At 57.1% G+C, this 115343-nt stretch carries 91 protein-coding genes, 3 tRNA genes and 1 pseudogene (1 of these 95 only partly in view); 31 read left to right on the forward strand and 64 right to left on the reverse strand.

Annotated elements, in window-relative coordinates; all coding sequences use genetic code 11:
* Nucleotides 1–60: 60 nt before the first annotated feature.
* Nucleotides 61–615, reverse strand: coding sequence for a DUF1285 domain-containing protein (locus GNX18_RS05350; RefSeq protein WP_166215946.1), 555 nt, complete (start codon nucleotides 613–615; stop codon nucleotides 61–63).
* The gene (locus GNX18_RS05355; RefSeq protein WP_138236366.1) at nucleotides 608–1315 is read right to left on the reverse strand and encodes a TetR/AcrR family transcriptional regulator; all 708 of its coding nucleotides are present in this window, start codon (nucleotides 1313–1315) and stop codon (nucleotides 608–610) included. The genes GNX18_RS05350 and GNX18_RS05355 overlap by 8 nt, the downstream gene beginning before the upstream one ends.
* 328 nt (nucleotides 1316–1643) lie before the next feature.
* Here GNX18_RS05355 and GNX18_RS05360 point away from each other — a divergent pair, with 328 nt between their 5' ends.
* The 6 genes from GNX18_RS05360 (at nucleotide 1644) to GNX18_RS05385 (ending at nucleotide 6217) form a co-directional block, all read left to right on the forward strand.
* Entirely contained in the window at nucleotides 1644–2492 is an 849-nt protein-coding gene (locus GNX18_RS05360; protein WP_166215949.1) for an acyl-CoA thioesterase II, read from the forward strand.
* A 122-nt stretch (nucleotides 2493–2614) separates the two neighbouring features.
* Nucleotides 2615–2691: transfer RNA gene (locus GNX18_RS05365), tRNA-Pro, on the forward strand.
* A gap of 212 nt (nucleotides 2692–2903) precedes the next feature.
* A complete protein-coding gene (locus GNX18_RS05370) occupies nucleotides 2904–4082 on the forward strand; it encodes a hypothetical protein (protein ID WP_205828072.1) in 1179 nt (392 codons plus the stop codon).
* A 441-nt stretch (nucleotides 4083–4523) separates the two neighbouring features.
* Nucleotides 4524–4597: transfer RNA gene (locus GNX18_RS05375), tRNA-Cys, on the forward strand.
* Nucleotides 4598–4671: 74 nt separating this feature from the next.
* Nucleotides 4672–4758 (forward strand) — tRNA-Leu (locus GNX18_RS05380).
* Nucleotides 4759–4840: 82 nt separating this feature from the next.
* A complete protein-coding gene (locus tag GNX18_RS05385) occupies nucleotides 4841–6217 on the forward strand; it encodes a serine hydrolase (protein ID WP_166215952.1) in 1377 nt (458 codons plus the stop codon).
* A gap of 18 nt (nucleotides 6218–6235) precedes the next feature.
* On the opposite strand, the gene GNX18_RS19560 is transcribed toward GNX18_RS05385, so the two are convergent.
* From GNX18_RS19560 to GNX18_RS05440, 11 genes are all read right to left on the reverse strand, one after another.
* Entirely contained in the window at nucleotides 6236–6805 is a 570-nt protein-coding gene (locus GNX18_RS19560; protein ID WP_240914253.1) for an HNH endonuclease family protein, read from the reverse strand.
* 95 nt (nucleotides 6806–6900) lie between these two features.
* On the reverse strand, nucleotides 6901–7467 hold the full coding sequence (pgsA, locus tag GNX18_RS05395) for a CDP-diacylglycerol--glycerol-3-phosphate 3-phosphatidyltransferase (protein WP_138234587.1): 567 nt from the start codon (nucleotides 7465–7467) through the stop codon (nucleotides 6901–6903).
* Between the two features lie 100 nt (nucleotides 7468–7567).
* The gene (gene uvrC, locus GNX18_RS05400; RefSeq protein WP_166215955.1) at nucleotides 7568–9382 is read right to left on the reverse strand and encodes an excinuclease ABC subunit UvrC; all 1815 of its coding nucleotides are present in this window, start codon (nucleotides 9380–9382) and stop codon (nucleotides 7568–7570) included.
* A gap of 103 nt (nucleotides 9383–9485) precedes the next feature.
* On the reverse strand, nucleotides 9486–10130 hold the full coding sequence (locus GNX18_RS05405; RefSeq protein WP_166215958.1) for a response regulator: 645 nt from the start codon (nucleotides 10128–10130) through the stop codon (nucleotides 9486–9488).
* Nucleotides 10131–10595: 465 nt separating this feature from the next.
* Nucleotides 10596–11612 (reverse strand): UDP-N-acetylmuramate dehydrogenase, encoded by a 1017-nt coding sequence (gene murB, locus GNX18_RS05410; protein ID WP_166215961.1) that lies wholly within the window; start codon nucleotides 11610–11612, stop codon nucleotides 10596–10598.
* A gap of 67 nt (nucleotides 11613–11679) precedes the next feature.
* Entirely contained in the window at nucleotides 11680–12456 is a 777-nt protein-coding gene (gene kdsB, locus GNX18_RS05415) for a 3-deoxy-manno-octulosonate cytidylyltransferase (protein WP_166215964.1), read from the reverse strand.
* Nucleotides 12453–13484, reverse strand: coding sequence for a tetraacyldisaccharide 4'-kinase (gene lpxK / locus GNX18_RS05420; protein WP_166215967.1), 1032 nt, complete (start codon nucleotides 13482–13484; stop codon nucleotides 12453–12455). Before lpxK ends, kdsB begins: the two co-directional genes overlap by 4 nt.
* A 101-nt stretch (nucleotides 13485–13585) precedes the next feature.
* Nucleotides 13586–15421, reverse strand: coding sequence for a lipid A export permease/ATP-binding protein MsbA (gene msbA / locus GNX18_RS05425; protein WP_138234592.1), 1836 nt, complete (start codon nucleotides 15419–15421; stop codon nucleotides 13586–13588).
* Between the two features lie 109 nt (nucleotides 15422–15530).
* Nucleotides 15531–15950 carry a biopolymer transporter ExbD gene (locus tag GNX18_RS05430; RefSeq protein WP_166215970.1) on the reverse strand — a complete coding sequence of 140 codons (420 nt, stop codon included), beginning with the start codon at nucleotides 15948–15950 and terminating at the stop codon, nucleotides 15531–15533.
* Between the two features lie 29 nt (nucleotides 15951–15979).
* Nucleotides 15980–16603, reverse strand: coding sequence for a MotA/TolQ/ExbB proton channel family protein (locus GNX18_RS05435; RefSeq protein WP_138234594.1), 624 nt, complete (start codon nucleotides 16601–16603; stop codon nucleotides 15980–15982).
* Between the two features lie 58 nt (nucleotides 16604–16661).
* A complete protein-coding gene (locus tag GNX18_RS05440) occupies nucleotides 16662–19190 on the reverse strand; it encodes a DNA internalization-related competence protein ComEC/Rec2 (protein ID WP_166215973.1) in 2529 nt (842 codons plus the stop codon).
* A 300-nt stretch (nucleotides 19191–19490) separates the two neighbouring features.
* On the opposite strand from GNX18_RS05440, the gene GNX18_RS05445 reads away from it, so the two are divergent.
* Nucleotides 19491–20432, forward strand: a complete 942-nt coding sequence (locus GNX18_RS05445; RefSeq protein ID WP_166215976.1) for a porin — start codon at nucleotides 19491–19493, stop codon at nucleotides 20430–20432.
* Between the two features lie 221 nt (nucleotides 20433–20653).
* On the opposite strand, the gene GNX18_RS05450 is transcribed toward GNX18_RS05445, so the two are convergent.
* Nucleotides 20654–22843 (reverse strand): OsmC domain/YcaO domain-containing protein, encoded by a 2190-nt coding sequence (locus GNX18_RS05450; protein ID WP_166215979.1) that lies wholly within the window; start codon nucleotides 22841–22843, stop codon nucleotides 20654–20656.
* Between the two features lie 207 nt (nucleotides 22844–23050).
* A complete protein-coding gene (gene speB, locus GNX18_RS05455; RefSeq protein WP_166215982.1) occupies nucleotides 23051–23968 on the reverse strand; it encodes an agmatinase in 918 nt (305 codons plus the stop codon).
* Between the two features lie 402 nt (nucleotides 23969–24370).
* Between speB and GNX18_RS05460 the strand changes: the two genes are divergently transcribed.
* Nucleotides 24371–24598, forward strand: a complete 228-nt coding sequence (locus tag GNX18_RS05460) for a helix-turn-helix domain-containing protein (RefSeq protein WP_138234601.1) — start codon at nucleotides 24371–24373, stop codon at nucleotides 24596–24598.
* A 13-nt stretch (nucleotides 24599–24611) separates the two neighbouring features.
* Complete coding sequence (locus GNX18_RS05465; protein WP_138234602.1) at nucleotides 24612–25721, forward strand: nuclease; 1110 nt, start codon at nucleotides 24612–24614, stop codon at nucleotides 25719–25721.
* Here GNX18_RS05465 and GNX18_RS05470 read toward each other — a convergent pair.
* From GNX18_RS05470 to GNX18_RS05485, 4 genes are all read right to left on the reverse strand, one after another.
* Nucleotides 25711–27456, reverse strand: coding sequence for an Eco57I restriction-modification methylase domain-containing protein (locus GNX18_RS05470; protein ID WP_166215985.1), 1746 nt, complete (start codon nucleotides 27454–27456; stop codon nucleotides 25711–25713). The genes GNX18_RS05465 and GNX18_RS05470 overlap by 11 nt on opposite strands.
* Before the next feature lie 170 nt (nucleotides 27457–27626).
* Nucleotides 27627–28703 carry a lipocalin-like domain-containing protein gene (locus GNX18_RS05475; protein ID WP_166215987.1) on the reverse strand — a complete coding sequence of 359 codons (1077 nt, stop codon included), beginning with the start codon at nucleotides 28701–28703 and terminating at the stop codon, nucleotides 27627–27629.
* Nucleotides 28696–31179, reverse strand: a complete 2484-nt coding sequence (locus tag GNX18_RS05480) for an ABC transporter permease (protein ID WP_166215990.1) — start codon at nucleotides 31177–31179, stop codon at nucleotides 28696–28698. The genes GNX18_RS05475 and GNX18_RS05480 overlap by 8 nt, the downstream gene beginning before the upstream one ends.
* Nucleotides 31155–31841 carry an ABC transporter ATP-binding protein gene (locus GNX18_RS05485; protein WP_166220390.1) on the reverse strand — a complete coding sequence of 229 codons (687 nt, stop codon included), beginning with the start codon at nucleotides 31839–31841 and terminating at the stop codon, nucleotides 31155–31157. The genes GNX18_RS05480 and GNX18_RS05485 overlap by 25 nt, the downstream gene beginning before the upstream one ends.
* Before the next feature lie 217 nt (nucleotides 31842–32058).
* Between GNX18_RS05485 and GNX18_RS05490 the strand changes: the two genes are divergently transcribed.
* Complete coding sequence (locus tag GNX18_RS05490) at nucleotides 32059–34428, forward strand: sensor histidine kinase (protein WP_138234606.1); 2370 nt, start codon at nucleotides 32059–32061, stop codon at nucleotides 34426–34428.
* A 79-nt stretch (nucleotides 34429–34507) separates the two neighbouring features.
* On the opposite strand, the gene GNX18_RS05495 is transcribed toward GNX18_RS05490, so the two are convergent.
* On the reverse strand, nucleotides 34508–36940 hold the full coding sequence (locus GNX18_RS05495) for a hypothetical protein (protein WP_166215993.1): 2433 nt from the start codon (nucleotides 36938–36940) through the stop codon (nucleotides 34508–34510).
* Nucleotides 36941–37012: 72 nt separating this feature from the next.
* Nucleotides 37013–39658, reverse strand: coding sequence for a hypothetical protein (locus GNX18_RS05500; RefSeq protein WP_166215996.1), 2646 nt, complete (start codon nucleotides 39656–39658; stop codon nucleotides 37013–37015).
* Between the two features lie 608 nt (nucleotides 39659–40266).
* On the opposite strand from GNX18_RS05500, the gene GNX18_RS05505 reads away from it, so the two are divergent.
* On the forward strand, nucleotides 40267–40872 hold the full coding sequence (locus GNX18_RS05505; protein ID WP_166215999.1) for a response regulator transcription factor: 606 nt from the start codon (nucleotides 40267–40269) through the stop codon (nucleotides 40870–40872).
* Nucleotides 40873–40915: 43 nt separating this feature from the next.
* On the opposite strand, the gene GNX18_RS05510 is transcribed toward GNX18_RS05505, so the two are convergent.
* Both GNX18_RS05510 and GNX18_RS05515 read right to left on the reverse strand, forming a co-directional pair.
* Nucleotides 40916–41548 carry a YopT-type cysteine protease domain-containing protein gene (locus GNX18_RS05510; protein WP_138234610.1) on the reverse strand — a complete coding sequence of 211 codons (633 nt, stop codon included), beginning with the start codon at nucleotides 41546–41548 and terminating at the stop codon, nucleotides 40916–40918.
* A gap of 280 nt (nucleotides 41549–41828) precedes the next feature.
* A complete protein-coding gene (locus GNX18_RS05515) occupies nucleotides 41829–42425 on the reverse strand; it encodes a tRNA-uridine aminocarboxypropyltransferase (protein WP_138234611.1) in 597 nt (198 codons plus the stop codon).
* A gap of 11 nt (nucleotides 42426–42436) precedes the next feature.
* Here GNX18_RS05515 and GNX18_RS05520 point away from each other — a divergent pair, with 11 nt between their 5' ends.
* On the forward strand, nucleotides 42437–42889 hold the full coding sequence (locus tag GNX18_RS05520; protein ID WP_240914255.1) for a GNAT family N-acetyltransferase: 453 nt from the start codon (nucleotides 42437–42439) through the stop codon (nucleotides 42887–42889).
* On the opposite strand, the gene prpD is transcribed toward GNX18_RS05520, so the two are convergent.
* Entirely contained in the window at nucleotides 42867–44351 is a 1485-nt protein-coding gene (prpD, locus tag GNX18_RS05525; RefSeq protein WP_166216002.1) for a 2-methylcitrate dehydratase, read from the reverse strand. The two genes, GNX18_RS05520 and prpD, sit on opposite strands and share 23 nt — an antisense overlap.
* Nucleotides 44352–44558: 207 nt before the next feature.
* Here prpD and GNX18_RS05530 point away from each other — a divergent pair, with 207 nt between their 5' ends.
* The 7 genes from GNX18_RS05530 to GNX18_RS05560 all read left to right on the forward strand — a co-directional run bounded on the left by GNX18_RS05530 (nucleotide 44559) and on the right by GNX18_RS05560 (nucleotide 52000).
* Nucleotides 44559–45464 carry a hypothetical protein gene (locus GNX18_RS05530; protein WP_138234613.1) on the forward strand — a complete coding sequence of 302 codons (906 nt, stop codon included), beginning with the start codon at nucleotides 44559–44561 and terminating at the stop codon, nucleotides 45462–45464.
* Nucleotides 45465–45535: 71 nt separating this feature from the next.
* Complete coding sequence (locus GNX18_RS05535) at nucleotides 45536–45970, forward strand: OsmC family protein (RefSeq protein ID WP_166216005.1); 435 nt, start codon at nucleotides 45536–45538, stop codon at nucleotides 45968–45970.
* A gap of 226 nt (nucleotides 45971–46196) precedes the next feature.
* Nucleotides 46197–46682, forward strand: coding sequence for a spore coat U domain-containing protein (locus GNX18_RS05540; protein ID WP_166216008.1), 486 nt, complete (start codon nucleotides 46197–46199; stop codon nucleotides 46680–46682).
* Nucleotides 46683–46788: 106 nt separating this feature from the next.
* Entirely contained in the window at nucleotides 46789–47412 is a 624-nt protein-coding gene (locus GNX18_RS05545; protein ID WP_166216011.1) for a molecular chaperone, read from the forward strand.
* Entirely contained in the window at nucleotides 47378–49810 is a 2433-nt protein-coding gene (locus GNX18_RS05550) for a fimbria/pilus outer membrane usher protein (protein WP_166216013.1), read from the forward strand. Before GNX18_RS05545 ends, GNX18_RS05550 begins: the two co-directional genes overlap by 35 nt.
* Nucleotides 49807–50718: a spore coat U domain-containing protein gene (locus tag GNX18_RS05555; RefSeq protein ID WP_166216016.1), complete on the forward strand. Its 912-nt coding sequence runs from the start codon at nucleotides 49807–49809 to the stop codon at nucleotides 50716–50718. Before GNX18_RS05550 ends, GNX18_RS05555 begins: the two co-directional genes overlap by 4 nt.
* A gap of 190 nt (nucleotides 50719–50908) precedes the next feature.
* A complete protein-coding gene (locus GNX18_RS05560; protein WP_166216020.1) occupies nucleotides 50909–52000 on the forward strand; it encodes a lipid A deacylase LpxR family protein in 1092 nt (363 codons plus the stop codon).
* Nucleotides 52001–52108: 108 nt separating this feature from the next.
* Here GNX18_RS05560 and GNX18_RS05565 read toward each other — a convergent pair whose 3' ends face one another.
* Nucleotides 52109–53008, reverse strand: a complete 900-nt coding sequence (locus GNX18_RS05565) for a LysR family transcriptional regulator (RefSeq protein ID WP_166216023.1) — start codon at nucleotides 53006–53008, stop codon at nucleotides 52109–52111.
* Nucleotides 53009–53119: 111 nt separating this feature from the next.
* Here GNX18_RS05565 and GNX18_RS05570 point away from each other — a divergent pair, with 111 nt between their 5' ends.
* Together GNX18_RS05570 and GNX18_RS05575 are read left to right on the forward strand one after the other, a co-directional pair.
* A complete protein-coding gene (locus GNX18_RS05570; protein ID WP_166216026.1) occupies nucleotides 53120–53527 on the forward strand; it encodes a VOC family protein in 408 nt (135 codons plus the stop codon).
* Between the two features lie 18 nt (nucleotides 53528–53545).
* Complete coding sequence (locus tag GNX18_RS05575) at nucleotides 53546–55192, forward strand: pyridoxamine 5'-phosphate oxidase family protein (RefSeq protein ID WP_166216028.1); 1647 nt, start codon at nucleotides 53546–53548, stop codon at nucleotides 55190–55192.
* 115 nt (nucleotides 55193–55307) lie between these two features.
* Here the strand turns inward: GNX18_RS05575 and GNX18_RS05580 are convergent, their stop codons facing one another.
* The 9 genes from GNX18_RS05580 to GNX18_RS05620 form a co-directional block, all read right to left on the reverse strand.
* The gene (locus GNX18_RS05580) at nucleotides 55308–56231 is read right to left on the reverse strand and encodes a M14 family metallocarboxypeptidase (protein ID WP_166216031.1); all 924 of its coding nucleotides are present in this window, start codon (nucleotides 56229–56231) and stop codon (nucleotides 55308–55310) included.
* A gap of 74 nt (nucleotides 56232–56305) precedes the next feature.
* On the reverse strand, nucleotides 56306–56878 hold the full coding sequence (locus GNX18_RS05585; RefSeq protein WP_166216033.1) for a cation transporter: 573 nt from the start codon (nucleotides 56876–56878) through the stop codon (nucleotides 56306–56308).
* 14 nt (nucleotides 56879–56892) lie between these two features.
* Nucleotides 56893–59274 (reverse strand): DNA polymerase II, encoded by a 2382-nt coding sequence (locus GNX18_RS05590; RefSeq protein WP_166216036.1) that lies wholly within the window; start codon nucleotides 59272–59274, stop codon nucleotides 56893–56895.
* 198 nt (nucleotides 59275–59472) lie between these two features.
* Nucleotides 59473–61362 carry a 3'-5' exonuclease gene (locus GNX18_RS05595; protein WP_166216038.1) on the reverse strand — a complete coding sequence of 630 codons (1890 nt, stop codon included), beginning with the start codon at nucleotides 61360–61362 and terminating at the stop codon, nucleotides 59473–59475.
* A gap of 601 nt (nucleotides 61363–61963) precedes the next feature.
* A complete protein-coding gene (locus tag GNX18_RS05600; protein WP_166216041.1) occupies nucleotides 61964–62497 on the reverse strand; it encodes a DUF3368 domain-containing protein in 534 nt (177 codons plus the stop codon).
* A gap of 1 nt (nucleotide 62498) precedes the next feature.
* Nucleotides 62499–62735, reverse strand: coding sequence for a UPF0175 family protein (locus tag GNX18_RS05605; RefSeq protein ID WP_166216043.1), 237 nt, complete (start codon nucleotides 62733–62735; stop codon nucleotides 62499–62501).
* Nucleotides 62736–63133: 398 nt separating this feature from the next.
* A complete protein-coding gene (locus GNX18_RS05610) occupies nucleotides 63134–64408 on the reverse strand; it encodes a HAMP domain-containing sensor histidine kinase (protein ID WP_166216046.1) in 1275 nt (424 codons plus the stop codon).
* Complete coding sequence (locus GNX18_RS05615; protein WP_166220392.1) at nucleotides 64408–65085, reverse strand: response regulator transcription factor; 678 nt, start codon at nucleotides 65083–65085, stop codon at nucleotides 64408–64410. Before GNX18_RS05615 ends, GNX18_RS05610 begins: the two co-directional genes overlap by 1 nt.
* A gap of 95 nt (nucleotides 65086–65180) precedes the next feature.
* Nucleotides 65181–67565, reverse strand: a complete 2385-nt coding sequence (locus tag GNX18_RS05620; protein WP_166216048.1) for a TonB-dependent receptor — start codon at nucleotides 67563–67565, stop codon at nucleotides 65181–65183.
* A gap of 103 nt (nucleotides 67566–67668) precedes the next feature.
* On the opposite strand from GNX18_RS05620, the gene GNX18_RS05625 reads away from it, so the two are divergent.
* The gene (locus tag GNX18_RS05625; protein ID WP_166216051.1) at nucleotides 67669–68061 is read left to right on the forward strand and encodes a site-specific integrase; all 393 of its coding nucleotides are present in this window, start codon (nucleotides 67669–67671) and stop codon (nucleotides 68059–68061) included.
* A 50-nt stretch (nucleotides 68062–68111) separates the two neighbouring features.
* A pseudogene (locus tag GNX18_RS05630) lies at nucleotides 68112–69292 on the forward strand (IS3 family transposase); the annotation flags it as partial.
* A gap of 752 nt (nucleotides 69293–70044) precedes the next feature.
* Here GNX18_RS05630 and GNX18_RS05635 read toward each other — a convergent pair.
* From GNX18_RS05635 to GNX18_RS05665, 7 genes are all read right to left on the reverse strand, one after another.
* Nucleotides 70045–71055, reverse strand: a complete 1011-nt coding sequence (locus GNX18_RS05635; protein ID WP_166216053.1) for a hypothetical protein — start codon at nucleotides 71053–71055, stop codon at nucleotides 70045–70047.
* 131 nt (nucleotides 71056–71186) lie between these two features.
* Nucleotides 71187–75128, reverse strand: coding sequence for a hypothetical protein (locus GNX18_RS05640; RefSeq protein WP_166216056.1), 3942 nt, complete (start codon nucleotides 75126–75128; stop codon nucleotides 71187–71189).
* A 544-nt stretch (nucleotides 75129–75672) separates the two neighbouring features.
* Nucleotides 75673–76887 carry a 2-methylaconitate cis-trans isomerase PrpF gene (gene prpF, locus GNX18_RS05645; protein ID WP_166216059.1) on the reverse strand — a complete coding sequence of 405 codons (1215 nt, stop codon included), beginning with the start codon at nucleotides 76885–76887 and terminating at the stop codon, nucleotides 75673–75675.
* A 153-nt stretch (nucleotides 76888–77040) separates the two neighbouring features.
* On the reverse strand, nucleotides 77041–79653 hold the full coding sequence (gene acnD, locus GNX18_RS05650) for a Fe/S-dependent 2-methylisocitrate dehydratase AcnD (protein WP_166216062.1): 2613 nt from the start codon (nucleotides 79651–79653) through the stop codon (nucleotides 77041–77043).
* A gap of 636 nt (nucleotides 79654–80289) precedes the next feature.
* On the reverse strand, nucleotides 80290–81414 hold the full coding sequence (gene prpC / locus GNX18_RS05655; RefSeq protein WP_138234634.1) for a 2-methylcitrate synthase: 1125 nt from the start codon (nucleotides 81412–81414) through the stop codon (nucleotides 80290–80292).
* A 302-nt stretch (nucleotides 81415–81716) separates the two neighbouring features.
* Nucleotides 81717–82595 carry a methylisocitrate lyase gene (gene prpB / locus GNX18_RS05660; protein ID WP_166216066.1) on the reverse strand — a complete coding sequence of 293 codons (879 nt, stop codon included), beginning with the start codon at nucleotides 82593–82595 and terminating at the stop codon, nucleotides 81717–81719.
* Nucleotides 82596–82611: 16 nt separating this feature from the next.
* On the reverse strand, nucleotides 82612–83322 hold the full coding sequence (locus GNX18_RS05665; RefSeq protein ID WP_240914256.1) for a GntR family transcriptional regulator: 711 nt from the start codon (nucleotides 83320–83322) through the stop codon (nucleotides 82612–82614).
* Nucleotides 83323–83745: 423 nt separating this feature from the next.
* Between GNX18_RS05665 and GNX18_RS05670 the strand changes: the two genes are divergently transcribed.
* Complete coding sequence (locus tag GNX18_RS05670; protein WP_166216069.1) at nucleotides 83746–84282, forward strand: DUF2062 domain-containing protein; 537 nt, start codon at nucleotides 83746–83748, stop codon at nucleotides 84280–84282.
* 184 nt (nucleotides 84283–84466) lie between these two features.
* Here GNX18_RS05670 and GNX18_RS05675 read toward each other — a convergent pair whose 3' ends face one another.
* From GNX18_RS05675 to GNX18_RS05690, 4 genes are all read right to left on the reverse strand, one after another.
* Complete coding sequence (locus tag GNX18_RS05675; RefSeq protein WP_166216071.1) at nucleotides 84467–85735, reverse strand: lipoprotein-releasing ABC transporter permease subunit; 1269 nt, start codon at nucleotides 85733–85735, stop codon at nucleotides 84467–84469.
* A complete protein-coding gene (gene lolD / locus GNX18_RS05680; RefSeq protein WP_166216074.1) occupies nucleotides 85728–86477 on the reverse strand; it encodes a lipoprotein-releasing ABC transporter ATP-binding protein LolD in 750 nt (249 codons plus the stop codon). Before lolD ends, GNX18_RS05675 begins: the two co-directional genes overlap by 8 nt.
* A 189-nt stretch (nucleotides 86478–86666) precedes the next feature.
* The gene (locus tag GNX18_RS05685) at nucleotides 86667–87908 is read right to left on the reverse strand and encodes a lipoprotein-releasing ABC transporter permease subunit (RefSeq protein ID WP_166216077.1); all 1242 of its coding nucleotides are present in this window, start codon (nucleotides 87906–87908) and stop codon (nucleotides 86667–86669) included.
* An 85-nt stretch (nucleotides 87909–87993) separates the two neighbouring features.
* Nucleotides 87994–89625 (reverse strand): alpha/beta-hydrolase family protein, encoded by a 1632-nt coding sequence (locus GNX18_RS05690; RefSeq protein ID WP_166216080.1) that lies wholly within the window; start codon nucleotides 89623–89625, stop codon nucleotides 87994–87996.
* Between the two features lie 190 nt (nucleotides 89626–89815).
* Here GNX18_RS05690 and GNX18_RS05695 point away from each other — a divergent pair, with 190 nt between their 5' ends.
* Together GNX18_RS05695 and GNX18_RS05700 are read left to right on the forward strand one after the other, a co-directional pair.
* Entirely contained in the window at nucleotides 89816–90115 is a 300-nt protein-coding gene (locus GNX18_RS05695) for a hypothetical protein (RefSeq protein WP_138234642.1), read from the forward strand.
* 46 nt (nucleotides 90116–90161) lie between these two features.
* On the forward strand, nucleotides 90162–90518 hold the full coding sequence (locus GNX18_RS05700; protein WP_166216083.1) for a hypothetical protein: 357 nt from the start codon (nucleotides 90162–90164) through the stop codon (nucleotides 90516–90518).
* Nucleotides 90519–90608: 90 nt separating this feature from the next.
* Here GNX18_RS05700 and GNX18_RS05705 read toward each other — a convergent pair whose 3' ends face one another.
* The 11 genes from GNX18_RS05705 to GNX18_RS05755 form a co-directional block, all read right to left on the reverse strand.
* On the reverse strand, nucleotides 90609–91076 hold the full coding sequence (locus tag GNX18_RS05705; RefSeq protein WP_166216086.1) for a thioesterase family protein: 468 nt from the start codon (nucleotides 91074–91076) through the stop codon (nucleotides 90609–90611).
* Nucleotides 91073–92470, reverse strand: a complete 1398-nt coding sequence (gene sthA / locus GNX18_RS05710) for a Si-specific NAD(P)(+) transhydrogenase (RefSeq protein ID WP_166216089.1) — start codon at nucleotides 92468–92470, stop codon at nucleotides 91073–91075. The genes GNX18_RS05705 and sthA overlap by 4 nt, the downstream gene beginning before the upstream one ends.
* A 137-nt stretch (nucleotides 92471–92607) precedes the next feature.
* The gene (gene nqrM / locus GNX18_RS05715; protein ID WP_138234646.1) at nucleotides 92608–92874 is read right to left on the reverse strand and encodes a (Na+)-NQR maturation NqrM; all 267 of its coding nucleotides are present in this window, start codon (nucleotides 92872–92874) and stop codon (nucleotides 92608–92610) included.
* Nucleotides 92875–92876: 2 nt separating this feature from the next.
* Nucleotides 92877–93965: an FAD:protein FMN transferase gene (locus tag GNX18_RS05720; protein ID WP_166216092.1), complete on the reverse strand. Its 1089-nt coding sequence runs from the start codon at nucleotides 93963–93965 to the stop codon at nucleotides 92877–92879.
* A 6-nt stretch (nucleotides 93966–93971) separates the two neighbouring features.
* The gene (nqrF, locus tag GNX18_RS05725) at nucleotides 93972–95189 is read right to left on the reverse strand and encodes an NADH:ubiquinone reductase (Na(+)-transporting) subunit F (protein WP_371808098.1); all 1218 of its coding nucleotides are present in this window, start codon (nucleotides 95187–95189) and stop codon (nucleotides 93972–93974) included.
* A 27-nt stretch (nucleotides 95190–95216) separates the two neighbouring features.
* The gene (gene nqrE, locus GNX18_RS05730; RefSeq protein ID WP_166216095.1) at nucleotides 95217–95825 is read right to left on the reverse strand and encodes an NADH:ubiquinone reductase (Na(+)-transporting) subunit E; all 609 of its coding nucleotides are present in this window, start codon (nucleotides 95823–95825) and stop codon (nucleotides 95217–95219) included.
* Nucleotides 95826–95828: 3 nt separating this feature from the next.
* Nucleotides 95829–96497 carry an NADH:ubiquinone reductase (Na(+)-transporting) subunit D gene (locus GNX18_RS05735; RefSeq protein WP_138234804.1) on the reverse strand — a complete coding sequence of 223 codons (669 nt, stop codon included), beginning with the start codon at nucleotides 96495–96497 and terminating at the stop codon, nucleotides 95829–95831.
* A 7-nt stretch (nucleotides 96498–96504) separates the two neighbouring features.
* Nucleotides 96505–97287: a Na(+)-translocating NADH-quinone reductase subunit C gene (locus GNX18_RS05740; RefSeq protein ID WP_138234650.1), complete on the reverse strand. Its 783-nt coding sequence runs from the start codon at nucleotides 97285–97287 to the stop codon at nucleotides 96505–96507.
* The gene (locus tag GNX18_RS05745) at nucleotides 97280–98491 is read right to left on the reverse strand and encodes an NADH:ubiquinone reductase (Na(+)-transporting) subunit B (protein WP_138234651.1); all 1212 of its coding nucleotides are present in this window, start codon (nucleotides 98489–98491) and stop codon (nucleotides 97280–97282) included. The genes GNX18_RS05740 and GNX18_RS05745 overlap by 8 nt, the downstream gene beginning before the upstream one ends.
* A gap of 2 nt (nucleotides 98492–98493) precedes the next feature.
* On the reverse strand, nucleotides 98494–99834 hold the full coding sequence (locus tag GNX18_RS05750) for a Na(+)-translocating NADH-quinone reductase subunit A (RefSeq protein WP_166216098.1): 1341 nt from the start codon (nucleotides 99832–99834) through the stop codon (nucleotides 98494–98496).
* Nucleotides 99835–100345: 511 nt separating this feature from the next.
* Nucleotides 100346–101809 carry a glyceraldehyde-3-phosphate dehydrogenase gene (locus GNX18_RS05755; protein WP_205828132.1) on the reverse strand — a complete coding sequence of 488 codons (1464 nt, stop codon included), beginning with the start codon at nucleotides 101807–101809 and terminating at the stop codon, nucleotides 100346–100348.
* A gap of 338 nt (nucleotides 101810–102147) precedes the next feature.
* On the opposite strand from GNX18_RS05755, the gene mfd reads away from it, so the two are divergent.
* The 3 genes from mfd to GNX18_RS05770 all read left to right on the forward strand — a co-directional run bounded on the left by mfd (nucleotide 102148) and on the right by GNX18_RS05770 (nucleotide 108009).
* Nucleotides 102148–105633, forward strand: coding sequence for a transcription-repair coupling factor (mfd, locus tag GNX18_RS05760; protein ID WP_166216101.1), 3486 nt, complete (start codon nucleotides 102148–102150; stop codon nucleotides 105631–105633).
* A gap of 113 nt (nucleotides 105634–105746) precedes the next feature.
* Entirely contained in the window at nucleotides 105747–106649 is a 903-nt protein-coding gene (locus tag GNX18_RS05765; RefSeq protein ID WP_166216104.1) for a CsiV family protein, read from the forward strand.
* Between the two features lie 124 nt (nucleotides 106650–106773).
* The gene (locus tag GNX18_RS05770; protein ID WP_166216108.1) at nucleotides 106774–108009 is read left to right on the forward strand and encodes a DUF819 domain-containing protein; all 1236 of its coding nucleotides are present in this window, start codon (nucleotides 106774–106776) and stop codon (nucleotides 108007–108009) included.
* 251 nt (nucleotides 108010–108260) lie between these two features.
* On the opposite strand, the gene GNX18_RS05775 is transcribed toward GNX18_RS05770, so the two are convergent.
* The 4 genes from GNX18_RS05775 to GNX18_RS05790 form a co-directional block, all read right to left on the reverse strand.
* The gene (locus GNX18_RS05775) at nucleotides 108261–108476 is read right to left on the reverse strand and encodes a cold-shock protein (RefSeq protein WP_138234656.1); all 216 of its coding nucleotides are present in this window, start codon (nucleotides 108474–108476) and stop codon (nucleotides 108261–108263) included.
* A gap of 280 nt (nucleotides 108477–108756) precedes the next feature.
* A complete protein-coding gene (locus tag GNX18_RS05780; protein WP_138234657.1) occupies nucleotides 108757–109902 on the reverse strand; it encodes a mechanosensitive ion channel family protein in 1146 nt (381 codons plus the stop codon).
* Nucleotides 109903–109963: 61 nt separating this feature from the next.
* The gene (nagZ, locus tag GNX18_RS05785) at nucleotides 109964–110977 is read right to left on the reverse strand and encodes a beta-N-acetylhexosaminidase (RefSeq protein ID WP_166216112.1); all 1014 of its coding nucleotides are present in this window, start codon (nucleotides 110975–110977) and stop codon (nucleotides 109964–109966) included.
* A gap of 102 nt (nucleotides 110978–111079) precedes the next feature.
* On the reverse strand, nucleotides 111080–111718 hold the full coding sequence (locus GNX18_RS05790) for a TetR/AcrR family transcriptional regulator (RefSeq protein WP_138234659.1): 639 nt from the start codon (nucleotides 111716–111718) through the stop codon (nucleotides 111080–111082).
* Nucleotides 111719–111963: 245 nt separating this feature from the next.
* Here GNX18_RS05790 and GNX18_RS05795 point away from each other — a divergent pair, with 245 nt between their 5' ends.
* Nucleotides 111964–112296 carry a DUF6763 family protein gene (locus GNX18_RS05795; protein WP_138234660.1) on the forward strand — a complete coding sequence of 111 codons (333 nt, stop codon included), beginning with the start codon at nucleotides 111964–111966 and terminating at the stop codon, nucleotides 112294–112296.
* Nucleotides 112297–112368: 72 nt separating this feature from the next.
* Here GNX18_RS05795 and GNX18_RS05800 read toward each other — a convergent pair whose 3' ends face one another.
* Complete coding sequence (locus GNX18_RS05800) at nucleotides 112369–113010, reverse strand: TIGR00730 family Rossman fold protein (RefSeq protein WP_138234661.1); 642 nt, start codon at nucleotides 113008–113010, stop codon at nucleotides 112369–112371.
* Nucleotides 113011–113201: 191 nt separating this feature from the next.
* On the opposite strand from GNX18_RS05800, the gene lexA reads away from it, so the two are divergent.
* Nucleotides 113202–113810, forward strand: coding sequence for a transcriptional repressor LexA (gene lexA, locus GNX18_RS05805; protein ID WP_138234662.1), 609 nt, complete (start codon nucleotides 113202–113204; stop codon nucleotides 113808–113810).
* Between the two features lie 86 nt (nucleotides 113811–113896).
* On the opposite strand, the gene GNX18_RS05810 is transcribed toward lexA, so the two are convergent.
* The 3 genes from GNX18_RS05810 to topA form a co-directional block, all read right to left on the reverse strand.
* A complete protein-coding gene (locus GNX18_RS05810) occupies nucleotides 113897–114151 on the reverse strand; it encodes a hypothetical protein (RefSeq protein ID WP_138234663.1) in 255 nt (84 codons plus the stop codon).
* 101 nt (nucleotides 114152–114252) lie between these two features.
* Nucleotides 114253–114783: a DUF6586 family protein gene (locus tag GNX18_RS05815; RefSeq protein WP_166216115.1), complete on the reverse strand. Its 531-nt coding sequence runs from the start codon at nucleotides 114781–114783 to the stop codon at nucleotides 114253–114255.
* An 8-nt stretch (nucleotides 114784–114791) separates the two neighbouring features.
* On the reverse strand, nucleotides 114792–115343 hold the 3' portion of the coding sequence (gene topA / locus GNX18_RS05820; RefSeq protein ID WP_166216118.1) for a type I DNA topoisomerase. 2190 nt of this gene lie beyond the right edge of the window; 552 of the gene's 2742 nt are visible here — the last part of the coding sequence; its start codon lies off the right edge, out of view; it ends in the stop codon at nucleotides 114792–114794.

Raw genomic sequence — 115343 nt, forward strand, 5'->3', positions numbered from 1 at the left:
GTGATCAAATTTTAACCACACCCTCCACCGCAAAAATATCTGGCCGGACGAGACCGGTGGTCAGTACTCGCCCAGTAGGAACTCTTCCCCATTACTTTTCAACCACATCTGGCAGAGGCGAGCAGGCGGTTCGCTGGGTTGGCGGGGCTCTGCCCAGTCGATCAACTGGTGGTACACATCCCGAGACATCCTGCCCTCAAGGCCAGCGCGGACCTCGACATAGGGGATAGGCAGCGGCGGATCGCCGAATGGTTTGAGCAACAAGGGATGGGCCTTGTCGAGAGGAACGACATCACCGGTATTGGTAGTCAGCAATATCTGCTCACCATCGCGGGCAGCCTGAGTGATCAAAAATGGAACATCTTCCACACGAATACGCCACTTTTCTACCGGTGTTACCAGATAATAGCGGCGCCCTTCCCGCTTGAGGATGCTCGCAAACAGATTGACCAGTGGCTGGCGCTGGATTTCGGCTCCCTCGTGAATCCAGTGCCCATCCGACCGGATCACCAGGTCCATGTCGCCGCACAGATCCGGATTCCAGCTGGCCACCGGTGGGTGGCCGCGGAATTCCTGCTGCAGCTTTTCCAGCTGCTGAAACAGTGGCTCAGCCAAAGCTGCTTCCCGGTGTTGAAGACGGATTGTGAGTGCTGTGACTGGAGGGCTCCTGCTGGGTCTGGCCAGCGCCTCGGCGGCCGGAGATATCGCCGATATGCACGCCCACGTCCATGATGAACTCCATCAACCCCTCGCGGTCCTCAATCACATCCGCGAAAGACTTGGAGTGATAGAGCTCCACTGCGCCCTGCACCAGAGCCCAGTAGGTCGAATAGTAGTAATAAGCGGGCACCTTCTTGAGCACGCCCTGCTCCATACGCCGCTCGAACACCCGATTCAGGGCGGAAGCGTTGGAGTTCCTAAGGGCATGCAGCTCGGCAATCATCTCCGGCGCCAGGTTCAGCGCGATGATTTTCTCCTCGAGCCGCTGAAACAGGCGGTCGCGGGCCGGGTCCGCCATGCGGGATTCGAAGTAGGCGCGCGCCGGCGCAGTGATGTCCCCCTGCTCTGCAGTGGCCACCGCACTCTTCAGACGCTCGGTGAGGGACTTCTCATAGTCCATCAACAAACGCATGTAAATCTCTGTTTTTGAAATGAAATGTTTGTAGATGGTGCCCTTGCCGATGTCCACCCGTTCGGCAATCTGCTCTACCGTTACCTTTTCTTCACCGTGCTCCAGGAGCAGCTCCAATGCCGCATCCAGGATACGCTGCTCCCGCGCCCGAAAACGCTGAACCTTCTCTTTTGCCTTATCCATACTTCCGACCTTAGCTGTCCGTACAATTGGAGACTGAAATTGACTATCCATTCATGAATGATAGGCAATTCCCCCGCGATGGAAAAGAAATTCAAGGTATCCGGCGCCGAATACGCGAGGCGCGGCGCCATTAGATACCCCCATTGCTGCGTAGCTGGACTATAGGCGCCGCAACCACCCGCCCCGCTGCATATTGATACTGCCGCTGAGAGGAGCAGCAATAGCCACGGAGGCTGTAATTGCTATCATTGCCCGTTACCCGGAACGCCGGCCTTTGTGAAAGGTCGCCGGCGTCCCTAAGCACCAACACTGGACAGATGGGCCCCTGATGCAGCAATCCCTGAGCACGCTATTGGACGTAGAACAACTCGACAGCAACCTTTACCGCAGCCGAGCGCATGTGGAGAACTACCGCAAGGTACTGTTCGGCGGGCAGGTACTCGGCCAGGCGCTGATGGCTGCCGCCCGAACGGTGGAAGACCGTCTGCCGCACTCTCTGCACGCCTATTTTCTGCGCCCGGGCTCCAGCGAGATGCCGGTTATCTACGACGTGGACCCCATCCGCGATGGCGGGAGCTTTACCACCCGCAGGGTGGTGGCCCGCCAGAACGGCAAAGCCATCTTCAATATGTCCTGCTCCTTCCAGATTGCCGAGCCGGGCTTTGACCACCAGGCCGAAATGCCCACCGATGGCATCGTTCCACCGGAAGAGTTGAAGAACACTCAACAACTGGCGGAAGAAGCTGGAATGAACGGCGCCGCCAGCAACCAGCGGCGCTATATGGTGGACTTCCGCCCCATTGACCCCATGAGCTACTTCGATGCCGAAGTTCGCGAGCCCCGCTGTATGTTCTGGTTCCGGGTGGATGGCCAGCTGTCAGACGACCCGATTGAGCACCGCAGCGCCCTTTGCTACGCCTCGGACATGGCGCTGCTCGGCACCAGCCTGCAACCGCACAAGATCAGTCTGTTCGACCCGCACCTGATGCCAGCCAGTCTCGATCACGCCATGTGGTTCCACCGCGAATTCCGCGCGGATGAATGGTTGCTTTATGTGACAGACAGTCCCTCTGCCAGCGGCGCCCGTGGTTACTGCCGAGGGCAGATTTTCACCCGTGACGGCCGCCTCGTGGCCTCTACCACCCAGGAGGGTCTGATCAGGCAGATCAAAGGTTGACCAACTGCGGGGAAATTTAAAGAAACTGCTAAATTTAATGAAATCAGTGGTTTACAGAAGCTTGGCGGTTGCTATAATGCCGCCCGCTTCGCAAGGAAGCCTAAGCCAAACGCTTAGTATGTCGGTGAGTAGCGCAGCCTGGTAGCGCACTTCGTTCGGGACGAAGGGGTCGGAGGTTCGAATCCTCTCTCACCGACCATTTCATTTACACCCCCCGCCTTCTCTCTTCACGCGTTTCCAGCTGTTTGCGGCACTGATACTCTCTTTCGTTGTCACACGATGTATCGCGCGCAGCGCCAGATTCCGGCGCGCAACACAAACCTGTTACGCATGTGGAGCCGAGCCCAACTGATGTCTTTCTTTTTGCGAGTAGCAACCCTCCTGACCGCCCTGATTCTCTCGGCAGGAGTAATGGCCGCCGACCCCGAATATTACGATGTTTACTACAAAGCCCGCCTGAACCCGGAAAAAGGGGTGGCCCACGTGAGTATTACCCTTCAGGGCCAGGAACTTCCCAGCGAACTGACCCTGCGCCTGAATACCAAGCGACACCTCAACCTGGAGGGCGGCAAAGAACTAAAAATCGATGGAGATGACGCAGTCTGGCGCCCCAAAGGCAAGCGCTCGACAATCCACTACGACTTCGTCATCGACGAAAAAAAATCCCAGGGACGCTACGACTCCCGCATCACCGACAAGTGGGCAATTCTCCGCAGCGACAAGCTGATTCCGCCAGTCTCCGTACGCGCAGCCAGCAATCTCCAGTCACGCGCAACGCTCGAAATAGAGGCGCCTGAAAAATGGAACGCCCTTGCACCCTATGTAAAAGACGAGGACGGTGTTTTTCAATTGAAAGACCCCGGCCGCCGATTTATCCGTCCTAAGGGCTGGATGATTGCCGGGCGCATCGGTAGCAGGCAGGACATCATTGACGGAACCGACGTAGTGATCGCCGCCCCACTGGGAAAAAATGTCCGCAGGCAGGACACCCTTGCCTTCCTCAGCTGGACCTTGCCCGAGCTCAAGAAAGTATTCCCGGAATTCCCCCAGAAACTGTTGATCGTCATGGCCGGCGACCCGATGTGGCGCGGCGGCCTTTCCGGCACACGCTCGCTCTTTATGCACGCGGACAGACCGCTGATCTCCGGCAATCGCACCAGCAGCCTCCTGCACGAACTGGTCCACGTAGCCACCGGCATTCGCGGCGACAAGGAGAGCGACTGGATTGTGGAGGGAATCGCCGAGTACTACTCTCTGGAGACACTGCGCCGCACCGGCGGTATTAGCGAGCGGCGCTACCAGGAAGCACTGGAAGACCTGGCGAACTGGGGAGCCGAATCTCCCAACCTTCTGGTAAAACGCTCGGCTGGTCCTGTCACTGCCAGAGCGACCGTGGTGTTGCACGAGGTTGACAAGGCCATCCAGAAATCCAGCGAGGGAAAGTCCAGTCTCGACGATGTGGTTAAAATTCTGGCCTCCGAGCGCGGTGAAATCACCCTCGACAAATTCCGCGCACTTGCCGAAAAAGCCGCCGGAGCACCACTTCCGCAATTGGAGCGCACATTTCTTACGGGCAAAAAAAAGCCCTGACGACGGGGGGGGGGAGAGCGTCAGGGCCAAGACCATTAGGAGTGAAACTTGGAGGATTTCATCCTTACAACACACGGGGCGCCCGTTTGGAGGCGACGCCCGGCCGGCACTACTAAACACGACTTGGGGGGGGAGATGTGTGCTAGCCAGCTACACTCAGTATTGGTCACGTCCTCGCGATTGCCAGTTCGCGGTCAAAAAAATTTAGAACAATTGGGAATAGAAAACCCTTTTCAATTTCATTGGGTTATTACACCGCAAAAAAGAACATTATTTAGCCAGAGAACCAACTAATTGAGATAACCTCTGACTTACCCTTGACTAATCCCCGACAACCCATAGAATAGCGCCCTCTTACACGCCGCCAGGCACGTAAGTATCAGAAAACGCTAGGATTTTTATCCGTCTTCCGATAGAATCTGCGGCGTTTTCAACACCTGTGGCTAGGTGGCAGAGTGGTCATGCAGCGGACTGCAACTCCGTGTACGCCGGTTCGATTCCGACCCTAGCCTCCATTTTTCTCTCAGTCTTTTTGCAAGACTAGTTCTTCAGAAGCGGATTAAATTACCGTCAACTGAACGCCCTATCTGCCCGGATGGTGGAATTGGTAGACACAGGAGACTTAAAATCTCCCGACCTTTTGGTCGTGCCGGTTCAAGTCCGGCTCTGGGCACCACCCTCCTTTCTCTCCTAAACTTCTCCGCGACAACCAGCCTCCCTCTCACCCTGTGAACCTGCTTAGCTGTCGGTGTTTCGTCATGGAAGCCAGCATTTTTTTGTTCGCCACCATTTTCATTGTGTTCGCGATTGCGGCATCCCTGTGGGTTTGGCGGCGTCGGCTCGTGGAAGGGTTTCAGGTGCTGCGGGATTCGTTGCGCACACTACTTGCGTTCAGCGCAAAGCTATCCTGTTCGGCGCGGCATATTTCCGGTTTCAGCGACGTCCGTATCCGGCGGGATCTTGTCAGTTATTCTCCCCTGCTCGCCCTGGTACGCATCCAACACACCGGCTACACAACGTCCGCCAGCCTACTGAATTGCATTGCGACGCATGCGCGTTTTTGTCCGGCTCGCGGTGCACTGTTGGACGATGATCCATCGGCAATATCCGGCGAGACTGGTGCGGGGGATATCGCCAGTGAAACTGGCCGGACACCGAGCGCATGCGGCTACGACAAGTCGCTGCAGACTCTGCTGCTCGCCCTGGTTGACGACGACAACCGGCAGGGGCTGAATACCCGCGCACTGCTGGTAATGCACGAAGACCGTGTGATGGCGGCGGCCTACGGTGCAGGTGTCTCACCTCAGACGCGCCTGCTGGGCTGGTCCATGAGTAAAAGCCTGCTCGCCATATTGTGGGGAAGAATGGAGACACTCGGCCTTGCCGCCCCCGACCAGTGCCGACTCTTTCCTGACTGGGAAAACGATGGGCGAAGCGCAATAACCCTGCACAACCTGCTGCAGATGTGCGACGGGCTCGCCTTTGATGAGATATATAGGCCCGGCGCGGATGCCACACGCATGCTGTTCTGTGGCAGTAGCAACGCACCCCCTCACTACGCCCCCTCCCGCTATGCCCTCGAGCGTCCACTCATCCACACGCCGGGCACACATTTCTCCTACTCTTCCGGCACCACCAATCTGTTGGCGCGCTGGATACACCAGCGTCTCGGCGGCACGGAAGCCGCTTTGCATTTTCTTGAGCAGGAGCTTCTAGCGCCCCTTGGGATGCACCGCACTTTTTTTGAAACGGATTCGGAAGGCATTTTTGTGGGAAGCTCCTACGCCTTTGCCAGTGCGGAAAACTGGGGGAGGCTTGGGGCGCTAATGCTGAATGGTGGTCGCGCAGGCGGAAAACAAATCCTCAGCTGCGATTGGATCAAACGCGCTACCGAGCCGAACCGTAGCGTCAACGATACCCGCTACGGTTATCAGTTCTGGCTGAATCTTGGTGGGAAGCTGCCGCCGCTTTACCCCAACCTGCCGGCCGACAGCTATTTCATGCTGGGCAACCGCGAGCAAAAGCTGATGCTGTGTCCCTCTCACGGCGTTGTCATTGTGCGGTTGGGCTGGTCATCCCGGCCCTATCCTGCGGAACTGCGCTTTGGAGAAATCCTGGCGCAGCTCGGCCCATAGAATACCTTCTCCTCGATATCATCCGTTCCGGCTTTCCAGCATTGCCAGAAAAATCCTAGACTCGTGCGGAGTGGATTCCAGGCCATACTTTTGCACCACCGCCATAAAGCGCCGCAGGTAGTGGCTGCGCACCGGACCGTAAGGCGGCATCCACTGGTCCGGCCCCCTGTGCCCCTTGCTCTGGTTGCGGCCATCGTCAACAAGCCACAGATTATCCGGGTCTTCCGCAAACTGGCGCTTCTTCTCCTGGCTCCAGTTTGCCGCGCCGTGGTCGTGGGCCCACTTCAACGGCACGATATGCTCAACATCGAGATCCGACGCCTTCTCATAAAAGTGGCCGGTGTATGGATCCATCCACAAACCGGTTGCGACCTTACATTGATCGGCGCGGGTATAGGTAACCGGTGCGAGCGAGTAGCGGATAAGAAGCTCGTGGCGGGTGTCCTGACAGTCCTGGTCAGAATCCGACCAATGTGGCAGCCATTCATGGCGCTGGTAAGACGGTGCATGCGCACTGCCGGCAAAGAGTGAGGGCGAAATAAGAAACAGGGAAAGGAAGAAGGCACTATAGACTGCTGGCCTCTGCACGGATCACTCCATTGTCGCGTTATTACTCGAATGGAACGATCGTACAGCAACTGGCGCGGCGCGAAAATCACCGCTCGAAAGAAATGTGGCCTACGTCAGAGATCGTTAGGATCATCTGCGGTGAGTGCCGGCCATGCGGCACGCAGGTAGATGAACATGGTCCAAATAGTGAGCGCGGCGGCCACATACAACAGGATATAGCCGATGGATTCCATCACCGGAAACTCGCGCACATCAAATGCCAACAGCACGATGATGGCCGCCATTTGCGCAGTGGTCTTGATCTTGCCGATATAGCTGACCGCCACACTGCTTCTGAGACCGAGCTCCGCCATCCATTCGCGCAGTGCGGACACCGCGATTTCCCGCCCGATGATGATCGCAGCGGCAATGGTGAAAAAGAGGTAGTTGTGGAGATCCACCAGTAACACCAGTGCCGTCGCAACCATCAGCTTGTCGGCTACCGGATCGAGAAAAGCACCGAATGGCGTGCTCTGGTTGAGCTTGCGGGCAATGTAACCGTCGAGCCAGTCTGTGGCGGCGGCGAGAGAAAAAATCACCGCCGAAGCAATGTAGCTCCACTGGTAGGGAAGGTAAAAGACCAGCACAAACACCGGAATCAGCGCCACGCGCAGCAGGGTCAATTGGTTGGCGAGAGTCATGCTGATCCTTCTATTCGCAGAACACACTTCGTCGGCAGTGCGTAACTTAGCAATCTGCAGGAAAAAAATAAACGCCAATGGCAGGTCCACCGACCATAGATCACTCGTTGTGCAGGGCCGAGTATATATCCTGAGCCAGTTTGCGGCTCACTCCTTCGACACTTGCGAGCTCATTGACCGATGCCCGTCGAATCTCCTGCAGACCACCAAAGTGGTGCAACAGTGCGCGGCGGCGTGCCGGACCCACACCTGGAATCCCCTCCAGTGGCGATTCCCGCCGCTTTTTGTCGCGGCGCTGCCGGTGGCCGGTGATGGCGAAACGGTGCGCCTCATCCCGCACCTGCTGAATCAGATGAAGCGCGGGAGAGTCCGATTCCAGCACCAACTCGCGATTATCCGCTACCACATGCAACGTCTCGAAGCCCGCCTTGCGGGTGGTACCCTTGGCCACACCAATGATCTGGACCCCTGTCACGCCGAGCTCGTTCAGGGTATCCACCGCCTGGCGCACCTGCCCCTTGCCCCCGTCGATCAACAGGATATTGGGAAAGCGGCCCTCGCCGCTGGAAAGACGGGTATAGCGCCGTTTCAGCGCCTGCCCCATGGCTGCGTAATCGTCACCCGCGGCAATACCCTCAATATTAAAACGCCGGTAATCGGATTTGACTGGACCACCGGTATCAAATACCACACAAGAGGCGACGGTGGCCTCACCACTGGAGTGGCTGATATCGAAGCACTCCAACCGTTCAGGTAATTCTTCGAGACGCAGCACCTTCTGCAAATGTTCAAACCGGTCCTGCAGTTTTTGCTGGGACGCCGTGCGGCTCTGCAAGTTCTGCTGTGCCGCCTGCTGGGCCATTTCCACCCAGGTGGCGCGGTTTCCTCGCAGCCGGCTTGCAAGCTGGATCTCCTTACCCGCCTGGGCCGTCAGAGCTTCGGCAATAACCTCCAGGTCTTCGAGGGGCTCTGAAACCAGGATCTGCCTCGGGATCTCGCGGTTTGCGCCAAGATAAAACTGCGGAATAAATGCCGAGAGCAGTTCTGTGGCGTCCAGTCCCAGTTTTTCACTGGGGTAATAACTGCGGCTGCCGAGTATCCGGCCCTGACGGATGAACAACACATGCACACAGCAGAGCCCCCCTTCTGTTGCCACACCCAGCACGTCCACATCCCCTCCGCTACCCTCTGCCACCTGATCTGATTGCAAACGACGCAACGCAACAATCTGATCCCGAAGGCGCGCGGCCTTTTCAAACTCCAGTGCTACCGATGCACGCTCCATTTCCTCCGCCAGTTCACGAATGATGCTGTCACTTTTACCGGCGAGAAACATTTCGGCGTGACGCACATCTGCCTGGTAGTCCTCTGGGGAAATGAACTCGACACACGGTGCGGTACAGCGCTCGATCTGGTATTGCAAACACGGGCGCGAACGGTTGGCAAATACACTGTCTTCACAGGAGCGGATACGGAAGGTCTTCTGCAAAAAGTTCAGGCTGTCGCGCACCGACGACGCATTGGGGAAAGGCCCGTAGTACTGTCCGGCTTTGCGCTTTGAGCCGCGATGAAAGGCAATTCTGGGAAACGTGTCTTTACTCGAAAGAAAGATGTAGGGGTACCCCTTATCGTCTTTCAGCATGACATTGTACGGGGGGCGCTGAGACTTGATGAGGCTCTGTTCCAGCACCAGAGCTTCGGTTTCGCTGCGAGTAACCGTCACTTCGATGTCGGCAATTTTCTCCACCAGCGCCATGGTTTTGGCGGTAAGTCCAGTCGCGCGAAAATAACTGCCGAGCCGGTTGCGCAGGTTTTTCGCCTTGCCGACGTAGAGCACCTTACCCTGAGCGTCAAACATCTGATAAACGCCAGGTTTACGGGTGACAGTGGTGAGAAAACGTTTGCTGTCGAACATCAGCCGTTTAAATCATTCTTCACAGATAAAAAAACAGGGGCCTGCCTGGGCCCCTGTTTTTCTGGATTATGGATCGGGAAATACAAACAGATATCAGCAACGGTCAGAGTACTTCTTCCGGATCAAGGATATTGTGCTTGACCGCCAGCAGGGTCAACTCCACATCCGAGTGCAGACCCAACTTTTCGAAAATCCGGTAACGGTAGGTATTGACCGTTTTTGGGCTGACCGACAAGGTTTCCGCAATTTCTGAAACCTTATTGCCGTTTACGATCATCACCGCGGTCTGCAGCTCGCGCTCGGAGAGGTCTTCAAATGGCGATGTCCCGCCGCACACATTGCGCAGTGCCAGGCGGGTAGCCATGGAACTGCTGATGTACGTTTCTCCCGCCATTACCGCGCGGATAGCGCGGACCATTTCGTCCAGATCCGCCCCCTTGGTAACGTAGCCCCGGGCGCCGGCCTGAATCAGACGACTCGGAAACAGGTCGTCGTCCAGTGCGCTCACTGCAACTACTTTTGCCTGAGGAAAGCGGGGAATCAGTTTACGCGTCGCTTCCAGTCCGCCCATACCGGGCATCCGCACATCCATCAGGATGACATCTACCTCTGACTCACGAACAAAAGCAATGGCCTCCTCGCCGCTCTTGGCTTCACCTACCACCTCAATATCTTCAACGTCACTGAGCATGCGCGATATGCCCATGCGAACAAGGTCGTGATCGTCTACCACTAAGACTTTGATCAAATTAGCCCCAACCACGGATATTCAGACGGTCCAGCGCAAGAATTTCCTACCTCAACCACTTTGCGCAAAACCGAGTTTCTTGTTATTGCTCAGCGGGTTATACCCGCAAAGATCCATCCACAGAGCCCTCGGAGAACATACCAGACAAACCTAATGGTGCATAGCGAGACTGTACCAATTAGTCGCAGTCAGAACATAGAAAATTCTCTCAATTCCCAGGCCGATATGGGGGGAATTAATCCGGACACACGACTTCATGCTGCACAACCGCGGGAGGCGCCGAAGGAGCTGCTGCCACTGAATTTTCACGTTGAGAAGCGGCCCACGCTTGTGTCGGGCAAGCCGCCCGGTAATCTGCCCAGGTGTATTTACATTTCGCTTACAAGGCGGAATTTTATTCCAGCGCCTGATCGGCGCGAATAGACCCCGCTATAGCCGGCAATCCTCCGGTGAAACGGGTGTTGCTTATGGATAGAAGCGCGGCTCCGCTTCAAGGGTGACGCCAAACTTCTGTTGGACGTCCCTGGCAATGTCTTCCGCCAGGGCGACCACCTGGCGGCCGCAGCAATGCCCCGGGTTGACCAGCACCAGCGCCTGACGATCATGCACGCCCACCCCGTCTCGCCGGAAACCTCGCCATCCGGCCTGGTCTATCAGCCAACCCGCGGCGAGCTTCCAGTGTTCGCCCGCAGCAAAAGCCACCAACTGCGGGTGCTGCGCCTTCAACCGGGCGTATTGCGAGCCATTCACCAGGGGGTTTTTGAAAAAACTGCCGGCGTTGGGAATTTCCACTGGATTGGGGAGTTTGCTGTTGCGAATGTCGATTACCGCTCCAGCCACCTGGCCGGGAGTCAGTGAATCTACCGCCAGACCACGCTCCTCGAAGTACTGTTGCAGAGCGGGATAAGACGCCTGTGGCCGCCACTCTGCCCGCAGTTTGAGTACGACTTCACAAATCAAGTAGCGGTCTTTGCCGGCATTTTTGAACAGGCTGTCGCGGTAGCCAAATTGGCACTCTTCGGCACTGAACGTAACCAGGTTTCCACTGGCGACTTCCATGGCGGTCAGCTGTTCAAAGCTGTCTTTGAGCTCAACCCCGTAGGCGCCGATATTCTGGATAGGCGCCGCACCGATATTGCCCGGAATCAGGGCCAGGTTCTCAAGCCCGCCATAACCCGACTCAACACTGCGCATGACCAGTTGGTGCCAGTTCTCCCCGGCCGCGGCGCGAATCCGCACACCGTCGGACAGAGATTCAAAACTCAGGCCCTGCAGGCCAATATGCAATGCCAGACCGGGAAAGTCCCCGGTTAGCACAATATTACTACCGCCGCCGAGAGGGAGTATTGGGAGCTGTTGCTCCTGCGCAAATGACAAGGCTTCACGCAGCTCTTCGAGCGTCGTCGCTGCGCAAAAATATCTCGCCCGCGCGGCGATGGTCATGGTGTTGAAAGGCTGTAAATCAACGTCAGGCTGAATCATGAAATACCGGTGCTACGGCACTCCGCAGGCAGGAGCGCATGACGCCTCCCTGCAAATGCCTCAATTGTTATGCAAAATGCGCACGCATCCGCTCGAGATCCTGTTCCGTATCCACCCCACCCGGAACTTCGTCGCAGGCATCTGCCACATGGATGGCGTGGCCGTTGTACAGGAAACGGAGCTGTTCCAGCGCCTCAAATTGCTCTATGGGTGCTACAGGCCAGGTGACAAACTGATTCAGCAGGCCTGCACGGTAAGCATAGATGCCAATATGGCGGCGCGGGTTCAACCCTTCCGGCAGAAGATTGCGCTCGCTGGCGAAAGCATCCCGCGGCCAGGGAATCGGGGCGCGGGAAAAGTAGCGGGCCAGGCCGGTGCACTCCGCCACCACCTTGACGATATTCGGGTTGAGAAAGTCTTCACAGGAGGTGATGGGTTCCGCCAGCGTCGCAACACCGGCGGCCTTGTTAATGGCGAGATTTTGCGCCACTTGGTTGATGACTGCCGGAGGGATCAATGGCTCATCCCCCTGGACATTGACCAGAATCCGGTCCGCAGATACGCCGATCCGGGTAGCCACCTCCTGAAGACGATCGGTACCGGAGGGGTGGTCGGCGCGGGTCATGCACACCTCGCCGCCAAACCCTTGCACCAGGTCCACCACGCGGGCGTCGTCGGTGGCGACAATGACCCGTTCCGCGGCACTCGCCCGCGCGCGCTCGTACACCCGCTGCACCATCGTTTTGCCGGCAATATCGGCCAGCGGCTTACCCGGCAAGCGACTGGAGCCATAACGGGCCGGAATGATCACGTCGAAAGAAAACGAAGCACTCTGCTCTCTCATGCGGACTTGAAGCTCTCAAGGTGTTGGTGAATGCGCTGGTAGAAAAGGTCCGGCAGCTGTGCCGTCGCCTCCATGGCCCACCAGTGGCTCTGCCAAAAATCGCGGCATTTCACCGCGTCTTTCATGGTCATGATCACCGGCGTAATGCCATCCAGCTGTAGTTCCTGCTGGCTGAACTGATGGTGATCGGGAAACGCCATCTCCATCACCGTATAACCCAGCTGGCGCAGTGAATTGAAAAAACGCTGCGGGTTGCCGATAGCCGCCACCCCGTGACACGGGCCTAGGTCCGGCCCGGATTCCAGCTTCAGCGTAGAGGTCTGATCGAGGTTGAACTGGTGCCAGCGGGACGGCACCAGCTCCATCGTAAAGTCGATCATCTCGCCACACTGGGACAATACCGACTCGGAGGGCTCGCCATTCACAATCACCATGTCGACTTCCTTCAGCCGTCCAGGCGGTTCGCGCAGCGGCCCCCGTGGTAGCAAGTGCCCGTTACCGAGGCCTCGCAGACCGTCGATCACGCAGACTTCAAGGCTGCGCCAAAGGCCGTAGTGCTGAAGGCCGTCGTCGGAAAGAATCACGTCGCAACCATGCTCCGCAATCAATGCCTCGGCGGCCTCCATCCGCTTGGGGGAAACCATGACCGGAAGCCCGGTCATCAGGTGCAGCATCAGGGGTTCGTCGCCGGATTCCAGGGGGTGGGACTGCGCAGTGACATTGTAGGGATAGTGCCTGGCGCGGCCGCCGTATCCGCGGCTGATAATCCCGGGCTTGTGCCCGCGCTCCTGCAGCCAGCGCCCCAGCTCTGCGACCAGCGGCGTCTTGCCAACGCCTCCGACAGTAATATTGCCCACCACAATCACCGGCACTGGCAGTGGAGCGGGCTGATTGCGCTGTCTGCGCCAGCGGCTGCCATGGCGGAACACCATTTCCAATGGTGCCAACAGCGGCAGATGTGACGCGGGCCCATGCCCGCTGTCGGCGGCGGGATACCAGCGTTTGTTCAACCAGTCTTCCAGCGACATTGCGCCCTGCACTCCTTTTCGTTTGTCCCTGCGTTGTCATCCAGGCTTGATCAACACCGGCTGCGGTCTGTTAAGCCCAGCAAGCCCACTTCTGGCTTACATCAACCAATATCGCTGGTCTGCTGTTGCAATAACAGCGCGTAGCGCCCGCCCTTCGCCAGAAGCTCGCTGTGGGTACCGCTCTCAACAATACGCCCCTGGTCCATCACCAGGATTCGATCAGCGTTCTCTATGGTGCTGAGGCGGTGCGCAATGACAAAGGTCGTGCGGTTTTTCATCACCTCGGCCAACGCGGCCTGGATATGGCGCTCCGATGCGTTATCCAACGCGGACGTGGCCTCATCCAGAACCAGAACTGGCGAATCTTTCAGCAGTGCGCGGGCAATGGCCAGACGCTGGCGCTGACCACCAGACAAAATCTGTGCGTTATCACCGAGAACTGTCTGCACTCCCTGCGGTAGCTCTTCAATGAAATCGCGCGCGTGCGCAAGGTCAATCGCGCGCTGTACTTCTTCCTCAGGCTTGCCTTCCAGCTCACCGTAGGCGATGTTCCGATACACCGTATCGTTGAACAGCACAATATTCTGGGACACCAGACTGATCTGTTCGCGCAGTGTCGTAACCGGCACCTGGGTGATGTCGACGCCATCCAACAGAATCCGCCCCGATGTCGGCTCGTAAAAACGGGATAACAGGCTAACCAGCGTGCTCTTGCCAGAACCCGATGCGCCCACGAGCGCGACCGTCTGCCCCGCCTGCACATGGAAATCGATGTCACTCAAGACTGCCGGACCGCCCTCGTTGTAGCAGAAACCGAGGTGTTCGAATGCCACAGCTCCGGTGACTGGGCTCGGCAGCCGCAGGGTACCGCCGAGCGGTTCCTTGGGCGCATCGAACACCTCGAAAATACTTTCCGCCGCCGCAATGCCTTTCTGGATCTCCGCGTAAACCTCAGACAGGTTGCGAATAGGTTTGGCCAGGGAAGCCGCGGCGCCGATGTAGGACGCAAACACGCCCGGGGTCATGGATTCCACCATGCCCGGCGCCAGCGCAAACCATACAAGCACCGCCGTCGCCAGCCCCACCATGATCTGGATTACCGACACACTGGCATTGTCCGCCACCACCAGCTTCATGAACTGTTGGCGGTTGGCGTTACTGGCAGCCTGGAAGCGGGCATTTTCATACTTGCGCCCGCCGTACATGCGCACCACTTCGTAGCCGTTAATGGCCTCCTGGGTAACGTGGGTCACGTCGCCCATGGTGTTCTGGATGCGGTGGCTCAACTTGCGGAATCGCTTGCCGACCACACTGACAATGGCGGCAATAATGGGCACGAAAAGGAAAAAGGTCAGTGTCAGCTTCCAATTCACCATCAACAGGTACGTCAGCAGACCGATGGAGGTAAATGAAGAGCGGATAATCACCTTCAGGGATTTGGTGATGGAGTTAGTAACCTGCTCAACGTTGTACGCCACCTTGGAGATCAGGTAGGCCCCGGTGTAACGGTCAAAATAAGCACTGGGCAACTGGCCGATATGCTCGAACAACTCGGTGCGCAATTGGTGAATTACCGCCCGCGCCACATAGGCGAGGCCGTAACTGCCGACGAAATTGCCGACAGCGCGCAGGCCAATGATGATGACCATGACCAGCGGCACCAGCCAGCGCGCCGTCTCTTGCGGCATAATCCCGCCGGGAAAAAATCTCGCCACATACTGCGACAGGAAACCCCGTCCCTGCTCTATCCCGACACCAACCGCATCCAGCAGCAGTTCGGTAACCGCAATGAGCATAACCTCCATACTGGAGAACAGCATGAAACCAAACACCGCTATCACAAACAGCGGCCACTGGGGAATGGCGTAGGAGAGAAGGCGACGGTAAGTCTGGGCACCCTGCTGTGGCTTCAACGGGGGCTGGGAGGATTTTTCCATATAACTCTTGGCAGCGTGTTTTCCGCATTTCACCGGCTACCGGCCCAAAGCACAGCAGCCGGCGAACGGGCGCGACGGTTAGCGCGCCCGGCGTTCAACACTTTATAGATTACTGTTCGTCCGGCTGCCGCGTGGTGATGCTGAGATGGACAAATCCCAGCTGGCCGGCGGCATCCATGGCACGAACCACCGCCTGGTGTTCTGCGGTGGCATCCGCGGTAATGATCAGCGGACGATTGTACTCGCCACCGGACACTTCCGACAGTGCAGATTTGAGCGTCACCAATTTCTTATTGATGAGCGCCCGCCCATCCACAGAGTAGGAGCCGTCCGCATTGATCAGAATTTCAATCGTCGATGGAGGGATCTCTACCTGAGGCCCTGCGGCCTCCGGCAGATTCAGTTGCAAATGGCTCTCTTTGGTAAAGGTGGTAGACACCATGAAGAAGATCAACAGCAGGAATACCACATCGATCAGTGGCGTGAGGTTGACCCCCTCCTGCTCGGTACTCTGGCGGCGGAATTGCATCGTGCGCTCCTGATGGTTCGGCCAAGCGCTCAGGCTGCAGCTTCGACGCGGCGGTCGCTGTGCAGCGCATCCACCAGTTTTACGGCTTCCTGCTCCATGGTGACGACAATGGAATCCACCCGACGCTGGAAGTAGCGGTGCGCCATCAGCGCCGGAATCGCAACGCTCAGGCCCGCCGCAGTGGTGATCAGAGCCTGGGAAATACCTCCCGCAAGCACCCCCGCGTTACCGGTCCCTTCCAGCATGATCGCCGTAAATACCTGGATCATCCCCACCACAGTGCCCAGCAGGCCGATCAGCGGTGCAACCGCGGCGATGGTGCCCAGCACATTGAGGAAGCGCTCCAACTCGTGCACCACCTGGCTGGCAGCCTCTTCAATACTGTCTTTCATGACCTCGCGGCCATGTTTGGAGTTGGACAGGCCCGCGGCAAAAATGCGTCCCAGAGGACTGGAATCCCGCAGTTCACGGATTTTGTCTGTGGTTAACTGATTGTTTTTCAGGCTGTTCCAGACGTCGCCCAACAGCGCCCGCGGAGCGATCTTGCGCTCATTCAGCGTCCACAGACGCTCGATAAAAATGGCGATAACAGCCACGGAACAGAGCAGGATTGGCAGCATCAACCAGCCGCCGGACTTGATGATTTCTAACACGTTTTATGAGCCCCGACTGCGGAACGGATTTGTTATGGTTTGAAGACCAAACACTTTATCACAGCTCACCACTATGGCTAAGTGCCTGATTGTTAACTTTTTTATTGCTGTGATCCGCATACCAAAAGCGCCCTCGCGCGCGCGCCCGCTCAATATTCAACTGTCCGCTCCCATCCCAGTGAAAGCGGACCGCTCCGCTGTCAGCGGTATTGAATTGCTGCGCCGGCAACCGCCGATAGCGCGCCACCACTTCCGGGTGCGGGTGGCCAAAGTGGTGGCGGAAGCCGGCACTGAACACCACCCGCGCCGGCCGTGCCCAGTCGAGCAGCGCGGGTGATGAGGATGTGCGCGAGCCGTGGTGCGGGGCGATCAGCAGATCCACAGGAGCAAACGCAGGATAACGGGCTGGCAACTGAGCCTCGACATTACTGGTGATATCGCCGGCCAGTAGTATCCGCACACCGCGCCAGGTGAGCAGGGCCACACAGCTGTGGTCGTTTTCATCCCCGCTCAACCCTGAGGTGCGCGGCCACAACCACTCGATGTGCAGCTCGCCCCATAACTCCCGCCCGCCGGCAACGCAGGGGCTTGATGTTGCGGCCCCCGGCCATCGCGACGCCAGTGTCCCAGGGGCAATTAGAGTGTCGACCCGTAGCTGCGACATCACGCCCGGCACCCCACCGGCGTGGTCGCGGTCGCCGTGGCTTACCACCAGCGCATCCAGCCGCTGGCGCCCGTCCGCCAACAGAAACGGCGCCACAATGCTGCGGCCCGCACTCCAGCCACTACCAGAGCTGGCGCCAGTATCAAATACCAGCGTTTTCCGTTCGGTGGCAGCAACCACCGCAAGGCCCTGCCCCACATCGAGCACCGTCAGTGCCAGATACGGTTCTGACGGCCGCGTCCAGGGCAACAACCCCACCAGCAGCACCGGCAGAAGCGCCCAGCCGAGGGCGCGCCCCGGTAGACCGCGTGGTAACAGCAATACCCCGCAACTGAGCGGCGCGAGAAGCAGGATCAGATGGGAGGGAAGCGGGAGTGACTGCCATCCCGGCAAAGCGCTATCGGCGACGGCCAGGAAATCCAGCAGCCAGCCCAGCTGGATATCCGCCAGCCGCCACAACCCCAGCTGCAGCGGCGCCGGTGTCAGAGCGGCGAGAAAAATCAGCGGTAAAATGGTGAACCCAACCCAGGGAATCGCAATAAGATTGAGCAGCAAACCGCTCAGGCTGACCCCGGCGAAGATCAAGATAGACGGCAGCGCCAGACCGACAAGAATTGCCCACTGGCTCTGCAGCGCGGTACGCAGATAATTCAGGGGTCGAAACACTTGAATACGGGGCCGCTCTTGCCCCGCCGTCTCGCCATCTTCGCCGCTGCTCCGCCCACGGAAACGCAGCAATAGCGCACCCACTGCGACAAACGAAAGCCAGAAACCGGCATTCAGAGGCGCAAGGGGCTGCAGCAGCAACACACAGGCCAGCGCTGTGACAAACGCCAGACCTGCGCCGAATCTGCGGCGAAACACCAGTGCAACGATGGCAATCGTCGTCATGATGAGCGCGCGCTGGGCTGACAGAGGCGCACCGCTGACGAGGGTGTATGCCATCGCCGCAGCCAGGCCGGCAGCGCCGGCGACCAACAGAGGGTTATGCGGTCGGAAAATGCCCACCACCCGGCTCACCAGACCACCCAAGAGCAGGAAGAACCCCGCCACCATGCCCACATGCAGCCCCGAAATCGCCAGCAGGTGCGCCGTACCGGTTCTGCGCAACAGATCCTGTGTTGCGGAGTCCACCCCGCCCGTATCCCCCAGCAGCAGGGCGCGGATCAATTCTTCCTGCTTCAGCGCGTGGTCACCGGCATCGGGCGCGGTAATCTGCCGTCGCAGGTGTTCGCGCAGGCCGCTGACCAGAGACCCGACACCGCGCTCCACACCAAGGTACTCAGGCGCGGCACCGCGCTCACGCACGTAACCCGTGGCGTAGATCCCCTGCTCCAGCAACCAGGCTTCGTAATCAAACGTATGGGGATTGATACTGCCTCGCGGGCGCTTAAGGCGCAGCGTCATGCTCCAGCGACTGCCCGGAATCATCTTCGCCATGGTATCGGGGTCCACCCGATACCAGCGCAGCAACAGGCGCTTGCCGACAAACTCCCGCCGCTCAGAGTCCCGCACCCGCGCGCGGAAGCGACTGTCGAAGAATCCCGGAACGACGCCGGGCGATCCGAAATTGGCAACCGCCGTCGAAGCTTCCGGGAGGCCTTCGATCTCGAGGGTAACCTTGTGATCCTTACCGTGCAGTGCCAGGGGCAGGCGCTCGGCAAGAGATTGGTGATTTGCCTGGAGCGCCCAGCAGCTTCCAAGCACAAACGGCAACAGCAGATAGCAGAGTGCAAAACGCGGCGCGGCCGCAAACCGGGAAAGCCAGCCGCCGATAACCGCCAGCAAAGCGACTGATATGACCCCAAGGGCCAGAGCTGCCGCGGTGTCGGCATCCCACGGCAGCGCGGGCCAGAATGCCACCTGGCCAATCCCCAGCGCCAGCGACCACAAGGCCGCGAACGACCCGCGCAATCCCTTCACCGAGCCCCCTGAATTCCAATTTCTTCGGCCTGCCTTTACGTCGAGCCGGCCATTTCATCGCTTCCTGCGCCATGACCCTTCGACCACATCCTGGGATTAGAACGGAGCAACTTGCGTGGTTCAAGCAGCAACAATTCACACCGGAAAAGACATTCGTGACTTTTGGTGATTTTAAACGGCGACGCCGCAACAAAACTTACACCAACCTTTCATCTTTCACATGTTTGTAACAAAAGAGCAGCAAACTGCGCGGCATCCGAGCTATGGCTCACCCCGTTAAGTCACTCTACGAGACCGACCATGAAAAAGACCGCGTTCACTCTGGCACTGGCCGCTGCGCTTCCTGTTCCAACCCTTGCCCAGTCCGACGTGTTCACCTTTTACGGCAAGGCCAATGCATCCTTCCAGTCCAACGACGAGGGTGACGGCGCCAATACCGACATTAAAAGCAACGCCTCCCGCCTGGGCGTGAAAGGCGAGCTGCCGCTGGATAGCGGTATCAAGGGTATCTACAAGATGGAATACGAAGTAGATATCGACGGTGAAGCGGAAGAAACCTTCAGCCAGCGCAACATTTATGCGGGCCTCGAGGGCGGTTTCGGTCAGGTGATCGGGGGCAAGTTTGACACGCCCCTGAAAGAAGCCCAGAACCGTGTCGACCTGTTTAACGACCTGGAAGGCGATATCAAAAGCCTGATTACCCGCAGCGACAATCGCGAATCCAACAACCTGCAGTACACAACGCCTTCTTTCGCCGGCTTCAGGGCGTCAGCGGCCTACATCAGCAACAAGGATGCGGAGATTTTTGACAGCGAAAACAACCTGATCGACACCCGCGACAACGGCACCTCAGTATCGCTCGCCTATGACAACAACGGCGTGTACCTGGCCTACGCTTTTGATCAGGACGTGGAAGCCAATGACTGGAATGTGAATCGCCTGGTTGCCCAGTACAGCTTCGGCAACCTCCAGCTGGGTGCGCTGTACGAGGAACAGGAAAAAGCAGACCACAGCAAGCAGGACGGGTGGATGACTTCTGTGGCGTACAAGATCAACAACTGGACCGCGAAAGCCCAGTACGGCCAGTCCGACATCATCAAGGACAATGGCGAAACGTTTAGCCTGGGACTCGATTACAAACTTTCATCGGCGGCCAAGGTGTTCACCTTCTACACCGATGAAACTGCCGCAGACGGATACGAGCGCAACTACTTCGGTATCGGTACCGAGTTCAAATTCTAACCCACTCCCCTGTAGGAGCCTGCCTGCAGGCGAACTCTTCCGTGCTCCGGACCGTTCGCCTGCAAGCAGGCTCCTACAAATTGCGCTCCGGCCCAGCCACACAGCCAGAAATGAACATCCCTGTAGGAGCCTGCTTGCAGGCGAACATTCAGGCCCCGTGCCAAGCAGCCCTCCCCGGAGCGGTGTCCGGCCCTGCAAGCAGGCTCCTACAACGAGAGCAATCAAACTGCCGCGCGCGCCGCGTGCAGTTTCTTGTAGCTCTCGATCAGACGCAGGTGCTTATCCAGGCCTTCCAACTGCATATTCGTGGGTGTAAGGCCGTAAAAACGCACACTGCCATCCACCGATCCCACCACGGCCTCCATGGTGGTTTCGCCAAACATGCGCCGCAGGTTAACGATGTAATCGTCCAATTCCAGATCATCGTCCAGCGCAATTTCCAATACCGCCTGTACTGCGCGGTAGAACAGTCCGCGCTCGACGGTGTTATCGTTGTACTGCAGGAAACTCTCCACCAACTCCTGCGCTTCCTCGTAACGCTGCAGCGCCAGACACACCAGCAGTTTCAGTTCAAGAATGGTGAGCTGGCCCCACACAGTGTTCTCGTCGAACTCGACACCGATCAAGGTGGTGATCTTTTCATAATTGTCGAGCTGGCTTTCTTCCAAGCGCTCCACGAGATCCTCTAGCGCGTCATCGTCAAGGCGGTGCAGATTGAGGATGTCCTCACGGTAATCCAGCGCCTTGTTGGTGTTATCCCAGATCAGGTCTTCCACCGGATACACCTCGGAGTAACCCGGCACCAGAATCCGGCAGGCCGGCGCGCCAAGTTCGCTGTAGCTGGCCATGTACACCTCTTTGCCCATCTCCTCGAGGATGGCAAACAGGCGATTGGCCTCGGTGTCGTTGCTGTCGTGGTGATTGCCGGAGAAGTCCCACTCCACAAATTCGTAATCGGCACTGGCGCTGAAGAAGCGCCAAGACACCACACCGGTAGAGTCGATAAAGTGCTCCACAAAATTGTGCGGTTCGGTCACTTCCAGACTGTTGAACGTGGGCGGCGGCACGTCGTTCAGGCCTTCGAAACTGCGGCCTTGCATCAACTCGGTAAGACTGCGCTCCAGCGCCACAGGCAGGCTCGGATGCGCGCCGAAGGACGCAAATACACCGCCGGTGCGCGGGTTCATCAGGGTCACGCACATGACCGGGAACCGGCCGCCGAGGGAGGCGTCTTTCACCAGGATCGGGAACCCCTGCTTCTCCAGCTCCTCGATGCCTTGCAGTATTTCCGGGTATTTCACCAGCACGTCGCGCGGCACGTCCGGCAGCGCGATCTCCTGCTCAATGACTTCCTTCTTCACCGCCCGCTCGAAAATTTCCGACAGGCACTGCACCTGCGCTTCCGCCAGGGTGTTGCCCGCACTCATGCCGTTGCTGAGGAACAGGTTCTCGATCAGGTTGGAGGGGAAGTACACCGTCTCGCCGTCGGAGCGGCGGGTGAACGGCAACGAGCAGATACCGCGATCAATGCGCCCGGAGTTGGTATCGATCAGGTTGGAACCCGCCAGCTCGCCTTCCGGGTCGTAGATGCCGCGGGTGTATTCGTCGAGGATGCCCGGCGGCAGCGCGTCGTCATCAGTAAGCTCGAACCACTTTTCGTTCGGGTAGTGCACGAACGCGGCGTTGGCGATCTCCTCGCCGAAATACTGGTCGTTGTAGAAAAAATTGCAGTTCAGGCGCTCGATAAATTCGCCGAGCGCGGAACACAGTGCGCTCTCCTTGGTTGCGCCCTTGCCGTTGGTAAAGCACATGGGAGAAGCCGCGTCGCGAATGTGCAACGACCACACGTGGGGCACGATATTGCGCCAGGAGGCGATCTCGATCTTCATTCCCAGGTCGGCGAGAACCTTCGTCATATTCGCAATGGTCTGCTCCAGCGGCAGGTCCTTGCCCTCGATAAAGGTCTGGTGCTCGGCATCCGGCTGCACCATCAGCAGCGCCTGCGCATCCTCTGTCAAGCTTTCCACTTCCTCAATCTGGAACTCCGGCCCGGTCTGGATCACCTTCTTGACCGTACAGCGGTCGATGGAGCGCAGAATGCCCTGGCGATCCTTCTCGGAAATATCCTCCGGCAGCTCAACCTGGATCTTGAAGATCTGGTTGTAGCGGTCTTCCGGATCGACGATGTTGTTCTGGGACAGGCGGATATTGTCGGTGGGGATGTTTCGCGACAGGCAGTAGACCCGCACGAAGTACGCGGCACACAGCGCTGAAGAGGCGAGGAAATAGTCGAACGGACTCGGCGCCGAGCCATCACCCTTGTAGCGGATAGGCTGGTCGGTGATGACCGTGAAGTCGTCAAACTTGGCTTCAAGTCTGAGGTTGTCGAGGAAGTTGACGTTGATTTCCATGGGGCGAACTACCGGCATCTGTGAATGTGGCGCGCCCGAGGGCACGGGCGCGCATTATCCAGATTTCAGGGTAGTTCGTCTCGAATGGCAGATGGATACATCTAAAAATCACTGCTCGTCACCCCCGCGCAGGCGGGGGTCCAGTTGCCACAGTACTTCTGGATTCCCGCCTGCGCGGGAATGACTCTGATTAGAGATACCTGAAGGTTACTTTTTGCGAGCCGCGAGCAGGTACAACATCTCCAGCGCCAGGGTGGCACCGGCGAGACTGGTGATTTCCGCGTGGTCATAGCACGGCGCCACCTCCATCACATCCATGCCGATGATGTTCAGGTCGCCCAGGCCGCGGATGATCTGCAGCGCGCGATCTGAGGTCAGGCCGCCCATCACCGGCGTGCCGGTACCGGGCGCAAAGGCCGGGTCCAGGCAGTCGATATCGAAGCTCAGATACACCGGCGCCCCCCCTACCCGGGCGCGGATGCGCTCCAGGTTCTGTTCCAGGGAGTGGTTGTTCATCCAGGCCGCATCCAGCACTTCGAAGGGATGGGGCGCCACGGTGTACTCGGTGCGAATACCCACCTGAATACTGCGCTCGGTATCCAACAACCCTTCCCGCACGGCGTGATGGAACATGGCACCGTGGTTGTAGACAAAATCGGTGGCCTCGGTATCCGTGTGGGCATCGAAGTGCAACAGTGCCACCGGGCCGTGCTTGCGCACGTGCGCACGCAGCAGTGGCAGTGTGATGAAATGGTCCCCCCCCAGGGTCAGCAGGGTCTTGCCGGCGGAAACAATGTGGTCCGCGTGCTGCTCCACCAGCGCCGCCATGGCCGCGCTGTCGCCATCGCGGAACACGATATCGCCGTAGTCGATGGCCTTGAGCTTGTCGCCCAGTGCAAAGGGCCAGGGCCAACGCTTGTGCTCCCAGCGCAATTGCGCGGAGGCCTGGCGCACGCCAGAGGGACCGAAACGGGAACCGGAACGGCCAGTGGTGGCGAGATCAAACGGCACGCCCATCACCACGGCATCCGCCCCGGCAAGGTCGCGGGACAGCGGCAGGCCGCAGAATGAAAAGATATTGGCGTAGGTATTCGAGAATTCAGACAAGAATCGGGTATCAGTCATGAGAGTTTCCTGTGTCCAATCCGGCTATGCTCCACAGCGCGGACAAAATAGGGACTAATGCCAGGACCCCTCGGGCGGAAGCCGGGTACGAGGCGATGCCATGGCAACACTCTCGTTTTGGGATTCCCAGCGCCCAGAACGGACATCAAGTTTAGGTGTCGTGATGTTTGCGACGACGGACTTAACCGCCGGCGAAGTATGCCCGAAGGCGGTTAACTTGCAAGCATTGAGACGTCGCGCCGCGCGGATTTTGTGACCAACCAGTCCGCCTTCACGAGCCCCCAATCCACATCAATCTTTCACAAATGAAGGCCGTTTGGCGCACCGCGAATTGCTACTTATAGTCTGTAGATCTAAAGGCATCATGCACTTTTAATCCTTTTTGAATTCACGGGACCTCCGATGCGAAAGCCAAGCAGCGAATTAACGACAATCCTCTCCGAGAACATCAAGCACCTCCGTACATCAAGAGGTTTTTCACAAGAAGATCTCGCGAATGAATGCGGCCTTCACCGCACCTACGTAGGCGCTGTCGAACGCGGAGAGAGAAACGTGAGCTTAAGCTCACTCGAGTTATTAGCCGCCGCGCTTAACGTGGATGTACCCACTCTGTTGAGCAAACACAAATAGAAGACTTTATTTCATGGAAGAAATTTTGAAGCGGCCGCCGGCCTCAAAGGATCAGCTGACCTCTCCGCAGGATCTGGCGAAAAAACTGCAGACTTTGATCAACCGTCCTTTCAAACTTTCCGGCAAACCAAGGACCGATGGCGCCAACCTCAGAAAACTGATCGGGAGCATACTGGCTACCGACTCCCCACCCAGCGCAGCTACTTCCGGCGATTTCAAAATAATACCGCCAAGGAAAAAGGGCGTTCCCAAAATACTGCTGGAATATATTGACACCTATGTTGTCTCTACCGGGACTTCTTACAACTTACAAGTCTGGAATAGAAACCCCGACTCCCAATCGGTTCAAATTGAGTACGATGAAGGCACGCAGCTGAATTCCAGTGAGATTCGCTTTGTGCTTGCTAAAGTCGACGCCACGCTCAATATCATCACCGGCATCGTCGTTCTCACCCCGGATTACATTGTCAAGAAATTCGGGCAGTTCGGGCGCCCCACCGTGAAAAACCAGCTTATGATTTCTCAGCATTCCCGCGAGAAGATACTGGAGAATACAGGCGGACTCCTATTCTTCGATGAAGCAGAACAGGTGGGGAATCCCGACAACATCCGCAATCTCAGCAACTACAGTATCCACGACGAACCCACCCACGAATCCCTACTCCCGATATCCACCATCAGAGATATTGTTGCAAAGCAGATTATTGGCCAAACCATCAGCCCCGGTGCCACCAAAAACAGGGGGCAGGTTCTCGAGTCTCTTTTCCTGAAAAGCTTTGGCTATAAAATGCGCGGCAGTGGACTTATCGGCGGCTACCCGGATATAAGAAACCAGGCATTGGAAGTGAAGGTGCAGGACGCCCAAACCGTCGATCTTGGACTTTATTCTCCCGAGTTTTTGGAAAGCGTCCCGAAATGCGGCGGCTTCAACACACGCAACATGCGCTATTTCATCGCCTTCACCAACCCGGCAAGCGGCATTGTTGAAGGCGGCGTACTGTGCACTGGCGACAAACTGGGCCGATACTTTACCTATGTGTCGGAAAAGAGTTACAAGTGCCAAAGAACGATTCCGATGACCTTTTTCCAGGGCATCAACGGGAAGTCGGTTTTCAATCCGTAACATCGGATCGCATGGAAACGCCAAATACGGTCCATACCAGCTTGTCAATTCTGGCTTCCAGGGACCGCTTTTTATCCGACCGCGTTTCCAGGTAGCATTCTTTTGCCAGGTTGATCAGTGATTGCGCACGCTTTCCTGATGGATCTGGCAGAGGAAACTGTTCCACATATTGGCTTATAAAGCGTCTCTTGTTGGCGTAGAGCTTGTTCTGGAACTTCACGTCATAAAATCGTTCGATGAACGTCGAGTTTGCGACCGCCAACACCAGCCACAGAATATCTTCCGGCATACTGGTATTGTCGCGCAGCATCCAGTAGCAGTCGCCATTGACGACTGTTCCCTCTTCGTCCATCCAAAAGGTGGGATGCTCAGCAATATCCCGGAAAATAACCTTTTCCCGCTTCCATAGTGCCGGGTTCTGCGGCACCCATATTTCGAACCACTGACGCTTCGCCTTAATGACATAGCTGCGCCCGGCCAGTTGTTCACGGTGTTCTTCAAGATATTTTTTAGAGCGCGGGTACTTGGCCAGATCCACCGAAGCTCTTTTCCCATTTACCACGGTGTGTGTATAGAGAATGGTTTTCTTGGGTTTGTCGTTACAGCGGAAGTGCCCTGCCACATGATGTGTCGTTAATGGCATCAACAATTCCGGTTTAACACCCACCTCGGCTTTCCAATCCTGGCGGATAAACACGTTGTCGGCGGTGGTTTTCACTCCTACCCGGATCTTCCCCACGTCTTTGAATGTACACCAGGTTTTTGCGCTTACTTTTTTCAGCCACTGCTCCGAAGTTGCGCACTCAAGCCGCCATACACTGCCGGGGTTCACGTCAAACGTCAGGATACCGTGTGACACCCGGTACGTATTTGTTGGAGCGGAAACCAACCCTTCGCACTGCAACGCTTCCACCTGATTTCTAACATGCGGAAGGTTACCCTCTGATGCCTCCCCATCCGCCAGATACACCGACGAAAAAGGGATACTATTTGTCCTGTCCGAGGCCGCCGATGTAGACATAATAATGACGGCAGGTAGAACAGCGGCATCAAAAACCCGCGTATCACCGAAATCCCATACACCGAGGATCGAATACGACTCGTACAGTTTTTCCCGGAATTTCTCCGCGCCCTTCACCGTCATAAAGCGATTGGACACAATCACACCACAGATGGCGTCGGGCTTCATGACCGCTTTCATAGCGATCAGAAACGCCTGATAGATATCGACACGCCCCTTAAGACCGAAACACTTGCTCAGCTGCCGGGCATGATCCGCACCCAGAACCTGGGTACGAATATACGGAGGGTTGGCGATCAACAAATCGAAAGGCGGGATATCGTCGCCAGCAAAAAGGTCGCCACTATTGCTTAAGCCGCCTTTCTCCAGGCAAACCTGCAGAAAATCCCGATTCAGAAGCGTCAGGTTTACATCCGGAAACACTGCCCGTATGCGCGTTTCCGCGATCTGCAGCGACTTCCGATTAGTATCAAACCCAAACACGCGGATGTTCTTTTTTGATTTTTTGCCAAGTCGCTTCAATAGACTGATCAGCAGCTCACCATCGCCCACGGCCGGATCGGCGATACAGACTTCTTTTCCCAGTTTCGCACTGGCAATCATATTGTCGGCAATAAAGTCAGCAATTATGTCAGGGGTATAGTGCGCCCCCTCTTGTTTTCTCGATTCAACGTGCGCATAACGCTGATCCGACGAATTGCGACTTCTCTTCATTACTCACCAGTCTCGTTGAAGCTCAACGTTCAGTGGCACATCCAGTGATGCGCCTGGAAATTGCTTAATCCTTATACCGCCCTCACGTTACCCCCTGGGGCGGCCAGGGGAACGAAGGATAAAGGAACACCTGATGCAGAGCGAGCTATTCCAAGGAAGAACGGTTTCCACTAATTTTGACTATGCCCGTAGCCAGTCATTTCCAAATACCCCTCCCCCCTATGGCTGCCGGATACCGAGACTGGCCCCTCCCAGTAGCGCGTGACACCGCGGTTCCAGTAATCGCCGGGCCAGGACCGGATTTCGAGGTCCAGCTCGATAGAGGGCACCGTCAATTGCCAGACTACCGGTACTTCGCCAAAGTGACTGTCGAGATAGGCGATGGGTTGCAGGCTGAAGGCGTCTCCCTTCAGGGTTTGCGCACGGCCGTCGGCAGCGACCAGGGTTCCGGACTGGAAATCCTCGGCGCCGCGCACGCGGAACAGCATCAGATGGCGTCCGTCGTCCAGGTGCAGCGCCATCCAGTCCCACCCCTGCTGATCCGACTTCAGGTACTGACTGCTCCATTCGCGATCGAACCAGCCCTGCCCGCTTACCGCAAATTTTTCACCGGAGACTTCGATCTCGCCATCGCTCACCCGCAATGGATAACTGAAGTACATCGAACCCCCGCCACCGCCAGACTTGGCGCTGAAGCCGCGCTCGCCATGCAGTACCACAGGTAGCTGAGGCTCTAATTGCAGACGGTAGCGGAAGCCCTCACCGGCCACGTCCAGTACCCAGGTATTCTCATTGAGGGCATTGAGCTGCCAGTGATCGATCCAGGCTCTGAATGGCTGCGGCGTTACCCCGGCCTGACCAGTGCCGCCGCGGGCACTGCGGTCGACGAAGTGGTGTTCACCAGGGCGGCTCAGCGCGGCGTGGGCAAACCAGATCTCATTGCGGTGCCAACCCGGCACCGGCTCGGAATATGGACCGGGGCGAATCCCGGTGCGGAACAGTGTCCACTGCACGCCAAATTGCTTGCCGTCGATACTGCGCAGATTGGCCGTGAGATACCACCACTCCAGGCGATATTGTGGGTGCGGACCCATATCCCGCGGCAGATGCACGCTCATACCCGGTGCTGCCTGATGGAACCCCGCCGGCGGTTCGCGCAGCGCGTTGAACCAGGTTTCCCGCTCGGCGCCTCTCCCGCAGCCGGTCAACAACAAAAACACCAGAAGAAGGCGGCCCGCGTTACTCATTTTTCAGTGTCTCCAGCCGCACCGGATTGCCCACCAGCACACCGACAACTGCGCCAATCAGCAGGCACACCAACCACACCTGCAACCAAAAACCGGCGTAAAAATGCAGCGGCAGCGCCCAGCCGAACGCCGCGGGATTGACCCGTGCCACCAGTACCCAGCTGAGAAAAACACCCAACGGAATCGCCAGCAACGCCAGCAGCCCGGTGACCAACACGCTGTGGCCAATCAGACGCAGTCGCAACGGTTTACACCGCACACCGTAGACATACAGCAAAGTGTAACTACCCTGCCGCAGTCGGAATATCACCAGTCCCATCAGCGCCAGCACGGTGCCGGCCAGTGCCAACGTGAGTACGTTCAACATACGGGTCATCTGAAAAGTGCGCGCAAACGCCGCATTGGCGGACCGCTTCAAACCGGCCTGATCCCGCAGGCGGCTGCGCCCGAGCCACGGGTGTTGCTGCGGCCAATCTTGCCAGGGGATGCTATGAATGTCGGCAGCGCCCAATACAAAGGTGGAATAGCGGTCAGGCAGCGCATCAGACACCATGGCCAGCGGCAGCATCAACTCCCCCTCGGGCCTACCGTAATCGGCATAGATTCCGATGACGTCGCGCGTGTGCGACCTTGCACCCAGGCGAAAGCGGATGCGATCTCCCACAGCAATCGATTGACGGCGCGCCAGTTGCTCATTGATCAGCACTCCACGCCGAGCCAGTTCCGCCCAGAGATCCGGTATTTCAGAAAGGAAGGGCCACGCCTGCAACAGCGGCGAGGCCGGGTCTACCCCCAACACATCTACCGGCAACAGATCCGTCGTCGATTGCTCCGTACTAATTTGACCGGCGCGCGCTGAATACAACAAGGCACGGGTGCGCACCATAGGCAAGACGCTGGTTACCCCGGGTATCTGCCGCAGCCGAGCGCGCCACTCCTCCGTCGCCACTGGCACACCGGGGTCCAGATAGAGATCGCCCTGCAGGCGCTGGTCGAGCCAACGGGCAAAGGTGGATTCAAAGCCGGTGACCATCGCGTGCACGCCGATGGCGGTGGCGATAGCAAATGCCAATGCGGTCAACGGCAGGCTCAACAGTCTGCACAGCGCGCGCATCTCGGAACAGGACCACTCCAACAGCGGCCGCCGGCAGCGGCGCTCCGCACAGGCGAGCAGCTTGTTCAGCAGATCAGGCAGCAGTAGACCGGCGCCCATCAGACAGCCAAGGGCAGCGAGAAATATCAGCCACAAATGGCCGGCCTCCCGCAAGCCGATCAACGAGAGCACCAGCAGCACCAGTGCCAACAGCCCCCGCCAGCGGCTCGTCGCGCCGGTATCCGTTTGGGGGCCGCCCGCTTGAATCCCACTGCCGTGTAACCCGCCGTGCCGATCTCTTCGCCCCAGCAACAGCAAATCAACACAGGCCCAACCGACCACCACCGCGAGGATCAGTACCATGCCGAGCCAGGTTTCCGGTGTGGGCGCGCGCATGACCAGGGTGTCGACACTGAACAAACCGCTGAGCGTGCTCTCAAACCCCGTGGCCATCGCCGATGCCAGCCACTCGCCGAGCCACATTCCAACCGTACCGCCGGCCAGCGCAATCAGCAGCACCTCGGCGATCAGGGCCATACGCAATCTCCCCACCGTCACCCCGAGGCGAATCAGAATCTCCAGGCTGCGGCGGCGCTGTTCCAGCGCAAAGCGGTAGACACTGCGCACCAGCAGTGCGGCCACCAATAGCATCAGCGCCCCCAGGGCATCGAGACTCAGCAGGAAAGACTCCACCAGTGGATCCGGCTCCACCCCGTAGTCTTCGACCTCGGCGCGATAAGCGGCGGGAAGCGGTACCCGTTCCACCTCCGCCGCGGGCAATAGAATCTGCAGCCTGCCGTGCCCAGCCCCAGCCAGATCCGCGGCGACTGAAATATCCGCAAACAGTTGCCCGCGCGGCACACCGTCGATTACATCTGTCTCAATATCTTCTACACCCGGCAGCGACAACTGCCGCCAGCGCGCCAGATCGCTGGCACTGCCCAACAGCAGCGGATGATCGGAACCCGCCAACCCGGCCATCAAGGTGCTCGCCACGGACGCCGCACCCTCCGCCAATGCTCTTTCGCCCCGCCGCTGGCGGTATTTTCGCAGGCATGCGGCACTTAAGGGGTCGATGCCAATCACAACCGGCGCCTCACTCTCACCCGTTGTGAAGCGCACCTCCAAACGCGGCGATGCGCAAAGCCCCGCGCGACGCAACCGCGCAAAATCCTCCACCGACAACGGCTCACCGTCCACCCGCACCACACTCAGAAGTGGCTCCAACACCGCCGTGGAGTCAGCCACCGCATTTCCTGCCGCTGCCGTCAACGAGCGAACGCCGCTCCAGAGCATGGCGGCGCACACCAGAATCAACAGCAGACCAGCCAATTGCCCCGGATGGCGACGGTAATGGCTCAGGAAGACAGTGCCGAGTCCCATAGGTGCAGGGCTCCTTCCCGCAGCTCAAGAATCCGGTCGCAGCGTTGCGCCAATTCAGGATTGTGAGTGACGATCAGCGCGCCCAGCGCGCGTTCGCGGATCGCGTCGAAGAATAGCGGCGCCACGCGCTGGGCGGTGGCGTAATCGAGACTACCGGTGGGTTCGTCGGCCAGTATCAGCTCTGGCTGCATCGCAAACGCACACGCCAGCGCCGCTCGCTGGCGCTGACCACCGGACAGTTGGTCAGGATAGCGATGCGCAACCTCGGCAATACCCAGGCGCGCAAGTAGCACTTCGCCTTCATGGGTTTCCAGACCCGCCAGCCCGGCGCGAAAAACAATATTGCGGGAAACAGTAAGAGTGGGAATCAGGTTGCCATCCTGGAACAGCGTGGCAATGCGAGTGCGGCGCAACTCCGCCCAATCGCTGTCCGTCAGATCAGAATGGGCGCGACCGAACACCCGCAACATGCCGCTGTCCGGCAGCAGCAGGCCATTGAGAAGGTTCAACAGCGTGCTCTTGCCCGAACCTGAAGGCCCTATGACCGCCACCGCTTCACCTCGGCGCAGTTCAAGCGACAACCCACGCAGAACAGCAATCTGCTCCGCGCCATTGCGGTATGCGCAGTAAAGATTCTCTGCCTGTATCAAGGCATCATTCATAGGCTGGTAGGACTGGCTGATAGCTGATGACGCAAACAAGTCTACCCCACCAGAAACAATACCGAAGACCAGCACCCGGTCGCCGCTGTCGATATCAACGGCATTCCGTTTGACGCTGGCATTGAAGCGATACTGATATGTTTGACTTCATCCGGGGTGCCCGGCATTCTGCCCCGCTCATGGGAAGGGCGGCTGTCCATCAGCCGCATGGAACAGCATGAAACAACAACGACAATGCCTGACAAGCTGGCCCGGGATTAGTACTTTAATCCGTCGCTGCGCGATACCGGCCTGCTGCCTGCTGCTGGCCTTACTGATGGGAATGCACACCGCGCAGGCAGACAGCGATTTCTCTCCCTTTACTCTCACGGATACGACGACCCGTTACCCTCTGGTATCGCGGGAACATTCATCCGGTTTTATTCCCGCGCCACCAGGTATGACTCTGGAGCAGGCGGCAATGCAGATTCCCCAGACGCTCTCCATTTCACTGAAACCGGATTTCAGGCAGCACGAGCGCTACTGGCTCTATACCCGTGCCGTGAACGATACGAGAGAAAGCCGCTGGGTTTTCCATATCAGCAACTTTGGCTTTCAGCAGCCCAGAATATTGATTCAAAGTGACCATAGCCGGGTCATCCACACACTGAAAAACACCGGCTTCGCTGATGGAACTGACGTAAACCCCATCGGGCGGGCGACGGCCATCACCCTGCAGCCCGGGGAAGCGTTTCTGCTGGTAGTCGAGGTGACGGCAAAGCACAACACCTGGCACCCCTACATGGCCCTGATGAGTGCCCAGGAGTACGATAGCTGGGTTACCTGGCTCAACCTTACCTATTATCTCGCCATTGGTATTACGCTCGGCTTTATTCTACTGGGCCTGATTTGCTGGACGATCACTCGCGAAACACCCTTTTTCTGGGCCTCGCTCGCTGCGCTGCTGATGCTGCTTTATTATCTGGAACACAGCAGCATTCCCGTTATTCTCTGGCAGTGGGACTACGAGATAGGCCCTGCCTTCTGGATATTGGCGTCCTCAACCACTCTAGGTCAACTGGCCTTTGCCGCCAGCTTTTTGAAGATCAATCGTCGCGACGGATTCTGGTTTCAATGTTTCATCGCGGCGGCAGTCACGTCTGTCGCCATGTTGACGCTCAGCGCACTACTCCCCCTCACCACAACCGCACGCCTGTTTGCTGCGAACTACCTGCTTGTCTCCTTCTGTATCCTTGGCTCAGGTATCGCCAGGGTTCGCGCTGAAGGCAGTTACTACATCATCTATCTGCTTGGCTGGTTCCCGATGGTGCTCTCGCTGATACAGGTGCTTATGGTCATCCACGGACCGGCGCAGAATGTACAGAGCGTCACCGAGTCCTACAAGATGATCCATGTGCTTTATATCCATATTGCTCATCTGGTTCTGCACGCCGGAGCACTGATCCTGCGCCTTCGCTCCCTGCGTGAGGAAAAGCTAAAGGCCGAGTTCATGAGCCTGGCCAAATCCCAGTTCATTGCCCACAGCAGTCACGATTTGAGTCAGCCACTCAATTCCATGAGCATTTTTCTGGATCATTTACAGCCGCACATCCATGACCAGGACGGTAAGAAAATCTTTTATCGCATGAAAAGCACCCATCGGCAGATGAAAGAAGCTTTCCACGCAATCATGGATCTGGGAAAGCTGGAATCGGGAGCCATCACACCGGATTATCAGAAAGTCTCCCTTACCGATGCATTCTCCCATTTACAGTACGAATTCCAGATGCTGGCGAAAGAGAAAGGTATCGAGATCCACTTCCAGCCCTGTTCGCTTAGCGTATCCAGCGACCCGGTTCTGCTCAGCCGCATGCTGAGGAACCTGATTTCCAACGCCGTGAAATACACCAATGAAGGTAAGGTGGTGGTCGGTTGCCGGCGGCGTGGCAGCCATGTCGTGATTCAGGTGCTGGATACCGGTTGCGGTATCAACGACACCGCCCGGGAGCAGATTTTTGATATTTATCAGCGCTCAGGAATAAATGCTGCAACAACACCGGGGGCCGGCATTGGTCTGTCCATCGTCCGGCATATTGCCGAACTGCTGAAGCACCCGGTAACGGTCGTATCCATTCCCGACCGAGGCAGCTGCTTTAGTATTACCGTTCCCAGGCGAGAGCAGGCGATCAGCAGCCCGGCAGCCCTCAAACCAGAACAGCAAATGCCCGTCGTTGTCGGGCTGGTGATAGAGGATGAAACACTGAAAACGGACCTGTCGGATCGCTTCCGGAAATGGTCCTGCAAGGTAGTATCATTTCGCTCACTGGAGGCGGTCAGTAAAGGTTCCGAGCCGCTATCGCTGCTGCTCTGCGAGCCCCGCTTTCTGACACAGACGTCAGTGTGCGCCGATACACAGGCGCAACTGGCCGGACGACTGGTTTGTGCTTGTGTTGGCGATGGCGTGCAGCCTCTTCCAATATCGTGGATAAGGCTGCCTGCCATCCCTCCTGCCGCCCAGCTTCGAGCCCTGCTCAACACCGCATTGCGGCAACAGGGAGACGCCATGAACCTGGGCCCAGATATACCAGTATCAGTACCGGTATCATGACCGGGCCCGGTGATTGAAAATACGCGTCACCCCGGGTCCATCTCATCGACACCTGCGCTCTGCGGGTGTCGGTCCTGGATCAAAACGCAAACCCGGATACCAACACGCGGTCGCCGCTGTCGATATCCACCGCGATCAGGCTGCCGCTGGCATTGTCGGTGACGTACAGTATCCGCTGCCCGGCATCCAGTACCGCATCTGCCAGATCCGCTTCGGGGTTAAAAGGACTGCCGCCGCCGAACAGTTGCTCATCGCCGCTGTTGCGCTCTCCATCCGGGCCCAGGTCGTAACCGGAAATCACACTGCGGTCGCCGGTGTCGAGGTCCACGGCAACAATGGCGGATTTGCCGGACAACGCGTCCAACATCAGGACACGGTTGTTGGCGGCATCCAGAGAGACGGACACTGGGTACTGCATTACATCGCCGGCGCCAGTAACCGAGTCGGCAATTACCACGCGGTCGCCAGTCGCCAGACCCACACTCATCAGTTTCCCGCTGCCAGGGGAATAAGCGCCGTTCAGCAGCAGCAGGCGATTATTATCCGCATCCAGCGCCAGCGAGAGCGGCGCAGTAAATGCCGGCCCCGAACCGATATCCGTTGCCGGATCTTCGCCAGCGCCCGCCGAAATCAGGGTGCGGTCTCCCGTCTCCAGATCCACCGCAAACAACGCCCCCCTCTGCGCAGCGAACAGCCGATTGTTGGCAGCGTCCAGCGCCAGGGATTGAATACCATTGAATGCGGGCCCAGCGCCGATGAGATCCCCCGCTGCATCCTTACCGGACAGGATCGAGCGGTCGCCGCTTTGCGTATCCACTGCGACGATCACGGCTTCGTCATCTTCGCCATCCAGCACGAGCATACGCCCGTCCGCCTCGACCACCAGATCTTCCGGCCAGCTCAGTTCCGGGCCGGAACCGCGAATCTGGTTGGGGTTATCCGCATCGAAGCCGGACAGCAGCACGCGGTCGCCAAGAGCGCTGCCGGGTGTCAGGTCTACCCGGTAAAACTCACTGCCGCTCCAACTCCGGATATCATCCAGCACTACCAGCGATGGCGACAGATCGGCGGAGGCTCCGGGCAGCAGGGCTACCTGGGTGGGAGCAAAGAAGTTCGGGCCTTGGCCCCAGCTGTTTGCCAGCACTGACCGATCGCCACTGTTGACATCCACCACATAGACCTTTTTCAGGTAGCCATCCGCTACCCAAAGCCGGCTGGGGTCGGTGGGATCAAACAATATGTCTTCAATTGAACGGAATCGCGGCCCTTTCCCGATTATTACGCCCTCACTGTCTGTACCGGACAGCAGCGTCTTGCTGCCATCATTCAGGTTAACACTGAAGAACGCATCGCCATCGGTAACCACGGCCAGGTCGCCACCACCTGCCGGGTCAAATGCCACGACGTCCGGATCGGCAAAGGTCGCAATCTTGGTTTTGCTTTTCGCAGTCAAATCAACATCGAACAGCGCTTCAACATTGACCAGACCGTCCACCATCAGGGCACGATCCGGATTGCCAGAGTCGAGGTCGATAGATGAGGGAAACCCGGCACTGACAACGGTCGAGGTGCCGGATGCCAGGTCGTCCAGGTCCAGTGCCAACAGCTTGTCAGCATTGCCTGAATCACCGATCAAGGCCCGGTTGTTGGTGGCATCAAACGCCAGCGATAGCGGAAAGTTGAGCCCGTCCAGCAACAGCGTTCGCGCCTGTGTCGCAAGATCGACCGCAATCACCTTGCCATTCCCGTACGCAAGCGCGCCAAAATCCAGCACCAGGGCCCGATTGGCGGCAGTATCCAACTCTACCCCTACCGGCTGGTAAAAATCGATGCCATTGCCATCCCCCTTCTGGCCAATGACGCTGCGGCGCCCGAGGTTTGGCCCGTCGTTCAACTCCAGGGCCAGCAAAGCACCGGCACCCCAGGTCGAAGTATCATCGGCGACCAGCAGACGCGGCTCACCATTGGCGGAATCGAAGGCAAGGCCATGGGGCGCGATCAATGCGGGTCCGGGGTTTTCGACCTGTTCGACAGTCAGGCTGAAACTGCTTACCTCACCGCGAGCATCCTGCACGAGACCTTCCAGCGTATCGGTGCCCGCCGGCAGAGAAAGGCTGGGAACCCGCCAGCTGGCAAAGCCGTCGTCGGTGTCGGCCAACACACCATTCACAGTGACGGAAGTAATGGCATCGCCATCCGGATCACTAGCCGTACCGCGCACACTGATGGATGCGCCGGTGGTCCGGCTGCCGGAAAGCGGGAACTGAATAGAGGCTACCGGCGGCTCATTCGCCGCTTCTTCGGGCGGCGTAGAACCGTCCCCGTCCCCCTCATCGCCATCGTCATTCTCATCTCCACCGTCTTCTTCCGGCGTGGAGGGGTCCGGCTCAGAAGGCGTCGGGTTCTCTGCTACAGAATCGCCGGAACCTCCGGAACCGCCACCGCAGCCGGTCAACCAAACTACCAGGCTGGCTGCCAACAACCAGCGCCCTATCACTACGAACATACCCATACTACTTCCCCCTACTGCAATACAATTTGTTGCGTCGAATTTATGAATCACACAGACAAACGGTTACCCGGCTCAGGGCGTCACGGTTGTGCGCGTTCCGGTAATCAGGTCCACGGCGAACACTTCATGAACATTGGGATCCAGCACCACCGCGATGTCGTTATCCAGTAATTGAATGCCAGTAGGGAAGTCCAGACTGGCGCCACTACCAACGCCAGCACCGGACAACACGGTCCTGTCACCGCTGACCAGGTCCACGGCAACGACGGTTTCTGCGATGAAGTCCGCCACGAGCAACCGGTTATTCGTTTTATCGAGCACGGCGCTCTGAAGCCCCTCGAGAGCCGCACCTTCACCTACTCCGTTTCCGGAGAGTGTGGTGCGCTCACCAGTGGTCAGGTCGACGGCAAGGATGGAGCTGTCGCGGTCCATCACCAGGGCCCGGTGATTTTCCGCGTCCATAATAATGTCGCGTGCTCCGTTGAGTTCCACACCACTGCCAGCGCCGTTACCGGTTAACGTCGTGCGCTGGAGGGTGGACAGATCCATGAAAGCAATTAGAGGGTGCAGTGAGCTCGTTCCCACCAGGGCGCGCTCATTGACCGCGTCCAGAGTGATCGACGTCGGTTGCTCCAGCGTAGCCCCGGAACCGTTGCCCCCACCCGCGAGACGGGTTCTCATACCACTGTTCAGATCCACCGCCAGAACGCCCATCGCGACATCGGAGACCAGGGCACGATTATTTTCATCATCAATCACGACACCCGAGGGCAAGTCGAATGCCGGGCCCTGGCTTTCTAATGTACCGATGGAAATCAACGTTTTCGCACCGCTACGCAGGTCCACTGCCATCAGGACATCGCGGGTCATATCAGCGATATACACGGCGCGTTGATCGGCGTCGATGCCCATACCGGTCGCATTCTGAATCAGTGCGTTGGTCCCCGGATTGTCGATCAGGCGACGTGTTCCGCTCCCGTCTGTGGCTACATTGAGAATAATGTCGGTGTCATCATCCAGAATCAGGGCACGGCTGCTATTGCTATTGAGCACCACGGAAACCGGCGTTTTAAACGCGGGACTATTGGAGCCGACAAAACCGCCACCTGTACGGGGACCGGCGAGCACTTTGCGAAAACCGGAGGTCAGGTCCACGCCGAACAGGGCCCCGCTGTCATCAATGGTGGCGTCCATTACCAGCGCGCGGTTGTTGGCCGCATCCATGCTGATGGACACCGGCGAATCGAAAATGTTGTCGCCCCCGCCGATAAGGCTTCCGCCCTGGGTAAATCCGGACAAGTTGGTGCGCGCACCGGTGGCAAAATCAATGGCGATCACCGAGCGCCTGCCGGAATCCACCACCAGCGCGCGACTATTGAGCGCATCGACGGCAATATCTTCCGGGTCTTTAAAGAGCACTCCGCCGGTATCCAAACGGGTGCGAAAACCGGTATCCAGATCCACTGCGTACACAGTCCACTGGCTGGCATTTTCGAACTGGTTGTTCAGTACCAGCACGCGGTTGCGGTCAGTGTCCAAGGCTACCGCGGACGGAAAACTGAAACTCACATCGCCGCCGCCCACAGTGCTGCTGGAAAGCACAGTGCGATCACCCGTGGCCGGATTCACCGAGAACAAAACACCACCAGCGGCATTGTCGATCACCAGAACACGGTTGTTGGCCGCATCAAATGCCAGCGATTCCGGCTGACTGAAAGGTTGGCCGATGCCGACATTTTCAGCAGAAATAATCGTGCGCACGCGGGTGGTGAGATCCACCGCGATCAACGCGTCCAACCCGGCGTCAACGACCAGGGCGCGGTTGTTCTCCGCATCAAACTCTATGGCTGTCGGCGAGGCAAAGGCGCCTGCCAAAGTGCCTGACGTCAGCTGAAAATGGGCGGCATCGGTATCAATATTGCCAGCACTGTCTTCGGTGGTGACATGCAGAGTGGTTCTCCCCAGCGGTACAGGCACTTCGGCCTGCCAGGTAGCGAAGCCGTCGTCACTGGTTGCAGCAACGTCTTCGACCAGAACGCTGACAATTTCACTCTCTTCCTCGTCCACGGCGGTTCCACGCACGATGATGGTCTGGCTGGTAGTGGAAGAGACGGGCAGCGGGAAATGCACACTGGCTTGCGGGGCGGCAGAATCCGGCAAAGTGGTCACCGTAAATTCAGCGCTAATACCACCGATGGTCAGTGTCATGCTGGTGACTACACCGAATGAGTCGCCAGAGATCAGTCTCAGCTGTACGCTTTGAGCGGGTTCCACGGTGCCTTCAGCACTGGTGAAGTCGCCACCATCAATAGCGTATTCGCCACCCACTACACTGATCGGTGCCGACGAATCTGTACCAGTAACAACAATAGCGTTGGATTCGATCACTTCGCTGAATGCGACATCCGACTGCGCTTCGAAAGAGAATGCATCCGGCGCAGTATCAGGTGCGGGCGGTTCTTCAGTTTCTGGAGGCTCTTCCGTCTCCGGGGGCTCTTCGGTTTCCGGAGGCTCCTCTGTTTCCGGTGGATCTTCCGTTTCCGGTGGATCTTCCGCTTCCGGTGGATCTTCCGCTTCCGGCGGCGTCTCAGAGGGTACTTCGCCGGAAGGTTGTTCGGCGCTCTCGCCGCCACCACTGCTACCGCCGCCGCAGGCGGTCAGAGTTGTGAGGAGTAGTATCACCAGCAGGTGACGCCATTTTATTATTCCCGTGAGCATTCCTGTTTTTCCCATAATGCGAGCTTATCGATAGTGGATATAAAGGTATGAGATAACCATGTGGCACTGTTTAACTAACCGTATAAACAGCCATTTGAATAATCGCTTGAGCAACCGTGTAAATAACCGTTTGAATAAACGTGTAAATAACCGTGTAAATAACCATCTGGGCACAAATTAACTTGAAAATTTTCAGAATTCTGAAACATGAGATATGGTTATCGGGTATATTGCTGAACGCTTAAAATAAAAAAGCCCTTTCTGGTAAAAACAGAAAAGGCCAACGCTTGAGCGTAAAGAGTCTCCCGATGTACAAGAACGTAAACCCAAACAATGCGGATAATTTACGTCTTATTCGGACAGGCGGGTACCCGACAAATGTCGGGTTTTGCGCCAGAGAAAAAGCCTGGCCAGCAGTGCTGCGCTAATCAGGCACGATAGAACTGGACAACAGTAGATGGTAGATTACCCGCCCATCACGAATCGACCCTTTCGCGCATGACAAACACCCCCCACTCCGCTGCCCTTCACCACAAGTGAATTTCCTGTGCCAATCTTCCACCCGGTGTAACAACCTTACCTTGGCATCAGCCAGAATGAGTAAAGGAATGAGTTTCAAAGTACTGATCACAGAAGACCACGCGCTCTATCGGGATGGTCTATATCTGCTACTGCTGGAAGTATTCCCTGCCGTCCAGATTTTCGAAGCCGGCGATTTTGGCTCCACTCTGACGACCCTGGCAAAACACCCGGATATTGACCTGCTACTGCTGGATATCCATATCCCGGGCACCAGCGGACTCAACGGCCTGAAAGAACTCAAAGCCCGCCATCCCGCACTTCCACTGATAGTAGTATCTACCGTCGATCACCATGCCAGCATCCAGCAGATGTTAAGGTATGGAGCCGACGGTTTTATTGCGAAAACAAGCGGCAAAGCCACAATGCTCAAAGCACTCAGAGATGTAATGGACGGTGAAGTGGTAGTTGTCGGCGGTCAGAACAATAACGGCCCCATGGCACTTTCACCACGCCAGGTAACAACCCTGGAACTGTTATCGCTGGGCCTGCCAAACAAGGAAATTGCCGCGCAACTCAATATTTCTCCGGCCACGGTCAGAGAGTATGTTTCAGATCTGCTGAAACTGTTTGACTGTGATAACCGAACGCAAGCGGTCCTGAAAGCGCGGCAGCTCGGTTTTATCCTCGATTGAACTGCCGCACCATCACATTGGGCTTAGACGACCAGCATGCCGCTCATGCAGAAAGGTCCGCGTATGAAAATGTATCGTAATCATCCTCGTACATGGCCGGCAGGAAATAGGTGAAAAAGTCCATGAAACTAGCCGGCGAATTAAACAGGTACTCGCCGAAATTCGGGTCAAAGAAGCGAACCCGATTGTTGAATAGCCGGTAGGCCATCGCGTGCCCACCGTTTTCCCCATCAATATAAACCATCATATTGCGGTTGATAGTGCCGTTTGCCATCCGATCTGCATGAGCGAGCACCTCGACCGGATTTAGATCTACGTCGCCCTGGCGGCTGAGAACGATGAAATCGTTCTGGCTTTGCAATTGAAAGTCAAAGTAGTTTTCGTCCTCGTTCAACGCGCGGTTGGCGGCAACCAACGTCATTAACGCATCAATATTTACGCCGCGATACACTGACCTCCCATTTCGGATGCTCATATAAGCGCCGTAGTACTGGCCCGGATCGAACCCTCTCCGAATCAGTTTCAGATACTCAAGCGAAATCGCCCAGCAGACACCTCTCCCCACAATTGGCCGGCATTCAGGCATATTCTGGTGAAAACGCCACCCAAGTCTTCCGTTATTTTTGGTGGCAGCATTCAGCACTTTGATATGCGCTGCGTAATGCGGATCAGCCATTATTGAATCTCCATACTCATTTCTGTATATCGCTGCCCTGTGTTTATGGAGCACCGACTCTGTGCGGAAACGCGACTCTGTATATTGATACCAGCGGTGGAAAATCGGGCTGACCGGATTCGTAACGCGAGGGTTCAATGCAGTGGCGCCCCTCAAGTGCTGTCGTTACTCTAAACAACAGCACTTGCCAACCTGATCGGGCGACAATAAATGCAAAGGTATTGATTCGCCACCCAACAGGTGTCGGGTATACATCAATAAGCAGCCATGCTAATCGACGTTATCTGTGGCCCCTCTCACCTGCCCCTGACACGTCAATCTGTAACGAAACCATATGCTTGAATGGCCGCAACATGGCCTGAAAATCGCTCCCTGGCTCCAGCTGCTGCATGGCAAGCGCAATACTTTCCAGCGTCGACAGGCTGTTGCCGAGGGACGAGTGCCGAATACGATACTCAGAAGCCAACGTCCCCTCAAAGCTGACTCGTGGCAACCGTTGCAAGTCTGGATGCAAATGCAACATCTTCTTGGATTTGCGCCAGGTGGCATCAATCACAGTTAACTGTTCTAGCGTACCGGCCCGCGACGTGCCGGGCTCGACCGGATCCACGTCCGGCAACCAACTCAGTGACGGGTAAAGCAAGGCCGAGTTGGGTTTCAGCAACTGAGCCAATTGCTCATCCGCAAGCCGCTCTGCCACAATCAATTCACTGTTTTCCAGGCACAAATGTGCCATCCGCCCGGTGTTGAACGGGTGCTTCTGTTCCAGGGGGTGCTGTATGATCAGCACCTTGATTCGATTGCGGATATGCACCAGCGCGCTGCAGTAACAGACGCTCAGTGGGCGTTGGCAGGTTGAGCAGAGTGGACGCGACATAGGTGATGGTAATGGATGCTTTTTCGGTGCAGTGGCTCTCCGATGCGGAGATGCCGCTGGCCAACAAGTTCTATCGTGAGCACAAGTTTCGTGGTAAGGCGAAGCGGCATGATCCCTGCGCGGTGGTTAGGGATGCCAAGAATAGCATTATTGCCTGTGGTTGCCTGCGACAGCTGACCGACAGCCAGCTGCTGGCGGGCGTGGCGGTAGCACCGGACTGGCAGGGCCGTGGTGTGGCGCGTTTGCTGTTGAACGGCATGGCGGAGAAGTTCGATGCGCAGACATTTACCTTCCCCTACCGGCACCTTATGCCGTTTTATGCCTCACTCGGGTTTATTGAGTCTCCCTTGGAGGGCCAGCCATCGGCCATCGTGGATCGCTTTCACACCTACGAAAAACAGGGCCGGGATATTGTGCTGATGCGCTATCAACCCGCGCATTCTAGATCACAAACAGCGCCATAAATTCGTTGACCGGAGTGACCTCAAGCGCCTTCTGCTCTTTGCACAAGGCCAGGATTTCCGCGCAGCGCTGTTCCGGAAAACGCGTAGCCAGGTTGGCCAGGAATTTCTGTTCCAGCAGTGGCATGCCCTCCCCACGCCGGCGCCGGTGCCCTACCGGGTATTCCACTTCTACTTTCTCCGTGGCGGTACCGTCGGTAAAAAACACCTGCACGGCATTGGCAATGGAACGCTTGGCCGGATCCAGATAGTCGGCACTGTAGCGGGGCTCCTCCACCACCTCTGTTTTGTCGCGCAGCTGGTCTATCTCCGGGTGCGCCCGGTGGAAGCCGTCTTCGTAATATTCTGCCTGCAAGTCGCCGAATATCATCGACACGGCCATCATGTACTGCAGGCAGTGATCGCGGTCGGCGGGGTTGGCGAGTGGACCGGCCTTGGAAATGATACGGATGGCAGATTCGTGGGTAGTAATGACAATGCGCTCAATCTGGTCGAGACGGTGTTTCACCAGTGGGTGCAGGATCACCGCGGCCTCGCAGGCGGTCTGGGCATGGAATTCCGCGGGGAACGACAGCTTGAACAGAATGTTCTCCATCACATAGCTGCCGTAGCCCTGGGGGAACCGAAACCGGCGCCCGGCTTCCGGCTTCAGCTTCTGGTCCGCGACGGTTTTGCTGAACAACACGTCGTAAAAGCCCCACTGCTCCGCAGTGAGCGCGCCGGGAATGCCCATCTCACCGCGCAGGGTGATATCAGCGAGACGCACACCGCGGCTACTGGCGTCACCCGCCGCCCAGGATTTGCGCGAACCGGCGTTGGGCGCGTGGCGGTAAGTGCGCAGTGCACCGCCGTCTACCCAAGCGTGGGAGAGCGCCGCCATCACCTGCTCGCGGTTGCCGCCATTGAGCATGGTGGCAACCGCAGTGGAGGCGACTCGCACCAGCAGCACATGGTCAAGCCCCACGCGGTTGAAGCTGTTTTGCAACGCCAGCACTCCCTGGATTTCGTGGGCGCGGATCATGGCGTCCAGTACCTGTTGCATGGTGAACGGCTTCCCACCCTGCGCAAGATGTTTCTGCGACAGGTAGTCAGTCACCGCCAGGATGGCGCCGAGGTTGTCTGACGGGTGCCCCCACTCCGCAGCCAGCCAAGTGTCGTTGAAATCCAGCCAGCGCACACAACAGCCGATATCCCAGGCGGCCTTCACCGGATCCAGCCGCAAATCCGTACCCGGTACGCGCGCGCCGTTGGGCACCATCGTACCGGGCACCATCGGCCCGAGGTGTTTCGTGCACTCCGGGAATCGCAGCGCCAGCAGGCCGCAACCGAGAGAGTCCATCAGGCAGTGGCGCGCGGTGGTGAAGGCTTCTTCCGAGTCGATACGATAGGTCAACACGTAGTCGGCGATGTCCTGGATAACCTCGTCGTAGTCAGGACGGAAAGTCAGCGCAGTATTGGTATTCATATTTCATTCCTCGAAGCATCAGCAACAGGGCGAATATGGAGAGGATAGTTGCGCGGGTGCGCTGTGTGGCGGCGCCAAAACATGTACGGAAGTACCAAATAATGACACAAGTGTTTCTTGCTAGAGTCAGCATGGCATCGTACCGTTTAGCGCACGGGCCATTTGCTTGTGGAAGCAGATGGCGTGGGAGTCAGGAGCCTCACCGCAGTGGCGACATTGGACCAGAGTACCCTGGCGCCTAATACCCTGTTGCCGAACACCCTGGTGTCTATCCGATCGTTCGTCGTGTCAATTAAACAGGAGGTTTTTATGCCGCTTACGTTCCAATATGTCCCCATGAACGGGGTAGGCGTTTTGAGCACCAATACGGATGTACTCAAAACAGACGGTTTGGGAACATGCATAGCTTTACTTTTAGAATACTCGAAAGATGAGGCGGTAAAATTTGCACTGTCGCATGTACCCTATGACAACGACGCTTTATGCCTCCATGGTAAAGATGGAATACAGGCCTATCTATTATCCGTGTTTCAATTACTTGGTGACCCGCCGAAAAGTGCAACAAAAGTAACCGTGATCCACAATCGCTTCGGCTTTTCCTCTTCCAACAAAATGCTCGGTTACATTCAGACATCCCTTGAGGAAATCGGGGTAGAAAAAGTGAAGGTCGAAATATATAACACGCAAAAAAGGCTATCTGTAGCCGTTCTGAAAAATGAATCTTCAGTTCATGGCCGTCACTTCTGCTACGCCAGCAACAAGACAGAGTTTATTGATGTGTGTGATCTGGCCCAAGCCGCCATGCTGACCGGGCAAAACCTGGTTGCCACTCTCGACCCCAGAAAAAGAGCAGACAAACATAATTTCCGACGCCACGTCGATCTCTATGGGCAGGCAAGAAACTCTATAGCCTATTACTCCCAGGAGAAAAACCCATACTCCCTTACTTTAATAAGTGGCAACAGCGGCTCACCTTTTTTCGCTGAAGCCATACTATTCAGCCGGGCAAAAACAGAACACTGGACAAAAAAGAAAGCCAAGCCACCCGTGTATTCCACCTATCTAGAATGGGAAAACTCCATCAGGAGCAGAATCCTGTCAACGGTACAGTAAACAAGGTAATGGAGGCAGAGGGATGGCGGTGCTAACCTGTCTGGACTATTAATGGGCCTGACGGAGATACCATGGACACCCTTCCCCACCATTACCAAGTGGCCGCCAGCGCGGCGGCCGAAGGCAATATCACCCTGACGGCCGAGGGGCTGGCGCCCCTGGCCTCCGCCGCACCCAGCCAGTTTGATGGCCCGGGCGATCAGTGGTCACCGGAGGAATTACTGGTAGCGGCAGTGGCGGACTGCTTTATTCTGACCTTCCGTGCCATTGCCAAGTACAACAACCTCGATTGGACCAACCTGGAATGCAGCGCAACCGGCACCCTGGACAAAGACGGACGCAAAACCTGCTTCACCGCATTTGAAGTCAATGCCACGTTGCGAGTGCCCCAGGGCACGGATACAGACAAGGCACACAAGCTGCTGGAAAAGTCCGAGGAGAACTGCCTGATCACCAATTCGCTCAGTGCGCCGGTGACATTGAACGCGGAAGTCACCACCTCTTGACCGCCGCCGCGGCCACTGTAGTGCTGTGCTGTGGAACGGCAAAAACTACAGAGACAAGGATCTCACTTTCCTGATTGAACTGTTCACAGGAAATGGCGGGAATTGCTTAATGAGGAGCAACTTTTTCCGCCATTTCTCTGATTTCATCAGGCGGTCGCACGGAAATGAACTAGCTTTTAGGCGGAACAAGAATTTTCCGGCAGCCCCCATAAAAGCTGAGGTCATCGTGAACAAAAGAAAGGCTCTCTCCCTGTGCGCCCTGTTGCTTTCAACACCGGTATTTTCCGCCACCGAAGACACCACCTTCCTGGTCTCGATCACCATTGAGAACGACTGCACCATTTCCATAAACGATCTGAATTTTGGAACCGTCAACGACCTGACACCCTCTATTTCCGGCTCCACCTCCGGCACAGTGACCTGTACCGGCCTGGCGCCGGTAAGCGTCGCCTTCAGTGCGGGTACCGGCGGCACCAGCAGCTTCACTACCCGGCAGATGGACGACGGCACCAATACCATCGACTACAACCTCTACCGCGACGCGGCGAACACCGAGATTCTGGGTGACGGCACCGGCGGCACCTTTACCATCGACTTCACCAGCACCGGCGGTGCCGACGCCTTTGATGTTTACGGCCTGACCGGCGCCGGGCAAAACCCGAAGCCCGCCGGCACCTACAACTCCACCATCACCGCCACGGCAACCTTCTGATATGCGAGTAACGCGATACCTCCCACTATGGTGTGCGTTCTCAGTTGCTCTGCTTGTGTGCTCCCCCACCTTCGCCAAAGGTCAGCTACAGGCAGGACCGATACTGTTGCAGATTGGTGCGGGTGAGAGTGCCTCACGCCTGCGCCTCTCCAACAGCGGCGACGCGCGGCTAACGGCCCAGGTGCGGGTATTCGCCTGGCAGCAGACGGAAGGCAAAGACCAGCTGATCGCCAGTGATGCGGTGGTAGCCAGCCCGCCCATCGTGGAGTTGATGCCCGGCGCGGAGCAGATAGTGCGCCTGGTGCGACTGGGACCGCCCGCCTCGGGCAACGACCACAGCTTCCGGCTGGTGGTGGACGAGCTTCCAACAACAAACGGCGAAGCACACGGCCGGGTGAATGTACGCATGCGCTATGTGTTGCCACTGTTTGTGCGCGCGCAGGATGCGACCGACGCGAAACTCTCCTGCAGCGTGCGCGATGATGCCGCACTGCTGGAGTGCATCAATTCTGGCGGGCGGGCGGCCCAGTTGGGCGCCAGTCAACTGATGGATGATTCCGGGTGGGCGCTGCCGCTGAGCGCGGGCCTGCTCGGATATGTGTTACCCGGTAGCCGCAGGGTTTGGGCGTTGCCAGAAAACTCTGTCTCTCCCACGGCGGACCTCACGCGAGACGTGCGACTGGAAACACTGCTCAATGGCCAGCCCACCACGCTTCCGCTGCAACAATAATTATTGCGGTCACCTTCCGAAACGCGCGCTCATCGGCCTGCTCGCCGGCGCACTCGCCATCAGCGCGGAGGCCGGTTCCCGGCTGCAGCATCACATGTTGGCCGCCGACGATGCCGATACATTTCTGCCCGCAGTGCATCGCGAGCAGGATTTGTATCTGGAAGCCTTCTACGGTGAAACCACCACCCGGCTGATCGTGCACGCGCAGCTGCGCGACAACAGATTATTTGTAATTGCCGGCGACCTGCAGGAAATTGGACTGCAGTTACCGGAGGAAGACCCCACAGGCTGGATAGCACTGGATTCCCTGCCCGGGCTCGCCTATCGCTATGACGTCCCCACCCAGTCCCTGGTACTGCACGCGCCGCCCAGCCTGCGCCAGGGGCAACACCTGGGTTACCGGCCACCGCCGCCGGTTGAGGTGCGCCGCGATCACGGGCTGCTGTTCAGTTACGACTTTTACGGTCGCCACTGGCAGGGCCGCAGCAACACCTCACTCGGCACGTCGCTGAACTGGTTCGGCGACTACGGCAGCCTGCAGATTTCCGGGGTCAGCCGCAGCGGCGATGAAGATATCGGTTACCGCCGCCTCGACAGCTACTGGACCTACAGCGATCCGCAACAGTTGTGGACATGGACCGCCGGCGATCTGATCAGCGGCGGCCACAGCTGGAGTCGCCCGGTGCGCATGGCCGGCCTGCAGTGGCGACGCAACTTCGGCGTGCGTCCGGATCTGATTACGCTACCGGTCCCGCGTTTCGATGGCAGCGCCGCGCTGCCCTCCACCGTAGAGCTCTATGTCAACAATATCCTGCAGTACGACAACGCCGTGGACAGCGGCCCCTTTGTGCTCGATGCCCTGCCCCGAATCGGCGGTGCCGGTATGGCCACGCTGGTGGTAACCGATGCCCTCGGGCGCACCACCGAGACCAGCGCGCCGCTGTATGTAGACCACCGCCGCCTGGCGCCAGGCCTCAGTGACTTCAGTCTCGAGGCGGGTGTATTGCGCACCGACTTCGAAGGCGGCTGGAACGATTACGGCGAGCACCCGGTGGCAAGCGCCAGCTGGCTGCAAGGCGTCACCGGTGCCTTTACCTTCGAGGCCCATGCCGAACTGGCGGAAGAACTCGGCGTCACGGGGATCGGCGGTGTCTGGTCGCCGGGCGGACGCTGGGGCCTGGCATCCGCATCCCTCGCCTACAGCGATGGCCAGGCACCGGGAGAGAACGACAAATCCGGGCACCAGTACAGCCTGGGCTACCAGTGGATCGGGCCTGTGGTCGGTTTCGATCTGCAGACCCTGCGCCGGTCCCGCGGCTATCGCGACCTCGCGGATATGGATACCGACCGCACCCTCACCGAGCGCTGGCTCAACGCCCAGGACCGCGCCACCGTGTGGCTGCAGATGGGCCGGGGAAGCTTCGGCTACAGCTACCTGCGCCGGCGCGACCACCGCGCTCCATTCCTGCCGCGGGAATTTTTCAGCACCCACAGCCTGAGCTGGACACAAAACATCGGCCGGCGGCTATCGGTTTCCGCCGCCCTGTTCAAAGACGACGAAAACGGCTCCGGCGGCAGCCTCACCTTCAGTGTCCCGCTGCAACATCTGGCCTACCTCTCCGTTGGAGTACAACGCCGCAGCGACGGCAACAACGAACCGAGAGCCCTGCTCCGCCGCACCGCCCCCTACGATGGCGGTTGGGGCTGGTGGCTGCAGGGCGGCGACATCGACGGCGACTACGGCCAGGCCGCCGTTGAAACCCGCGGCCGCTATATGGAAGCGCGCGCAGGCCTCGACTGGGACCGCGACGAACACGGCTACTTCCTGGAAGCCGGCGGCAGTGTCGCGGTCATGGACCGCCAGCTGATCGCCAGCCGTCGCATCCACGATGCCTTCGCCCTGGTGTACACCGGCGTCGAAGACATACCGATACTCAGCGAGAACCGCCTCTACGGACACACCGACGACAAAGGCTACTTACTTATCCCCGACCTCCGCGGCTGGCAGCGCAACCGGATCGGTATTGATCCGGATCAACTGGCCGCAAATTTCCTGGTGAACGAGCTGGAACAATTCGCAATACCCGCCGATCACGCGGGCCAGTTTGTGGTGTTCCCGGTTGCACAAATGCAACCGGCCATCATCACCCTCCTCGACCAGTCCGGCCGCGCAGTGGACGCCGGCAGTGGCGCAACCCTGTATCAGGAAAATTCAAGCCGCGCGGTTCCCGTGGGATTTGATGGTGAAGTCTACCTGGAGGACATTTCCGGCGGGGCGCGTATCGAGGTACGGCAACGGGAACGGGTGTGTAACTACACCATCAGTCCCATCGCCGAGCCCGCAACCGTCTTCACACGTCTGCGGTTGTCGCCGCAAGATTGCATGGAGGCACCATGATGATCCGGCGTGCCCTATTGCTGGTTTTACTGCTGGGGGTGGGAAACGCCTGGGGACAGGCATGCAACTATACCGTGACGCCAGTTCTCGACTTCGGCACCATCGCCGGCCTGCCGACACCCCAGATCGATGTAAGCGCGAGTATCACCGTCGAGTGCCCAGCGCTCGGCAGCCTGCTCCTGCGCCGCGTCTGTATCAGCCTGCCAGCAGGCAGCGGCGGTATATCCATTGCCGACAGGCGTATGGTGAGCGGCGCGTTCGACGTGCAATATCAATTGTTTCGCGACGCCGCGCGCACCCTGGTGTGGGGAAATGTCGCCGGCGGCCAGCAGCGGATTCTGGAATTTCCACTGCTCGGTGGCACACAGGTGGCAACGGTATACGGACGGGTGTTCGCCGCGCAGACCGGAAAAACGGTGGGCCTGTATCAGTCGGTACTGAGCGCCATCGAAGCGCGCGAAGGATCAACCCTGCAAACCTGTGCCGCAATGAGCGGTGTGTACAGCCTGCCCGACACCCTGACGTCACAACTGCAGATCGAACCCAACTGCAGCATATCTGCGAGCCCGCTCGATTTCGGCACCGTCACCAGCGTCACCCAGACAGATGCCAGCAGCAACCTGTCGGTGACCTGCACATTGAACGGCGCCTATACCGTAGCGCTGGATGGCGGCGACAACGCCGACATCAACGACCGCAAGATGCAACTGGGCCCGGATACCGTCGACTACCAGCTCTACCAGGATGCCGCGCGCACACAGACGTGGGGCGATACCCCGGGCACACTGGTGGGCGGCACCGGCAGCGGAGCTGCCCAGTCGCTCACCGTGTATGGCCGGGTTCCGATACAGGGCGCAAAGCCCCCGGGTACCTATCAGGATACGATTACGGCCACAGTGACTTTCTAACTCACGAGAGCCGGCCGTCCTCAGCCGCGCCTAATTCCAGCGTGCAATTGCTCAACGAATCACGGCACCCACCGCAGTGAGACGAAGCGACCATATCCCGCGGTAACCAAACTTTAATACTGCCCTCCCGCCCAAATATTCGCATCCAACCAGGGCCCTCTCGCCCAACCCACAACTGTTTAGAAGTCACATGCCCAGAAGTACCCACTATTTTCGTATCGAAAATTCCGTCAAAACCCTTCGGTTTTTTCACTTCTTTTTACTCAGCTATTTTTTTGCAGCACTGTGCACGCTCAGCCCATCTACCCTCGCAAAAGATACCGGTAATACCCACAGCGCACTGCAAGCCATCACCCTGCGTATCGACAACGACATTTTTGCCGGCAGCGACCGCGGATACTCCAACGGTATCAATGTCGGTTTTCTTTCGCAGACCGTCGACAGCTTTCAGGATTCCCGCTTGCCATCCGGTTACCGCCGGCTGAATCATGGATTGCGCTGGCTGCAACCAAAGGGCTGGGATCAGTACAACATGGTGCTGACCGTTGGCCACGGCATCTTTACTCCGGGGGACTGGCACACCCGCGAGCTGGTGAAGGAAGACCGCCCCTATGCCGGCGTGCTGGTTGCCGGAGTAACCTATAACGGCAGAAACGAAAATCGCATGCAAAGTACCGGCCTGAGCCTGGGCATGGTAGGCCCCTCGGCACTGGGAGAAGAATTACAGAAAGGCGTGCACAAACTGCTGGGCTCGGAGACATTTCGCGGGTGGGACAACCAGCTTCGCGACGAAGTCGTCTTTCGCCTGTCGACCCAGCGTCTGCGACGCCTGCAGTTCAACCCCACCGGCGACGACTGGCAACAGGATCTGATACTGCGAACCGGAGGCAGCTTGGGAAACCTGGTCACCGATCTCAATATCGGCGCCGAGTGGCGGTTTGGCCCGGAGCTGCCAAACAACTTCGGCAGTGCTCCCCAATTGCCAGCATCAGAAAATACCGCCCCCACACGCCATATGGATTACAGCCGCCGACTGAAACTGCACGGCTTTATCGTCACCAACATACGCGGCGTTTTGTATGACGTAACGCTGGACGGCAACACCTGGAAAAACAGTCACAGCGTCACGCGCGAATCGCTAATGACAGACCTGGGCATTGGCGTGGCGGGCAGTTATGAGCACTGGCGATTCGCCTTTGCCCACTACTTTCGCAGCCGCGAATTCGAGCAACAGCAGGAGCCGCCCAGGCTTGGTAGCTTCAGTGCCTGGCGGGAGTTTTAGTGTTCATCTACTTAAATCATACGGTGTGCTTTCATGGATGAGAGCGCCTTGTTCTAACGATCACCATCAAAGAGGCCAGCGGAAATATCAAAGTACCGGTCTTCCCCATCACCAAAGTGCTTCACTGTTGCGAAGCGAATCCTTCAAAGCATTGATGAGCGCTCGCAGTCTCGTCGATACCAGACGGCCACCCGGGTAGACAAGATGCACTGGCAAGGGCTCAGGCTCAAAATCTTCGAGCACCCTGCACAATTTTTTCTCACTGATGAATTGCTGAACCTGATAGGAAAGGAACTGTCCGAAGCCCACGCCTTCCGCGCATGCCGCAACACCCGCTGCAATATGATTGCAGCTCAATCTTCCGCCCACTCTGATGGCGACGTCGTGTCCGCTATCACGGAATGGCCAGGTACTCGTCGAGGATAAATTCCGCAATCGTATGCATGGCAGTTGGGACAACGCGCGAGGATGGTCCGGCACCCCGACTCGTTCCAGCAGCGCCGGGCTGGCGCAGACAACCCGGCGCACTTCTCCGACACGGATCGCCGTCATCGAAGAATCCGCCAACGGGCCGATTCGCAGCGCCAGGTCGATACCTTCGTCAACCAGGTCGACAACGCGATCCAGCAATAGCAGATCAACGCGAACGTGCTCATATCGGGAGAGGAAGTCTGAGATTGCCGACACCATATGCAGTTGCCCGAACTGCACCGGCGCGGTGATGCGAAGGTCTCCCCGCGGTTCGGCTTCATTCTGGCCGACGGCCAGCTCCGCATCGTCGACGTCGGCAAGTATCCGGCGGCAACGCTCCAGATAGTCACGACCTTCCGGCGTCAGGGACATACGGCGTGTGGTGCGCCGCAACAACCGGGCCCCGAGGTGAGCCTCAAGCGCGGCAAGTGTTCTTACCACGGACGGCTGTGAGCGGCCCGATGCCTCTGCCGCCGCGGTCAAACTGCCTCGGTCGACGATCTCGACGAAGACCCGCATGGCGGCCAGTTTATCCATAACGATTACTCCAATAAATGCAGCAATGTTATCAGAATGACGGCATTTATTAGAGTCGCCCCTCTCCCTATAGTTAGGCCATCAACTGACAAACTCATCAGAGAGGACACCATGAACCAGAATTCCGCAAAAACCCAGGGCGTACATCATGTAGGCCTGACCGTACCCGATCTCACCGCCGCCCGTGCCTTCTTCGTTGATGCACTCGGTTTTGAGCAAGTCGGTGAAGTTGCCGATTACCCTGCGCTCTTTTTAAACGACGGCTCGACCATGATCACACTGTGGCAGGCAGAAGATCCTGCCAATGCTATCCCCTTCAACCGCCACACCAATATCGGTCTTCACCACCTTGCGCTTCGCGTCGGTACCACGTCGGATCTGGAGCAGCTGTACTCGGAACTCCGTGAGCGCAACGACCTGGACATCGAGTTTGCCCCCCAAGGGTTGGGCAGCTCCGGTGCCCAGCACATGATGTGTCTAATTCCGGGCAATATCCGCCTCGAACTGATCACAGTCTAACCAGCGGAGGAAGCACTGATGCAAGCACTGCATGGGAAATCGGATGAGACGTCACCGTTCCATCAAGGCGAGCAGGCGGTGCAGGCCCGGCTTGGGGTTCGTGACACAATCGAGCCCTGGGCGCGCCAGGTGGTTCGACCCTTTCTACCGGAACAGCATCGGGAGTTTTTCAAGCAACTGCCCTTTGTTGTGGCCGCTGCACGGGATGCTACCGGGCGCCCCTGGGTGACCTTGCTCACAGGGACGCCCGGTTTCATAAGCACACCGGACCCGACGAGCCTGCATATTGCGGCGCGCGCATTGCCAGGAGATGCGCTGGAAAACTCGCTGACTGCGGGTGCGGAGCTCGGCCTGCTCGGCATCGAGCTGGATACGCGGCGACGCAATCGTGTGAATGGGACAATTAACGCGGCCGGGGCCAATGGCCTCACCTTCGCTGTTGGCCAGTCGTTCGGCAACTGTCCGCAATACATTACCGAGCGAAGCTGGCATCAGGTCGGCGTCAGGCCAGGCGACGCGTCCGCGACTCGCTATCAGCGGCTTACCCGTAGTATGCAGGTATGGATCGGATCGGCGACCACACTGTTTATCGGGAGCGGCTACCGCGGCCAGGGCCAGCACGTGGGTTATGGGATGGACGCCTCCCATCGCGGGGGCGCGGCGGGGTTCGTTACCGTCCTCGACGACAGACGGCTGATCCTGCCCGATTATTCTGGCAACAACCACTTCAACACCATTGGTAACCTCGTTGCCGATCCCCGCGCTGCGCTGCTGTTTGTGGACTTTGACACGGGCAGCCTGCTGCAGATCAGCGGCCAGGCAACAATCGACTGGGACTCCGCCGAAGTGGCGCGGCACCCCGGCGCACAGCGCCTGATCGCCTTCGATATCGAGCAAATTGTGCAACTCGACGGTGCCCTACCACTGCGGTGGAGCGCACCAGAATCCTCACAACCATTAAGGCTGATCAAAAAGACGAAAGAAAGCGAAGACGTAACATCATTCGAATTCGTGGCACAGGACAGCGCAGCACTGGCGGACTTCACACCCGGCCAGCATCTGCCGATTGAAGTGCACATCGAGGGGCACAAGCAGCCGATCAAGCGCACCTATTCCTTGTCCAATGCACCCGGTGAGGGCCGCTACCGAATTACGGTTAAGCGCGAACCCAAGGGTACGGTTTCACGATATCTGCACGACACACTCGCCGTGGGAGACACCGTTAACACGCGGATGCCAAGGGGCGACTTTGTGCTGGCGCATCATGACCGCCCCGTTGCGCTGGTCAGTGCCGGTGTCGGAGTGACACCAATGGTCAGCATGTTGCATGCCCTGGCTGGGGAAGCAGGCGAACGGCCCGTGTATTTTATCCACGGTGTGCGCGACAGCCGTCACCATGCCCTGGCCAATGAAGTACGCGCGCTGGCGAAGCGTCACGACAAGATCTGTTTCAGCGCTGTCTACAGTAAACCCCGCAACACTGACCGGCAGGGAAACGATTACCATCATCGCGGACGCATCAGCATTGAACTGCTAAAAGAATTGGTCCCGGGACTGGATGCCGACTTTTACCTGTGTGGCCCCGAAGGCTTCCTGGCCGATACCGTCGCCACCCTTCGCCAGAGCGGCGTTCAGCCAGAGCGTATCCACACGGAAACGTTCTGACAATCGGGACTCGGCTTGGCCTTCAGCACAACGCTTTCCAGAGGAACCGCGCACTCCGAATGCCTGCCGCTGCGACCACAGCGCAAAAATTTACCCAGCCAGAAAAAATTCTTTCTTACTGGTGCGCCAGCGCGTAGTCAATCGCCGCACACACTGCGACGGCCTGCGCGGCGTTGCACTGCTCGGGAGTGGCGCGGGGGCTGTCGGGATAAACCTCAGTGGTTGTCTTGTATGGGGCGTTGGTGATGCTGGCACACAAGCCCAGCTGCTTGAGCGGATATTCGATAACACCGCGCGCGACCACCGGCGAGCCGATGATCTCGTTGTTGTCATCTGCCGGGGCGATATGGGTAACTTTCTCTACCGCCGCGATCACCGCTTGCTGGAACTCGGGCTGCGGGCTCTCGCTGTCGTCCACCAAATAGAAGCCATCGGGAATGCCGCCCGGCTCAAACGGCTTGCCGTCGCGCGCCGCCAGCGCGGGGCGGAATTCGGTTTCGTCGGTATCGGTGGTTTCGTGCAGGTCGATATGCATCAGTGCGCGATCACGAATGGGCGCAACCAGTCGCAGCAGCGCCGCGGACTCCTCCGCCGGGCTGTTTTCACGGAAAGAGCGGTTCGGGTCGATGGCATTCGGGTTCCAGCGGTGGATGCGCTCGTAGGCCCAGGGGCTGACGCAGGGAGCGACCAGTAGATTGACGCGGCCGGCGTAATCCGCGGCATGCTGGTCCACAAACTCCAGCGCACCGTGTACGCCACTGGTTTCATACCCGTGCACCCCACCCGTCACCAGCACCACCGGCAGATCGTCGCTCCAATCGCGGCTGCGGATTGCCAGCAACGGAAAGCTCTCGTCGCCGTATTCCAGGCGGCCATACTCCTCCACCTCGAAGCGCGCGCGCAAATACTCGATCTTGCTTACCACCTCAGACTCGTAGCTGCGGTGGCGGACCTGACGCGACAACCACTGGTTGCGTTCAGAGTCGCCCCACGGCGTGCCGGGGGTGCCGATTGGATAAAATGCGGGAGCAGTATTCATGTCGCTAGTTCTCCAGTGATGTACCAGACAGGCCGGCATTCTAACACTCGAACGCGGACGCCCTGGCCTTTTTATCAGCGGTCTTGAACAGACTTCTCTGCCTCCCTGGCTTCGCGCACGATTTGGATACCACCTCGGACAACGAGCGCAGAAATGATCATACCGATCAACAAATCCGGATATCTACTGCCGAGAATCGCAACAAGAGCACCGGACAGAATAACCCCTAAATTGGCGAGGACATCATTGACCGAGAAGATCCAGGAAGCGCGCATGTGTACACCGCCACCACGGTGTTTTGAGATAAGCCCAAGACACACAATATTGGCCAGCAATGCCACGATACCCACCACAACAATCAAGGTGCTTTGTGGTTCGCTGCCAAAAAACAAACGCCTAAGCACCTCGAAGAGCACGCCCACGCCCAACAGAATCTGCAGATAACCACTGATTCTCGCTGCACTCGCCTTTTTCGCCACCGCCTTACCAACCGCATAGAGCGACACCCCGTACACGAAAGCATCCGCCAGCATATCCAGAGAATCCGCGAGCAAACCGGTTGACTCCGCAATCAACCCCAGCACCAGCTCAAGGAAAAACATGAATGCATTGATGGACAAAAGTGCGACAAGGGTTTTCCTTTCCATGCGCTTTTCCTCTATCACTCGGCCCCTCCAAACAGGCCCAGCTGACCATCCACCAGAGTGTCAAAATCCAGATCTATGAAAGGCAATATGGCATCCGCCACGGGCTTGAGCTGCTTGTCGATATAGTGCTGGTAATCCACCGGTGATTGACGGTAATCCACCGGCTCCGGACCATTTAGGGTAATCACGTAACGAATCCAGCCCTTGTTCTGGTAGCGGGGTGCCAGCCCCTGCTGCTGCCGGAGTTCATCGGCCAGCCGCGCCGCGCGCACTTGGGGCGGCACGTTTTTTACGTATTGCTCCAGCTTGCGCCTGAGTCGCTTGCGATACACCAACTGCTCGTCCATCTCCCCTGCCCGGGTTTTCTCCACCGTCTCGCGGATATAGTCGGACGGATCTTCACCCTTAAACACCATCCCGTAGAGTTGCGTCTGGAACTGCTTGGCCAGGGCGGTCCAGTCACTGCGCACGGTTTCCAGACCTTTGAATACCAGCTTTTCCTCGCCCCCTTTCACTACCAAACCCGCATAGCGTTTCTTGGAGCCGGCCTCCGAGCCGCGAATGGTGGGCATCAAAAAGCGCTGATAGTGGGTTTCGAATTCCAGCTCCAGCTCGCATTCCAGCGCCAGCTCGTCTTTGAGCTTGTGCTGCCAGCGCGTGTTGATCTCGCGGGCCAGATTCTTGCCGATTGCATCCGCTTCTTCCGGACTGGGGCGGCCGCTCAGCCAGACAAAGGTGGAATCGGTATCGCCGTAAATGACTTGATGACCCAGCTCCTCAATCCAGCGGGCCGTCTGCTGCATGATCTCGTGACCGCGCAGGGTGATGGAGCTGGCCAGACGCGTGTCGTAAAAACGGCAACCCCCACTTCCTAGCACCCCGTAAAAGGAGTTCATGATGATCTTGATGGCCTGGGAGCGGGCGGCATCCTGCTCCTGCTTGGCGATATCCCGCTGGGCCCAGAGATTGGTAATGATATCCGGCAGGAAATGTTTATCGCGGGAAAAGCGCGCGCCGCGAAAACCGGGGATGCTGCTTTCATCCGACCGGCCCTCCTCCGGTTCCCCACCTGATCCCTCAGCCAATCCTTCAACCAGTCCCATAGGATCAATCTTGAAGGTGCGGATGATGCTGGGATAAAGACTCTTGAAATCCAGCACCAGCACGTTGTCGTAAAGACCGGGCCGGGAGTCCATCACATAACCACCCGGGCTGGCCAGGCCGCCGCCGGCCGGCAGGTTGGGCGCCACATAGCGGCTGCGGTGTAGCCTGGGCAGGTAGAGGTTGGTAAAGGCCGCCACCGAGCCGCCGCTGCGGTCGAGCTCCAGGCCAGTGAGTTGGGCCCGCAGGCGCAGGTAATCCAGCAAACGGGTGTGCTGGAAGATATCCCAGACCAGGCGACAGTCTTCCAAATTGTAGGCGGCCAGCTTGGGTTTGTTATGGCGAAAGTCGTGTTCAATCGCCGCCAGACGGTTGTCCACGTCTTCGGTGTCTTTGCCTCTGCCCAACAGCGTCCGGGCCACAAACTCCAGGCTGAAGCTTTCGAAGTTGTAGGTGGCGCTCTTCAGCCCATCGATGCCGTCCAGCACCACACGGCCCGGCAGCGTCACGAAGCCCTGGCTACCTTCCCGGCCATCCCGCCAGCGCGCCTCTGTGCCACCGCGCCCCAGCTTCAGGCGCAGGCCGTGGCGTCCGGCTCTTTTCAGCAGCAGCCGAAAATCAAAGTCCACCACGGACCAGCCGATAATGATGTCCGGGTCCAGGCATTGAATCCGGGCCTCCAACGCCTCCAGCAGCGCCCGCTCGTCGTCCACCCAGTGGATGGTGGTTTCAGCACTTTCAGGCTTGCCCACCATCAGCACCTCTTCCACACCATGCCCGTAGAGACCGATGGAATAAAGTTCACCCTGGCCGGAACACTCCACGTCCAGAGAAACCACCTTGAAGTCCGGCTGCACCTCGGCGCCCTTAAGGCGCACGTTGCGATATTCCGTATAGCCGTCTTTGGCCTGGGCCAGACCTTCAAAGTAAAGGCCACCGCGGGCAAAGCGCTCCATCAGGTAACGGTCGTGGAGACGAAAATCCGCTTCAAACACCTCCATTCCACGAGTTTGCAACTGGGCTTGCGCCCGGCGGTGAGCGTCGATGGTGGGAAAATACAGCATGGCCGCATCCTCGCGGCCAAAGGTCTGGAAACCCAGCTGCTGCCAATCGTAGGGCACGCCGGCCAGCGCCTCGGCCACCTGGGTGCGGTCCGCGACCTTCACCATAAAGACCGGGCGCTCGCCTTCAATGACCAGCTTGACCGGGCCCTCGGGCGTGGCCAGCCAGTAGTGGATGCAGGTGCTGCCGCGCTGATCAAAGCTGTGGCGGGTGAGAAGAAATCCTTGAGGCAAGAGGCTGTACTGGGTTGATGGCTGAGTTGGAGCTTGTGTTGATGATGGACGCCATTCTACTGGATAAATCTACAGATATCAGCAATCGCCAGAGTTGGGCAAGAGGGCTCTGGCGACCTCACGAACTTGCGGTACCTAGTCATTGAGCCTGCGAACAGACCGCCATTATGACACCTCATGCGCCCAATAAAGTTAACCTTATGAATTTGACGCAACCCTATTACTACCGCGACCAGTCAACAATTCGCTCAGCTGATTTCGGCGGTGGTGGCTCACCAACAATTGTTCCTGAGCTCGCGTCAAACCAACATACATACGGCGCACATCACCAGCCAAATCAACATCTTCCTCCCCCTGCTGGCTAGATTGATAACTGGCGTCAAGGATAATCACCGTATCGAACTCCAGGCCTTTACTGCTGGGGATCGGCATAATACTGACACTTTCGGAATTTGGGTCATAGCGCTTTTTATACTCGCTGGAAGCGAGCCAGGCGCAAGGAATTCGTTCCTTTTTCAATGCGGCAGCCATCAGCTTCCCCGCACTTCCTCCCGGATACAGCACAGCCATATCTTTCCATGCCTTTCCTTTATTATTCCAGGCCTTCAAACAGCGCACCGCATACTCAACTTCCTCTTCCAGGGTTCCAACGCATTTTACGTAGGGCTCAACACCACTTTTACCTGCTGCCTCGGGCTCAATGAGAGGAATTTCTGAATCAGAATTTTGAGAAAAGTAGTTCTTAGCAAGTTGATACGCGAACGTAAGGATTTCTCGCGTATTACGGTAGTTCAATCGAAGTATTGTAGTGCGCCCCTGAGCCTTGATTCCCACGCTCGACAAGCTAAACCCGAGGCTTGATTTTCGCTTGTAAATAGACTGTGCATCGTCATACAACAGAAGAAGTGAATCCGTCTCAGGGTCAACCATTTGAGAAATTAACGTTAACCACTCGGCCTCAAAATCATGCCCCTCATCAATCAACACAGCCCCGTACTGCCCTTTGGGTATATGCCCCTTCTCAACGGCGTCAATCACGGAAAACACTTGCCGCTCCCAGACAGGAGCATCGATATCCATTAGATCAACGTGGTAAGCTCGCAGCTGTTCGCCACACCAATCGTGAAAATGATAAACCTGAACCTTATTGTTTATCCCCTTTTCAGCAATAAAGCTACGCAACCGGGCAGCAAGGGTAATATTAAAACAAAGCACCAGGATGGGCTTATTTAACGCCTCTGCCAGATAGAGGCATCTATACCCCAAAATCAATGTTTTGCCAGATCCAGCAACACCGTGAACAACGCGATGGCCATCCCCTAAACTGCGGGCCAGTTGCTCTTGCTGGATATCCATGATTTTTACAATATCTGGCATGCTTTCGGCCAATGAGGCCTCCGGCGCATCTTCACCGCCCTCCTCCCCACCAAACAAATTCTCTTGAGCCGAGGCGATACGGATTTCCGGGAATAAATGCCAGCGGATGCGATCAATCTGAGGCAGCGTCAATTTATTGCCGAACTGATAATTGAACATGCCCCATAACCGCTCCTGAAACTCCTCTGCCGTAACGCTATCGGACATTTCATCCTGGCAGATCAACAGATGCCCTGGCAGCAGCTTATGGCGATATTCTTCTGGTATGCCCTTATCAATTTGATTGCGCGTGATATTGGCGAATACCGCACCATACCCGTATGGGAAACATAATTTTCCCTTGTACTTTCCCATAACCTGCTTTAGCTGGGGGTCGCGCTCAAGCACCTGTAAAACTTGATAACTGCACTGCCTGGCCTGCTCAATCGGGTTGCTTACCGTTTTGCGACCGCTAGAGGTTTCAAGATCAAATTCAGCGTGACTAACACGCTTGATGCTGGATGCCTTCCAGTCTTTAACTTCTAAAAAAAGAATGCCTCTTGCGGGATGTAGAATTATGAAATCCGGGTAGCGACGCTTCGTCCCCAAGGGGATGTCAAACCAACAGAGGTAATCATCCTCCAACAATGCTTCGAGGCGCCGAGCAAAGCGCTTTTCGCCGGAGGTCATTTTGGAAAGGCAGGAATTGAGGGATGGGATTAATTTAGCCATAAAGCCCTCAGCCGCGGCGCGTAAAAAATAGCGGCAAATGATCTTCCTTGATTGATACTCGCATATCCATCTCGATTACTGTGCGCTAGCGCGTATTCGCACCGGCAAGTGATTACCGCAAGGGGCAAGTTGTACAACCATAATCGGTGACCTACCACCTTTCGGCACAGCTATCCGATAACTCGGTCAAATATTTATGCGCTCGATAGTATTTGAATTCTTTATCAAGTCAATAACTTAGGTTCTGTTCACTGAATTTGCGTTGGAATCACACTGTTGTCGTGGGTTAAACCATGCACTTCGAACAAATTTTGATCAACGAGTGAGGGATATAAGAAAGGTGAGCTTTTTTTGAGGCGTGGCGGGGGCAGCGCCCATCATTATGTGGTGTAGCTTGCCTATAGTCGGCGCGCGCACCAGTAGGTCGATATCATCTGCGGTGGCTTCCTTACCGTTGAATGCCACAAAGGCAACATTGAGGGTGTGCTGTTGTAGCCAATGATCGCGACATTGACAAAGATCATTGGGATAGAGGCAAGGAACACATTGGGGGATTATAGGCTGCCGCTCACCTTTCACGATACAGCAGCCAGCAGAACCATTAAGCTTTCTTCTGAATGTTAAGCCTAAGATTCGCCTCCCCAGCCAACTCAAGTGCACGATTATACAACGCCGGTCCCATTTTGAAGTTTGTCTGACGCAACCGGTTGAGAAAAGGTGCAATAGTGTAGATTAAATTGCGCTCTTTGGCTTTAAGTAGAACGCCTACCATACCAGTAACTGGGATACCCAGGCTTTCCGCTTCCGCCCTACCAGCTTTTTCGTCGATGACCAGCAAATTGGCCTTCTTCTCAAGGGCCAAACCGATAGCTTGGCTCTCACCGGGATCGAGCTTCCGACTGAACTTTGCGGTCACCTCTTCAAAATTGGATACTCTTTCTACGACGATCCAATTTAAGGTTTTAACCTCTTTCGATCCTGGGTTCGAATCCCCCAGCCGGGTCAATTCCTCATATACAGCCAACGGAATATATATCTGATTAAACAGCGACTTTAACAGTGAAATCGCACCTATTCTCGATAAATAAGTAATTGCAGTCGTGTCACTTACTACGATCTTCCCTGGGGCATTCATACTAAAAGTCCTTTAAATTTTTCAAATCCGTTTCCAGATCGTCCTCATCGTAGTTGATGAATTGTCCGTATTTACCCAGAATGCCGTGGAATTCAATCTCCGAGGATCCGGTGATTTTTCCCCCTTGAACGCCATTAATTTTTTCCAGTTTGTATAGCGCTATCGCCAGAATCTCCAATAATTCCTTTTCGCTAAGCGCTAAACACTCGGCGACGTCGTCATTTACGTCCAATTTCATAAAACTTGCTCTCTTGAAGATAATCGCAGCTCAGGCGGGTTCGATAATATTTAATTTTTATATCAGATCAAAGGTTAAATCCCGTTCAATCCGACTTGGCACGTAATGCTACGAATCGCATTGATCCAGTTCCGCCCAGGTACACATGACGGCGCCAGCACTGGAAAGCTCAGCGGTAGCTCATTGAGTCTCAGACTCCTGGGGGTTCAGGAGTGCTAGATGCCGGATCAAGTCCGGCATGACGAGGCCACAGAAGTTCGGGATTCTTACCCAACCTTCCATTAGGAGGCGCACTCCGCGGTTGGCCCACCATCAACACCTCGGGCACGCCATGACCGTAGAGACCGATGAAATAAAGCTCGGCGCGCCGGCCAGAGCCCCAGTCACCTGTGCCACCTTCACCATGAAAGACGGGCGGCTACACGTGCCTCATCAGCGTGCAATGAAAACGACCAGCCATAGCGCTCACACAACCGCTGAACGATACCCAGGCCCAGACCATATCCGCTAGACGACGGCGTCTCGGTTGGTGTGTGCCGCTCATTGGCTTCACTACTCACTTGATTGGTGACGAATAGCACGCGCTCTTTGATGTGAATCGTGATCGGCCCCTGCCCGTTAAGCGTGTGCTGGAACGCGTTGCGTACCAGATTATTGACCGCAATGGAAAACGCCTGTGAATGGCCGCAGGCAATGGGTTTTGAAAGATCATCGATTTCAACGTCATTTAAGTCGATTTCAACATCGACAAACTTGCCGTTTAACAGATGGCGATGCTGGTCTATTGCCTGGCTTACCAGCGGCATCACTGAAAACTGCTCGTCATACAGCCCATCGTCGGCTTCGCGAGCGAGGCATAAGAACGTTTCAATCGTGGCTTTCATTTCGAAGGTGGCACGCCTCACACGATCGACTACTTTCGCATCGGCCGTTGGCAGGTCGCTCTGCTCCAACAGCTCAAGCGCGCCCATGATCACCGTGATCGGCGTCCGCAATTCATGGCTGGCTGAACCGGTAAAGTATCGCTCCCGCTCTACAAATGCGCTGATCCGCTCAAGGGTCTTTTCGATGGTCTTGGCGAGCACGCCGACCTCATCATCACCGAACCGGCTGGACTCAATGAGCTTAAGATCGTCGGCCGATAGCTTTTCCGGATCGATGTCCGCGACCACTTTGGCGAGTTGCACGACGGGGGCGACCGCTCTGCGCATCACAAGAACACCCAGCCCGAAACCAAGAGCACCAAGCATGCCAACGAGACCGGTAATAAGGAGCAGCCACCACCAATCTCCGGACGACGCAGCCTCAATCCCGGCAACGTCAAAAACCACAAATGCGCGTCGCTGCTCATTGTCGGCAGCCTGCTTTCCATTCTCGATAGATAGCACCGCGACATGCAGCTCTTCGGTTTCGAACTCGTACATTCCCTCATCGGGATTTGTCCACGCCCATTCCCTGAGTGATTCCGGCAGGCTAGCAATCTCATCGTATCCGCGCATGTTCGTGGTCAGCGCGGGATAGCTTTCGGCGGCACGCTTTAGCTGATTCGCCAGCACATGGTCTTCACTCAACTTGATCGCTGAGAAGAACGCGAATCCCCAGGCTACACTGAGCACCGCAACACACAGCGCAAACGCAATAGCGACACGCTTGCGTAAACTGTATCTGTACATTACTGAACACCCTCTGCCATTCGGTACCCGATGCGATGCACCGTATGAATAAGCGGGCTATCAAACGGCCTATCGATTGCCTGCCGTAGTTTGTACATGTGCGAGCGAAGCGCATCACCATCGGGGCGTTCGTCAGCCCACAGCAAGGTTTCGAGATCATCGCGGGCCACAACCGCCGGTGCCGCTTCCATCAGCCGTTGCAGCAGCCTTATACCCGCAGGGGTGAGATCTATGAGCTGCCCTGAGCGATGCACTTGCAGCGTGGACTTATTCATCGTCAGGTCACCTACCGTCAACAGATTGGCAGTTTTGCCGTGACTCCGCTTGTACAGCGCCTGCAGCCGCGCATGCAGTTCCTGCAATGCGAACGGCTTGACAAGATAGTCATCGGCACCCACTTCGAACCCCTTGAGTTTATCGTCGAGCGTGTCTCTCGCGGTCAGCATCAGCACGGGCGTATCCACTTCGGCATCGGCTCGCAGCTTTTGGCAGAAACTCAGTCCATCCATCCTTGGAAGCATCAGGTCCAGAACAATCACGTCGAACGGATTGGACAACGCCAGGTGCATAGCGCTTATTCCGTCATAGGCAAAATCCATAACATAGTTATGCTTGTCCAGATAAGCGGCAATGTTCTCACAAATATCGCGGTTGTCTTCGACAATCAACACTCTGATCGGCGTCGCACCTAGCGTATGTACCATCCCCTACCCCCTTACCCGGCACGATTTACCAAGCCACTATTTACCGGGCACGAATTACCAGGCACGATTTACCATGCATAGTCCAGCCGCAGACCAATAAGCGGTTCGGCCTCGCTTTCGTCTTCCACTTGAACACCTCGACGGTAGTCAAACTCCGTATCATCACTCGATGACGCCGCCGTCAGGTTGATGACATCGAGAAAGGCGGTTGCGTCCACGGGGCCAAAGGCACGTCGGTAGTCAACGCGAACGTTGAACATACCGGAACCACTTTTGCGGCCAACATTGCGCTCCGTGATCTCTTTTGAGTAGCGCAGAGGTTGCCCGGCGCCCAGCACGTCGGCATGGATAATAAACGCATCGTCCGGCCTGCCGGATAGATATTTATAGCGCCCGGCGACCTTCCAGCGGTCGCTGATTTCCCAGGTCAGGCCGAGGGTAGCGACATGCTCGCGGCTGAAGTCAGCGGCCACGGCACCGCGACCGTCTTTGCGGTCCACTTCGGCATCGTTATAGGAGTACGTCGCGGTAGCGTAAATGCCCTCGCGAATCGTAGCGTTGGCCACCACATCGACACCATATGACGTGCCGTCACCAATGTTGGCAAAGGTGCCGCTTGCCCGGTCAAGGTCTACCACCAGCTTGTCGAGGTTTTGATAATAGGCTTCCGTCAACACCGACCAGCTGTTGTTCGGGAAATACTCAAAACCGAGGCTGGCGTGTGTGATTTCTTCATTCTCCAGGTTGTTCGACTCGTTTGCGGCAAGCTCTAAAAACCGTGGTGACTGATGAAAGAGCCCTGCCGTCGCAAAATATCGAATCGTATTGCCCGGCCGCCAATTGACGCTGAACCTGGGGGACGCGAAGCTTTGGTCGGCAAAACCGTCCTGCTCTAACCGTACACCGGAGCGAAAATCCCAATCTCCAAGCTCAAAAACCTGCTCTACGTAACCTGCGTAGCTCGTTGCTTTCTCATTCAGTGAAGAATCGAGGTTTTCGGGCGTCAGCACAATATAACGCTGATCAGGGTCTGGCCTGAAGTCATCGTCGTCGTAGACAAACCGGATCCAATCGCCATCCAGTACGGTGTTATAGTCCAGTTCAGTTTGGGTCACGCGGACACCGGCACTGAACACACCCCACTGATTCACCGTCTCGAAGTCGCTTCGCCAGCCGATCTCTTTCTCGCCCTCACCGATGGTAATAATGTCTTCCCGCACCGGAAAACTTGACGCGGGCGACCCCTCAGGTACCAGATCCGGAAAGGATTCCCCCTCTGAACTGATCTTGTCGCTAATGCGGTAGAAGATCTTGTTGGTCCACACAGCCTCTTCACCGACTAATGATCGCAAAGTGAAACCGTACAGATCACTATCCTGTTCAGAATATTGAAGCGCAGCATCCTCGAAATTGGGCGAGTAAAAAACGTGGGTCACATCGCGATAATAGTCTTCGTGGGTGTCTATCAAGAGCACTTCGAGCGTGTGGTTCTGATTGACTGGCACAACCGACTTTACGATGACGTCCCTTAAGACCGGCGCTCCAATATCGAGCTCTTCGATTGTTTCAAAAAAGGAGCCGAAGTCTAATCGGCGCGCAGAAACGAGCAAGGTAGAGTCTTCCGTGATACCGGCAGGACCATCGTAACCGACTTCATAGCCGGCAATATCGAAGCGCAGACTCGCCGAAGGGCTTGGGTTGCCATCGGCGACTTCCAGTTTAAGTAACGATGCAGCCCGGCCACCGTAAGCCGCACTCCATCCACCCGGTGAAAATTCTGCACCACTGATAACGTTGGGGGCGAAAATCGAGAAACGGCCGCCGCCACCGACATCTTCCTCTTCGCCCAGCGTCGCATCAAAGTGTACCGCCTTATCGAAGGGAAAATCATCCACGAACAGTAAGTTATCCCTCGGGCCACGGCCGCGTACGCTAAAGCTCGCGAACTCACTGGCGGATGCCAGGCCGGGTAAGCCATCCAGCGAGAGCAGAGGATCTGAGCCACCGCCGACAGCACTTCGCAACGCCTCCCTATCCAGGTAGGTGCTGCTAGCGGATGCCAATGCATCGGCTTGCTGTGCCCGAACCTCTACCTCTTCAATGGCCTGCTCTCGAAGTTCGAATTCAATTTTGAGATTCTTGCGGGTAACCACGCGCACGCTTGGCTCATACGTGGAATTGAACCCACCTTTGGCCACATTCACCGAGTAGAGACCGGGGTCGAGCAGCTCAATGACAATCCGACCTTTTTCATCGGTTTCCACAGTTCGCATGGTATTGGTTTCCCGCTCCCTGATCTTGATCTGCGCGGATGAGAGTGGCCGGTCCGTATTCTGATCCTTAACGACGATCGTCAGCGCACCGGGCGCCTCTGCTGCGTGGGTATACAGTGGAGACCCCATCAACAGCGCCGATAGAGTCAAACCCGATACCTGCCGAAATTGCCTGCTCATATTGTTGAACGAAGCCGCTACGCGGCAAAGCTCAACCCCCAGTAAATAAAGATAATTCCCCTACGTGCTCACCCCCGAGCACGACAACTAGGGGAATATCTTTATGAACAAAGCACAGCAAAAACGATTCGATTCACTGTACCGAAAACATCTTAGCGCACTCAAACGACAGGGCAAAGCCGACTCAACCATTGATCTTTACAGCCGTGCCATACGGCGCGTCTGCGAGTATTTTGACAGCCCACCCGACACCCTCACGCAAGAGCAGCTTGAGGGCTATTTCGAGTCCCTCATCAGCACCCACTCCTGGTCAACGGTGAAGGTGGATCGCAATGGCCTGCAGTTCTTTTACAAGCATGTACTTAAGCGCGACTGGCAGTGGGTCGATATTGTCAAACCACCTCAAGAGAAGCACCTCCCCGACGTGCTTACACTCAAAGAGCTGGAGCGATTGATCAATGGTACCCGCGAGCGGTATAGTGGACCCCAGATCTGAGACACCCAGAGCACTGTAGTTTAAGCTGTCACCCAAAGAGGATGATAGCCATGAGTGAACGCAAAAAACGTACAGCCCACAAACCAGAATTCAAAGCCAAAGTTGGCTTGGAGGCCGTGCGGGGTATCAAGACGATCAGTGAGATCGCACAGGAGCACGGAGTGCACCCTGTCTTGGTCGGACAGTGGAAAAAAGAGATTCTGGCAAATACCAGTGCACTGTTCGAGACCAAGCGAGGCCCAAAGCCTACCAAGGATAACGACGGCAAGGAAGATCGTTTGTACGGCGAAATAGGTCGCCTGAAGATGGAGGTCGACTGGCTCAAAAAAAAGTTGGGCGAGTGAGTCGGGAAGCGCGGCTGGGCTGGATTGACAAGGCAGATGAATTACCGCTGAAACGCCAGTGTGAACTGGCGGAAGTATCGCGTGCCACTACGTATAGGCAGCGGGATATTGTGAAGCTGAATGCCGATGCCAATGATCTCTTGCTATGTCGCCTGATAGATGAGGAGTATACAAACCGTCCGTTCTACGGCAGTCGACGGATGGTGGTTTTCCTGCGGAGACAAGGCCACCAGATTAGCCGCAAGCGTGTTCAGCGCCTGATGCGACAAATGGGTCTGGCGGGTATGGCTCCGGGACCGGCGACCAGCAAGAAGCACCCAGAGCACAAGGTGTACCCATATTTATTACGCGGTGTTCCGATCACCCGACCAAACCAGGTATGGAGTACTGACGTGACGTATATCCGTCTGGATCGGGGCTTTGCTTATCTGGTGGCGATTATCGATTGGTATAGCCGTAAAGTGCTGTCCTGGCGCATTAGCAACAGCATGGATGCCGCCTTCTGTGTTGATTGCCTGGAGGATGCTTTGCGGAAATACGGCAAGCCTGAGATCTTCAATAGCGATCAAGGTTCACAGTTTACGAGCCGCGGGTTTACGGAGGTGCTCAAGCGCGAAGAGGTGTCGATCAGTATGGATGGTCGTGGCCGAGCTCTGGACAATATTTTTGTCGAGCGGTTGTGGCGAAGCGTCAAGCATGAAGACGTATACCTGAAGGGCTACGCCAGTATGGGCGAGCTGATTATCGGCATAACGAATTACTTTGCCTTCTACAATGCTGAGCGGCCACATCAATCGCTGGGGAACAAAACTCCGAGCGAGGTATACGTCAGCGGACAGGGTGGTGGAGCAATGATCGTGGATAAATTTGGTGGATCAAAGAAGAAGTCTACGGGGTCACCGGACTGCGAGGGAGCTCCCTCGCCAGCGGCAACAGGGCAGCGCTGTTCAGCTGTGAGTGAGGAGATGATTGCAGCTTAAACTCTGTGGGAAAAGTGTCTTGCCAATGGGGTCCACTATACAGTCATCGTGGGTTCTCTAGCTGCCTCCTCAACACCCCGACCTGTAAAGCAATCGCATGGAAAAAATGCCACTGCTGCGACAGCGACCGCTGCAATTTTGCTTAAGACAGCTTGAAATAAAGAGTAGCCATTATACGACCAGAGAAAAGCCGAGATAACGCAGAGAGAGCCAACGAATACATTTCGGGCGTTATCCGTCAAATGATATGACAGGCTAATCGAGCTGATACTGACGCCAGGCGTCAGCAAGTCCGTGAAACTCGCAAGTGACAAAGCGATAAACCCCACGATGAATTTAGCCGTGTGGTGATCAATCTCTGTGTCTAGTGGCTTCGTCTCCATGAACCCAGCCTCATACGTTTGGAGTTACCAGCAGGTGGACGTGGTTGGTCATCAACACCCAGGCATACTGTTTCAGCCAATCGGCGCAGGCGATCATGTCCTGCTCTGAACAGAAGCAAACCTGCCGGTTGTTGCCCCGCTGTATAACATGCTGCGGGTCCGAGGCGCGGCAACCCGGCCATCTAACTTTCCCTTCCCTTTTTGCTATGACCATAGACTAATGGATGGAAAACTCAGTTGGTGGTAATGGCTGTCATAATGTTGATCTGACCCCATTTATTTTTTTGAAGCGTTGGAATTTTCCGCTTCTTCAAGCCTTTTTAACGCAAACTGCCCTCTTTCAGACACCGAAGGCGATTTATCCGAAGCAAACTGCTCTGCAAATCCTCTAGCGACAGCACTTAAACTTGGCAGCTCTCGTATCAGAATTTCGGCTGAAACTCGCCTAACGATAGGCGAGCGATCAACAGAAGAGTTCTTTAACAACTCAAACAATGGAGTTTGAACCGTTACTTTTTTCTCAGCGAGGACCGGTACTAGCCTTCCTTCACAGTAGCGAATATCAGTCCACTTCCACGTACGGCCCTCAATCCACGCTATTCTCCCTTCAAACAGACTGCGGTATGCCTTAGCTCGGACCGAAGGTTGAACGGCAAGAGCAGCAATTTCTTCGATGTACTCGTCAAGAATCGGCGTGCGGCCAAGCTGGGAAAGTAGAGATGACATAGGCCCAGTTGTTGATGAGATCAGCTTATTCCTGAGCGAAGCTGCTATTTTCTCTTTGCAAATAATTTGCAAAAGAACATCTTTGTCTATTTCTTCAATCCTGCCCCACGAGTTCCAACTGGCAAGCGCAACACAAAGTGCCTCCACCACGTATACTGGATCTGTCGCCTCTGCTAATTCTGGTAGCTTTTCCCTGGCAGCCTCACGGACCTGCGGTACCCAATCATTAAGCCTGCGAACTGCTAACGAGAAGAAGAATGTATTTGGTGCCGCACCGACCAGAGCCCGTAGAGCACGCTCACGTCGGTAACCATCCCAGCTAATCAGGTCTAACCAAGTTAGCAATTCAGAAGGTCTTGACCACACTTTCCATTTTGGTGGAGCAGACTCTCTTAGGGCTACAGCAAACTCTGATCGGATTAACCGCTCCCACTGATTAAAACCAGAAAGGGGCAGTTGCGATGTCAAATCAATTAGCGATGTCATATCAGCTGCAACCTTGCCCCCCGAATTTATCGACTTGGCAAACTCCCTTACAGCTGACTTAACGTTATCTTCCATAATCTCAAGTTGCTACATCATCAACAATTGGGGTCAGATTACCATTTTGGTACCACATGTCATAAACAAAATAGACGCCAAGATATTGATCTGACCCCACTTATTTTGATCTGACTCTATTTATTTAGCCATCATATGCCTCTGGCAAACTCCTCCTCCGACTCTCTCTTTTTGTTCATTGCGATATCTCTATCAATCATATCGATGAATTCTTTAGCCCACTGCCGAACATTTTCCGACTCATGATCCAGCATTGGCGCTAATGCAGCCTTATCATCTTCCAGCCCAGGAATTATTGATCCCGTCCACGATCGACTGTGGAAATTTGCTCCAACCTCACTTAGAAAGTCCGCATTTTTTCCAAACACATCCACCAACTCAACAAATAAACTATTGGGGGCCTTTACGTATTCATCCTTATCATTGTCAGAGGCACCATCTTCCACTTTAACTTTGTCGAAAAGCCTCAGAGACCTGATGACATACATTAAAGCACTTCTATTCTTGCACCATTCAATTACAACATTACTATCAATTAAAGTGAAAATACTATTAGTCTTCTTTCTACCTTCTCTAGCGCTGCCGAACAGTTCTCGGAGTTTGAAACACTGTCTCGCATCAGTAATCAAAAGCACTTCTTCACTAAATTCAGGCCATATATTTTCCGCATAACGCTCAAATGCCATATACAATGCTGGATGCAAAATATCCCACAAGTCTGAAAAATCAATTTCGAAGCTTTTCACCTGGTCAACTAAGAACGCGACCAAACGCCGAGCGAATTGAGGCGAGTCATTTTTTAGCAGTTTCTCAACTAACTTTAGCCAATGGTAACCATCATGATTGCGCACCTTATTTTCTTGTACAAAAGATACATTAAGGATTAACGCCTCAAATTGAGGCCGCAATTTATCAAAGTCATAGTCATCACGACCGAAAATATACATGTTCAATATGTCTAGCGCAGCCCAGGCCGCTTGGGGACCAAGCTCAGACAACTCATTACAAAAATATATCACCTGCTCTTCGGAAAGGTGATTTACTGCTCCACCATAAGCGAAGAAAGTAGCATTATATGCTTCTAGATTCCCTTCTCTAATTAATTTAACAAGGGTATTTAACTGCTCCATCGAGCACACACCTGTACGAACCGCACTCGGATAATGCTTAACCAGTTCTTCTTTTGATGCGAATACCGTTACGTAATCGACCCAAAGATTACTATCACAAACATATATACCTGAAAGAAATCCTGAAACAAATTCAAATCTAGCGTTATCCAGCTTAGCCAACACTCTTTTAATTAAATTAAAAAGTTTTTCAGTCTCCAGCCCGAAGAATTTTTTTGCAATCTCTCGACCAAAAACTCTTGATTGTTTTTGCTCCCCAAACAATAGAATGAATTCTATATTTTCATATAGTTCATCTAGTGATCGTATAGAGTTCGCAAACTCTACAGCATCCTTTTCAGCCACATCGACAAACTCCCCCTCTTCGTTTTTGAAAAACTCACGAGAAGGATCAAGCACAATTAAAGTAATCTGCTCTTTAAAATTATCCTTATCAGGCGACAATAAGGCTTGCCACTTGTAAATTGCATCCAATTTATCTTGAGGCATATCCTCAGCGTCATATTCCAGAACATGAACAATCGACCGACTTGCCTCTGGCCAATATTTACCCCCAATTTCGATCAGCCTTGTGATTGTATCATCAAGAGTATCTGTGAAATTAAATCTAACCAGCCCACGAACTCCATTTCCGACAACCTTTCTAACTTTCTCTAAAGCATGCTCTTTCTCTGCAAGTGCCATTAGAATTGAAAACAATTCTCCCCAATAGTGATATATTTCTTCATAGGTACTAGGCAGCCACTCTTTCAACTCAGGTTTAGTTCCCTGAAATTCTGCTCCAACAATTCTGGTACCACCGTGGGCAGAAATTGCTGTCTTTATTGTCTCAATAAGTACTAAGTCAGATTTCTTATTATTAAGTGAAAGCGCTCTATTTAAAAGTTTTAGTCGCTGATCAAAGTCAGACTCAGTCCCTGAAAGCTGCCATCTAAAAAGTTGCGCAAACTGACCTATAGCGTTGTTGCTAAACGACTCATTTTCATAACAAGCGAGCTTGAACAAACACCACGCAGCCTTCTCAAAATAGGACTTATGGAAGCAAAGCATTTCCAATGACCAAACCAGGTTACGTCGAACATCACCTTTGATATCCGAAATAACAGAATCATCTGATGATTGAAAAATTCTATATAAAGCTTCACTTGTAGCACTGGGGTTCACTTCAACTAAAGAGCGGAAGAGCCGAGAACCCTTCTTAGAAAACAACAATTCCGCTTGGCCGAAAGGGCGCGCCTCCTCCAGAAAGCTTTCAACAAACGACTGCACGTTTGCTGAACTATCAAGATACTTAATCTGTGTGCAAAAGCTCTCAAACATAGCTGAAGGGATATTGGAGATAAGATCGGCTTGTCGCTCAAACAGACTGCTCTCCCACCATTCAACAGCAAGATTTAATGCCAGAGGCTTCGGGACTAATCTAGCGAACACCCCAGTACAATTTATAATCTCTTTTTCAGAAAATTGAGTAATCACCTGATCAAAAGATCGACTACTAGTTCCGGCTATTCTATTCAAGAAATCAATTGGCGACTCAGATTCACCCTTGTGAATACTGGTATATTGGAAATAATCAAATAAAGAAAAAACTTTCAGTAACTCTCGGCTTTCATCCGCAAGATTTCCATCCCCGTTTATAAGTTTTTCTACCAAATCTCTTTCTGTAAAATTGGCTTGAATACTTCCCTCTTCCAATAATTGGGTTGTGATCATTTCTGCAAGTAAAGGAAAGCCCTCTACAAACTTCCTTATTCTCTCAACCTTAGAATTATCCGCATCTGGTAGTATTGAGCCAATTAGCTTTTTTACTTCATCTTCGTGAAGCCGCTCCAATTTGATATGCGCTGAACTGTGAACGCGGTCATGATAAAAACCGACAGTAATAACCTTAAGCATGCTTTCCGCGGTATCAAAAAGCTTTTCAAGCCTATCGTGAAACAATACCTCACATGCCTCTATTATCACTAAGCCCGTACAACCTGCATCTACGGTAGACTTGACGCTTTCAAAGATTTGACGTTCATTCTGAGAAGCGTCAAAAATTAGAATTTCATCCTCCGCTATTTTGAATCGGTTTATATATTCAATAATTAACCTGGTTTTTCCTAGCCCTGAAAGCCCGGACAACCTTACTAAAGGCTTTTCACTTTCAAAAGCCTCAACTAAAGCCTGAAAGGCAGATTTTCTGGCTTCATCCTCAACATAATTCAACGCGTGTTGCCTATCAAACCTCCTCCACTCTTTAAATGTCCTTGCAACATCAGGAATACTATCGGTTATTTTCTTCTTTTTTTTTATGAAATCCCTAAGAACTCTAAAGGAAATATCTTCACTCGACTTTGGTTTGACTATATTAATATGGCCTGCGTCGGGTATGCTTTTCACAGGATGCTCGCGAAAGATGCTTTTTACGCTGTTTGATTTAACAATTGCATCCCGTCCAGCAAAAACACTTAGGATATCAAAATGGTTATTCAACTTTGCATAAGACCATGCATCATTCATTTCTTCAACATAGCTAGAATCTTTACACAAAGCTTTTAGCTTATTATTCCTAAAAGCAATTTTACTAGCCAAGCTTGCCAAACCAGCTCCATCTTGAGGGACCGCATAAAAGCACAACTTTTTAATATTATGCTTTTCACCTTTCATGTGCAGGTTTAACAGCATCTTCCTTATTACTAGACCACCTAAACTGTGACCCACTAAAACTATGCTATCTTTTTTTAGGTCATACCGACTTTCTATTTCTGTTAGCAACCCCTCAGCCAAATGGTGAATCGTTGGACTCACTCCAATTAGCGGTAAATAGCATGTGGAATATCCGTACTGCGCGATGTTGCAGTTTATGTCTGGATCCGCGCCCAACAACTGAGGAAACTTCCCCCAAGTACTTTTCATATTCCCCATGAATCCATGGACAAATACAACTTTTTCCGTCATCGAAATTCCTTAAAAAATTTCGTCCCAGGCCACATTTAAGTTTCTAAATACTAAATTGGGGAAAAAATTCCTTTTGACTCACTTCTCGACAAATGGAGTCAGATCACCAATTGGGCACCTCTTTCACCCAATCAAATTAACCTTACACAAGTGACGCACCACATTACTACCGCGAGGCGATATACATTGACTAAAACTCGCATATCCAACTCGATTACAGTTTCCTGGCGCGTTTTCGTATTGGCAATTGATTCCCACAAAGGGTGGAGATTTTTATTCATATGCAGTGTATGCATCACCTTTCGACGAAGGATACTGATATCTCCGTCAAATATTTCTGGACCCGATAGTATTTGAAATCTGATTTAAGTCAATGACATGGATTCTGCTCACTGAATTCGTGATTGAATAACGCTGTGATCGTAGGTTAAATTATGCACTTCGGCCAAATGTTAATCAGCGAACGGCACATATAAAAAAGCGAACCTCAATTGAGGCTCGCTTTTTCGACTTTCAATGTCAGCTTAGACAGCTCACACCGCTATTAGCAGCTTCCTCTGCATGGCGAACTAAAAGCAGTCCCCGGAACCCGCACCCACCCTTCCATCAGAACCCGCGCACTGCGGCTCATAATGGCCTTGGTTGCCGTCCACTGCCCATTGACGATTTCCGCTTCCGCACCCACCCGCAAGGTGCCGGACGGATGGCCGAAGTTCACCACGCTGCGCTCCCCTCCCCCCGCGGCCAGATTGACCAGGGTGCGGGGAATGGCGGCGGCGGTGCCGATGGCGACGGCGGCGGTGCCCATCATGGCGTGGTGCAGTTTGCCCATGGACAGGGCGCGCACCAGCAGGTCGATTTCACCCGCATCCACTTGCTTGCCACTGGATGCCGCATAGCCCTTGGGTGCCGCGACGAACGCGACCTTGGGGGTATGCTGGCGAGCCGCTGCCTCTTCCACCGTTTCGATCAGGCCCATGGCCTTCGCACCATAAGCACGAATAGTCTCGAACATGGCGAGGGCCTTGTCGTCACCGTTGATGGCTTCCTGCAGCTCGGTGCCGGTGTAACCGATATCCGCGGCGTTGACGAAGATGGTCGGGATACCGGCGTTGATCATGGTGACTTTCAGGGTGCCCCCTTTCACAACATCAGCGGGCACCTCCAAATCGTCCACCAGGTTGCCGGTGGGGAACATGGCCCCTTCGCCATCCGCCGGGTCCATGAATTCGATCTGCACTTCGGCCGCCGGGAAGGTGACGCCGTCCAGTTCGAAATCACCGGTTTCCTGTACTTCCCCATTGGTGATGGGCACGTGGGCGATGATGGTTTTCTTGATGTTGGCCTGCCAGATGCGCACGGTGCAGATGCCGTTTTGTGGGATGCGCTCGGCATCGACGAAGCCGCTGTTGATGGCGAAGGCGCCTACGGCGGCGGTGAGGTTGCCGCAGTTGCCGGACCAGTCCACGAATGGCTTGTCGATGGAGACCTGGCCGAACAGGTAATCGACGTCGTGGTTTGGCTGCTCGCTTTTGGACAGGATGACGGTTTTGCTGGTGCTGGAGGTGGCTCCGCCCATGCCGTCGGTCTGCTTGCCGTAGGGATCGGGGCTGCCGATTACGCGGAGCAGGAGGTTGTCGCGCGCGGCGCCTGGGACCTGGGCGGATTCCGGGAGGTCCTGCAGGCGGAAGAACACGCCTTTGCTGGTGCCGCCGCGCATGTAGGTGGCGGGGATTTTGATTTGGGGGGCGGAGGTCATTTTTAGTCTCGCGGGAAACTTGTTCTTGGTTGTAGGAGCCTGCCTGCAGGCGAACAGTTTGGTGCTTCGTGGCTGTTCGCTTGCAAGCAAGCTCCTACGGGTGCTTTGTGGGTGGTTGTTCGCCTGCGGGCAGGCTCCTACAGGTGGTGCAAATTACGCGTTGGCTTCGGCTTCCAGGAAGTCTTTGGCGAAGCGTTGTAGGACGCCGCCGGCTTCGTAGATGGAGACTTCTTCCTGGGTGTCCAGGCGGCATTTGACCGGGACTTCTACGGTTTCGCCGTCTTTGCGGTGAATGAGTAGGGTCAGGGTTGTGCCTGGGGTGCGGTCGCCGGTCACGTCGTAGGTTTCGGTGCCGTCGATGCCGAGGGTCGTGCGGGTGGTGCCCGGCAGGAACTCCAGCGGCAGCACGCCCATGCCGATGAGGTTGGTGCGATGAATGCGTTCGAAGCCTTCGGCGACGATGGCTTCTACACCGGCTAGGCGCACGCCTTTGGCGGCCCAGTCGCGGGAGGAGCCCTGGCCGTAGTCGGCGCCGGCGATAATGATCAGCGGCTGCTTGCGGTCCATGTAGGTTTCGATGGCTTCCCACATGCGGGTGACCTGGCCTTCCGGCTCGACGCGAGCGAGGGAGCCCTGCTTCACTTCACCGTTTTCGTTGCGCACCATTTCGTTCAACAGTTTCGGGTTGGCGAAGGTGGCGCGCTGGGCGGTGAGGTGATCGCCGCGGTGGGTCGCGTAGGAGTTGAAGTCCTCTTCCGGCAGGCCCATTTTCGCCAGGTATTCACCGGCGGCACTGCTGGCCAGGATCGCGTTGGACGGCGACAGGTGGTCGGTGGTGATGTTGTCACCCAGCACCGCCAGCGGGCGCATGCCTTTCAGCGCACGCTCACCGGCCAGCGCGTCTTCCCAGTACGGTGGGCGGCGGATGTAGGTGCTTTGCGGGCGCCAGCTGTATAGTGGGTCGCCCTTCTCTGCCGCGCTCTTTTCCAGATCGAACATCGGGATGTAGACCTCGCGGAACTGCTCGGGCTTCACGCTCTGTTTGACGATCGCGTCGATCTCTTCGTCGCTCGGCCAGATGTCTTTCAGGGTGACCGGGTTGCCGTCTTTGTCGTAACCCAGGGTGTCTTTTTCGATATCGAAGCGGATGGTGCCGGCGATGGCGTAGGCGACGACCAAGGGCGGCGAAGCCAGGAACGCCTGCTTGGCGTAGGGGTGGATACGGCCGTCGAAGTTGCGGTTGCCGGACAGTACGGCGGTAGCGTACAGGTCGCGGTCGATCACTTCTTTCTGGATGACCGGGTCCAGCGCGCCGCTCATGCCGTTACAGGTGGTACAGGCAAACGCGACCACGTCGAAGCCCAGTTGCTGCAGTTCCGGTAGCAGGTCGGCTTCTTCCAGGTACATTTTTACGGTTTTGGAACCCGGCGCCAGGGAGGTTTTCACCCAGGGCTTGCGGGTCAGGCCGAGCTTGTTGGCGTTGCGCGCAATCAGGCCCGCGGCAATTATGTTGCGCGGGTTGCTGGTGTTGGTGCAGCTGGTGATCGCGGCAATGATCACGGCGCCGTCGGGCATCAGGCCCTCTTTCTCTTCCCATTTCTCTCTCCAACCTTCTTGAGCGATGCCGCGGTTGGCCAGCTCGGAAACCGGCAGCAGTGCGTGCGGGTTGGATGGGCCGGCCAGGTTGCGGGTAACGGAAGACAGGTCGAACTTGAGCACGCGCTCGTATTCGGCGTCTTTCAAAGAGTCCGCCCACAGGCCGGTTTCTTTTGCGAATTTTTCTACCAGGGCTACCTGCGCGTCGTCGCGGCCGGTGAGTTTCAGGTAGTCGATGGTCTGCTCGTCGATGGCGAACATGCCGGCGGTGGCGCCGTACTCGGGTGTCATGTTGGCGATGGTGGCGCGGTCGCCCAGGCTCAGGCTGGAGGCGCCTTCGCCGTAGAATTCGAGATACGCACCCACCACACGCTCGCGGCGCAGGAATTCGGTCAGCGCCAGTACCATGTCGGTACCGGTGATGCCGGGCTGCAGTTTGCCGGTCAGTTCGACGCCGACGATGTCGGGCAGGCGCATGTAGGAGGCGCGGCCGAGCATGACGCTTTCGGCTTCAAGGCCGCCCACGCCCACGGAGATTACGCCGAGCGCATCCACCATCGGGGTGTGGCTGTCGGTGCCGACGCAGGTATCCGGGAAGGCCACACCGTTTTTCACCTGCACCACCGGAGACATTTTCTCCAGATTGATCTGGTGCATGATGCCGTTGCCGGGCGGGATTACGTCGACGTTTTCAAACGCGGTTTTGGTCCAGTTGATGAAGTGGAAGCGGTCTTCGTTGCGGCGCTCTTCCACTTCGCGGTTTTTTTCGAACGCGTTTTTTTCAAAACCGGGGTGTTCGACGGCCAGGGAGTGGTCGACGATCAACTGGGTGGGGACCACCGGGTTTACTTTGGCGGGGTCACCGCCCTGCTCTGCGATGGCGTCGCGCAGGCCGGCGAGGTCCACCAGTGCGGTCTGGCCGAGGATATCGTGGCAGACGACGCGCGCGGGGAACCAGGGGAAGTCGAGGTCGCGCTTGCGTTCGATGATTTGTTTCAGGGCTGCGGTGAGGTTTTGTGGTTCGCAGCGGCGCACCAGATTTTCCGCGAGGATGCGCGAGGTGTATGGGAGTTTGGCGTAGGCGCCTGGCTGGATTTTTTCGACGGCTTCGCGGGTGTCGAAATAATCGAGGTCGGTGCCAGGGAGATTTTTGCGGTATTCGGTATTCATCTATTTCACCAAAGTGAATCTTGGCTTTGTGTGTTCGCTGGGGTTGGCCCTGTAGGAGCCTGCCTTGCAGGCGAACAGATCGCGCTTCGTTGCTGTTCGCCTGCAGGCAGGCTCCTACAGGGGGTGGTCCCGAATTTTGTGCGGAGCTTGCGCTCGGCGTTCCCGAGGGTGTTTCCGCTGTAGGAGCCTGCCTTGCAGGCGAACAGATCGCGCTTCGTTGCTGTTCGCCTGCAAGCAGGCTCCTACAGGGGGTGGTCCCGAATTTTGTGCGGAGCTTGGGCTCGGCGTTCCCGGGGGTGTTTCCGCTGTAGGAGCCTGCTTGCAGGCGAACAGGTCGGTGCTTCGTTGCTGTTCGCCTGCAGGCAGGCTCCTACAGGGGGTGGTCCCGAATTTTGTGCGGAGCTTGCGCTCGGCGTTCCCCGGGGTGTTTCCGCTGTAGGAGCCTGCCTGCAGGCGAACAGGTCGCGCTTCGTTGCTGTTCGCCTGCAGGCAGGCTCCTACAGGGGGTGGTCCCGAATTTTGTGCGGAGCTTGCGCTCGGCGTTCCCGGGGGTGTTTCCGCTGTAGGAGCCTGCTTGCAGGCGAACAGGTCGGTGCTTCGTTGCTGTTCGCCTGCAGGCAGGCTCCTACAGGGGGATTAGCGCTCGGCGATTGGGGTTACTTTGCGCAGTTCCGGGCCGACATATTCCGCGCTTGGGCGGATGATGCGGTTGTCGGCGCGCTGTTCAAATACGTGGGCGGCCCAGCCGGTTACGCGGGACATTACAAAGATCGGCGTAAACAGCTTGGTGGGAATGCCCATGAAGTGATACGCGGAGGCGTGGAAGAAGTCGGCGTTACAGAACAGCTTCTTCTCGCGCCACATGACTTCTTCGCAGCGTACGGATACCGGGTACAGCACGTCGTCGCCCACGTCGGCGGCGAGTTTTTCGGACCACTGCTTGATGATGGCGTTGCGCGGGTCGGATTCGGTGTAGACCGCGTGGCCGAAGCCCATGATCTTTTCTTTGCGCTCGAGCATGCCGAGCAGTTCTTTTTCCGCTTCGTCGGCGGAGGAGAAACGCTCGATCAGTTCCATTGCGGCTTCGTTGGCGCCGCCGTGCAGCGGGCCACGCAGGGAGCCGATGGCGCCGGTGATGCAGCTGAACAGGTCAGACAGGGTCGACGCACACACGCGCGCGGTGAAGGTGGAGGCGTTGAACTCGTGCTCGGCGTACAGGATCAGGGAGACATTCATCACCTGCTCGTGCAGCGCGTTCGGTTTTTCGTCGCGCAGCATGTGCAGGAAGTGGCCGCCGATGGAGTCATCGTCGGTTTCGGTTTCGATGCGCACGCCGTCGTGGCTGAAGCGGTACCAGTAACAGATGATGGACGGGAATGCGGCCAGCAGGCGGTTGGCTTTTTCCTGCTGCTGTGCGAAGGATTCTTCGCCTTCCAGGTTGCCCAGCATGGAGCAGCCGGTGCGCATGACGTCCATTGGGTGTGCGTCGGCGGGGATGCGTTCGAGCACTTCTTTCAGTGCCTGTGGCAGGCCGCGCAGGGTTTTCAGCACGCCTTTGTAATCGGCCAGTTGCGCTTTGTTGGGCAGTTCGCCGTAGAAAATCAGATAGGCGACTTCTTCGAACTCGCAGTTTTCGGCGAGGTCTTTTACGTCGTAACCGCGGTAGGTCAGGCCGGAGCCGGATACGCCTACGGTGGAGAGTGCGGTTTTACCGGCTACCTGGCCACGCAGGCCTGCTCCGCCAACTTTTTTCTCTGCCATCGTTAATTCCCCTATCAGTTTAAGTTTTACTTCGTCATGCCGGACTTGATCCGGCATCCAGTACAGCGGCTTCGATCTACCTCCGTTCTGGATCCCGGCATGCGCCGGGATGACGAGGTTGGGCGTTGTGGTTTTGTAGGAGCCTGCCTTGCAGGCGAAAATTTAGCTCCTGTGCCAAGCAGCCGTCCCTGGAGCAGTTTCCGGCCCGGCCATCCATGGCCGGTCGCTGATCTGAGCAGCGAGCAATGCTCGCAAAACGCTCAGTTCAGCCATGCAGGCAGGCTCCTACAGGGTGCATCTCGTTACTTTTTGAAGAGTGCATCGAGCTTGTCTTCAAACTCGTGGTAGTTCAGGTAGTCGTACAGTTCGGCGCGGGTCTGCATGGTGTCTACCACGGCCTGTTGGTCGCCGTTGGCCAGAATGCTGGTATAGACGTTTTCCGCCGCCTTGTTCATGGCGCGGAACGCGGACAGCGGATACAACACCATATCGGCGCCGGATTCCGCGAGTTCTGCCTTGTTGTACAGCCTGGTTTTACCGAACTCGGTGATGTTGGCGAGGATCGGTACGTTCAAAGCGTCTTTAAAGGCGCGGTAGTGTTCGAGTTCGGTCACCGCTTCCGCGAAGATGCCGTCGGCGCCGGCTTCGATGCAGGCCTGGGCGCGTTCGATGGCGGCTTCGAGGCCTTCCTGGGCGAAGGCGTCGGTGCGGGCCATGATGAAGAAGTCATCGTCGGTGCGGGCGTCTACCGCGGCCTTGATACGGTCGACCATTTCCTCTTTGGAGACGATCTCTTTGTTGGGGCGGTGGCCGCAGCGCTTCTGCGCGACCTGGTCTTCGATGTGCACGGCGGCAGCGCCGGCGCGGATCATTTCTTTGATGGTGCGCGCGATGTTGAAGGCTCCACCCCAGCCGGTGTCGATATCCACCAGCAGCGGCAGGCTGGAGGCGGCGGTAATGCGGCGCACGTCTTCCAGCACGTTGTCGAGGCTGGTCATGCCCAGGTCCGGCAGGCCGTAGGAGGCGTTGGCGACGCCGGCACCGGAGAGATAGATGGCCTGGTGGCCGATGCGCTCGGCCATGATGGCGGTATAGGCGTTGATGGTGCCGACGACCTGCAGGGGCTGGTTTTCTTTCAGTGCCAGACGGAAGCGTGCGCCGGCGGATTCTGGTCTGCTCATAAGCTGTCTTCTCTCATCAATTCTGCTTGGCTAGTTTGTTTTCGATATTGCTGCGGGACGCGCGGATGTGGCGCCGCATCAGGATTTCCGCCAGTTCTCCGTCGCCGGCTTCGATGGCATCGATGATGTGGCTGTGCTCGCGGAAAGCGCGGTGCGCGCGCGGGCTGGCCATGCCGAGCTGGTAGCGGTACATGCGCACGCGGTAGTAGAGCCGGTTGCAAAGGGTGTCGATCAGCAGGTCGTTGTTGGAGGCCTGTACGATGCGGAAGTGGAAGTCGAAATCCCCTTCCGGCTGGTAATAGGCGGTGCCGGCCTGGAGTTCTTCCTGTTGTTCGTGGCGGGCGAGCATCTGGCGCAGCTCTACCACGTCTTCTTCCGTGCGGTTCTGCGCGGCGAGCCGGCAGGCCATGCCTTCGAGGGCTTCGCGCACGTCGTAGAGTTCCAGCAGCCCGCGTTCGGTGAGGTCCACCACGCGGGCGCCGACATTGACCCGGCGTTCTAACAGGCCGAGGGATTCCAGCCGCATCAGCGCCTCGCGCAGGCTGCCGCGGCTGGCGTCGAAGCGGCGCGCCAGTTCCGGTTCGCTGATCTTGCTGCCAGCAGCCATGTGCCCTTCGACAATTTCACGGCGCAGGGTGAGGAAAAGACGGTCAGCCAGACTTTGGGAACCGCGGGTACCTTTGGGTACCTCCGCTTCCGTGGTGTTGATTGCGGTTTCGGATTGCACGGTCGTGAGCCTGCTCAACATTGTCGACAATTTCTAGGTTGGACCAGCTTAATTTGCCACTTTTTTGCCGTCAACCGTATTTTTTGTCAACACATTGGGAAATTTAGGCTATACGGCGCGATAGATTGGAGCCGCCGGGGTACGGGGAAAAATAAGACGGGACGGTCATGCTGCAGTGCGCGCCCTGCGCAGCCCACAAGTTCTGTGCTGTGGCCTGCGAATTGCAAAGTTCGACCAAAAAAGAACGCAACGGAGCGGAATGGTAGTCTTGAAATAGTGATATGGGCATAATAGCGCCCGCGCTGACCCGGGTGCGGATAAACACGCCTGGCCACTCTATCCTTATGGATAGCCGTCGCCGCTGGCGCCGCTGGCCATCCGTATCGAAAATGACACGTCGAGAGTATCAAGCAGATTCAAATCATGCCTAAGAGTATTATCAGGCGCTGGCTGCCGACTCCCGAACAAGTAAGAGCCAATAACAATCTGCGGTTTCTCGGCAATCTGCTGCACGACCCTAACCTCTTCCACCTGAATCGGCATTCCGTATCTGTGGCCTTTGCCGTGGGTATCTTCACCAGCTTCCTTCCCCTGCCCGGCCAGATGCTGATCGCCGCCCTGCTCGCACTCTGGTTCCGCTGCAACCTGCCGCTGTCGGTGGCCCTGGTGTGGATTACCAACCCGGTCACCATGCCGGCGATTTTCTATAGCACCTACAAGCTGGGGGCGTGGATTCTGGGTGCACCACCGGAGCCCTTCGAGATCGAGCTTTCGTGGGAGTGGTTGCGGGATGAGGTTGGGCGAATCTGGCTGCCGCTGTTTTTTGGCTCGCTGATCTGCGGCATTTTCTTTGCCGCTGTCGCCTATTTTGCAATGCAGGGGATCTGGCGTTGGCATGTGGTGAAACGGTGGAAGACACGGCTGGAGCTGCGCAAGACGCAGCTCGATCAGGGCAATTAACCTGTCATCCCGGGCCCGACCCGGGATCCACCCAGAAGTTGCCGGACAGTATGTCACTGGATGCCGGATCAAGTCCGGCATGACGGAGTACCGCAAACGTCATCCCGGCGCATGCCGGGATCCAGAACGGAGGTAGATCAAAACCACTGCCCTGAATGCCGGATCAAGCCCGGCATGACAGTGGTCAGAAATCCTGGCGCAGGGCCGCCGCCGGTTGCACGCGGCTGGCTTGTAACGCCGGGTACAGGGTGGCAATCAGGCTCAGCAGGAACCCGGCCCCCACCACCAGCGCCACATCCCCCCACTGCAGTTCCGACGGCAGATAATCCACCGGATAGACGTCAGACTTAAGGAACTGGATGCCAAACAGGGATTCAAGCCCCGCCACCGCATCGGTGACCAGTAGCGAGCCGATGACTCCGAGCAATCCACCCACGAGAACCCCCACCAGCCCCACCAGAGCCCCCTGGCTCACAAAGGTCAGCAGGATTTCGCGGGTGCTCGCACCCATGGTGCGCAGGATGGCGATGTCCCCGTGTTTGTCGATCACGACCATCACCAGCGTCGACACAACGTTGAACGCGGCGATGGCGATGATCAGAAACACCAGCAGACTGACCAGATTGCGAGACATCTGGATCGCCTGGTACAGATTGCCGTGGGTGCCGGTCCAGTCATTGCCGTAGTAGCCTTCCGCCGGCAACTGGCGCAGCAGGTTCTGGAACACTGCGAACGAGCGCAGCATGTCCTTCATCCGCATTTGCACCCCGGCTCCACCGGCGCCGCCGGCCAGTGCCTGGGCCTGCGCCCAATCCACCAGTGCCAGCGAGTGATCCAGCGCGGTGCCGGAGTGGAAAATATCCACCACCCGGAAGCCCGCCAGCTGCGCCGCCGCGCGGCCGCCGGATTCCGAATTGCCACTCTGGGGAACGATGATGGAGAGCTGTTCACCTACCGCGATTTCCAGCTTGTCGGCGATGCCTTTGCCCAGAATGATGCCGGGTTCCGCCGGGTCATTGGTGAGCGCGGTAAAGCTGCCGGGCTGCAGGAATTCGCCGATGCTCGATACGTTGACGATGGTCTCGGGATTCACGCCCTGCACCAGAAGCGGGGAAACTTCGAGACCGTTGCGAGCAAGGCCATTGACCTGCCACACCTCCGCCGCCGCGGTGACACCATCCATTGCCGCCACCTGATTGCGCACTGCAGTCCAGTCGATTTCCGGGCTGGCGTTGTAGACCGTGGCGTGGGGCATGATGCCGAGAATGCGCTCGCGCAGTTCGCGGTCGAACCCGTTCATCACCGACATCACCACAATCATCAGCGCCACACCCAGGATCAGGCCGATCATGGAGAGCCCGGAGATAAACGACACCAGGCCAGCCGAGTCGTTGCCTCCGCGCTGGGCGCCGGCATAGCGCAGGCCGATAAAGGCGGGAAGCGGCCTAAACATGATCGCCCTGCTGCCAGTCTTCGGTGAGCTGGCCGTCGATAAGATGCAGGCAGCGGTCCAGTGCGCCGGCGAGATCCGGGTCGTGGGTGACGATAACGAAGCTAATGCCGGTTTCGTCGTTGAGGCGGTCCATAAGCTTGTGAATTTCCCTGGCGGTGGCCCGATCCAGGTTGCCGGTGGGTTCGTCCATCAGCACACAGGCGGGCCGCGCCACCAGTGCGCGGGCAATGGCAACGCGCTGACGCTCACCGCCGGACAGTTGCGCCGGCTTGTGATCCAGGCGCTGGCCAAGGCCCACGGCCTCCAGCATTTCCCGCGCCTGGGCGCGGGACTCCGCCACCGAACGCTTGCCGATCAGCAGCGGCATGGCGACGTTTTCCAGCGCGGTGAATTCGTTCAGCAGATGGTGAAACTGGTACACAAACCCGAGACTGCTGTTGCGCAGCCAGCCGCGCTCGTTGGCATTGAGCGACGCCAGGTTCTGGCCGCCCACCCACACCTCGCCGGTGCTCGGCGTGTCCAGCCCGCCGAGCAGGTTCAACAGGGTAGATTTGCCGGAGCCGGAGGCGCCGACAATGGCAAGGCGCTCGCCCTTCGGCACCTGCAGTTCAACACCGCGCAGCACCTGCAGTTCGTTGGCGCCCTGGCGGTAGGTTTTGGTGAGGCCGTGGCAGGCGAGCACCACTTCCGCACTGGCCTGTGGGCGTGATTCTTCGGGATGGATTTCCACTTGGCTGTTCATATATCGGTTCAGTTTTTGTGTACCTGTAGGAGCCTGCCTGCAGGGCTGAGATGAGCGTTAAGCGAGCACTGCTCGCTGCTCATTTCAGCGACCGGCCATGGATGGCCGGGCCGGACGCTGCTCCAGGGATGGCTGCTTGGCACCAAGCCTGGAAGTTCGCCTGCAGGCAGGCTCCTACAGCAGTGTTGGTTATTCGTATCGCAGTGCTTCGGCGGGCGCGATCTGCGCCGCGCGCCAGGCCGGGAACAGGGTCGCCAGCAGGCTCATGATGATCGCGGCACTCAGCACCATCACGGCATCAGCGGCGCGGAATTCCGAGGGCAGGAAGCTGACGAAAAACACCCGCGGATCAAAAATCTTCGCACCCACCACATGCTCGATCCAGGACACAAGATCGGTGAGGTTCAGCGCAATCAGCGTACCGAGAAGGCCGCCAGTCACCGCGCCGATAATGCCAATCGCACTGCCCTGCACCACGAACACCGCCATGATCTGGCGCGATGTGAGGCCGAGGGTGCGCAGTACGGCGATGTCCGAGCGCTTGTCGGCCACCATCAGCACCAGCGCGGATACGATATTGAATGCGGCTACCGCCACAATGATCATCAGCATTAAGGTGACGACGGTTTTCTCCATTTTCACCGCCTGGAACAGGCTGCCCTGGGAGTGGCTCCAATCCTCGCCGGTAAACCCCTCCCCCAGCGAAGCGGCATAGCCTTCGACAACGCCGAGGGCGTTGTTCATATCGTCAAACTTGAGCTGCAGCCCCTGCACCTTGCCGGGCATGCGTAGCAGGCGCGCGGCGTCGTCCAGGTGCATAAGCGCCATGTTCTGGTCCACCTGCGCGCCCACGGAAAATACCCCGGCCACGGTAAAACGCTTGGTGCGGGGAAAGATGCCGGCAGGCGTTATGGTCACTTCCGGCAGGGTGAGAATTACGCTGTCACCGGGGATAACGCCCAGCTGGCGGGCGAGAATACGTCCGAGGACGATGTGGTAACTGCGCGGTTCCAGCCCGTCGAGGCTGCCCATCAGCATATGTTCACCCACGGCCGACACTTCCCGCAGGGCCACTGGATCGACCCCCTGGAACTCCACACCCTGGGATTGATTGTTGGCACCGAGCAGTGCAAAACCGCGCACAAAGGGGCTCGCGGCGAGTACATGGGGTTGCTCGCGCAGGCTGCCCGCGACGGCAGGCCAATCCTCGAGGCCCTCTTTTTTCTCCACAAAACCGTGCGGTACCACGGACAGGATGCGGGTCTTCAGTTCACGATCGAAACCGTTCATCACCGAAGTGACCACGATCAACGCCAGAACGCCCAGCGCCATACCCAGCAGAGAGAAGCCATTGATGAAAGAAATGAATTGCTGCCGTCGGCGGGCGGCCACATAGCGCAGGCCGATATAGAGGGGAACTGGTTTTATCATGGGGCTGATTTAAGCGGAAAAACGCCAAGAAATCCAAGTATTTACGTGCGCTGCCGGCACAAACTGCTGCATTCGACCACAACGATCAACGCGGATTCCATTTGAGCAGCTTTTCATTCAACAACTTGAGCTTTGCCTCGTCCCACCCCGGTGGTGCCACCAGTTGGTGCCAGGCGTGCACGTAATCCGCCGGTGCATAACTGTGGCCAAAGCCCATAGGGGCAATTCCCGCGTGCATGTCCATTGCCAGTTGCAGCATGGTGACAATGGGATACCACTGCAGGTCCGGCGATACATCCGGGGCGCGTGGCGCTTTCATCCACGCCGGCATCCGGTAGGCCGCCTCCGGCTCGAAGAACACGATCGGATCACTGCCATGTTGCAGGTAGGCGAGACGGAAATTCCCCCACGCCGCACTGCCCTTCTCGTAGCCACCAAAGTGGTTGCCGAAGCGCACCACGGCGCCATCGCGGAATATAGGCAGCCAGGCCGGCGAGCCCAGATCCCGGTCTGCGGTAACCTCGCGCCAGGTGTCACTGCGGAACGGCGGGCCGGCCCACAGAGCGCCGTGAAATGGGTCGTTAATGATGTCGTAGAAATCAAAGGAGCGATCGGAGTTGAGCGCGCCAAGGCTCAGCCCGAACAGGTACAGCCTGGGCCTGGTTTCGTGTGGCAACCCGCTCCAATGGCCGTAAATAGTCCGAAACAGCGCCTGGGCGGTCTCGCGACCGTACGCATCCTCGGTCATCAGCGCGATCGGGCTCGGCAGATACGAGTACTGCGCGGCAACGCTGGCGACATCGCCACGCAATAGATATTCAATGGAATTGATGGCGCCTGGGTCTACCCAGCCAGTGCCGGTCGGTGTAATCAGGATCAGATAGGGGCGCTCGAAACCTCCGACACGCAGCAGTTCTTTCAGCGCCAGTTCTGCACGCTCCGCCGGTGTTTCCGCGGCGTTCAGCCCGACATACACGCGTATCGGGTCTTTTGCGCTGCCGGTCACTTCCTCGATATCTCCGGCTTTGGGGCCGAGTGCGATATAGCGTCGCCCCTGATGGCCCATATCCTCCCAGCGGACCAGGGACTCTGCGCTTCCCGGTGTCATCGGGTCGGTAGGTTCGGGCATGTCCGGCGCTATGCGGGCATCGAGCTGCTGATAAATTCGGTCTACGCGCTTTAACGCCGCGGTGAGAATGACATCGTTAAACGCCGACCAGAACAGAACAATGGCGGCAATCAGACCCAGCACCATTGAGATGCGGCGAGGCGCGCGTCGCTCCAGCTTGCTCGACAGGAAATAATAGAGGTGCCGAAACAGCTTGGCGATGGCGACAAGTACCAGAAACACCAGAAGTGCCACTACAGCGACCGTGAACGGGCGCACCCCGGGTGCATCTTCCAGCCCCATCAGCGAGCGCACGGTGTTCTGCCAATTGGCGGCATTCCACAGAAACAGCACCGCCAGCAAGGCACAGAAGCTCCCGGTGACCCAGCGCAGGATACGGCTGGCCCGCGCCCCGGCGGATGGCAGCTCAAAAAACCTCCACAGCCAATGCAAGAATACCCCCACTCCGTAACCGGCCGCGAGAGAGACGCCGGAGATAACGCCCTGAACCACCCCCTCGCGAGGAATCAGCGAAGGAGTCAGAGACAGGGCAAAGAAGATCGTCGCAACCAGCAGCCCTGCTGTAGAAAAGAAATGAGTAAGCCGCATTCGTGACTGCCCGATGAGTCAAGTTCGAATTTCAGCCTAGCACATGCCCGGCGAGCAGCACTGGCCGCGACCCGCGCACCGCAGCCTTGCGTCGGCCCAGGGAAAGGAAAAACGTGAAGAATGCCCCGTGTTTCGGCAAAATATCTGCTTTAATGCCCCGCAACACGAATAAATCAATGGGAGAGCCCACATGTTCTCAACCTCCATCCTGCGCAACCTCACATTGGCCGGCCTCGTCGGCATCGCTATTTCCGCCTCAGTCGCTCAGGCTGAAACGATCGAAGTGCCCGTTGGCAGCCAGGGGCAAGTCGCCGAGGCAACCCATCTGCGCGGCAAGAAGCAGGATCAGGTGACCCAGGAACTGGGCGAGCCTCTCAATATCCAGGGCCCGGTCGGAGTGCCCGCAATCTCACGCTGGGAGTACGGCGCTTTCTACGTTTACTTCGAGAACGACCGGGTTCTGCACACCGTCGCCAAACACCAGGGCTGAGCCCGGGCCGGAAACCACTTTTCAGTAACCTCTCAGGGATGAAGTCATGACCACTGTTCGCGCGTTTCAAACAATTTCATTTTGCTGCCTGCTGCTGACCGGGGGCGCCGTATTCGCCCAGACACCAGTCGACCCAATGGGCGGCATGGGTGAAAAACTGGCCAAACTGGGCGGTCAAATGCATGTCGCTGCCAAAAAATGTGGCGGTTACACGGAAGAGCAGCTTGAAAAGATGAAAGCGGAACAGCGCAAGAACTCCGCCAATCTCGCCATGACGGAAGAGGCCTTCGACAAAGCTTTTGCCGAAGGTGAACGCCTGCTGGAAGAGCGATGGAAAAACATGAGCAGCGCCGAACGCGCCGCTGCCTGTGAGGAAATGAAGTCGATCCCCGACGGGGTGTAATCCGGTCCACCCCTGATCACCGATATGCCCACCGCCTGGTGGGCTACTTCGCAGACCGCATTTCAGCGGGAGCGCATTAGATGTTCCACGTCAGTAGAGATAGGTCGCGGTGCCGGTAGCGATCAGCTCGTCTGCATCGTTGTGCAGCTCCATGCGCGTCACCACCAGCTTGTTCCCGACCCTCAGCACAGAGCCGCCACAGACAAAGCTCTCGCCCCGCCCGGGCTTTAAATAATCTACTCGCATATCCACCGTACCCAGACGGGTGAGGCGCTGGATCTTTTCTTCCCAGTCAATCGCGCCGCCCATACGCTGGTAGGCCGCGACCATCGCGGTGAAACCGCCGACCTGGTCCAGCGCGGTGGCGATCACACCACCGTGGAGAATATTGTGGAAATGATTGCCGATCAGCTGTGGCTTGCGCGCAAATTTAGCGGACAGCGTCTGCTGTTCGAAATCGACCTCGTGCAGCTTAAGGCCGATTTCGCGCACAAAGGGTACGCCTTCAAAGACGCCCTCGATCAACTGGAAAAATTCGCTATACGAAGGTTCCGTCACAGTCGAGTTACCCGATTGAGGCCATCCAGGGCGGCACTGCGATAGGCCTCGGCCATGGTGGGATAGTTGAACGTGGTATTGACGAAATAATCTATTCGGTTATTCGGCGCCGGCTGTTTCATGATCGCCTGACCGATGTGCACAATCTCCGCCGCTTCCGCACCAAAACAGTGGATACCGAGAATTTCACGGGTTTCGATGTGGAACAGAATTTTCAGCATACCTACACGTTCGCCGGAAATCTGCGCGCGCGCGGTGTGTTTGAACAGTGCACGGCCCACTTCGTAAGGCACCTTGGCATTGGTGAGTTCGCTTTCCGTTTTACCCACGGAGGAAATTTCCGGGAGGGTATAAATACCCGTCGGCGCGTCCTCAATAACACGGTGGTCGCGCCCGGCAATAGCGTCTGCGGCAGCGCGCCCCTGGTCATAGGAAGCGCTGGCCAGGCTTGGCCAGCCGATCACATCGCCTACGGCAAAAATATTATCCACTGTGGTGCAGTAGTGATCGTCCACCGCCAACTGGCCGCGGTGGTTGGCTTCGAGACCGACATTTTCCAGGCCGAGGGAGCCGGTGTTACCAGAGCGGCCGTTACACCAGAGCAGCGCGTCTGCGGAAATCCGCTTGCCGGATTGCATCTCCATGGTCACGCCGCGATTTGTGCCGGTTACCTTGGCGTACTCCTCTCTATGACGTACGGTCACGCCCATATCCCGCAGATGGTAGCTGAGGGCATCGGAAATCTCGTCGTCGAGAAATTCCAGCAGGTGGTTGCGGCTGTTGATCAGGTCCACCTTCATGCCGAGGGCGGCAAAAATGGACGCGTACTCGCAGCCGATAACACCGGCACCGTAGATGATGATGGACTGCGGCGTGTGCGCCATATCCAGAATAGTGTCGCTGTCGTAGACCCGCGGATGGTTGAAGTCCACATCCGCCGGACGGTATGGGCGCGAGCCAGTGGCAATGACAAATTTTTCCGCGCTTATGATTTCCCGCGCGCCGTCTGCCAGCTGCACCACGACATTGTTGGCGTCTTTGAACTGGGCATCACCAACGACAAGATCCACGCGATTGCGCGCGTAGAAACTGGTGTGCATTTCCACCTGGTAGGAAATCACCTTATTGACGGTTTGCATGACTTCCGGAAATGTCAGGCGGCGCGGCTCGCCCAAAGCGCGAAACACGGGCTGTGTGTTGTAGCGCATTAGCTGCTTTACCGAGTGGCGCAGAGCCTTGGAGGGAATGGTGCCCTTGTGGGTGCAGTTCCCGCCCACTGAAGGGCTGCGCTCAATCACCGCGACACGCAGGCCTTTCTTGGCCGCGCTCATGGCTGCAGCCTCCCCCGCGGGGCCCGAGCCGATTACTACCAGGTCGTACTTGGAGTTTGCCATTTATCTTCTGTCTTTTCTTTTATCGGTAATTCAACAAGGCGCGGTGCCACCAACAGCGCGCTCACTACTCAAAAGGGCACTTGTAAAAGAGTACTGCGTGCGCCTGGCGGCGCCCGGCGGTGCCCAGAGATACTTTCTCAGGATTCTTTGCGGCTGCTCTTGCTCGCATCGTAGGCAAGATCGCTGCCCGCAGCTTCCTTCGCCAGTGCGGCCTGGCGCTGGCGCTCCTGCTCTTTCTCACACTCCTGATCGTCACCACCGCAGATATCGCAGTCTTTCTTCATGCCGATTTTGTTCAAACCGCCGCAGGAACCCTTGAGCGGCTTGTTCTGGACTATCGCGCCGAGGGCCATGCCGGCCACGATAAGAATCATCGCAATGAACGCAAGAATATAAATAGTCACGGTTACCTCCCCTGACCTTCAAGATAGGGCTGGAACGCACTGCTGGTGCGCTCTTCAAACCCGGTATCGGTTTTTACCAGCAGAAAAACCGCGAGCTGCTGTTCTTCCGCTAATGTTAACGCCGCCTCGGCACCCATCACATTCAGCGCGGTGGCGAAGCCATCGGCCTCGGCGCAGGTATCGGCAATGACGGTGACCGATGCGAGCCTGTGCTCCACCGGGCGGCCAGTGCGCGGGTCGATGGTGTGCGCGTAGCGCTTGCCGTCGCGTTCGTAATAATTGCGGTAGTCGCCGGAAGTGGCAATGCCTTTGCCGGTTACCTGAATCGGTTCCTGTACCACCTGCCCCGCACTGGGCCGCTCGATCCCAACGCGCCAGACCGCTCCCCTGGGGTTAACACCCGCCGTGCGCAGTTCACCGCCCACTTCCACCAGGTAATTGGCAATTCCCCTGGCTTCCAGCAGGTCGGCCACACGGTCGACGCCATGCCCCTTGGCAATCGCGGACAGATCAACCTTGACCGGCCGGGTTTTACTGAGGTGTCGGCCATCGAGCAGCAGTGCATCGGAGCCGATCACCTGCTTCAGCGCTTCAATATCGCTGTCTGCGGGAATTTTTTCCGGTTCTGGCAGTGGGCCGAAACCCCACAGGTTGACCAGCGGGCCGACGGTAACGTCAAAGGCGCCGCCACTGCGGCGGTATATATCCAGCGAGCGCGCGATGACATCCGCGAGATGAGCGGAAACCTCCACTGCCGCTCCCACCGGTGCGTCGTTAAAACGCATCAGCTCCGAATCGGGAATGTAGGTAGACATCTCCTGGTTGACCGCCGCCAGCTCCGCGTCGATCGCGGACTGCAATTCGGCCCTGATCACGGTCCGCGGCACATCCGTTACCGTGATGTGGTAGGCGGTGCCCATAGTGGGACCAGACAGTTTCCAGGTGGTTTTCTCCGGCGCACAGGATGCCAGAACCACCAGAGCGAGGATAAAGATAACCCGCAGTACGCGGTTAAACCCGGAAGCCACAAACAAAAACAGGGCCGAATACAGCGGCCCTGTTTTTGTGGAAGCGTAAGCAATTCCATTCATGCGCGATCAGCCACCGAAGTCGTCGAGCAGGATGTTTTCATCCTCTACGCCGAGGTTCTTCAGCATATTGATCACCGCCGCGTTCATCATGGGCGGCCCACACATGTAGTACTCACAGTCTTCCGGCGCCGGGTGGTCCTTCAGATAGTTTTCGTACACCACGTTGTGGATGAAGCCGGTGTATCCGGTCCAGTTGTCTTCCGGCTGCGGATCAGACAGCGCGATGTGCCACTGGAAGTTATCGAATTCTTCCTGAAGACCGTTGTAGTCGTCCTCGTAGAACATCTCGCGCAGAGAGCGCGCACCGTACCAGAAGCTGATCTTGCGCTTGCTGTGCAGACGCTTCAGCTGGTCGAAAATGTGCGAGCGCATCGGCGCCATACCGGCACCACCACCGATGAAGACCATTTCGTTGTCGGTATCCTTGGCGAAGAATTCACCGAAGGGACCGTACACGCGCATCTTGTCGCCCGGCTTCAGGTTGAAGACATAGGAAGACATCTGGCCCGGGGGAATACCCTCGGTGCGCGGCGGGGGCGTGGCGATACGGATGTTGAACTTAACAACACCCTTCTCTTCCGGGTAGTTGGCCATGGAATAGGCGCGCACTACCGGCTCGGTCACTTTGGACTCCAGCTTGAAGAAGCCGAAGTGTTCCCAATCACCGCGATATTCCGGCTGGATATCGAAGTCGGAGAATTTCACGTGGTGGGGCGGCGCTTCCAGCTGGACGTAACCGCCCGCGCGGAAGTCCACGTTCTCGCCTTCCGGCAGTTTCAGGGTCAGCTCTTTGATGAACGTGGCCACGTTGGGGTTGGATTCCACAGTGCACTCCCACTGCTTCACACCGAACACCTCTTCCGGCACTTCGATCTTCATGTCCTGCTTGACGGAAACCTGACAGGACAGACGCTTGCCCTGCTTGGCTTCGCGCGGGGTAAAGTGTGCAGCCTCGGTGGGCAGCATATCGCCACCACCTTCGAGCACTTTACACACGCACTGTGCGCAGCTGCCGCCGCCGCCACAGGCAGAAGCCAGGAACAGGTTGTTGGCCGCCAGGGTTTGCAGAAGCTTGCCGCCGGCCGGCACGGTGAGGGTTTTCTCACCGTTAACCAGGATGTTGACGTCACCGGTGTTCACCAGGCGCGAACGGGCAACCAGGATGATGGCTACCAGTGCGAGCACGATGACGGTGAACATGCCAACGCCAAAATAAATGTCCATTAATTCCATACTATTCGACCTCCCCGCTTAGATATCGATGCCGCCGAAGGACATGAAGCCCAGCGACATGAGACCAACGGTGATGAAGGTGATGCCCAGGCCTTTCAGACCGTTCGGCACGTCGCTGTACTTCAGGCGCTCGCGGATGCCCGCCAGAGCCGCGATGGCCAGCGCCCAGCCGACGCCGGCACCGAAGCCGTAGGCAACAGATTCACCAAAATTGTATTCGCGCTCCACCATGAACAGAGACGCACCCATGATGGCGCAGTTCACGGTGATCAGCGGCAGGAACACACCCAGCGCGTTGTAGAGCGCCGGCACATACTTATCCAGGAACATTTCCAGGATCTGTACCAGGGCCGCGATAACGCCAATGTAAGACAGCAGGCCGAGGAAGCTCAGGTCCACGTCCGGGTAGCCGGCCCAAGCCAGCGCGCCGTCTTTCAGCAGGTAGGTGTAAATCAGGTTGTTCACCGGCACGGTGATGGTCAGAACCACAACCACCGCTACACCGAGGCCAACCGCCGCTTCAACCTTCTTGGAAACCGCGAGGAAAGTACACATCCCGAGGAAGAAGGCCAGCGCCATGTTTTCAATGAAAACGGCGCGAATGATCAGAGAAATAAAATGTTCCATCTATCAGGCCTCCTGTTGCGCCACAGGCATTTTGGAATTGGGCGCAATGGTGAACTCTTGCTCCTCCACCTGACCCGGCTTCCAGGTACGGATAGCCCAGATGATCAGACCGATCAGGAAGAAGGCACTCGGCGGCAGCAGCAGCAGGCCGTTGGGGACATACCAGCCACCGTTGTTCACGGTGTTCAGGATCTCCAGGCCGAACAGTTTGCCCGCACCGAACAGTTCACGAATAACGGCCAGACAGATCAGGATAAAACTGTAACCCAGACCATTGCCGATACCATCGAGGAAGCTGTCTTTGGGACCGTGCTTCATGGCGAACGCTTCCGCGCGGCCCATCACGATACAGTTGGTGATGATCAGACCAACGAATACCGACAGCTGCTTGGAAATATCAAACGCATAGGCCTTCAGGATCTGGTCCACCACGATTACCAGCGAGGCGATCACAGTCATCTGTACGATGATCCGGATGCTGTTGGGAATCTGCTTGCGGATCAGGGAGACCGACATGTTCGAAAACGCAGTCACGGTGGTCAGCGCGATACACATGACCAGGGTTACTGCCAGGGAGCTGGTGACCGCCAGCGCGGAGCAGATACCGAGGATCTGCAACGCGATGGGGTTATTGTTGAAAATCGGCTCCAGCAGAGTGTCTTTCAACTTCATGCTCATCTCACGCCTCCCCTGCTTTCAGGTTTTTCAGGAAGGGACCAAATCCCTGGCTGCCGAGCCAGAAATTGATCAGGTTGTTGACGCCACGGCTGGTCAGGGTAGCGCCGGACAGACCGTCAACCTGATGCACCGCATTGGCGCCGCTCGGATCGACACTGCCTTTGATTACATGGATATCCACATCGCCTTCAGCGTTGAATACCTGCTTGCCTTCCCACTGGGCTTTCCAGCGCGGGTTGTCTACTTCGCCACCCAGTCCGGGGGTTTCCTTGTGCTCGTAGAAACCGAGACCGGCTACGGTTTTCAGATCGTTCTCCAGAGCGAGGAAGCCGTACATCTGGCCCCACAGACCGGAACCGCGAACCGGCAGGATGATGCGCTGCAACTCACCATTCTTCTCCACCAGGTACACCTCTTTGGTGTTTTCCCGGCGGATGATGCGAGCGGTATCCTCTTCCGCCGGCAGCTTACCGCTGGCGTCGGGGATCTTCGCCGCGGCGCGGCCACTGCCACCCGCCGGCGCTTCATCGGTGAATTTGCCGGTGCTCAGATCAACATACTTGATCGTCACCGCTTCGAACGCTTCTTCGATCGCTTTGGCGTTGCGCTGATCGGCGTCGATCAGGCCACCGGCCATCAGTACGTTGCGTTTTCTGTCCAGTGCCGCGTTCGCTTCCTGCTTGGGCTTGAGTACCACGGCCGCGGTGGAGACCACCACGGAACAGACGATACATAGCACCAGTGCGACCAGCAGAGTACCTTTTACAGAATCTTTATTAGCCACGTGCCAACCTCCGCTTGATATGGGACTGCACAACGAAGTGGTCAAACAGCGGCGCGAACAGGTTGGCGAACAGAATCGCCAGCATCATGCCTTCCGGGAATGCCGGGTTTACCACACGGATCAACACGCACATCACGCCGATGAGAATGCCGTACCACCAGCGACCGGTGTCGGTCATGGCGGCGGATACCGGGTCGGTGGTCATGAAGATGAGACCGAAGGCGAAACCGCCCACCACCAGGTGCCAGTACCAGGGCACATTGAACATCGGGTTGGTGTCGGAGCCGATCATGTTGAACATGAATGCAGTTGCCATCATGCCGAGCATGGTGCCGGCAACAATGCGCCAGCTGGCGATCTTCATGAACAGCAGGATCGCACCGGCGATCAACATGGCCAGGGTGGAAGTTTCACCAATGGAACCGTGCATCTTGCCGACGAATGCGTCCATCCAGGTCAGTTGACCCGAGGGCACACCAACAACGCCGTTCTGGATGCCTTCGCTGGCCAGTACAGACAGTGCGGTTGCACCGGTGTAACCGTCAACCGCGGTCCATACCGCGTCACCGGACATGGCGGCCGGGTAGGCAAAGAACAGGAAGGCGCGGCCGGTAAGCGCCGGGTTGAGGAAGTTTTTGCCGGTACCACCGAACACTTCCTTGCCGATCACCACACCGAAGCTGATACCCATGGCCACCATCCACAGAGGCAGATCTGGCGGACAGGTCAGCGCGAACAGGATGGAAGTCACGAAGAAACCTTCGTTCACTTCATGGCCGCGCACAGCAGCGAACAGCACTTCCCAGATACCGCCGACCACAAAGGTCACGGCGTAAATCGGCAGGAAGTACATGGCCCCGTGGACCAGGTTGTCCCACAGGCTGTTGGCGTCGTAACCAGACAGTGCACCGATGATCGCGTGGCGCCAGCCGGTCAGTTCCGGATTGGCCATGCCGGCGATAATGGTGTTGGCCTGGAAGCCCACGTTCCACATGCCGTAGAACATCGGGATCATGGCACAGGCCCACACGGTGATCATGATGCGCTTCAGGTCGATACCGTCGCGCACGTGTGCGGTCGCCTTGGTGCGATCGGCGGGCTGGAACAGACCGGTGTCGATCGCTTCATACAGTGCGTAGAACTTTTCGTATTTGCCGCCCTTGTGGAAGTGCGGCTCCATGGAGTCGAGTAGTTTGCGCAGCATCCTTAACCCTCCTTCTCAATACGGGTCAGGTTGTCCCGCAAAATGGGGCCGAAATCGTACTTGCCCGGGCACACAAAGGTGCACAGCGCCAGATCTTCTTCGTCCAGCTCCAGTACACCCAGTTGCTGAGCCACCTGGGTGTCGCCAACGATCAGTGCACGCAGCAGCTGGGTCGGCAGGATATCCAGGGGTACTACGCGCTCATAGGTGCCGATTGGCATCAGCGCGCGCTCGGAACCATTGGTGCTGGTGGTGAAGTCGAACAGACGGTTCTTGAACAGGCGCGACAGGTAGATCGGCAGGATCGAGAAACGCTTGTTGCCCGCACGCATGTAGTGAAGGAACGGACGCTCGCGGCCCTCCTCCAGCACGGTCACCTGGTTATGGTAGCGGCCGAGGTAGGCCAGCGGACCGGACGCAGTGCGGCCGCCGAACACGGAACCGGAGACCACACGGTTGTCACCGCCATCGGTTTCACCGGCGGTCAGCGCTGTCAGGTCTGCGCCCAGACGGGTGCGCAGCAGGCGCGGCTTCTCGACTTTCGGGCCGCCGAGAGCGACCACACGGTCGGTGTACAGCTTGCCAGTTTCGAACAGTTTGCCGACGGCAATCACGTCCTGGTAGCCGATAGTCCACACCTGACGGCCGGGTTTGACCGGGTGCAGGAAATGGATATGGGTACCGGAAAGGCCGGCCGGATGCGGGCCCGCAAAGGTTTCGCGGCGCACAGAAGCTGAGCTCGGCACTGGGATGTCGGCGTCGGGCGCCGTACAGACAAAGGTCTTCTCTGCCAGCTTGGAAAGGATCTCAACACCCTGGGCAAAGGCCTCGCGCTGTTCAGCGATGACCACCACGGGATCAGCCGCCAGCGGATTGGTATCCATGGCGTTGATGAAAATCGCAGACGGCTGGGCATTGAGCGCCGGCACCTTACTATAAGGACGGGTGCGCAGAGCGGTCCACAGACCGGATTCCACCAGATTCACACGAACCTGCTCCGCGGTCAGGCTGGCCAGCTGGTCAGCACTGTAGCTCGCGAACTGTTCGGTCTCATCGCCCTCCACCTCGATCACCACGGATTGCAGAATCCGGCGGACACCGCGATGAATGGCAATCACACGACCGGCGGCCGGTGCGGTGTAGCGAACACCTTCGGTTTTCTTATCGGTGAACAGCAGCTGTCCGAGTTTGACGCTATCCCCTTCCGAGACTGCCATGGTCGGTTTCATCCCGTTGTAGTCGGGACCGATCACTGCAACAGTCTTGGCAGCCGGGCCATCATGGATGACCTGCTCGGGCGCGCCGGATATGGGTAAATCCAATCCCCGACGGATCTTTCTCATACGCCTATGCCTAAGTTCTAAGTTGGTAGGTTTAAAAATTTCTAGGTCTGTAAAACGCTAAAAATGGAAAAGAGGAACCCATAGCGGGGGCTTAATGGTCGCGGCACACCGGAGAGTAGCGGTCAAAAAATAGCCACTACGGCATAGCACCACTGGTATTAAAGAAGATGCATTCTGCCCCGGGGCGCAAATGACCCCGATGTTGCCTCGGCAACCCGCAGTCTTTGCGTATCAATTTCCCGGCACACGACAGCCCCGCAAAATCGCGCGCATTATAAGGATGGGACCGGGGGTTTACCAGAGCAGATGGGGCCAAATGGGCTCAGGATGAGGAAAGTTTTGCTGAAAAAACAAAGACTTTAGGGGATGGCGCCCCGCCGCGAGGCGGAATTTCCTCTGGCGCCGTATTAATCGGCCCGGCCAGGGGCCGGGCCACCGCAAACCAGGCTTACGCCCATGTGGCGGCAGATCAGCGGTGGCGCAGGCGTGAACCTGCGTCACCCACTGAAGCTCAGTCCTTCTTTGGGAACAACTCGTAACGCACCCCAGCCATATCCTCCAGGCAGCGCACCACCTGGCAGCTGTAGCCAAACTCGTTGTCGTACCAGCAGTAGAGCACCGCGTTGTTGCCATCGACGATGGTGGCGATGGAGTCGAACACGCAGGCGCGACGGGAGCCGACGAAGTCACTGGAGACCACTTCCGGCGAATTGGTAAAGTCGATCTGCTGGCGCAGCGGCGAGTGCAGCGCCACATCGCGCATGTACTCGTTCAACTCTTCCTTGGTGGTTTCCTGCCCCAGACGCAGGTTCAGGATCGCCATGGACACGTTGGGGATCGGCACACGAATGGCATTGCCGGTGAGCTTGCCCTTCAATTCCGGCAGCGCCTTGGCCACCGCCTTGGCGGCACCGGTCTCGGTCAGCACCATATTCAGCGCAGCGGAACGGCCGCGGCGCTCACCCTTGTGGTAGTTGTCGATCAGGTTCTGGTCGTTGGTGTAGGCATGCACGGTTTCCACGTGGCCGTGCTCAACACCGTATTTGTCCATCATCGCCTTCAGCACCGGTACGATGGCGTTGGTGGTACAGGAGGCCGCGGACAGGATCTTGTCTTCCGGCTTGATGTCACTGTTGTTGATGCCGTACACGATATTTTTCAGGTCGCCCTTGCCCGGTGCCGTCAGCAGCACCTTGGCGGCGCCTTTGCTCTCCAGGTGCTGAGCCAGGCCGTCTTCATCGCGCCATACACCGGTACTGTCGACGATCAGCGCGTTGTTGATGCCGTACTGGGTGTAATCCACTTCCTGCGGGGAATTGGCGTAGATGACCTTCACTTCGTTGCCATTGCAGATCAGCGTGTTGGTCTCTTCGTCCACCCGGATGGTGCCGTTGAAGGCGCCGTGCACGCTGTCGCGACGCAGCAGGGAGGCGCGCTTGACCAGGTCGTTATCCGCACTGCCCTTGCGCAGCACAATGGCGCGCAGGCGCAGCACATCGCCACTGCCCGCTTTCTCGATCAACAGGCGGGCCACCAGACGGCCGATACGACCGAAACCGTAAATCACCACGTCCTGGGACTGCGGCAGCGGCTTGCCGGCACCGGCGGCATCTTTCAGCTCTTCGCTGACGAATTCTTCAATGGAGAGACCGCGCTGGTCGCGCATGTACTTGTTGGTCAGAGTGCCGAGGTCGATATGCACAGGACCCAGGTCGAGCTTGCAGATGGCTTCAAGGACCGGGAAGGTTTCGAACTCGGACAGTTCGTTCTCTTCCACCTGGCGCACGAAGCGGTGGGCTTTCATGATGCTCAGCACGGAGCGGTTCACCAGGTTCTGGCCGTACATGTAAATGCCGACGTTGCTTTCCCGGTTGAGCTTGCCAATCATCGGAATCATGGATTCCGCCAGCGCTTCACGCGCTTTCCAGTCCCTGAAAAAGTCCGCGGGCTTCGGTCGCTTCTGAGTCACTATCAGACACCTCTGCAAAGTGAAAAATTAGGTCGTGCCAGGGCCGGCTCCAGACACCGATCCACGCTCTAAGAATGGATCAAAAAATCACCTGCAGGCCCAAGGCTGGCGCATTATGTGGATTCACCTGAGGCCGCGCAACCGAGCAAAAAATGGCCGAAAAACTGTAGTTAAACTACATTTTTTCCGGGAAAAAATTGCACTGCCACAGGGGCGAATTGATGCGACCTGGCCACCGGATCCCGGCCGCCCGAGGGGCCGCACCTGCACCAGCTTCCGTTCACAGTTACAATAGGCGCCCCTTGGGCCGTCAGCGGTCAGAAAGCACGGAATTATAAGGAAACATGAGTCAGTTCCCCCCTTTGTCCCCCCCCACTTTCCGCTCCCGCAATGACCGGCAATTCTGGGGCCAACTGCACGGTGCCAGTGCGGCACTGGCCGTTCTCAACGCGGCCACAGCCAGCGCAGCACCCACCCTCCTGATCGCGCGCAACAGTCAGGAAGCCCAGCAACTTGAGCTGCAGCTGAAATTTTTTAACAAGTCTCGGCGAGATGACGCCTCCGGCAAATCCGTAGGCGACCTGGAGATTTTCCAGTTTCCGGATTGGGAAATTCTTCCCTACGACACATTTTCTCCGCACCAGGACATCATCTCCGACCGCCTGGCCACGCTCTACCGGCTACCCCAGATGGGCAGCGGTGTGGTCATCGCACCGGTCAGCACCCTACTGCACCGACTGGCGCCGAAGGATTACGTGGCCGGCAATGCGCTGATACTCAAGGAGGGGCAGAAGTTCGATCTGAACACCCAGCGGCGGCTACTCGAGCAGGCCGGCTATCACTGTGTTGATACCGTGTATGAGCATGGAGAGTTCGCGGTGCGCGGCGCGCTCATGGATATCTTCCCCATGGGCAGCAACCTGCCCTACCGCATCGACCTGTTTGATGACGAAATCGAATCCCTGCGCACCTTCGATCCGGAAGACCAGCGCACCGTCGACAAGGTGGCGCAGGTTCACCTGCTACCGGCGCGGGAATTTCCGATGCACAAGCCGGCGCTGGCAAAATTTCTTGAGCGCTGGCACGAGCGCTTCGATTGCGACCCCGGCCCGGTTTCCATTTACCAGGACATCAGCGCCGGTATTGCGCCGGCCGGTATTGAATATTACCTGCCACTGTTTTTCGATCAGTGCGCAAGCCTGTTCGACTACCTGCCGGACGGCAGCCAGGTATTTATACAGGGCGACCTGAAACAGCCGGTGGAGTCCTTCTGGCGCGAGGCGGAAAACCGCTACCAGAGCCGCTGCGGCGATCTCACCCGCCCCATTCTGCCCCCGCGCCAGGTGCTGCTGGATATCGACGAATTCTATGGCGCGCTGAAATCCCTGCCGCGCGCCATCTTCTCCGCGGAGACGCTTCCGGAAGCCGAAGGCAATTACAACTTTGCCACCCGCCAGCCCCCAAGCCTGCCGGTGAATGGCAAATCCGATCAGCCATTGGCGGCACTGGAAGCCTACCTGATGGACTATTCCGGTCGGGTATTGTTCTGCGCCGAGAGCGGCGGCCGCCGCGAGGCCCTGCTTGAGCTGCTCGCCGGCATTCGTCTCAAGCCGAAAACCTTCGATACCTGGCAGGCATTTCTCGACGCCGACGAGCGCCTCGGCATTACCGTTGCCCCCATCGACCAGGGCATGCTGCTGGATGAGCCGCACCTGAACCTTATTGCGGAACCGCAGTTGTTCGGTGACCGGGTGCTGCAGCAACGCCGGCGCAGAAAAGCCAAGGAAGATGCGGACAATGCGGTTAAAAACTTGGCCGAGCTGCGCATTGGCGCACCGGTGGTGCATATCGACCATGGTGTCGGGCGCTATAAAGGCTTGCAGAGCCTGGACATCGACGGCCAGCAGGCGGAGTTCCTGACCCTCGAATACGGAGACGGCGCCAAGCTGTATGTGCCGGTGGCGAACCTGCACCTGATCAGCCGCTATTCCGGAGCCGATGAAGAGCTCGCCCCACTGCACAAGCTTGGCAGTGAGGTCTGGCAGAAAGCCAAGCGCAAGGCGGCGGAAAAAGTGCGCGATGCCGCTGCCGAGCTGCTCGACATTTATGCCCGTCGCGAGGCGCGCGTCGGTCACGCCTTCGGGAATCCGGGACTCGCTTACCGTGAATTCGTGGCGGGCTTCCCCTTCGAGGAGACCCCCGATCAGCAGCAGGCCATCGAATCGGTCGTTGCCGACATGCTCTCCGACAAACCCATGGATCGACTGGTCTGTGGCGATGTGGGGTTCGGCAAAACCGAAGTCGCGATGCGCGCCGCATTTGTTGCTGCCCACGGCGGCAAGCAGGTGGCCATGCTGGTACCCACCACCCTCCTCGCCCAGCAGCATTTCCAGTCACTGCAGGACCGCTTTGCAGACTGGCCTATCAGTATCGAAGTGATATCCCGCTTCCGCAGCACCAAGGAGGTGGATGCGATCAAGGAGCGCGTGGCCGATGGCAAGGTGGACATTCTCGTCGGCACCCACAAACTGCTGCAGAGCGACCTCAAATTCAAAAACCTCGGTCTGCTGATCATCGATGAGGAGCATCGCTTCGGTGTGCGTCAAAAGGAAAAGCTGAAGAGCCTGCGCTCGGAGGTGGACATCCTCAACCTCACCGCCACCCCGATTCCCCGCACCCTGAATATGGCCATGGCGGGCATCCGCGATCTGTCCGTGATTGCCACGCCGCCGGCGCGACGCCTATCGGTGAAAACGTTCGTGCGCGAGCGCGACGATGCCCTGATCAAGGAAGCGATACTGCGGGAGATTCTGCGCGGCGGTCAGGTGTATTTCCTGCACAACGAAGTCAAAAGTATCGAGCGCATCGCGCGGGAACTGCAGGAAATGGTCCCCGAAGCCCGGGTCGGCATCGGGCACGGCCAGATGCGCGAACGCGAGCTGGAACAGGTGATGAGCGATTTCTATCACAAGCGTTTCAACGTGCTGGTGTGTACCACCATCATCGAAACCGGGATCGACGTGCCCACCGCCAACACCATCCTGATTGAGCGCGCCGACAAGTTCGGCCTCGCCCAGCTGCACCAGCTGCGCGGGCGTGTGGGCCGCTCCCACCACCAGGCCTATGCCTACCTGCTGACCCCGAACAAGCGCGCCATGACCGCAGATGCGGTGAAGCGACTGGAAGCCATCAGCGAAGCCCAGGACCTGGGGGCTGGCTTTACCCTCGCCACCCACGACCTGGAAATCCGCGGCGCCGGCGAACTACTCGGCGAGGAACAGAGCGGACAGATCCAGAGCGTGGGCTTTACCCTTTATATGGAAATGCTGGACCACGCGGTCAAGGCCATACGCGAGGGGCGCGTGCCCAACATCGACGAGCCGCTGGAATCTCCCGCGGTGGACGTAAACCTGCGAGTGCCTGCACTGATACCGGAAGAGTACCTGCCGGACGTGCACAGCCGCCTGATCATGTATAAGCGCATCGCCAACGCCGAGGACTCGGCCGCTCTGAAAGAATTGCAGGTGGAAATGATCGACCGTTTCGGCTTGCTGCCGGAACCGCTGAAACACCTGTTCAGGATCACCGAAATCAAATTGAGCGCGGGCCGGCTGGGTATCCGCAAGCTGGAAGCCTCTGCCAGCCGCGGCCGCATCGAGTTCGCGGACAATGCCAAGGTGAACCCACTGACGCTGGTCAAACTGGTACAGAACCGTCCGGGCCAATTCCAGCTGCAGGGGGCAAACCACCTGAACTTTGCCCTGGACGAGAGCGGCGCAGAACACCGCTTGCAGCAGGTGAACGAGGTATTGCAACAGCTGTCGCAATAGAGGCAACGAAGTCCGGCTGGCGGCACCTTCGACACACAATCAGTGCTAAGATGGCCGCAGCGTTTGACTCGATCAATCCCTGAACAAGACTCAGAAATAACAGCGGTAACAAAATGACCTTTACCAATAATCAGGTCACGGTTCGCCTAAAGCGGCTGGCCGGCGCCGCGCTGCTGGTCCTCTGCGCGGCCAACAGCGAGGCCGCGGGGTACGCGGGCACCCAGTTCGAAATCGAGATGGTGGTGTTCGCCCGCGAGAGCGGCATGAACCTGTCCCGGGAAACCTGGCCCGCCGCCCCGCGGCTCAACTACGCCGAGCGCTGGGTGGACTTCAACACCCCCTCTCGCAGTAACTCAGAGGTACCGGCACTGCAGCCCGCTCCCAACCACCTGGACAACAAGGTCGCCGCCCTCAGGCGCGACCCGGGCTATCAGGTGCTGTTCCACAAAACCTGGCGCCAGGTCCTGCAAACCGAGCGCAATGCCCCTGCGGTACTGATCAGTGGAGGCCTGATGGACGGCAATCACCACCAGCTGGAAGGCAGCGTGACGCTGAGCGTTTCCCGTTACCTGCACCTCAGTACCGATCTCTGGTTCAGCGAGTGGTTGCCGCCGACGGCCGCCCTTCCCGTTGCGCTGAGCCAGGGCGTAGAGCAAGGCGCTGAGCAGCCCCGGGGCATTCCGGTGCCCACCCGCCCACGCGCGGCGCTGGCGGCCGCCGCGGGCGACACCGCAAGTGACGAACCTCTGGATCTGGACAGCAGCGGTATCCGTACAGAACCTGCGATGTACCACAGCGGCAGCAGCTTCTCCGACCGCCCTGTTTCTGAACCGGAGCCCGAGGCCATGGAGAAGCTGGCGGCGCGTGTGGCCGTACTTCAGGAGGAGCGGCGTCTGCGCAGCGGCGAGCTGCATTACATCGACCATCCCAAGCTGGGGGTGCTGGTGGAAATTCGTACCGTTACACCACTGGAAGAGCCTGAACCACTTGATGAGCCGATGGAACTCACCCCCTGAGCGACCATCGGTATTGCCTTTGCAGACGGCCCCCAGCGGGCCGTTTTTCGTAGGCGATGAATCGCTGTACCCTCACGGGCACCCATAACAAATATCCAAAAAAACAACCAGGTCAGATCATTTCATGATTACCAATGACGCCATCATCCTCGGTATGCTTGCGGCCATTCTTGGCTTCGTGTTTTACACCGCCAGTAGCGAGCAGCGCTTCTGGAAACGCTTCTACCGCTTCGTTCCTGCGCTGTTGCTGTGCTATTTCCTGCCCAGCCTGCTGACGACATTTCACATTATTGACGCGCACAGTTCGAATCTTTACTTCGTCGCATCGCGCTACCTGCTCCCGGCCAGCCTGGTGTTGCTGACCCTGAGCATCGACATGAAAGGTATTTTCAACCTGGGGCCGAAGGCGCTGATCCTGTTTCTGACAGGCACGCTCGGCATCGTCATCGGCGGCCCACTGGCGCTGCTGATCATGTCCACCTTCAACCCAGAAATGCTGAACGGCAATGGTCCCGACGCCATCTGGCGAGGTATGACCACCATCGCAGGCAGCTGGATTGGCGGCGGCGCCAACCAGGCGGCGATGAAGGAAATTTTTGAAGTGGGTGGCCAGGTCTTTTCCGCAATGGTGGCAGTCGATGTAATCATCGCCAATCTGTGGATGGCAGTGCTGCTGATCATGGCCGGCAATGCCAAGCAGCTGGATGCCCGGCGCGGCGCCGATACCTCAGCCATTGACACATTGAAGGAACGGGTGGAAACCATGCAGCGCAAACATGCGCGCAACCCCACCCTCCAAGATCTGATGCTGATCGCCGCTGTGGGCTTTGGGATCACCGCCGTCGCCCATGCTTTCGCCGATGTGCTCGCGCCCTGGTTCCAGACTCATGCACCGCAGCTTGCCCGCTTCAGTTTTACCAGCCAGTTCTTCTGGCTGATCGTGATCGCGACCACGCTTGGTATTTTCATGGCCTTTACGCCGGCGAAAAAGCTCGAAGGGGCCGGTGCATCAAAAATCGGATCGGTGTTTATCTACTTTCTCGTGGCGACAATCGGCACCCATATGGATATCACCGCGCTGAAAGAAAGTCCCGAGCTGTTTGTGCTGGGCGTTATCTGGATGGCGATACATGCAGGGCTGATGCTGCTGGTGGCCTGGCTCATCAAGGCACCCACTTTTTTCATGGCCGTGGGCAGTCAGGCTAACGTTGGCGGCGCGGCTTCTGCACCGGTGGTGGCCGCCGCCTTCCACCCGTCACTGGCACCGGTGGGGGTGCTGCTTGCCGTGATGGGCTATGCACTCGGTACCTATGCCGCCTGGTTCTGCGGACAGCTTCTGCGGATGGTGGGCGCGCTCTGACGCGCCCCAGCGGTCTTGCGGAAAATTATGTAACCGTTCGCGGCGCCAGAACGCTGCGCACCTTAGTTACCTACCTTTCCGCATGGTTACCAACCTTTCCGCATGGACCGCCAGGTAATCAGCAAAAAGGCCATTCCAGCACTCTGAAATGGCCTTTTTGCTTCATAAAGCGAACGCAATAGCCCAACCAGCGAACCAAGTTCAAACCAGTTCGCTTAGGCTATTTCGGAGAGAGGCTTTTGCGGCAGCGGTTATTCGCAGGGAACAACGTCTTCCGCGAGCAGTCCCTTGTCGCCCTGCTGCATTTCAAATTCTACGGCTTGCCCCTCGTTCAGGGTCTTGTAGCCTTCACCGCGAATGCTGCGGTAGTGCACAAAAATATCCTCGGAACCTTCGGCACAGGTGATAAATCCATAACCCCGGGCATTGTTAAACCACTTCACGGTACCCGTAACGCGATCACTCATTAAGCCAACCTCATTTTATTGTTATCGCGCCCGCCCCGGTTGTGGGCGATGCGCCTACCCCAATTCCCGTATTCCAGCCGGAAGCCCGGCCCGAAATACTGTCTCGAAGCGCCTGCCCGGTCACCCGGGCAAGTCGCTACTGATTCTTAGATAAAACCGCGCCAGTGTCTAGGTTTCCCCGTGAATTTAATGTTACTTCCCACGAAGTTTGCGCAACTAATCACCAAAATTGGCGGAAAAGTGCCGCAGTTTTTGACAAATCATGCAGGCTGCGAATACATCACTTAACTGTCATTCCAGTATCAACAGCAATGCGTCGATCACCGGCAACAGCCAACTCAGGAAGTTCAGCAATATGCAAAGTAGACGTTGGGAAAGCACAAGACGCACCCTGCTCCTGAACAATATTCAGGATCTTCAGTAAAACGTCCTGCTTGATCTCGTGATAACGCACCCAGTCTGTGGTTTTGGTAAAGGTGTAGACAAAGAAATCGAGCGACGATGGTGCAAACGAGTTGAAGTTTACGATCAGGGTCTGATTGGTATCGATCTCGGGATGCTGCTGCAGCATCTCCTTCACTGCTTTGACAATCGGCGCCATCAGATGCGCATCGTCGTAGCGAATACCTACGGTTTCGTATATACGGCGGTTTAGCATCCGCGACGGGTTTTCCACGGAAATCTGGGTGAACACACCGTTGGGAATATACAGCGGGCGCTTGTCGAAAGTGCGGATGCGGGTGAGGCGCCAGCCAATATCTTCTACCGTTCCTTCAATCTCCTTGTCCGGAGATCGCACCCAGTCACCCACCTTGAAAGGCCGATCGAGATAGATCATCAAACCGCCGAAAAAATTCGCCAGCAAATCCTTGGCGGCAAAGCCAATGGCGAGACCACCAATACCGCCGAACGCCAGTACCCCGCTGATGCTATAGCCAAAGTGCTGCATGATGACCATGCCGGCGGTCACCATGATCGAGGCGCGGACCAGCTTGCCAATGGCGCGCACCGTGGTGGCATCCATGGGTTTGCCCATAAACCTTGGATCGGCCAGATTCTGCTCTACCGCCTTGGCAAAGCGCAGTGCGAACCAGGTAGCCAATACAATAAACCCGATTTCCCGGATCGTATTCGCGAATGAAAAAATTTCCGCACCGGTAGCCCGGCCGGCACGCGCGGCCGCAAGGGACAACCCCACCAACCACACCAGCAGCGAGGCGGGCGGATTAATACTGCCGCACAGTGCATCGTCCCATGGGTTGACAGTGCGCTCCGCACGCTGCTGCAGCCGCCGGACAAGCAGCCCCAGCAGCCATGCGGCAATGGCTGTGGTCAAAACAATCAGGAAAACTTCTGCAATCCAGAAACGGTCATCTCCCAGCAGGGAGCGCAAAAAAGCTCTGGCCGACTCCACAAATGACTCCATATAACAACAAACCGATGAATTTGCGCTGATGCGCGCGCGATGACTGACGTATTGTGCGGATTTACACCCAGGATGCCAGCCATTCCCGGGTCGACTGCCAGCGGGGAGACTGCTCGAGTTCGCTCCAGCTGCCAATTCTCGCCTGGCCACGCATACGCGCCAAGCGCCGGCTGGACTCGGGATCGGGAGTGAAGCCAGTCAAAGCGTCCAGCGCCGCCAGGGCGCCCTGGCGATTGTTGCAGACCACACCCATATCACAACCCGCCTGCATGGCGGCGCGAATCCGTTCCCCGTAGCCACCAGCGGCACCTGCGCCCTCCATGGTCAGATCGTCGCTGAATATCACCCCGTCAAAACCGAGGCGCTTACGCAGAATTTCCTGCAGCCAGAAACGCGAAAAACCCACCGGGTTTTCATCCACCCGGGCAAAGCGGATATGTGCCGGCATCACCGCCTGCAGCTCACCCGCGGCGATGCATTCCGCAAACGGGGTACAATCCGACGCCAGCACCTGCTCCAGCGTCCGGTGATCTACCGGCAGCTCCTCGTGACTGTCTTCCTTCACCTGGCCGTGCCCCGGGAAATGCTTTCCGGTAGTCGCCATACCTGCCTCGTGCATCCCGGCGATAAAAGGCCGGGCCTTCTCCGCCAGCACCAGGGGATCTTGCGCAAAACTTCGGTCGCCCACTATTTTGCAAAAGTCGTCATCGGCATCCAGCACCGGCGCGAAACTGAAATCCACACCCACGGCCAGCAGTTCCGCCGCCAGCAGCCAGCCCACATCGCGGAGTTGCTGGGGGTTGGCCCGTGCGCTCAGTGCCTGCATGGAGGGGATCCGGGTGAAGGTGTCGCGAAAGCGCTGCACCCTCCCGCCTTCCTGGTCCACCGCCAGCAGAATTTCAGGACGCACACGGCGGATATCCGCGATCAGCTCTTCGAGCTGTTCGCGATTGCGGAAATTGCGCGCGAAAAAAATCAGCCCACCGACCATCGGATGAAGCAGCAGCTCGCGGTCTTCATCGGTGAGGTCGGTGCCCTCAATATCAACCATCACGGGACCAATCTGGACAGACATGTGATGTCAGCTCCTGTTGCCAATCTGGAATCGTTTGAAACTCGCCGCGCCCATGACGTCCGGTGCAACCGCCGCCCGCCGGATCAGACCGCGCCACTGCCCTCAACCCGCGCCGACATCCGGCGCGGTCAGCATGGCAACTGCGGCCGGCGCGAGCCGTGCCAGCGTCTCGTCGAGGCTGCTCTCGGCGCCAAAGTCTTCCCTCAGGATAGCTTCGATGGCGTCGAAGCTGGATAGGGAAAATATGGTAGCACCCAGCATGAAGTACAGGCGCCAGTAAAATGTGACCGGGTCAACCTGTGGCAGGGCATCGGATAATTGTCCGGCAAAGCGCCGGTAGCTGGCACCGTAACGGGACACGATAAACCGCCGCAAGTGTCCCTGGGACTGGGTGTAAGCAAGCCCCAAAAGACGCATGAAGCGCTTGGGGTCGCGACCTTCCCTGGCGAGCCCGGCGAGTGCCACCCGGTACAGACTCTGCAGCAGGTCTTCCAGTTGCAACTGGGCCTGAGACTCCCGCCGGTTTAACTCCCGGTCCAGATTCTCCGTAAAAGGCGTAAGAAAACGCTCAAAAACCGCCTGTATCAGTTCTTTTTTCGAACCAAAATGATAATTTACCGCCGCGAGATTGACGCCCGCCGTGCTGGTAATGGTGCGCAAAGAGGTCTCGGTGAAGCCCCGTTCGGCAAACAGCACCTCAGCGGCATCGAGAATACGGTTGACGGTATCCAGCTGACTCATCCAATTCAAACCATCAATTAAAACGTTTGTTTAAGAGCTGAGACTAGCACATCGACACCCGATCGAACATTTCCGAAAACCTCCCACTTGCATACTGCCACCCGCAAACGGCCAGCTCGCTCACAGTCTCGTTAAGCCGTGCAGTTCTCGCGACTCTCCGGTTACCAGCTTTGATCGCGGCACACTAGATTGGAATGAAAGGCCAGTGATTGGCGTCTTTGGGTGATGACGACAGGAGGTACCCCATGGCGAGAATAGCGCCGGAAATAGGCAGCTGGTTCGAGAACTTTCAAAGCGGTGATTTGTTTGAAGTGGTCGCTGTGGACCAACCATCCCGCACCATCGAGATTCAGTATCTCGACGGCACTCTTGATGAAATTGATTTTCACAGTTGGCCGCGATTGCCCGTCATCGGCGCCGCAGCTCCGGAAGATGCCAACGCGGGCTACGGCTCCTGGGCGCAAGAGATGCAGGACGACGAAGACTCCGGCTACACCAGTCCGATTTTTTCTCCGGTTCAGAGCACCATAGACCGCCTTGAGGGTGAAACCTTCCCGGGAACAGACGAAGGGCCGTGATGGCGATTGTTGCCCGGACGAATGTTGCCCAGACGAACAACAGGCTCAACCAGCCCCAGCGGGCGACGGTCTCTACTCATCCCGCTTACGAATGAAGTCGATGATGATTTCCGCTGCCTCATCCACGGTATCCACCAGTTTGAACAGCTCCAGATCAGCGGCATCGATACACGCGCGCTCAAGTACGGTACCCACCAGCCACTCCAGCAGACCAGACCAGTAGCGCTTCCCGACCAGCACAATGGGAAAACGCCGCACCTTCTGGGTCTGCACCAGCGTCAGCGCCTCAAACAGCTCATCCATGGTGCCATAGCCCCCAGGCATGGCTATGAAGCCAACCGCATGCTTCACAAACATGAATTTGCGCACGAAGAAATAGCGGAAGTTCAGGTGGATATCCAAATAGGGGTTGGGCACCTGTTCGAATGGCAGCTCGATATTCAGGCCTATTGAAGCGCCGGCATGGGTAAATGCGCCGCGATTGCACGCCTCCATAATACCCGGGCCACCGCCGGTGATAACCGGGATGCCCTCACCCGCCAGCAGCTCGCCCAGCCGCACCCCTTGTTGGTACTCAACAGCGTCTTCCCGAAAACGTGCGCTGCCAAATACGGTCACCGCACCCTTAAGCGTAATCAGGCGCTCTATGCCATCGACGAGTTCAGACTGAATACGAAGCACGCGCCACGCTTCCGGCATTTTTGCATCCAGCATATGCCTTCTCCTAATCGCTCTTACTTCTTATGTTGGCAGCGAATCGGCAAACCGAGTCAGCGCAGGTTTTGGAGTTCGCCGGTCCCTCCAAGTCTAGCAGTATTGACGCGAGAGCCTTGTGGATTGCGTGAGGGAGAAATCTGTATATAATCCCAGCAACTGTATAAAAATACAGACAACAGGAAACGCCCATGACAAACCTCACTGCTCGCCAGGCTCAGGTACTGGAACTGATCAAATCCTATCTGGACGAAACGGGTTACCCGCCCACCCGGGCCGAGATCGCACAGGAATTGGGCTTTCGCTCGCCAAACGCAGCGGAAGAACACCTAAAGGCGCTCGCGCGCAAGGGGGCGATTGAAATGGTTGCCGGTGCTTCCCGGGGCATTCGCATTCCCGGCCACCAGAGTGGCCTACCCATTGTTGGCCGGGTAGCCGCGGGCAACCCGATTCTGGCGGAGGAGAATATCGAGGAGTACTGCGAGATCCCCGCGGAATTCTTCCACCCGCCGGCGGATTACCTGTTGCGGGTGCACGGCATGAGCATGAAGAACGCCGGCATTTTTGATGGAGACCTTCTCGCGGTACAGCGCACCGACAATATCCGCAACGGACAGATTGTGGTGGCGCGAATCGAAGACGAGGTGACCGTTAAGCGCTTTAAGCGCCGCGGCAACCAGGCGATGGTCCAGCTGTTGCCGGAGAATGAAGAATTTGACGTCATCGAAGTAGATATGCGCGACAAGAATTTCGCGATTGAAGGACTCGCGGTCGGCGTAATTCGCCAGAACCCGTTCTAACCTGCAGGCGAATAGCCTGTGCGTCATCCAACAAAAACGGGGCTCATCGAGCCCCGTTTTTGTTGGTCCACCGGGAGCTTTCCTCCTCAGTGGATGGTGTGTTCCGTAACGTCCACCTCTTCCTCTTCAAAGGGTTCCGGCTCCAGGGCACCGAGATCCTGCACCGCCTCAATACCGGCCTCCAACATGGCACGAGCGATCGCAATCTTGTGCTCGCGCAGGAAGTTCAGGCTTTCGTCCGAGAAATGAATACGCACCAGCGGGTCCTCCCTGTGACCAGCGCGTCGCAGCGCCACATCACCATTGGACAACTCGATGATTTCGTAAGTCTCAGAGGACATTCACTTCTCCAGTTACAGCGGGATTTGCGGGCAGTGTAACACAGGGATCAGTGATTATTCAGTGGCCAGACACGGTCGGGAGTGGCGCCGCACTAACCTGATCACCATTCCACGCTCTGGGCGCGCTGCCGTGCCACCAGCTCGCCGAGCTGGCGCTGCCAAAATCTGAGGCTCTCCACACTGAGACTGGCAGGAATGTTTGAATCCACCTGCCGCAGGGGTATCAGGGACTGCACACCGCTGGCGGTCGGAGAAGACTCCTGGCCTCCACCCGCCGTGGGGCGCCACAACCCCCGCCAGCAGTGCGCCATAGCCGCAAACCAGCTCTCGGGGTTTTCCTCCAGATCCAGCAGCTCAGCGACCTCAGCGCTGTATTTGTTGCGCGCACTTACCAGCTCCTGTAACCGGACCGCAGTGTCCGGCTCGCCACCAGGTCTGAAGCCCAGTTGCAGCTGGTAGCCCTGCTCTGCCAGAAACGCGCGATAAGCCCGCCACAACTGCAACAACGCACCCTCAAGCAGCGCGGACCGCAACAGCGGCGGGCTTTCATCGTCGGCGGTATCCAGTGAATGCAATATCAGCTCTGATTTTCGCAGGGCCGAAGCCACCAGACCGGTATAGGGGTTGCTCATTGCTTCACCTATTTCGCCGGTGACTTTTTGGCCGGGGCTTTTTTCGCGGCTGCTTTTTTGGCCGCGGCCTTTTTCGCCGGCGCCTTTTTAGCAGCCGATTTTTTCGGCCCTGCGGATTTGCTGCCTGAGTCCTCTACCAGCCATTTACCGCCGGTATAGAACGCCTTCCAGCCGGTTGCCTTGCCGTCTTCCTCGGATTGCACGTACTGTTCCTGGGTTTTGCGGCTAAAACGCACAACCGTATCCCGGCCCTCGCTGTCTTCCGTAGGTGCGGAGAACAGGAAACTGTACTTGGGATCAATCTCATCCTTATGCGGCAGCAGCTCCTTCACCAGCGGCGCGCGGGTCTCGCGGTTTTTCGGGAACTGGCTGGCAGCCAGGAACAGACCCGAAGCACCGTCGCGCAGGATGTAAGTGTCGTCGACCTTTTCACAGGCGAGCTCCGGCATGGGTACCGGGTCCATTTTCGGCGGCGCGGGCTGACCGTTCTTGAGCAGTTTGCGGGTGTTTTTACAGGCATCATTGGTGCAGCCGAAGTATTTGCCAAAGCGGCCAGACTT

The sequence above is a fragment of the Microbulbifer sp. SH-1 genome (assembly GCF_011326135.1).
Taxonomy (GTDB): Bacteria; Pseudomonadota; Gammaproteobacteria; order Pseudomonadales; family Cellvibrionaceae; genus Microbulbifer; species Microbulbifer harenosus.

Bases quoted from the DNA above. Each gene is read 5' to 3' on its own strand.
- GNX18_RS05685 (WP_166216077.1), bottom strand. From the start codon at position 87,908: ATGATAAAACCAGTTCCCCTCTATATCGGCCTGCGCTATGTGGCCGCC.
- GNX18_RS05360 (WP_166215949.1), top strand. From the start codon at position 1,644: ATGCAGCAATCCCTGAGCACGCTATTGGACGTAGAACAACTCGACAGC.
- GNX18_RS05535 (WP_166216005.1), top strand. From the start codon at position 45,536: ATGGACACCCTTCCCCACCATTACCAAGTGGCCGCCAGCGCGGCGGCC.
- GNX18_RS05700 (WP_166216083.1), top strand. From the start codon at position 90,162: ATGACCACTGTTCGCGCGTTTCAAACAATTTCATTTTGCTGCCTGCTG.
- GNX18_RS05475 (WP_166215987.1), bottom strand. From the start codon at position 28,703: ATGAGTAACGCGGGCCGCCTTCTTCTGGTGTTTTTGTTGTTGACCGGC.
- GNX18_RS05815 (WP_166216115.1), bottom strand. From the start codon at position 114,783: ATGAGCAACCCCTATACCGGTCTGGTGGCTTCGGCCCTGCGAAAATCA.
- GNX18_RS05790 (WP_138234659.1), bottom strand. From the start codon at position 111,718: ATGAGTCAGCTGGATACCGTCAACCGTATTCTCGATGCCGCTGAGGTG.
- GNX18_RS05670 (WP_166216069.1), top strand. From the start codon at position 83,746: ATGCCTAAGAGTATTATCAGGCGCTGGCTGCCGACTCCCGAACAAGTA.
- prpF (WP_166216059.1), bottom strand. From the start codon at position 76,887: ATGACCTCCGCCCCCCAAATCAAAATCCCCGCCACCTACATGCGCGGC.
- GNX18_RS05600 (WP_166216041.1), bottom strand. From the start codon at position 62,497: ATGAATGCCCCAGGGAAGATCGTAGTAAGTGACACGACTGCAATTACT.
- GNX18_RS05370 (WP_205828072.1), top strand. From the start codon at position 2,904: ATGGCCGCCGACCCCGAATATTACGATGTTTACTACAAAGCCCGCCTG.
- nqrF (WP_371808098.1), bottom strand. From the start codon at position 95,189: ATGGACATTTATTTTGGCGTTGGCATGTTCACCGTCATCGTGCTCGCA.
- GNX18_RS05800 (WP_138234661.1), bottom strand. From the start codon at position 113,010: ATGCTGGATGCAAAAATGCCGGAAGCGTGGCGCGTGCTTCGTATTCAG.
- GNX18_RS05690 (WP_166216080.1), bottom strand. From the start codon at position 89,625: ATGCGGCTTACTCATTTCTTTTCTACAGCAGGGCTGCTGGTTGCGACG.
- murB (WP_166215961.1), bottom strand. From the start codon at position 11,612: ATGATTCAGCCTGACGTTGATTTACAGCCTTTCAACACCATGACCATC.
- speB (WP_166215982.1), bottom strand. From the start codon at position 23,968: ATGACTGATACCCGATTCTTGTCTGAATTCTCGAATACCTACGCCAAT.
- GNX18_RS05510 (WP_138234610.1), bottom strand. From the start codon at position 41,548: ATGGCTGATCCGCATTACGCAGCGCATATCAAAGTGCTGAATGCTGCC.
- uvrC (WP_166215955.1), bottom strand. From the start codon at position 9,382: ATGTTCGACAGCAAACGTTTTCTCACCACTGTCACCCGTAAACCTGGC.
- GNX18_RS05745 (WP_138234651.1), bottom strand. From the start codon at position 98,491: ATGCTGCGCAAACTACTCGACTCCATGGAGCCGCACTTCCACAAGGGC.
- GNX18_RS05775 (WP_138234656.1), bottom strand. From the start codon at position 108,476: ATGAGTGATCGCGTTACGGGTACCGTGAAGTGGTTTAACAATGCCCGG.
- kdsB (WP_166215964.1), bottom strand. From the start codon at position 12,456: ATGAGAGAGCAGAGTGCTTCGTTTTCTTTCGACGTGATCATTCCGGCC.
- prpD (WP_166216002.1), bottom strand. From the start codon at position 44,351: ATGAATACCAATACTGCGCTGACTTTCCGTCCTGACTACGACGAGGTT.
- mfd (WP_166216101.1), top strand. From the start codon at position 102,148: ATGAGTCAGTTCCCCCCTTTGTCCCCCCCCACTTTCCGCTCCCGCAAT.
- GNX18_RS05450 (WP_166215979.1), bottom strand. From the start codon at position 22,843: ATGGAAATCAACGTCAACTTCCTCGACAACCTCAGACTTGAAGCCAAG.
- GNX18_RS05520 (WP_240914255.1), top strand. From the start codon at position 42,437: ATGGATGCTTTTTCGGTGCAGTGGCTCTCCGATGCGGAGATGCCGCTG.
- GNX18_RS05470 (WP_166215985.1), bottom strand. From the start codon at position 27,456: ATGAAGAGAAGTCGCAATTCGTCGGATCAGCGTTATGCGCACGTTGAA.
- GNX18_RS05595 (WP_166216038.1), bottom strand. From the start codon at position 61,362: ATGGCTAAATTAATCCCATCCCTCAATTCCTGCCTTTCCAAAATGACC.
- GNX18_RS05695 (WP_138234642.1), top strand. From the start codon at position 89,816: ATGTTCTCAACCTCCATCCTGCGCAACCTCACATTGGCCGGCCTCGTC.
- GNX18_RS05480 (WP_166215990.1), bottom strand. From the start codon at position 31,179: ATGGGACTCGGCACTGTCTTCCTGAGCCATTACCGTCGCCATCCGGGG.
- nagZ (WP_166216112.1), bottom strand. From the start codon at position 110,977: ATGTCTGTCCAGATTGGTCCCGTGATGGTTGATATTGAGGGCACCGAC.
- GNX18_RS05485 (WP_166220390.1), bottom strand. From the start codon at position 31,841: ATGAATGATGCCTTGATACAGGCAGAGAATCTTTACTGCGCATACCGC.
- GNX18_RS05465 (WP_138234602.1), top strand. From the start codon at position 24,612: ATGGAAGAAATTTTGAAGCGGCCGCCGGCCTCAAAGGATCAGCTGACC.
- lolD (WP_166216074.1), bottom strand. From the start codon at position 86,477: ATGAACAGCCAAGTGGAAATCCATCCCGAAGAATCACGCCCACAGGCC.
- GNX18_RS05570 (WP_166216026.1), top strand. From the start codon at position 53,120: ATGAACCAGAATTCCGCAAAAACCCAGGGCGTACATCATGTAGGCCTG.
- GNX18_RS05780 (WP_138234657.1), bottom strand. From the start codon at position 109,902: ATGGAGTCATTTGTGGAGTCGGCCAGAGCTTTTTTGCGCTCCCTGCTG.
- GNX18_RS05560 (WP_166216020.1), top strand. From the start codon at position 50,909: ATGCCCAGAAGTACCCACTATTTTCGTATCGAAAATTCCGTCAAAACC.
- lpxK (WP_166215967.1), bottom strand. From the start codon at position 13,484: ATGTCGCTGGAAGACTGGTTGAACAAACGCTGGTATCCCGCCGCCGAC.
- GNX18_RS05750 (WP_166216098.1), bottom strand. From the start codon at position 99,834: ATGAGAAAGATCCGTCGGGGATTGGATTTACCCATATCCGGCGCGCCC.
- GNX18_RS05580 (WP_166216031.1), bottom strand. From the start codon at position 56,231: ATGAATACTGCTCCCGCATTTTATCCAATCGGCACCCCCGGCACGCCG.
- GNX18_RS05610 (WP_166216046.1), bottom strand. From the start codon at position 64,408: ATGTACAGATACAGTTTACGCAAGCGTGTCGCTATTGCGTTTGCGCTG.
- GNX18_RS05500 (WP_166215996.1), bottom strand. From the start codon at position 39,658: ATGCTCACGGGAATAATAAAATGGCGTCACCTGCTGGTGATACTACTC.
- prpB (WP_166216066.1), bottom strand. From the start codon at position 82,595: ATGAGCAGACCAGAATCCGCCGGCGCACGCTTCCGTCTGGCACTGAAA.
- GNX18_RS05355 (WP_138236366.1), bottom strand. From the start codon at position 1,315: ATGGATAAGGCAAAAGAGAAGGTTCAGCGTTTTCGGGCGCGGGAGCAG.
- GNX18_RS05430 (WP_166215970.1), bottom strand. From the start codon at position 15,950: ATGCAATTCCGCCGCCAGAGTACCGAGCAGGAGGGGGTCAACCTCACG.
- GNX18_RS05720 (WP_166216092.1), bottom strand. From the start codon at position 93,965: ATGAATGGAATTGCTTACGCTTCCACAAAAACAGGGCCGCTGTATTCG.
- GNX18_RS05620 (WP_166216048.1), bottom strand. From the start codon at position 67,565: ATGAGCAGGCAATTTCGGCAGGTATCGGGTTTGACTCTATCGGCGCTG.
- GNX18_RS05490 (WP_138234606.1), top strand. From the start codon at position 32,059: ATGAAACAACAACGACAATGCCTGACAAGCTGGCCCGGGATTAGTACT.
- GNX18_RS05565 (WP_166216023.1), bottom strand. From the start codon at position 53,008: ATGGATAAACTGGCCGCCATGCGGGTCTTCGTCGAGATCGTCGACCGA.
- GNX18_RS05445 (WP_166215976.1), top strand. From the start codon at position 19,491: ATGAAAAAGACCGCGTTCACTCTGGCACTGGCCGCTGCGCTTCCTGTT.
- GNX18_RS05495 (WP_166215993.1), bottom strand. From the start codon at position 36,940: ATGGGTATGTTCGTAGTGATAGGGCGCTGGTTGTTGGCAGCCAGCCTG.
- GNX18_RS05460 (WP_138234601.1), top strand. From the start codon at position 24,371: ATGCGAAAGCCAAGCAGCGAATTAACGACAATCCTCTCCGAGAACATC.
- prpC (WP_138234634.1), bottom strand. From the start codon at position 81,414: ATGGCAGAGAAAAAAGTTGGCGGAGCAGGCCTGCGTGGCCAGGTAGCC.
- GNX18_RS05585 (WP_166216033.1), bottom strand. From the start codon at position 56,878: ATGGAAAGGAAAACCCTTGTCGCACTTTTGTCCATCAATGCATTCATG.
- GNX18_RS05675 (WP_166216071.1), bottom strand. From the start codon at position 85,735: ATGTTTAGGCCGCTTCCCGCCTTTATCGGCCTGCGCTATGCCGGCGCC.
- lexA (WP_138234662.1), top strand. From the start codon at position 113,202: ATGACAAACCTCACTGCTCGCCAGGCTCAGGTACTGGAACTGATCAAA.
- GNX18_RS05735 (WP_138234804.1), bottom strand. From the start codon at position 96,497: ATGAAGTTGAAAGACACTCTGCTGGAGCCGATTTTCAACAATAACCCC.
- GNX18_RS05635 (WP_166216053.1), bottom strand. From the start codon at position 71,055: ATGGAAGATAACGTTAAGTCAGCTGTAAGGGAGTTTGCCAAGTCGATA.
- sthA (WP_166216089.1), bottom strand. From the start codon at position 92,470: ATGGCAAACTCCAAGTACGACCTGGTAGTAATCGGCTCGGGCCCCGCG.
- GNX18_RS05385 (WP_166215952.1), top strand. From the start codon at position 4,841: ATGGAAGCCAGCATTTTTTTGTTCGCCACCATTTTCATTGTGTTCGCG.
- GNX18_RS05605 (WP_166216043.1), bottom strand. From the start codon at position 62,735: ATGAAATTGGACGTAAATGACGACGTCGCCGAGTGTTTAGCGCTTAGC.
- GNX18_RS05765 (WP_166216104.1), top strand. From the start codon at position 105,747: ATGACCTTTACCAATAATCAGGTCACGGTTCGCCTAAAGCGGCTGGCC.
- GNX18_RS05575 (WP_166216028.1), top strand. From the start codon at position 53,546: ATGCAAGCACTGCATGGGAAATCGGATGAGACGTCACCGTTCCATCAA.
- GNX18_RS05810 (WP_138234663.1), bottom strand. From the start codon at position 114,151: ATGTCCTCTGAGACTTACGAAATCATCGAGTTGTCCAATGGTGATGTG.
- pgsA (WP_138234587.1), bottom strand. From the start codon at position 7,467: ATGACTCTCGCCAACCAATTGACCCTGCTGCGCGTGGCGCTGATTCCG.
- nqrE (WP_166216095.1), bottom strand. From the start codon at position 95,825: ATGGAACATTTTATTTCTCTGATCATTCGCGCCGTTTTCATTGAAAAC.
- GNX18_RS05640 (WP_166216056.1), bottom strand. From the start codon at position 75,128: ATGACGGAAAAAGTTGTATTTGTCCATGGATTCATGGGGAATATGAAA.
- GNX18_RS05555 (WP_166216016.1), top strand. From the start codon at position 49,807: ATGATGATCCGGCGTGCCCTATTGCTGGTTTTACTGCTGGGGGTGGGA.
- msbA (WP_138234592.1), bottom strand. From the start codon at position 15,421: ATGGAAAAATCCTCCCAGCCCCCGTTGAAGCCACAGCAGGGTGCCCAG.
- GNX18_RS05625 (WP_166216051.1), top strand. From the start codon at position 67,669: ATGAACAAAGCACAGCAAAAACGATTCGATTCACTGTACCGAAAACAT.
- GNX18_RS05770 (WP_166216108.1), top strand. From the start codon at position 106,774: ATGATTACCAATGACGCCATCATCCTCGGTATGCTTGCGGCCATTCTT.
- GNX18_RS05515 (WP_138234611.1), bottom strand. From the start codon at position 42,425: ATGTCGCGTCCACTCTGCTCAACCTGCCAACGCCCACTGAGCGTCTGT.
- acnD (WP_166216062.1), bottom strand. From the start codon at position 79,653: ATGAATACCGAATACCGCAAAAATCTCCCTGGCACCGACCTCGATTAT.
- GNX18_RS05505 (WP_166215999.1), top strand. From the start codon at position 40,267: ATGAGTTTCAAAGTACTGATCACAGAAGACCACGCGCTCTATCGGGAT.
- GNX18_RS05795 (WP_138234660.1), top strand. From the start codon at position 111,964: ATGGCGAGAATAGCGCCGGAAATAGGCAGCTGGTTCGAGAACTTTCAA.
- GNX18_RS05550 (WP_166216013.1), top strand. From the start codon at position 47,378: ATGGCCAGCCCACCACGCTTCCGCTGCAACAATAATTATTGCGGTCAC.